Raw genomic sequence first — 112,944 nt, forward strand, 5'->3', positions numbered from 1 at the left:
GTGACAGATCAGCAACAGTCACTCGCCGAAGCCTGGCAGGCGATCAAGGCGGAGCTCCTCGACCAGTCGGAGCGCTCGGACTCGAGCATCCCCACCTTCACGCACCAGCAGCGGGCCTTCCTCGGCCTGGTCCAGCCGATCGTCCTCGTCGACGGATACGCCGTGCTGGCCACCCCGCACGCCATGGCCAAGCAGGTCATCGAGGACGACTTCGGGCCGCACATCGTCAAGGTGCTCACCGAACGCACCGGGCGTCCCTGCAGCCTGGCGGTCTCCATCCAGCCGGAGGCCATGCCGCCGGCCCCGGCCCCGGAGCAGCCCGCGCCGGCACAGCCCCAGCAGCACCAGCCGGTCCCGCCCGCGCAGCGTCCGCAGGGACCGATCCAGACCACGGTCCCGGGCGTGCAGGAGCGCATCCCGGACCACCACCTCGGCTGGGACACCTCGCACACCTCCGCCCCCGTGACGCCGCCCGCCCCGGCGCAGCCGGTGCCGCCGCCCCCGCCGCCTCCGCCTGTGCAGCCCGTGCAGCCGCAGTTCACGCAGGTCACGGCGCCGCACCAGCACCAGCACACCGCGCCGGTGTACCACCAGGGGCAGCGTCTGCCGCGGGAGACGCCGGCGCACGACCCGAACCGCGACAAGTCGCTCAATCCGAAGTACACGTTCGAGAACTTCGTCATCGGTTCCTCGAACCGTTTCGCCAACGGCGCGGCCGTCGCGGTCGCCGAGAACCCGGCCCGCGCCTACAACCCCCTGTTCATCTGGGGCGGCTCCGGCCTGGGTAAGACGCACCTCCTGCACGCCGCGGGCAACTACGCACAGGTCCTGCAGCCGGGTCTGCGGGTGAAGTACGTCTCGAGTGAGGAGTTCACCAACGACTACATCAACTCGGTGCGCGACGACCGGCAGGAGTCCTTCAAGCGGCGCTACCGCAACCTCGACATCCTCATGGTCGACGACATCCAGTTCCTCGAGGGCAAGGAAGGTACGCAGGAGGAGTTCTTCCACACCTTCAACGCGCTGCACCAGGCGGACAAGCAGATCATCCTGTCCTCGGACCGTCCGCCGAAGCAGCTGACCACGCTGGAGGACCGCCTGCGCACGCGTTTCGAGGGTGGGCTGATCACGGACATCCAGCCGCCGGACCTGGAGACCCGCATCGCCATCCTGGAGAAGAAGGCCCAGGCGGACGGCACGCACGTCGACCGCAGTGTGCTGGAGCTCATCGCCTCGCGTTTCGAGTCCTCGATCCGCGAGCTCGAGGGCGCGCTCATCCGCGTGTCGGCCTACTCCTCGCTCATCAACGAGCCGATCAACCAGGAGATGGCCGAGATCGCGCTGCGTGACATCCTTCCCGACGCCGCCGACGTCGAGATCACGGCCTCCACGATCATGGAGGTCACCTCCGACTACTTCGGGATCACGATGGACACCCTCACCGGCGCCGGCAAGACCCGCGCCGTCGCGCACGCCCGCCAGCTGGCGATGTACCTGTGCCGCGAGCTCACCGACCTCTCCCTGCCGAAGATCGGCCAGGAGTTCGGCGGCAAGGACCACACCACCGTCATGTACGCCGACCGCAAGATCCGCAAGGAGATGACCGAGAAGCGTGACACCTACGACGAGATCCAGCAGCTGACGCAGCTCATCAAGAACCGCGGTCGAGGTTAGACACAACTTCTCGACGTTCCGACGCCCCGCCCATCACCCGATGCGCGGGGCGTCGCTGATTCCGGGTCCCGCCCCGCCCGCCTCGCGCTACAAGTTCGGAATGACATGTTCGGGAGCTCCCGGCCACAGCCCGACGCGTTCGAGAGGAGTAGTGGTCCCGAACATGTCATTCCGGCGGTGGCCCGACCCGAATGACAAAACCCGCCACGGCCCCGAAAATGTGTCATTCGCTCCCGAGGCCCGGCCCGCCAGGCCCCTGAACAGGCACGATGCGACGCGGAAAAGTTACTCACAGGGCTATCCACACCTGTGTAATTACACTCTTGTAATTCGGAGAGATTAGTCACAGTGTGACGGCCAGCACAATAGCCCGCACCCCTGTGGACAACCGCGTTTTCGCTGTTGAGAAGCGGTGAATGGATTCGACCCTCCTGTGGATAAGTCCGGAAGGGCGGAAGTTATCCACAATTGCCCAGAGTTATCCACAAGTTATCCACAGGCAGAATCACACGGCGGATTCGGTCGACTACCTTGTGATTCGACCCTCCATCCACAGGTTGCACAGGACCTACTGCTCTTACTCTCTTTCAAACTTGTAATTTCTCAAGAAGAAAGAGGATGTGGGGAGAACGGACCGGAGCCGAGCTCCGGGAGGTGCCCGGACCCGGCTGAGACGAATTACAAGAGTTCGATCGCCGGGAACGGTCAGGTACGTTGGAGTTTGTTATTCAGGGTCCGCAGCGCCGGATCACAAGTTTTTGAGGAGCCCGAAAGCATGGAGTCACAAGCAGTGTCGTTCCGGGTGGTCAGAGATGATCTGGCCAACGCGGTGGCGTGGGTCGCCAGGAATCTGCCCACCAAGGTCACGCAGCCGGTTCTGCGAGCCATGCTCATCACTGCGGATGACAACGGTCTGGAGTTCGCCGGCTTCGACTACGAGGTGTCGACGCGGGTGAAGATCGCCGCGGAGATCGGCGACCAGGGGCGGATCGCGGTGGCGGGCAAGCTCATCTCGGAGATTGTCAGCAACCTGCCGAACAAGCCGGTCGAGCTCCGCGTCGAGGGTTCCAAGGCACTCCTGTCCTGTGGTTCCTCCCGCTTCGAGCTGCCGCTCATCCCGCTGGATGACTACCCGCAGATCCCGACGCTGCCGGAGGTCACCGGCACGATCCACCCGGCCTTGTTCTCCGAGGCGGTCACCCAGGTGGCCACCGCCGCCGGCAAGGATGACACCCTGCCGATGCTCACCGGTGTGCACATGGAGATCACCGGCAACCAGGTGAAGCTGGCCGCCACGGACCGTTTCCGTCTGGCGCTGCGCACCTTCGAGTGGGATCCGGCGTCCCCGGACGTCGAGGCGAAGCTGCTGGTCCCGGCGAAGACGCTGCTGGACAACGCCCGCACCCTCGATCAGAGCGTGAACAACCCGGTGGAGATCGCCGTCGGCACGGGTGAGCAGATCGGCGCCGCCGGCCTGTTCGGCATCCACACCGATTCCCGGGAGACGACCACCCGCATGCTCGACGCGGACTTCCCGAACATCCAGCCGCTGCTGCCGAAGACGCACACGTCGATCGCCAGCGTGGAGATCGCCCCGCTGCAGGAGGCGATCCGCCGCGTCAGCCTGGTCACCGAGCGCAACGCGCAGATCCGCATGCAGTTCACCGACGGTGAGCTCATCCTCTCGGCCGGTGGTCTGGACTCCGGCCATGCCGAGGAGCGTCTGCCCTGTGCCTTCGCGGGCAAGGATGAGCTGGTCATCGCCTTCAACCCGGGTTACCTGCGGGACGGTCTGTCCGTGATCCACACCAACCGTGTGGTCTTCGGGTTCACCGAGCCTTCGCGCCCGGCGATCCTCGTCCCGGACCCGGAGGAGCTGCCGGAGCCGGACGCGGAGGGCATCTTCCCGACCCCGGAGACGGAGTTCACCTACCTGCTCATGCCGGTGCGCCTGCCCGGATAGGTGGGTGGCTCATCTACATCAGGACGCTTGACCTGCGGGACTTCCGCAGCTGGCCGGAGCTGACGCTCGAGCTCGGACCGGGGATCACCCTGTTCGTCGGGCGCAACGGCTTCGGCAAGACGAACATCGTCGAGGCGGTCGGCTACACCGCCCACCTGGCCTCCCACCGCGTCGCCCACGACGCGCCGCTGGTGCGGCAGGGGGCGGTCAACGCCCGCATCTCGACGACCGCCGTCAACCACGGCCGCGAACTGACCACCCACCTGCTGATCAAGCCGCACGCCGCGAACCAGGCGCAGATCAACCGGACGCGGCTGAACTCCCCGCGGGAACTCCTCGGGGTGGTCCGGACCGTGTTGTTCGCGCCGGAGGACCTGGCGCTGATCAAGGGGGAGCCGGCGGAACGGCGCCGCTACCTGGACGACATCATCGCCACCCGCAGCCCGCGGCTGGCCGGGGTGAAGGCCGACTACGACAAGGTCCTGCGCCAGAGGAACGCCCTGCTCAAGTCGGCGAACGCCGCGCTGCGCCGCGGTTACCGGGACGCCGACGGGGCCGGTGCGCTGGCGACGCTCGACGTGTGGGACGGCCAGCTCGCCGCGCACGGTGCGCAGGTCATCGCGGCCCGGCTCACCCTCGTGGAGGAACTGGGGCCGCTGGTCACGGAGGCCTATGCGGGGATCGCCCCGGAGTCCCGGCCGGCGCGGGTGGAGTACCGGGGGACGGTGGCGTCGGCAAGCAATGACGTGGAGGTCCTCGAGGCGGAGATGCTCGCGGAGCTCGGCCGGGGACGGCAGCGTGAGATCGAACGCGGCATGTCGCTGGTCGGGCCGCACCGCGATGACCTGCTGCTCCACCTCGGGGATACGCCGGCGAAGGGTTTCGCCTCGCACGGGGAGACGTGGAGTTACGCGGTCGCGCTGCGGCTGGCGGAGTTCACGCTGCTGCGTCGCGACGGCTCCGACCCGGTGCTCATCCTCGACGACGTGTTCTCGGAGCTCGACGCGAAACGACGCGAGAAGCTCGTCGACCTGGCCGCGGACGCGGAGCAGGTGCTCATCACCGCGGCGGTCGACGCCGATCTGCCGCCGAACATCACGGCGGCGGCGAGGAAGTACCTGGTCACGGTGCGGGACACGGAGGAGGGCAGGATCAGTGAGCTCGAATGAGCAGGACCCGGTCCAGGCCGCCTTCGAGGCCATGCAGAAGGCCGCGAAACAGCGCGGCGCCACGCCCCTGCCGCCGCGCCGGCCGCAGAGGAAGACGACCCCGCCGCGGTTGGGGATGCCGACGGGGAAGGATGGACGCCGACGTCGGCGTCCGCTGGAGGTGGACACGTTCGGGTCGCTGCTGGGCACGGAGATCCGGCGCCGCGGGTGGGAGAAGGACATCGCGGGTGGCTGGGTGTTCGGCAACTGGGAGGAGCTGGTCGGCCCGAAGATCGCGCAGCACACCACGGTGGAGATGGTGAAGGACAGGAAACTGTTCATCACGTGTGACTCGACGGCCTGGGCGACGAACCTGCGGATGATGCAGCGGCAGATCCTCCAGGTGATCGCGGAGAAGGTCGGCCCGAACATCATCGTGGAACTGAAGATCTTCGGACCGCGGGCCCCGAGTTGGCGCAAGGGGCCGCTCCACGTCAAGGGTCGCGGTCCGCGCGACACCTACGGATAGGCACTTTCCCCCGAAAACGCGCGAGAACCGCCCTCCGACGCGCGCGACCCCTTCCCTGGTAGTGACCCCCGCAGTGTAGACTGGTGAGGTCTGATTCAATCTAGCGAGGAGATCTCGTTTCACGTGGCTAACGCTGAACACCAGTACGACGCGTCATCGATCACGATCCTCGAGGGCCTCGAAGCCGTCCGCAAGCGCCCCGGCATGTACATCGGTTCGACCGGTCCGCGCGGCCTGCACCACCTCGTGTGGGAGGTCGTGGACAACTCCGTCGATGAGGCGATGGCCGGTCACGCGACCAAGGTCGAGGTGACCCTGCTGGCCGACGGTGGCGTCCAGGTCGTCGATGACGGCCGTGGCATCCCGGTCGAGATGCACCCCTCGGGTGCCCCGACCGTCCAGGTCGTCATGACCCAGCTGCACGCCGGCGGCAAGTTCGACTCCGACTCCTACGCGGTGTCCGGTGGTCTCCACGGCGTCGGCATCTCCGTGGTCAACGCCCTGTCGACCCACCTCGAGGCCGACATCAAGCGCGACGGCAAGCACTGGATCCAGAACTTCAACAACTCCGTGCCGGAGGATCTCGTCGAGGGCGGCAACGCCCGCGGCACCGGCACGACCATCCGTTTCTGGCCGGACCCGGAGATCTTCGAGACGACCGACTTCGACTACGACACGATCTCGCGTCGTCTGCAGGAGATGGCCTTCCTCAACAAGGGCCTGACCATCACCCTCAAGGACGAGCGCGTCACCGAGGAACAGCTCGAGCTCGAGGCCATCGCGGAGGAGGGCGACACCGCCCAGCTTCTCGACGCCCCCTCCTTCGACGACACCGAGGTGGAGGAGGCCTCCGCCGGCGAGGCCCCGAAGCCGCCGAAGAAGCGTGAGAAGAAGGTCACGTACCACTACCCGGAGGGCCTGGTCGACTACGTCAACCACCTCAACAAGAGCAAGAACGTCATCCACCCGTCGATCGTCGGTTTCGACGCGAAGGGTGAGGGCCACGAGGTCGAGATCGCGATGCAGTGGAACTCCGGTTACAAGGAGTCCGTGCACACCTTCGCGAACACGATCAACACCCACGAGGGTGGTACGCACGAGGAGGGTTTCCGCTCCGCGCTGACCTCCCTGATGAACAAGTACGCCCGCGAGCACAAGCTCATCAAGGACAAGGACCCGAACCTCACCGGCGAGGACTGCCGTGAGGGCCTCGCCGCGGTCGTGTCCGTGCGTGTGGCGGACCCGCAGTTCGAGGGCCAGACCAAGACCAAGCTGGGCAACACCGAGATCCGTTCCTTCGTGCAGCGCATGGCCAACGAGCACATCGCCATGTGGCTCGACGCCAACCCGGCGGAGGCCAAGGCCATCGTCAACAAGGCGGTCGCCTCCTCGCAGGCGCGTATCGCGGCGCGTAAGGCCCGTGAGCTGGTGCGCCGTAAGTCCGCCACCGACCTCGGCGGTTTGCCGGGCAAGCTGGCCGACTGCCGTTCGAAGGATCCGGGCGTCTCCGAGCTCTACATCGTGGAGGGTGACTCGGCCGGCGGTTCCGCCAAGGCCGGCCGTGACTCGCTCTACCAGGCGATCCTTCCGCTGCGCGGCAAGATCCTCAACGTGGAGAAGGCCCGCCTCGACCGTGTGCTGAAGAACGCCGAGGTCCAGGCCATCATCACGGCGCTGGGCACGGGTATCAACGAGGAGTTCGACATCTCGAAGCTCCGCTACCACAAGATCGTGCTCATGGCCGATGCCGACGTCGACGGCCAGCACATCGCGACGCTGCTGCTCACGCTGCTGTTCCGCTTCATGCCGGACCTCATCGCCGAGGGGCACGTCTACCTGGCGAACCCGCCGCTGTACAAGCTCAAGTGGCAGGGCAAGGGCGAGCCGGGCTTCGCGTACTCCGATGAGGAGCGCGACGAGCTCCTCGCGGAGGGTCTCGCCGCCGGCCGCAAGATCAACAAGGACGACGGCATCCAGCGCTACAAGGGTCTCGGTGAGATGAACCCGAACGAGCTGTGGGAGACCACCCTCGACCCGGCGCAGCGTATCCTGCGCCGCGTCGAGCTGGATGACGCACAGCGCGCCGATGAGCTGTTCTCCATCCTCATGGGCGATGATGTCGCGGCCCGCCGCTCCTTCATCACCCGCAAGGCGAAGGACGTCCGCTTCCTCGACGTCTAGGTAGCCCGGGCCCCTCAGGGGCTCAGGGCAGCGCGGCGACCTCGATCTCGAGCATCTGGCCCATCCCGATCCACCCGATCCACGGTTCCTCGTGGAGGACGACGGGGGAGTGCACGTGCCCCATGAGGCACGCCTCGTAGCCGCGGGAGAGGAGGTGCTCGGTGGTGGTCGGCAGGCAGGGGTTCTTGGTGTAGCGTCCCTCCACCTCGGAGTGGAGGATGCCGACGTGCCCGGGTTCCTCCACGCGCGGCAGATGCTTCACGACGTCCCGCGGGTCCGGGTCCTGCGTCACGTTCACCGCGTGGAACACCAGCGGCAGGTCGGGGACGCGGATCTCGGCGACGGCGTCGTCGGTGGGGCGGTGGACGCCGCTGATCTCCGGGAAGAGCGGGATCATGCCGGAGCCGACGTCGTGGTTGCCCCACACGTGAACCAGGGGGCGTTCCAGTTCTTCGGTGACCAGGCGGAACAGGTCGACTGCGTCGGCGAGGTCCTTCCCGGTGGCCTTTTTCTTGTCCAGCAGGTCGCCTGTGAAGACGATGGCGTCGGCGCCGTTGCGGGTGGCGTCGATAAGCGCCTCCCGCGCCCACCGGGCACCCGGCGCCTTGCTGCGACCCAGATGCAGATCGCCGAAGGCGGCGAGCCGTACCGTGCTCATGGACCTAGGACATGTGCTTCTGCAGGATCCTGCCGAGCTCCGGGATCTCCGGCTCGATGACCTTCGCGGCCTTGCCGCGCAGGCCGTTGTAGGCCTTCGCCAGGGGCGCCACGGTGATGGACTCCGCGTTGCGGTCCGCGATGGACATGAGCGAGTCCACGACCTGGGCGCTGCGGCCGGCGAGGAAGGCACCGAAGTCGGTGGACTCCTCGGCACGGAAGGCCTGCCAGTGGGGCTGGAGGTCGCCGAGAACGTCCGGGAGCATGCGGTTGACGCCCTTGGACACGATGTTCGCGTCGACCTTCTTCGCCGCGGCCACGGCAGCCTTGATGGCGGTGCCGGTGAGTCCGGACTGCTTCGCGACGGTCGCGTCAGCGAAAGCAGTCAGGTCCGCGACCACGGTGTCGCGCTTGTCGGCGGTCAGGAGCTGGGAGAGATCAGTCATGCGGACCAGCCTATCGCGGGAGATGGGTGGGTGTGGGACGAAAGGAAACGGCGATCACCATGGTGACGCGCATCCGGTGGGCCGGGTGACGCGCAACGACGATGATCGCCTGCAGTTGCAGCTCTTCCGCCACAGCCAGAACGCCTCATTGGTTACTTCTGTTGACTGCAGCCACAACGGTTACCGATATTACACGTCCTGGAAGAATCATGCGGACAAATCCCCCGGAACGACGACACCGCCCTGACCGGGAGGGTCAGGGCGGTTGGCTGAGGATCAGGGGATGCTCGCGAGAGCCTCCATCTACTGCTGTGCGGCTGCCTTCGGGTCCTGGCCGCCAACCGGGCCGGTGGCCGGCTTCTGGGCGTCAGCCTTGGCATCCTGGCCAGCGACCGGGCCGGTGGTAGGACCCTCGGAGTCATCACCGGTAACCGGTGCGGACTCGTCAGAGGAGGCGGAGGAGTTGGCGCCGGAGCTCAGGAGACCAGCGGCACCGAGAGCGGACAGGCCGAGCAGCGCTGCGCCACCGACGGAGGAGCCGTCCTTGTCATCGCCGTTGTCGCCACCGTTGCCGTTGTCGCCACCGTTGCCGTTGCCCGGATCGATGTAGGAGCCCGCCGAGCACTCAGCTCCGACAGTCTTGTAAGAAACACCGTCGACCACCGAATCGACGGTGCCGTGGGTGATCTGAGCAAAGTTGTAGTTCGTGTAGACGTTGCCGTTCTTGGTGAAGCAGTTCGGGTACTCCTTGGGCTTCTGGGTACCACCCGGAACGGCGATCAGCTCAACACCGTTCGGCAGGAAAACGGTCTGAGAGCCCTGGTTCGTGTCAACCGTCACGAGCGTGCCGTAAACACCGGCGTCGTTCTGGACGAGAGTCTGGGCAGAGGCCTGCGGGGCAATGATTGCCGAGGCAGCGAGAGCGGTGCCAGCGATGGCCGCGGCAATGCGCTTGTTGAACATTAGAAATCCGTTGACAGATGGGAATGTGTCGAACTGATCGCCGGGGAATTGGTCCATTGGCAGCGACCACGCTCGGAGTCCAGTGGGGACCACTGGCAGCCGATTGCTACGGAAATGTTAGTCACTGGGGAGAATGGTCTCTCAACCTAAATGCGTGAACTGGGAATCAAACAAATGGATGCGACCTTAGGTGGCCCCTTTTGGGGGGTCGTGGCATCACGATTTGGCGATTATGCTGCGAATTCTCTGTGAACGATCAACAAAATGTTACTGGAGAGACAGAATTGCAGCCTTGAGATTTGACGTCGGCGGCGGTGTTTCACTGGGGGAGTCGTTGATACACCGCCCGGCAGACCTCTCCGAACTCCCGGTTGAAATCGCTGAGCGGTTCCAGGCGGGCGATCGTGTCCGCGAGGGCGTCACCGGCGGCGGCCGGGTGGGCGTGGACGGGGATGCCGTCGATACGCGCTCCCGCAACGGCGGCGGAGGCGACGAGTGCCCCGAAGTCGCGCACCGTGACGCGGTGGGCCTCGCAGAACTGGTCCGCGATGAGCAGGAGCTGCTCGGGCGTGAGCGAGGGGATCATCGGCGGGTCCGTCGGATCCGTGACTCCAGGGCGGCGTGACCGGGGAGGACGTCGCGGGCGAGTTGGGCGACGGTGGCGTCGTTAAGCAGGCGATTCGCGGCGGAGACGATGGCACGGACGGCCGCTTCGTGCTTGCTGGAACCCTGTGCCTCGGCGAGGAGGGTGAGGGCGCGGTCCTGTTCCGGGGTGAGACGCAGAGTCATGGCCATGCCTCCTTGATACCAGGGTGGTGGCAACCCGATGCACGTGCGGGTGATGGCCGGAAACAACGACGCCGCCCCTGCGGAGAGGGGCGGCGTCACAGTCAGGGAAGGCTAGCGCAGCGAGGAACCTGCGAAGATTCGCGGCAGGTCGGAGGAGCCGCGCAGGTCAGCGATGCTGCTCGACTTGTCCTTCTCGTCCTTCTTGTCCTTCTCGTCCTTCTTGTCCTTCTCGTCCTTCTTGTCCTCGGTGTCCACCGGATCGGTGTCCTCGACATCCTCGGTGTCCTCGTCCTCGACGACCGGGGTATCGACCGGCGGGGTGGAGTTGTCGACGACGGTGACCGGGACGCCGCCGTAGCGCAGGGACTCCTCGTCGGCGTCGATGTTGCCGCAGGCGACGTTGACGAGGTACTCGTCCTGCTGCGGGTCAACGACCTTCACCGTCACGGCACCGGTGGCCTCGTCCACGGTGACATCCAGTCCGTCGTTGGTGCCCCACTCCAGGAAGACCGCGCAGTGGGCCGGGGTGGTGAGGGGAGAGACGGTCACGCTCTCGCCGACGGCCAGCTCCTGTGCCTCGTAGGTGAGCACGGTGGCGGCGAGGGCCGGCTGGGCCAGAACTGCGGAACCGAGAAGCGCTGCGGCGCCGAGCAGTGCGGAGGAACGCTGGAATGCCAAGATTTTTCTCCTGTTCGGGGATGCCCGCTGATGGGACATTGTCATCGTATGACCAATAAATACACTATTGTATGAATTTTCTTTTCAAGAATAACAGCGCTGGTCACCCTCGTCATGGGTACCCCGAACAGAGTGGGTCCCGCTCCTGGCAGGTGAGAAACCGCGGAGGCTTTGTTGACAATCTGCGGTACCGGACCGGTGCAGGGATCCTCATGCCGGGTCTGACGGTTCTACTGATTGCAGGGGCCTGAAAAAGGGGCAGGGCCACCCCGCGCAGTGCGGGGTGGCCCTGGTGTTTCTGTGCTGTCAGTCAGCAGGTCCTACTTGGAGGACAGGCCCTTGAAGGAGTCCCGGAAGTTGGAGGAAGCCTTGGAGGAGGCGTTCTCCTTCGGCTCGTCCTTGTCCTCGTCCTCGTCCGTCTCCGCCTTGACGGTGACCTTGAAGGAGCCCTTCTTGGCCTCGTCGTCGCCGTCAACCTTGTAGGTGAAGTCGACAGTGTACTCGCCCGGCTTCACGTCACCAGCGATGACGGTCAGCTTGTCGCCCTCGCGCTTGACCTCGAGGCCGTGGGTCTCGGTGAACTGCAGCTCGGTGACGCCATCAGCGAGGGTCAGGTCGACGGTCTTGGAATCGCCCTCGATGACGGTGACATCGTCGATGGTCTGGGTGACCTCGTTCTCGTCGTCCTCGTCAGCCTTCTTCTCGACGGTGACCTTGAAGGTGCCGTTCTTGTCCTCGCCGTCAGCCTTGTAGGTGAACTTGACCTCGTAATCGTTGGCGGCAACCGTGCCAGCGTTGACGGTCAGCTTGTCATTCTCGTGGGTGATCTCGAGGCCGTGGGTCTCGGTGAACTTCAGCTCGGAGACGCCAGGAGTGAGGGTCAGGTCACGGGAGACATCGCCACCCTCGGTCACGGTGACGTCGTTGATGGTCTGGACGACCTGGGCCACGACAGTGACCTGGAAGGAGCCCTCCTGCTCCTCGTTGGTGCCCTCAGCCTTGTAGGTGAAGGGGACCGTGTAGGTCTTGACCTCTGCGTCGGTGGCGTCGATGTCGATGGTCTCGCCGTTGTCGCGGACGGTGACTCCCAGGCCCTCCGGTGCGTTGAGAGTCAGCTCGGTGGCACCATCCTCAACGTCGGCCTCGACCGTCGCGGTCTTGCCCGTGGTGACGGTGACGTCACCGACGGTGATGGTGGCGCAGTCGAACTTCTCTTCCTTGTCAACGGTCTTGTCCTCGAGGGTGACCGTCAGGGTCCGCGTCGCGGTGGTACCGAAGAGCGACGTCAAGGTGACGGTGTAGTCACCGGCTGCGATGTCCTCCGGGACGGTGAACTGGAGAACCCGGGCGTTTCCGTTGACCAGCTCAGCGTCAGGAATGCCTGCCACATCCGCGGACCGCACCTGGATATAGGAACCAAACAAGCCGCGGAAAGGGTTCTCGACCGTTCCGGCCTTGGCGACCTGGATGGTCTCCTGCACGGTCCTGACGCACTGGGTGGGCTCGGCGGCCTCCTGGGCCATTGCCGGCTGGACGAAGGTGAGGGAGCCGATGAGTGCGGAACCTGCGAGCAGTGCTGCGTATCGCTTGAAAGCCATGTGGTGTCCTTCCGGCCGCAGACCGCGACCTGACAGTGGGGGAGGCAAAAAGAAACTCGTTTCGGGATTTATATGTCTCGAAACGCTTGCGCCCCAAGGTAACAAGCTGGCTTGCATGCGGCAACAATTATTACGGAAAGTGAACCTTTTTGGGGGAGGGTGGAGGGCTGGGAGGGGCGTCGATAAGCGATGTAGTGATACCACTCTGATACCGAATGTGGGGTATCGGCGCCGCACGCGGCCCCACAGCCCGTAACAGGTAGGATTGAGGGGTCTACACCCCCTACAGATAGGTGATCATGAGCGACGACACCACCACCGGTGGAGGAGACCTCTTCGACCGCATCCACCCCATTGACATCAATGAGGAGATGCAGACCAGCTACATCGACTACGCGATGTCCGTCATCGTCGGTCGTGCGCTGCCCGAGGTCCGCGACGGCATGAAGCCGGTCCACCGCCGCATCATGTACGCGATGTTCGACTCCGGCTACCGCCCGGAGCGCGGCTACGTGAAGTCCGCCCGCCCCGTCTCCGACACGATGGGCCAGTTCCACCCGCACGGCGACGTGGCCATCTACGACACCCTCGTGCGCCTCGCGCAGCCGTGGAGCATGCGGTACCCGCTGGTCGACGGCCAGGGCAACTTCGGCTCCCGCGGCAACGACGGCCCGGCCGCCATGCGTTACACCGAGTGCAAGATGACCCCGCTGGCCATGGAGATGGTCCGCGACATCCGCGAGAACACCGTCGACTTCTCCCCGAACTACGACGGCAAGACCCGCGAGCCGGACGTCCTGCCGGCGCGCGTGCCCAACCTCCTGATGAACGGTTCCGGCGGCATCGCCGTCGGCATGGCGACGAACATCCCGCCGCACAACCTCAACGAGCTCGCCGACGCCATCTACTGGCTCCTCGAGAACCCCGAGGCGGAGGAGAAGGAGGCCCTCGAGGCCTGCATGAAGTTCGTCAAGGGCCCCGACTTCCCGACGTCCGGCCTCATCGTCGGCGACCAGGGCATCAAGGACGCCTACACCACCGGCCGCGGCTCCATCCGCATGCGCGGCGTGACGTCGATCGAGGAGGTCGGCAACCGCCAGACCATCGTCATCACGGAACTGCCGTACCAGGTCAACCCGGACAACCTCGTCGCCAACATCGCCGAGCAGGTGTCCAGCGGCAAGCTCGCCGGCATCTCCAAGATCGACGACGAGTCCTCCGACCGCGTCGGCCTGCGCATCGTCATCACGCTCAAGCGTGACGCCGTCCCGCGCGTCGTGCTCAACAACCTGTACAAGCACTCCCAGCTGCAGTCGAACTTCGGCGCCAACATGCTGTCCATCGTCGACGGCGTCCCGCGCACCCTGCGTCTCGACCAGATGCTGCGCTACTACGTCGCCCACCAGATCGACGTCATCATCCGCCGCACCCAGTTCCGTCTCGACGAGGCCGAGGAGCGCGCCCACATCCTCCGCGGCCTGGTCAAGGCCCTCGACATGCTCGATGAGGTCATCGCCCTCATCCGCCGTTCCCCCACCGTCGACGAGGCACGTTCCGGCCTCATGGCGCTTCTCGACGTCGACGAGACCCAGGCAGACGCCATCCTCGCGATGCAGCTGCGCCGCCTCGCCGCCCTCGAACGCCAGAAGATCGTCGACGAGCTCGCCGAGATCGAGATCGAGATCGCCGACTACAAGGACATCCTGGCCAAGCCCGAGCGCCAGCGCGCCATCGTGCGTGAGGAGCTCGAGGAGATCGTCAAGAAGTACGGTGACGAGCGCCGCACCCGGATCATCGCCGCCACCGGCGACGTCTCCGAGGAGGACCTCATCGCCCGCGAGAACGTCGTGGTCACCATCACCTCCACCGGCTACGCCAAGCGCACCAAGGTCGACGCCTACAAGTCGCAGAAGCGCGGCGGCAAGGGTGTCCGGGGCGCGGAGCTGAAGCAGGACGACGTCGTCAAGCACTTCTTCGTGTCCTCCACCCACGACTGGATCCTCTTCTTCACCAACTTCGGCCGCGTCTACCGCCTCAAGGCCTACGAACTGCCCGAGGCCTCCCGCACCGCCCGCGGCCAGCACGTGGCCAACCTCCTGGAGTTCCAGCCGGAGGAGCGCATCGCCCAGGTCATCCAGATCCAGACCTACGAGGACGCCCCCTACCTCGTCCTCGCCACCGCCCAGGGCCGCGTGAAGAAGTCCCGCCTCACCGACTACGAGTCCGCCCGCTCCGCCGGCCTCATCGCCATCAACCTCAACGAAGGCGACCGCCTCATCGGCGCGGCACTCTGCTCCGAGGACGACGACCTCCTCCTCGTCTCCCAGTACGGACAGTCCATCCGCTTCACCGCCGACGACGACCAGCTCCGCCCCATGGGCCGCGCCACCGCCGGCGTCAAGGGCATGCGCTTCCGTGACGACGACCAGCTCCTCGCCATGTCCGTCGTCCACGACGGCGACTACCTGCTCGTCGCCACCAGCGGCGGCTACGGCAAGCGCACCCCCATGTCCGACTACAACTCCCAGGGCCGCGGCGGCCTCGGCGTGGTCACCTTCAAGTACACCCCGAAGCGCGGCCACCTCATCGGCGCCCTCGCCGTCGACGAGGACGACGAGATCTTCGCCATCACCTCCGCCGGCGGCGTCATCCGCACCGAGGTCAACCAGATCCGACCCTCCTCCCGCGCCACCATGGGTGTCCGCCTGGTCAACCTGCCCGACGGCGTCGAACTGCTCGCCATCGACAAGAACGTCGAGGAAGAGGGCGAGGAGGAGGCCGAGGCAGTCGCCAAGGGCAACGTCACCGGCCCCACCGAACGTGCCCAGCAGAAGGCCGCGGAAGCCGGGTCGGCTGATGATGCCGACGGTGCCGACGGTGCCGGGGACGACGAGGACAACGAGGAGTAGGCCATGGCCAGCCGCACCATCGCCGTCACGCGCATCTCGCCCCTGTCCGCCTTCCGGGTGGGACTGGCCATGTCACTGGTCGGACTCATCGCCTGGCTCATCGCCGTCGCCCTGCTCTACGTGGGCATGGGCTCCGCCGGCATCTGGAACCAGGTCAACTCCCTCCTCGGCGACATCGGCGAGGACCGCGCCGTCACCTTCGGACTCGTCATGTCCGCGGCCGCGCTCCTCGGCGCCATCAGCGTCATCCTCACCACGGTGCTCGCGCCGCTGGCCGCCGTCGTCTACAACGCCATCGTCGACCTCTTCGGTGGCCTGCAGATCGGCGTCCAGGAGGAAGCCACCCAGTAACGCACTCAACAGTGCCTGAAACAGTCGCCTGGACAGTCGGATTTATGCCGTCTGACCAGGCGATTTGGCATAGTGGCATAACACTGGCTAATGTTATCAACGTTCCAAGGGCCTATAGCTCAGTCGGTTAGAGCGCATCGCTGATAACGATGAGGTCGCAAGTTCGATTCTTGCTAGGCCCACCAGGAACAATGGGGCATTAGCTCAATTGGTAGAGCATCTGCTTTGCAAGCAGAAGGTCAGGAGTTCGATTCTCCTATGCTCCACAAGGTGGAAAACCGCAGGTCGCACATGACCTGCGGTTTTTCTTGTTTGGGCTGGTAGCAGTCCGGGTTAAGCACCAAAAAGTGTGTCTGGCCCGGGCGTGTCGTCTGGGCCAGACGAGGCGGGTCAGCGGCCTATCCATCCTTGCTGGATGCCCATGGAGTGCTGGTAGCTGGAATCAATCGCAGTGTCGTAGCCTGCAGGGGCACCGATTCCGTTTATGTCGGGGCGGGTGTTTTCGTGGTTGACCAAGTCCTGCGCCGTGGAAAGTGCGACTTGGCCCCAGGACTGACTCCTGGCGATCGCTACTGGATCGTCAGGAGTTTGTGTCTTCAGGTACAGCCACCAGTCAATGACGGTGCGTTGATGGGGACGCGACAGTCCGCGGTGGCGACGGGCGAGCTCTTTGACCGGTGCGTTGAACCCGCCCTCCAGGACGTTGGTGGTCGGGGCGAACCTGTCCGGGTCCACGGCCCCGGCAGGTGGTTGGAGGTAGTTGAACAGCAGTTTCCGCCGGTACAACGACAGCAGCGAATGATAGGCGGCACGGACCCGTGGATGGGTGAACACCTGCTTGTACTGACGGGTCACCGGGTCCTGGACGGTGGTCTTCTGGTTGAGCCAGTCCTGGTAGACGGCACCGAACTGCTGGAGGTGCGCGGTCCATTCGGCGGCCTGGTCCAGGGTGGTGATCCGGGTCAGCTGCAGGGCCAGACGGTAGATGGTTTTCCCTGCGTCGGTGCGTGGCCGGCTGGTGGTGTGGCGGCGGACAACTCGTTGGGCGTGGACCAGACACCGTTGGATGATTGTGGTCGGCCATGTGGAGGTGATCGCGGAGGCGGCGCCTTGGCCACCATCGATGACAGCCATCAATGGTGCGGGGATCGGGCTGATCAGTTCCCGGTAGGCGGCGGTGGTTTCTGTGCGTGCCCAGGTCCAGTTGATGATGTGGGTGCGGCTGGCGGCGATGAGCAGGCAGCCGCTGGCCAGGAAGGTGGCATCGAGGAAGATCTGGTCGTGGATGCGGTGCGGGTCGACTGCTGAGGGTGGGATGATCCACCAGCACCAGGACATCCGACGGCTGAGGGTGTTGCGGTGGCGGCCGTGGTGTTCGGCCAGGGCCGTCAGGGATTGTGTGCCGGTGACCCAGGTGATGAAGGTCCGCATGGTGGCGGCGTGGGGGTGGTCGTGCTGGGTGGTGCGGACAAAGGAGTGTCCGCAGTCGGTGCAGCGCCAGCGGGTGGTGCCTTTGCTGGTGGTGCCGTTTTTCTTGGTGGTGTGGCTGCATACGGGGCAGCGGGGTCGGTTTGTGGTCACCGCTTACAGCCAATCGAGCGGGCCTAGCAGAAGGCGGCACCGGGGTGGGTTAACGTGCGGGAAATAGCTGTTCGGGAGCTATTAAACCCCGGTTTAGTGGCACTGTGCTGGGGCTACGCAGAGTCACGGACACACTTTTTAGTGCTTAACCCAGCAGTCCTGTCCTGCTCTTATCCGTGAGGTGCCGAGAGGGCATCAGGTGGGTCCTGTGCGGGAAAGTTACGGGACAACTCCTGCCGTACACGCGGCGGGTTGTCCGGGGGCGGGCTGGGCAGGTTCGAGAGGACATGGTCGAGAGGGGAGTGGTCTCGACCTTGGTGGGCCCGGGGCGGGGTCGTCTCGACGATGTGGTCTCGACGTTGTGTCAGGGGACGAGGCGGCGGCGTCGAGAAGCAATCTGTAACTGGAATCACAAACTGCCAATCCTGCGATGGCCGTCACTGCTAAGGTGAATAAAAAACGAGTCGACTCATCTCTTCGGTCACTCATCAACCACCTGAGATCAGCACTGACGGAGGACATCATGGCCATCCACCACCGGATCGTCATCATCGGCGGCGGCAACGCCGGCATCAGCGTCGCAGCACGGCTGCGCATCAAGGGGCAGGACGACATCGCCGTCATCGAGCCCAGCGACAAGCACTACTACCAGCCGCTCTGGACCATGATCGGCGGCGGTCAGGGCAACATCAAGAGCACCGAGCGCCCGCAGGCAAGTGTCATGCCGCAGGGCGTGGCGTGGATCAAGGGCGCCGCGGAGGGCGTGGACCCGGAGAAGAACGAGGTGCGCCTCAGCGACGGCACCGTGGTGTCCTACGACTACCTCGTGGTGTGCCCGGGCATCCAGCTGGACTGGGACAAGACGCCGGGACTGCCGGAAGCGCTGAAAACGCCGAATGTGTCCAGCAACTACCGTTTCGATCTCGCCCCGAAGACCTGGCAGATGATCAAGCACATGAAGCAGGGCACGGCCGTGTTCACCATGCCGACCGACCCGATCAAGTGCGGCGGCGCCCCGCAGAAGATCGCCTACCTGGCGGCGGACCACTGGCGGAAGGAGGGCGTGCTCGATGACATCCACGTGATCCTCGTGCTGCCGTCACCGGGCATGTTCGGTGTGAAAGTGTTCTCGGATGAGCTGGAGAAGGTGGCCGCGAAGTACGGCATCGACGTGCGTTTCAACTCCGAGCTCACGGAGGTGGACGGCGCGACGCAGACGGCGACCATCCGCGACAACTCCAGCGGCGAGTCGGAGGACATCCACTACGACATCATGCACGTGGTGCCGAAGCAGTCCGCGCCGGACTGGGTGAAGAACAGCCCGCTGGCCGACCCGGACAACCCGCTGGGGTACGTCAAGGTGGACAAGCACACGCTGCAGCACACGGAGTACCCGAACGTGTTCTCGCTGGGTGACGCCTCGAGTGCGCCGAACTCGAAGACGGGTGCGGCGATCCGTAAGCAGGCGCCGGTGCTGGTGAAGAACCTGCTGGCGGCGATGGAGGGCCGCGCGCTGTCCCCGACGTACGAGGGCTACGCCTCGTGTCCGCTGGTCACGTCGCAGCGTTCGGTGCTGCTGGCGGAGTTCAACTACAAGATGGAGCCGACGCCGTCGATCCCGGTGATCGACACGACGAAGCCGCGTTTCGACATGTGGGTGCTCAAGCGTTACGGACTGCCGTTCATGTACTGGAACCTCATTCTCAAGGGTCGCGCCTGACGGCGACGTTTTCAATAAGGTTTCAATAAGTTAGTCTGTGGTCATGGCACACGATCATGACCACGGACACGCGCCCCTGCGCGCACTCGGCGTCGCGGCCGCCATCACCGGCACCATCTTCACCGCCGAACTCGTCGGCGGCCTCGTCTCCGGCTCCCTCGCGCTGCTCTCGGACGCCATGCACATGCTTTCCGACGCCGCCGGCCTCCTCATCGCCCTCCTCGCGGCGCTGGTGGGGAAGAGGGCGGCGTCGGCAAGCGCGACGTTCGGGTACCGCCGCGTCGAGGTCCTCGCGGCGCTGTTCAACGCCGTCGCTGTGACGGGCGTGGTGGTGTGGATCCTCGTGCAGGCGATCGGGCGCCTCGGCGGGCACCACGACATCGACACCACGATGATGCTCGGCGTCGCCGTCGTGGGTCTGGTGGCCAACGCGGCCTCGGCGTGGGTGCTCTCGCGCCACGGAGGGGACGACCTCAACGTCCGCGGTGCCCTGCTCCACGTCCTGGCGGACCTGCTCGGTTCGGTGGCGGTCATCATCGCCGGCCTGGTCATCCGGTGGACCGGCTGGGCACCGGCGGACACGATCGCCTCCCTGGCCATCGTCGCCTTCGTCCTGCCGCGCTCACTCGGCCTGCTGTGGCAGACACTGGGGGTGCTCATGGAGAGGGCGCCGCGGGGCGTCGATACGCGGGAGGTGGAACGGGTGCTCGCCGGGCTGCCGGGGGTCACCGACGTCCACGACCTGCACGTGTGGTCCATGGACGGCGTCACGCCGCTGGCCACGGCCCATCTCGTCGTCGACGAAGCGTGCGTGCCGGCAGGGGAGTGCGGGGTGCTCGGGGCGGCCCAGGCGGCGCTGCGGGAACTGCACATCGAGCACTCGACGATCCAGCTCGAGCACCCGGGGCACGTCGAGCACGAGGCGGTGTGCCGGGGTCAGTAGTGGGAGAAGGCCACTTCGGCGATCCCGTACTCAACGACCGCGTAATCCCCGGTCTCAGTGGCGGTGAACTGCAGGCCCCGACCATGCTCGCGATCCACCGCCAACAACCCCGGGACCTTGTCGAGAGCGTCAGCGATGCGCGCCGTCATCTCCGGTGACAGACGAGGAGGATCTCCCCTCACCCGGAATCTCGACGACCGTCTCGAAGTCCTGGAACTCGAAGCTCACATCTCCTCGATGTCGTACCGCGAGATCTCCGCGGCGGGGACGGTGTGCGCGTCACCCTGCAGGTCCACGCACTCGAAGGCGGCCTCCGGGTCCTCGGACTCGAGGACCGCGCGGAGACGCTCGACGTTGTCGACCTCCGGCAGGTCGTTCTCGTCCTTCTCCTCCGAGTGGGCGGGGAACCTGAGGGTCAGGTCGTTGATGGTCGTCACGGTGAGCACGTTCATTCGCATGTGCCTGAGGCTACCTGTGTCCTACCTCACACGCAGAACGCCCCCGCCCCCGGGGCAGGGGGCGAGGGTGTTGAGGCGAGAGGAGTGGACTACTTTTTCTTGGGGCCGGCCTCGGCGTCCGGGTCGGTGACGTCGTCGACGGACTCCACCTCGGCGGCGTCGGCGTCGGCGGTATCGGCCGTGTCGGTAGTGGAGAGATCCTCCACGATCTCGAACTCACCGGCCTCGTCCTCGGCGGCGGTGCGGTGCTTCTCCAGCTGCTCGTCGAGGGCGGAGAGCAGCTCCTCGTCGCGCTCCTCCGGGACGCCCTCCTCGGGGGTCTCGGTGGAGTAGACCAGCTTCGACTCGGCCGGGGCCTCGCCGCCGGAGAAGTCCTCCACACGCGGCGGGGTGTCGCCCGGGGCGTCCTCGCGGCGGGTGAACCAGTAGACGGCGCCGCCGATCGCGGAGACGAGCAGCGCGGCGAGGCCGACCATCGTCCAGTTGCGGCGGCACTGCGCCTTGCGGGCGCGCTTCCTGGCCGGGGTGTTGTCGGCGACCTTGGCCAGGCGGGCCTTGGCGGCGTCGAGACGCAGGTGGGCCGCCTGGGTGACGTTGCCTGCCTCACGGCGGCCCTCGTCGATGAGCGACTCGCCGCGGGCCCGCAGCTCGTCGAGGTCGACGCGGTTGGCGGCGTCGGAAAGCAGGTCGTAGGCCTCGCGGACCTTCTGCTCGTTGTACTCCTTCACGCGGCCGCGGACGGCGGTGAATGCGTCCAGCATCATCTTGATCGTTGCGGGGTTCACGGTGTGCTCCTTGTTCAGTGGGTCATTCTCCCTCCCAGACTAGCGGCGAAGCCTCGATCAGGGCGGGTTTCCGGATGTGTGGAACCTGGGGAAATGAAACTGAACCGCTTGGTCCATTTTTGTCCGAAAATCGGCCCTCGGGGGTGAATTATATTCATGCTAGGGTGGGGTTATCGCCGCAGGTCACGCGGCAAACCGGAAATAGCACCTTTAGGAAAATTACCCGCCGCAAACCGTTGGCTTGCTACATTCACAGCCACTTGCCCAACGGGATGTCTGAAGGAGGAAAACACATGAACGCAAACGCGCCGCAGTACAGCGCCAAGCGTCGATTCTCCGCCTCCGCCCCGTTGGACACCTTCGATCCCGAGGAATGGCGCCAGGCCCCCGTGCCGGAGCGCACCTCCCTCTCCTTCGAGGTCATGCCCCCGCGCCACGACGCGGACGAGGCCAAGATCGACGAACTGCTGGACACGCTGCAGTCCTACAACCCGGACTACATCTCCGTCACCAGCTCCCGGAACTCCGGCTGGCTCGAGGGCACCGCGAAGTTCATCGCGAAGATCAGCGCCCAGACCCGCATCCCGACGGTCGCCCACCTGGCCTGCACCGCCGGCACCCGCGAGGAGCTCATCGGCTGGATCAACCGGCTCATGGACTCCGGCGTCCGCGGCCTGCTCGCCCTCCGCGGCGACCTCGCAGAAGGACAGACCGGTATGCCTGAGGGTTACCTCAAGCACGCGACCGACCTCATCAACCTCATCCAGGAGATCGAGGAGGAGCAGGTCGCCCGCTTCGGCGCCGGCCGCCTCGCCATCGGCGTCGCCGCCTACCCCAGCGGCCACGAGGAGTCGACCAGCCGCGACGAGGACATCGACGTCCTCCTGGCCAAGCAGCGCCTGGGCGCCGACTTCGCCATCACCCAGCTCTTCTTCGACGCCGAGGACTACCTCCGCTTCCTGGAGCGCGCCCGCCTGGCAGGCGTCCGCATCCCGCTCATCCCCGGCATCATGCCGATGACGAGCGTCGCGAGACTACGTCGAATGGGACAGCTCTCCGGCCTTACCGTCCCCGACCGGCTGATCAGCCGACTGGAGGCGGCAGGCCCGGAGAGCGAGTACCAGACGGGCCTCGACCTCACGGCCGAGCTCGCGCAGACCATCCTGGACGCCGGTGCCGGGGGGATGCACGTGTACACGTTCAACCGGCCGGACACCACCACCGAACTGCTGGACCGCATCGGCATCACCCCCGACCCTCGGGTTAGGGAGTGAGGCGGGAGACCGCCGCCGCTGCATCTCATGTTGATAGCGACCTGCTGCACGCACCGGGAGCCCCCGAAGCAGACCAGGTTGTACACCCAAGATTTTCCGAAAGGCCTCCCTTTTCATGTCTTCCACCGCTTTCCCCACCTTCACCATCGAGGGCTACCCGCGCGTCGGCGCCAACCGCGAGCTCAAGAAGGCCCTCGAGTCCTTCTGGGCCGGCCGCATCGACGAGGAGACCTTCATCTCCTCCGCGCACTCCATCCGCCTGGAGAACTACGCCCGTCTGCGTGACCTCGGCCTGGACCAGGACTACGCCATCCCGGCCGACGTCGCCCTCTACGACCAGGTGCTCGAGACCGGCGTCACCGTCGGCCTGATCGGTGGCGACGCCGCCGAGGTCGACCTCACCGAGTACTTCGCCCTGGCCCGCGGCACCGCCGAGCGTTCCCCGCTCGAGATGACCAAGTGGTTCGACACCAACTACCACTACCTCGTCCCGGAGGTCGCCGAGGACACCGTCATCACCCCGCGCCCGCAGCGCATCCTCGACATCGTCGCCGAGGCCAAGGAGGCCGGCCACACCGTCCGTCCGTTCCTGGTCGGCCCGGTCACCCTGCTGGCCAAGTCCAAGGCCGCCGAGAACGCCGGCGAGGGCTTCAACCCGCTGTCCCGCCTCGAGGACCTCACCGCCGCCTACGCCCAGGTCCTCGCCGCCCTCAAGGAGGCCGGCGTGGAGTGGGTCCAGCTCGCCGAGCCGGCCCTGGTCGCCGACCTGACCATCCGTTCCGACGCCGACCTGGCCGCCGACGCGAAGGCCACCTACGAGGCGCTCCTCGGCTCCGAGGACCGCCCGCAGGTCCTCATCACCACCCCCTACGGTGCCCTGCGCAACGGCCTCGACGCCCTCGTCGCCGCCAAGCCGGAGGCCCTGCAGGTCGACCTCGCACCGGTCACCCTCGCCAACGAGGAGGGCTACGTCGAGCGCGTCGCCAAGGCAGTCGCCGGCACCGGCATCACCCTGGCCGCCGGCGTCATCGACGGCCGCAACATCTGGGCCGCCGACCTGCGCGAGCGCCTCTCCGTCCTGGAGGAGCTGAAGAAGGGCGGCGTCGAGAAGATCGCCGTCACCTCCTCCGTCTCCCTGCAGCACGTCCCGCACACCGTCTCCGTGGAGAAGAACCTCCCGGTCGACGTCGCCGGCTGGCTCTCCTTCGCCGACGAGAAGATCGGCGAGGCACAGGCCCTGGCCACCGCACTCGAGGGCGGCTCCGTCGCCGCCGCAGACGCCTTCGCCCGCTCCGACCGCGCCGTGCGCACCCGTCGTGAGTCCGCCCGCACCCACAACCAGGCCGTCCAGGACCGCGTCGCCGCTCTGCCGGACGGCCAGGTCGCACGCGAGCCGGAGTTCGAGGGCCGCGTCGAGGCACAGAAGGTGCTCAACCTGCCGAAGCTGCCGACCACCACGATCGGCTCCTTCCCGCAGACCACCGAGATCCGCAAGGCACGCGCCGACCACCGCTCCGGCGCCCTCACCGACGAGCAGTACACCGACGCCCTCAAGGACGAGGTCAAGTCCGTCATCGAGCTGCAGGAGCGCCTCGGCATCGACGTCCTCGTCCACGGCGAGCCCGAGCGCAACGACATGGTCCAGTACTTCGCCGAGCTTCTCGACGGCTTCGTGACCACCGAGCACGGCTGGGTCCAGTCCTACGGCTCCCGCTGCACCCGCCCGTCCATCGTCGTCGGCGACGTCTCCCGCCCGAAGGCCATGACCGTCGAGTGGGCCAAGTACGCCCAGTCCCTCTCCGACAAGCACGTCAAGGGCATGCTGACCGGCCCGGTCACCATCCTCGCGTGGTCCTTCACCCGTGACGACGTTCCGAAGTCCGTCTCCGCCGACCAGATCGGCGTCGCCCTCGCCGACGAGGTCGCCGACCTCGAGGCCGCCGGCATCAACGTCATCCAGATCGACGAGCCGGCCCTGCGCGAGCTGCTGCCGCTGCGTGAGGAGGACCGCCCGGCATACCTGGACTGGGCCGTCCGCTCCTTCCGCCTCGTCTCCCTGGACGCGAAGCCGACCACCCAGATCCACACCCACCTCTGCTACTCGGAGTTCGGGCAGATCATCGACGCCGTCGCCGCCCTCGACGCCGACGTCACCTCCATCGAGGCCGCCCGCTCCCGCATGGAGCTGCTGGGTGACCTGGACGAGTCCTTCCACTCCGAGATCGGCCCGGGCATCTGGGACATCCACTCCCCGCGCGTCCCGGACGTCGCCGAGCTCACCGAGCTGATCAAGGCCGCCCTGGTCAACGTCCCGACCGAGCGCCTCTGGGTCAACCCGGACTGCGGTCTGAAGACCCGCGGCTACGCCGAGACCGAGGCGTCCCTGCGCAACATGGTCCTCGCCCGCGACCTCGTGGTCGAGTCCCTGTAACACCTGCGTAGCAACTACGTTGCGGGCCCGGTTCCACTTCGGTGGGGCCGGGCCCCTCGTGATTCCGGGGGCGGCTAGCGCTCGTCGATGACCTCCGCGAAGGCGGCCACCTTCCGGCGGAGATCCTCGATGAGGGCGTCCCCGTCCCTCCGGGACTTCTCCTCCGACGCCGGGTCATCCCAGCCTGTCTCCCAGTGGTGGTGGGACCGCCAGTGGTCGCACCATGCGTAGAGCCGCTGCGTCAGCGACTCGGACAGGCCGTAGTCCCGTGGCGCCATCAGATAGGTGTCCGTGCCGTTCTCCCAGAGCGGGGAGTCGGCGCCCCAGTCCGCGAAGAACCGGATTTTCCTCCGGTAGCGGTGGTCCGGTCGTGCGTTGTCATCATGGCGGGTCATGGCACCAGCCTAGTGGCGTCGGGGACACCGGCGGGAGGCTGTCGCTGACCTCCGGGGAACGGTTTTTCGCTAGACTGTCCCGCATGACCAACAAGACCGCTACCGCGACGCTGCACACCAACCGTGGTGACATCGTCATCGAGCTCTTCGGCAACCACGCACCGGCCACCGTGGCCAACTTCGTCGGCCTGGCCGACGGCTCCAAGGAGTACTCCACCGAGAACGCCTCCGGCGAGAAGTCCGGCCCGTTCTACGACGGCGCCGTGTTCCACCGCGTCATCGACGGCTTCATGATCCAGGGCGGCGACCCGACCGGCACCGGCCGTGGCGGCCCGGGCTACATGTTCGCCGACGAGTTCCACCCGGAGCTCCGCTTCGATCGTCCGTACCTGCTCGCCATGGCCAACGCCGGCCCGGGCACCAACGGCTCCCAGTTCTTCATCACCGTGGGCCCGACCCCGCACCTGAACAACCGCCACACCATCTTCGGTGAGGTCGTCGACGCGGAGTCCCAGAAGGTCGTCGACGCGATCGCCTCCACCCCCACCGACCGCATGGACCGCCCGGTGGACCCGGTCATGATCGAGTCCGTCACCATCGCCTAAGTCTCTGCTCCACCCCGGCCCGCGCCGTCGCTTGTCGACGCCCGCGGGCCTTCCTCATTCCAGGAGTCCTCACCATGCTCACCCTGCGCCGTTGGTGGGAGCAGGCCCCCGCCACCACGCTCTTCACCGCCCTGGCCGTCGTGGTGTACATCATCACCGCCGTGCAGTCGCGGTCACTGATGAACAACCTCTCCGCCTCCTCCCTGGGCGACGCCTGGCTCCTCTACGGCCCGGAGGTCTCCACCGGGGGCCTCGACCGTCTGCGGGCCCTCGGGGCGGCCTTCCTCCACATCGACCTGGGCCACGTGGCCATCAACGGGTTCCTCCTCATGCTCATCGGCCGGGAGATCGAGCGATTCGCCGGCACGGCCCTCTACACCGCGGCGTTCCTCACGGGGGCGGTGGGCGCGTCGGCGACCGTCCTGTGGATGGACTGGGCCCAACCCACCGCTGGCGCCTCCGGGGCGCTGTTCGCACTCATGATGCTGCTCGTCGGCGTGGCGCGCGTCAGTGGCGGGGATCTGCGCGCCCCGCTGGCGTTCGTCGGCGTCAACGTCATCTACACCTTCCTGGCGCCCTCGGTGTCGCTGTGGGGACACATGGGTGGCCTGCTGACGGGTGGGGCCATGCTGTTCTTCTTCGTGCACCCGGATGTGCGGGTCCGCTGGGCGGGGGTCCTGGCGGTGCTGACGGCGTCGGTGGTCGCCGTGGGGCTTGTGTAACTTGTGATTCGAAAGTTATCCACAGGCTGGGGATAGATCTGTGGAGAATGTGAAGAATCTCTCGTTACACAAGTTCTCCCCAGCCTGTGGATAACTATGTGGACAGTTTTCCCCACCTGCGCAAATGTTCGAATCTTCAGGTGAATCGCGTGCTCCCGGGCCTGTGGATCGATGTGTATGGTGTGATTTTCGAGTAATCACACCCGTGTAACTATCCACAGTGTGGATAACTGCTGTGGATGAATTTACCTCCCGTTCACCGGTGGATAACCCGGTGGAATCCCGGCGGTCCCTGTGGACAACTGGGGATAACCGGCCGTTCTGTGCACAACAACCACAACCGTCACGCCCGTCCCCGGGGTGGTCGTTTCGCAGGTTTCACAGCGTCGAGCTCACATCGTCGAGACGAGTCCGCCACGGGGCCGCACGGTCGAGAGGACATGTGCTCCCGACCATCTCGTCTCGAACTTGCTGAAAGGCGGCGGGCATGAAAAAGCCCCGACCGCCGCACAAGGGGCAGTCGGGGCCGCAGACCCGCCAGGCAGACGCAGGGGGCGTTAACGCCAGCCCATCGTCATGAGGAGACCGATGACGAACAGTCCGAAACCGATGCCGTAGTTCCAGGCGCCCAGCTCGACCATGAAGCCGATCTGGTGGCCGGCGAGGTAGTTGACGATCAGCCAGCCCAGGCCCGCCAGCATGAAGCCGAACATGATGGCCTTGTACCAGACCGGGGTACCGCCGGTGTTGATCTTGACCGGGGTGCGGTTGGCGCTGGAGGTGGTGGCGGGGATGGTGTTCTTGGTGATCTTTGCCTTGGGCATTGTCACGGGCCTTTCAGGTGTGGGTACCGGCGGTTCAGTGGGTCTAAGAGTAGCAGCGGGGGGTCAGCGGCGGCCGAGTAGTCCGTCGAGCGGACCGCCGGGTGTCTCGGCGGGGTCGGCCTGGGACTCGGGGAGGAAGACGCCGACGTCGAACCTCCAGAGGCGCAGGGTGACCACGCTGTCCTTGCGGATCTGCCCACCGCCCAGGGGTTCGGTGGCGGCGACGAGGCCGGCGTCGACAAGCGCGCCGGTGGCGACGGGTTCGCCGACGCGGACCGCGCCGGTGTGGCCGGCCTCGCGGAGGACCTCGCGGGCGCGGGTCTCGTTGAGGCGGGTGACGTCGGGCAGGGTCATGAGCATGCCGTTGGACACCTCCAGCAGGACGGTGTCGCCGCGGCGGGCCTGGGCGCCCTCGTTGTCCACGCGGAGGACGCGGCCCTCGGGTTCGGCGGAGTCGACGACGGTGACCTGCGGGACGAAACCGAGGCTGCTCAGCGTCGCCTCGGCCTGTTCGACCTGCATGCCGGACAGGACGGGGATGCGGACGAGGGCGGGGCCGGTGGAGACGGTGATGGTCACGCGGGAGCCCTTGGAGATCTGCGCGCCGGCCGGCGGGTTCTGCTCCATGATGCGGCCGGCGGTGACGGTCTCGGAGGTGTCCTCGTTGACCTGCTGCTCGAGGAGGAGCTCCACCTCGGCGAGGGCGTCGGCGGCCTCCTGCGGGGTCATGCCGGTGACGTCAGGGACGTCGGTGATCTCGCGGCCGCTGGAGACGGTCATCGTCACCGAGGTGCCCTTCTGCAGCTGTGAGCCGGCGGTCGGGTTGGTGCGGATGACGGTGCCGCGGGGGACGTCGGGGGAGGGTTCCTCGTTGACGTCGACACGCAGTTCGAGGGCCTCGAGGCGGGCCGTCGCGTCCTGGCGGGGCAGGCCGGTGACGTCCGGGACGGACACCATCTGCCGGGCGGCGTTGTCCTCGGGGCCGCGCAGCGTGTCCCACACGAAGACGCCGCCGAGGCCGAGCGACAGGGCGGCCAGCAGGGCGGTGAGCCACACCATCCAACGGTTGCTTCTCGACGCCCCCTCCTCCGGCACCCGCGCCGTCACGGTGGTGGGGGAGTCGTCCGCCGGGGGCTGGTCCTCGGCGATGTAGTGGCGGGCGGCGTCGGTGACGGCGTTGCGGGCCAGTTTGCGCAGGTCATCGCGCATGGCGGCGGCCGTCTGGTAGCGGTCCGCCGGGTGCTTGGCCATGGCGGTGAGCACCACGGCATCGACGTTGACGGCGGCGGTGGGGGAGAGGGCGTCGATAAGCGAGGACGGTGCCTCCGGGTCCTCCTGCACATGCTGGTACGCGACGGCGAAGGGCGTCTCGCCCTCGAAGGGCGGACGGCCGGTGACCGTCTCGTAGAGGACGCAGCCGAGGGCGTAGACGTCGGAGCGGGCGTCGGCGGCCTTGCCGCGGGCCTGCTCCGGGGAGAGGTACTGCGCGGTGCCGATGACGGCGGAGGTCTGCGTCATCGCGGACGTCGAGTCGTCGAGTGCGCGGGCGATGCCGAAGTCCATCACCTTCACCTCGCCGGTGTTGGTGATCATGATGTTCGCCGGCTTGACGTCGCGGTGGATGATGCCCGCGTCGTGGCTGGCCTGCAGGGCCTCCGCCACGGGGACGAGCAGCTCCGCGGCGCGGGACGGGCTGAGCGGCCCCTCCTCGCGGACGATGTCCCGCAGCGTCCGGCCGTGGACCCGCTCCATGACGATGTACGGCACGGTCACGCCGTCGATGGTGGTCTCACCCGTGTCGAAGACCGCCACGATCGTCGGGTGGTTGAGCCGCCCGGAGTTCTGCGCCTCACGGCGGAAACGCTCCCGGAAGTTGACGTCACGGGCCAGCTCGAGACGCAGCCGCTTCACGGCGACGTCCCGGCCCAGCAGCGTGTCCTCGGCGGCGAACACCTCGGACATGCCTCCGGTGCCGATCACCTCGGCCAGCTGGTAGCGGTCACCGAGCAGCGTCATCAGTTACCTCCGTTGATCAGATTCCCCAGCGTATCCGGAAGTGGGTCGGGATCGCCGGGGGTTCCGTCACCGGGGTCGACCGGGGGCGCGGTGGTCACCGGCGGCGGGGTCGGCTGTCCGGTCGGCTGCGTCGTCGGTTCCGGGGTCGGCTGCGTCGTCGATTCCGGGGTCGGCTCCGGCTCGGGGCTGGGGGACTCCTCGGTGGGGGTGACGAACTCGGTGGTGGTCTCCGGGGCGCGGGTCGTCGGCGGGGGTGTCGTCACCTGCTCCGGTTCCGGCGAGGGCGTGACCCACTCGGTGACGATCTCCTGCGTGGTCGTCGGGGTCGTGCTCGGCTCGTCGCCGCCGGCGCCCTCGAAGAGCCCCGCCTGCCAGGCGAGGTACATGCCGCCGCCGAGCAGCGCCGCGATGAGCACCGCGAGGAGCAGGCCGGTGCCGAAACCGCCGCCGCGGGGCTGCGGCGCCGGCTGTGCCGGGGGCAGCGGTCGGGCGGGCGGCACCGGGGTCACCGGCTGCGCGGGGCGGATCGTCGTCGGGTGCGTCACCGCGCCGAGCATCCGGGTGGCCTCCGTCGGGGAGGGCTCGGGGGCGACCTCCGTCAGCGCCGCCGACTGCGGCTGCGGGGGACGGTTGCCCAGGCGCACGGCGGAGACGGCGAGGGCCATCTCGTTGCCGTCGGCGAAGCGCTGCCCCGGGTCCTTGCGCAGGGCGATGCCGATGAGTTCGCGGGTCTCGGCGGTGACGCTCGTCGACAGGGCCGGCGGGGCCTGGCTGATGTGCGCCAGCGCCACCGACACCGAGGAGTCGCCGGTGAAGGGGCGGCGGCCGGCGAGCATCTCGTAGCCCACCACGCCGAGGGAGTACACGTCGGAGGCGGCGGTGACCTCGCGTCCCTGCGCCTGCTCCGGGGAGACGTACTGGGCGGTGCCCACCACCATGCCGGTGCGGGTGAGCGGGACGGCGGCGGCCGCCTTGGCGATGCCGAAGTCCGTGATCTTCACCTGCCCGTTCTGCGTGATGAGCAGGTTGCCCGGCTTGATGTCGCGGTGCACGAGGTCCATGCGGTGGATGACCGACAGGCCGTGGGCGGCCTGCTCGAGGACGTCGAGGACCAGCTCCTCGTCGAGGCTCCGCTCCCGCGCCAGCAGGTCCGCCAGGGACTCGCCACGGATGTACTCCATCGCGATGAAGCAGAAGGTGTGACCCGCGGGGTCGGGGATCTCGCGGTAGTCGTAGGTGCGCACGACGTTGTCGGAGTCGATGAGCTCCGCGGTCTCCGCCTCGTTGCGGAAACGGACGAGGAACTCCTGGTTGTCCGAGAACTCCGGGCGCAGGATCTTCAGCGCGACCTCCCGGTCGTGCACGGTGTCGTCGGCGAGCCACACCGTCGACATGCCGCCGTGCCCGATGATCCACTGCAGGCGGTAGTCCTCGCCGATCAGTTTCTGGAGCCGTTCGCGGCCGTCGGTGTCGGACATCAGGCACCTCCCGCCGCGTCGAGGATCGCCCGGCCGACCGGCGAGGCCACCTGGCCGCCGGTCGCGCCGGTGCCGAGGCCACCGCCGTTCTTCACGACGACGCCCACCGCCACATCCCGGTCCGGCAGGTACGCGACGTACCACGTGTGCGGCGGCGTGCCCTCGTCGCCGTGCTCCGCGGTACCCGTCTTCGAGGCGATGCCCGCCCGCCCGCCGGCGGTGTTGCGCTCGGAGGCGAGCATGAGCTGCTCGAGCTGCCCGGCGATCTCCGGGGACACCGCCTGGGTGATCTCCCGGGGCTGCGTGACGTTCAGCTCCCGGAGGTCCGCGCCGGTGATCCGCTTCACGACGTGCGGTTCCATCCGCTTCCCGTCATTCGCGACGGTCGCCGCCATCACCGCCGCCTGCAGCGCCGACATGGTGACGTCGCGCTGACCGATGGCGGTCTGTCCGAGGGCGGCGTCGTCGGGAAGCTCGCCGAGGGCACCGCCGGACACGGGCAGGCCGAGGTCGTACTGCTCACCGACGCCGAAGGCCTCGGCCGTGGAGCGCACGGCGTCGGCGCCGACGTCGATGGCCAGCTGCACGAAGGCGGTGTTGCACGACAGGGAGAACGCGGTCTCCAGGGTGACGTCGCCACCGCCGGCGCACGCCTGGCCGCCGTAGTTGGTCAGCGTCGTCGTGGTGCCCGGCAGGGTGATCTCCGGGGCGCCCGTGAGCAGGCTGCCGGAGGAGTAGCCGTTGTTCAGCCCGGCGGAGGTGGTGATGATCTTGAAGATCGAGCCCGGCGGCAGCGTGTCCTGCGTCGCGTGGTTGATCAGCGGGTTGCCCTCCCGGGAGGTCACGTCCGCCCAGGCCGTGGAGGCGGTGGCGGGGTCGACGATGCCGTTCGGGTCGTAGCCCGGGGACGACGCCATCGCCAGCACCTCACCGGTCGAGGGACGCAGCGCCACGGCCGCGCCCTCGTAGTTGCTGCCGGTGAGCATGTCGTGCGCGACCTGCTGCATCGCCGGGTCGAGGGTGAGCTCCAGGTTCGCGCCCGCGGACTCCTTGCCCGTGAGCGTGTCCAGCCAGCGGGACGTGAACAGCGCCGGGTCCGTGCCGTTGAGCACGGCGTTGTAGGAGGACTCCAGGCCGGAGGCCCCGTACTGGTCCGAGAGGTAGCCCGTCACCGGGGCGTACGCCGCCGGCGAGTCCGAGGGGTAGGAACGCTGGTAGAAGCCGTTCGCGTCCTGCTCGGAGGAGGCCAGCACGACCCCGCCCGTGGAGATCTGCCCGCGGGGGATCGACTTCATCTCGTAGAAACCACGCCGGTTGAGCGGGTTGTTGGCGTACTCGTCCTCCTTGAAGGCCTGGATCCACGTGAGGTTGGCCAGCAGGATGAGGATGAGCACCAGGGCGAAGGCGGCGGCGAGACGGATGGAACGATTCATCGCTCACCACCCTGCACCACGTCCTGCGCAGCGAAGAGGTTGGTGCCGGTGGCGGGCGCGGCGGCGTCGGCAAGCGGGGCGGGGGCGCCGGCGGCGACCTCGACGGGACGTCGGGCGGAGTGGGAGATCCGCAGCAGCAGACCGATGAGGATGTAGTTCGCCATGAGCGAGGAACCGCCGGCCGACATGAACGGCGTGGTCAGGCCCGTCATGGGCAGCAGCGTCGAGATGCCGCCGGTGACCACGAACACCTGGATGACGATCGTCAGTGCCAGGCCACCCGCGACGAGCTTGCCGTACGTGTCACGCACCTGCAGGGCCGTGCGGAAACCACGCGTGATCAGCAGCGCGAAGAGCATGAGCACCGCGGCGATGCCGACGAGACCCAGCTCCTCGGCGACGGCGGCGAGGATGTAGTCCGAGTGCGCGACCGGCACGATCTCCGGATGCCCCTGGCCCAGGCCGGTGCCTGTGACGCCACCCCAGGACATGCCGAACAGGGCCTGGGAGGGCTGGTAGCCGGTGATGTCGTAGTTGGCGATCGGGTCGCGGAAGTTGGCCACACGGTTCTGGATCTTCTCCGACACCTGGTACACGGCCGTGCCGCCCGCGGCGACGAGCGCGAAGCCGATGAGCAGCCACGACGTGCGGCCGGTGGCGAGGAACATCATGCCCAGGACGGTGGAGAAGAGCAGGAGCGCCGGGCCGAAGTCGTTGGACACCGCCATGAGCAGCAGCGCCACGGCCCACACCAGCAGGATCGGGGCGAGGTCACGCAGACGCGGGAACTCCAGGCCCAGGAAACGCCGGCCGGCGATGTTGAACAGGGCCCGCTTCGAGGCCAGCAGCTGCGCGAAGAACAGCAGCAGCAGGATCTTCGAGAACTCACCCGGCTGCACCGAGAACGGGCCGATGGTGATCCAGATGCGGGCGTCCGCGAAGTCCGGATTCGGCTGCGGCCACACCAGCGGCAGGGCCAGCAGGATCAGGCCGAGGAGTCCGAGCAGGTAGGAGTACTTGGACAGCTGCTTGTGGTCACGGACGACCACCAGCACCCCGATGAGCAGCACGATGCCCACCAGCGTCCACATCACCTGCCGCCCGGCCATGGACGTGCCGGAGGCCAGGTCGAGGCGGTGGATGATCACCAGACCGATGCCGTTGAGCAGCGCCACCACCGGCAGAATCAGCTGGTCCGCCTTCGGCGCCGCGACGCACAGGGCGACGTGCGCGATGGAGAACACCACGATGAAACCGCCGATGAGCTGCAGCATGTCGGTGGTCAGGGCGTTGCCCTGCGAGAGCTCCAGGCTGGCCAGCATGACGGTGAGCACGACCGCCGCGAGGACGAGCATGAGCATCTCCGTGCGGCGGGACAGGAGGCGTGACATCTACTTCACCTCCCGGCAGTTGACCCCGGGGCGGGACAGGTCGCCCGCGGCCTCGGCGTCCCCCTCGGTGGGGGTGCTCTCCCGGTCGATGCACACCGGCAGCGCCTGCTCCGCGAGGCGCCGCAGCTGCTGCGTCACCTCGTCGTAGGAACCTGTCTCCAGACCGGCGACCTGCGTGCGTAACGACGCCGGCAGGTCCTGCAGACGGAACGGCGAACAGTCCTCGGTCGAGCCGACGTCCACGAGCCGGAGGTCACCCTCCCGGTTGAGGCACGCCTCCTGGTACGGGGTGTGCAGGTCCCGCCCGAAGACGGAGAAGTTCACGCCGTGCTGGATGACCAGGTGGTCATCGGCGCCGGTGGTGATGAAGTAGGAGTTGTCGATGGTGGTCTTCACCCACCAGCCACCCGCGGCCAGACCGAGGAGCACGAGCAGCGAGAGAATCAGCGCGGGGAGGCGAAACCTGCCCCGGCGGCCGGAATCACCTGCCGGAACGGCAGCCACCTCCTGCGCACCGGACGGGGCCGGGCGGGCACCCGTGAGCGGCTGGGGGGTGATCTCCCCGTCGGGGGAGATCGTCTGCGGGCGGCGCGAGAGCAGCGCGGCACGCCCCGCGGACGTGTCGGGGTGGGTCTCCTCCTGCGGCTCGCCCAGCAGGGCACCGGCGGTGACGGCGACGGTGGGGAGGGCGGCGCGGGCGGCGTCGTCAAGGTCATCCGTCTCGACGACGTCGGCGATGACCACCGTGATGTTGTCCGGCCCACCGGAACGCAGCGCCAGCTCGATGAGGCGGCGGGCCGCCTCCTCCGGCGCGCCCTCGGAGAGGGTCTGCTCGATGGTGCTGGCGGTCACCGGGTCGGAGAGACCGTCGGTGCACAGGAGGATACGGTCGCCCGGGCGGGCGTCGAGATCCCGGAGCGTCGGCTCCACCGGGCGGCCCGTGTACGCCTTGAGGATGAGCGACTTCTGCGGGTGCGAGGACACGTCACCCGGATCGAGCTTGCCCTCGTTGACCAGCGACTGGACGAAGGTGTCGTCGACGGTGATCTGCTCCAGACGGCCCTCACGCAGGCGGTAGCCGCGGGAGTCACCGACGTGGATGAGGCCGAAGCTGTGGCCGTTGAACATCAGCGCGGTGAGCGTGGTGCCCATGCCGTCGGTCTCCGGGTTCTCCCGGATCGCCTCGGCGATCTCCCGGTTCGCGTCGTCGGCGACGCCCCCGAGCAGGGCGAGCATGTCGTTGTCGCTCGGGTCGGCGTCGAGACGCTCCAGATGCGTGACCATGAGCTGGCTGGCGACCTCACCGGCCGCGTGCCCACCCATGCCGTCGGCGATGACCAGCAGATTCGGACCCGCGTAGGCGGAGTCCTCGTTGTTGCCGCGCACGAGACCGCGGTCGGAGACGACGGCGTAATTCAGTTGCAGACTCACGGGACCAACCTCACTGTCGTACGGCCCACCTTGATGTCGGTGCCGGTGCCCACGCGCTCGGGCTGGTCGATGCGGTACCCGGCGACGAACGTCCCGTTGCGCGAATCCAGGTCCTCCACGAACCAGTCCGAACCCCGCCGGAACAGGCGGGCGTGACGGGCCGAGGCGAAATCATCCCCCAGCTGGAACGTGCAGTCCGGGCTGCGGCCCATGACCACCTCCTCCAGCGTGGACACCGCCATGTGCGAGCCCTTGAGCGGCCCCTCGACGACGGTCAGCTGCTTCGCCGCTTCCCGACGCCCCGTCACCTTCGGCAGCTTCCCGCCGCGGGGCGCCGCGGGGAGCAGGCCGCCGGCAACGGTGCCGTCAGCGAAACGCACGTCCCTGAGCATCACGCGGACCGCCACGAAGATGAACGCCCACAACAGGACCAGCAGGACGACCTTGAAGATCAGCAGTACGAGGGAATCCACGTGTCACCTCCGGACAGACTGTGCGGAGGACCGGGACGGATCGACGATCCGCACCTCGATGTGGGAGTGGCCCATGGTGATGACGTCGCCGTCGGCGAGCAGCCAGTTCTCCACCGGGGTGTCATTGACTGTGGTGCCGTTCGTGGACTCCAGGTCCACCAGCACCGCGTCCTGACCGTCCCAGGTGATCTCCGCGTGCTGCCGCGACACACCCGTGTCCGGCAGACGGAAATCCGCGTCATTCGAACGGCCGATGATGTTCGACCCCTCGTTGATGAGGAACGTCCGGCTGGAACCGTCCTGCAGCAGCAGCGTCACCACCGGATTCTGCGGCATCTCCGTCAGTGCGGTGGGCACGTCCTGCTGGTTCATGGTCTCCTCCTGGGATTCAGTGCTGTCCGTGGTGATGGCCTCAAAACCACTGCTTTCCGACGGGTAGTCGTCCCGGTACGACGACACCCGCAGCTGTCCGGTGTGCAGACCCGACTCCTCGGCCAGGCGCACCACCATCGGGCCCTCGGTACTCCAGCCCCGGTTACGGCAGTAGCGCGTCATCTGATCGGCGAAGCCCGACGGCAGATCGGAGTTGGCCTGCGACAGGTTCTCCAGATCCTTCGACGACACTCCCACCACGAAGACGTTCGGTGACAGCACCACGCCGTCATCGACGACGAGGTTGTCCTCCGCCTCCTGCTTCAGCAGCTCCTCGATCTCCGCCGGGACAACCTTCCCGCCGAAGATGAGCGCCAGCCCATTGTCGAGACCACGCTGCAGAGCACTGTCCAACTTGGCTATCCGGGCCATGATCGACATGATGCGCGGCCTCCTTTCCGGGATCTTTCCGTGATTGATCGAGGTCAGAGGCGTGACACCCACTGACCGGGTAATCAGTAAATGGCGCGAGGGGGCACCCCCGCGCGCACGATAGGCACCAGTATAGGGTGCGGACCGGCCGGAGACGTACCCGAAGTGACCAGACGCAGGGTGCCATGCGTGCAGTGACGAGCCTCATTTACATGCCCTGACCAGGCGATTTGGCCATTCCTACATGTCACGTGTTATCTTGTACTAGTCCACACGGCGGGTAACCCGCTGGACCACCACCCAGCCCGGGTGGCGGAATTGGCAGACGCGCTGGCTTCAGGTGCCAGTGTTCGCAAGAACGTGGGGGTTCAAGTCCCCCCCCGGGCACAATTTCGATGTCGCGGGACATAATTCCGGTATGTCCCGCGACATTTTTCTCTTTCAGGGCCTCCCACCGATTGTCGGTGGGAGGCCCTGACCATTTGGTGTGACACCGAAGTTCGAGAGGACTCGTTCGGGGCCCCGGTGTCACACGGAACGGACAGGGGCCTCGGGCCACGCTTGACAGGGCTGGTAGCGTGCGGGGCATGTTGATTTTGGGAACCGCGTCCCTGCGGTTGCGCCGCAGCCGCTGACAGCGGCTGACCCTCCAGTAATGGTCGCCGCTCCGGTCCATGAGCCGGGCGGTAGTTTTGGCGTGCCCGGCTCCAGAATTCTCATTCTCGGAGCATCCCTTGTCTGCATATTCCCACGGCCGTCACGAGCACGGCCAGAATTTCCTCACCGATCCGCGCGTCATTGACTCGCTCGTCGAGCGGATCATGAGCACCACCGGCCCCATCATCGAGATCGGTCCCGGTGACGGCGCTCTCACCCGCCCTCTCTCCCGCAGTGGGCGACCACTCACCGCCGTGGAGATCGATTCCCGGTTGGCTGCGGCGTTGCGGCGTGACCTCGACCCCGAGGTCACGATCGTCAACGACGACTTCCTGCGCTTCCGTCTGCCGGCGCACCCTCACGTGGTCGTGGGCAACATCCCCTTCCACATCACCACGGCGATCCTGCGGCGGTTGCTGCATGCCCCTGCCTGGACCGATGCTGTCCTGCTGATGCAGTGGGAGGTGGCGCGTCGCCGCGCAGGGGTGGGGGCCTCGACCATGATGACCGCCCAGTGGGCGCCCTGGTTCGGGTTCGAGCTCGGCGAGCGTGTCCCGCGGGCGGCGTTCACTCCCCGCCCCGGCGTGGACGGCGGTGTCCTGCACATCCGGCGTCGGCGCCGTCCCCTGGTACCGGCGAAGAAGCGGAAGGCGTTCCAGGGCATGGTGCACGCCGTATACACGGGCCGTGGTCGCGGCATCGTGGAGATCATCACCCGGCAGGGTCTTCTGCCCTCCCGGCAGGAGGCCCGGCAGTGGGCCGAACGGGAGGGGGTGCGGCCCAGTGCCCTGCCCTCCGACCTCTCCGTGGGGCAGATGGTGAGCCTCTTCGAGGCCTCGGGGAGCGCCCCGCCGCGCCGGGCCCGGAAGCGGTGACAATCACTGTCCATATGAAGTGACACCGGAGCCCGGACCGAGTCGGTCCGGGCTCCGGTGTCACACGGAACGGTCAGGGCCCCTAGAAGTAGATGCCGTGGTTGCCGAACCAGGTGACCGGGTCGACCGGGCCCATGCCGGCGGGGTGGATCTCGAAGTGCAGGTGGGAGCCGGTGGAGAAGCCACGGTTGCCCATGCCGGCGATGTGCTGGCCGGCGGTGACGCGCTGGCCGACGCTCACGTTGAGGGTCTCCATGTGGCCGTAGACGGTGATGGAGCCGTCGTCGTGACGGATGCGGATCCACTGGCCGTAGCCGGAGGCCGGGCCGGAGTCGATGACGGTGCCGGCCATGACGGCGTAGATCGGGGTGCCGACGGCGTTGGCGATGTCGATGCCGTTGTGCATGGTGCCCCAGCGCGGGCCGTAGCCGGAGGTGAAGGTGCCGGTGGTCGGGCGGACGACGGACGGGGTCGGGGCGACGGCCTCGGCGATCTGCACGAGCGGGGCGGTCTGGGCGACCTCGGTGACGGCGGTGGTAGCCGCGGAGGAGAGGCCCGCGATCTCGGGGGCGGCCTCGGTGGCGGCGGCGGTGGAGACGGAGGACAGGCCCGCGGTGGTGACGGTGCCGGCTACCAGCGCCCCCAGGGCCAGACGACGCTGGATCTTGGAGGTGGTGCTGGGCTTGCGGTGGCGGCCGATGTAGCTCATGGTTTCGGGTTAATCCTCACGGTGATCGATTGGTGACGGCTTCGTAACCGTCCCGTTATCAAGTTGTGACCACCCTAGGCCGCGGGAACATTGTTGTCCAGTTATGCCTCTGACCTGCGCGCCTCCGGACGCGGCATCTCGAAACGGCTTTCCTCGGAAATCGTGAAGTAGGTCGCCGGACCGCCGCCGCGACTGACGGGGTCGGCGAGGGCGGTCTGGTAGATGCCGTCGACAAGCAGTTCCCTGTCGATGTGCACCCCCACCACCTCGCCGAACACCATCCGCGTCTCCGTCGGGACGCCGGCCGCGTCCTCCAGGCGGATGATCTGCGTGGCGCGGCACTCGAAGACGACGCGCGCCTCGGCGACGTGCGGGACATCGATGATCCGCGACGGCGCGGGGGTCAGCCCGGCGAGTGCGAACTCGTCCACCTGCTTGTCGACGATCCGTGCCGACTCATTCATCGCCTCCGCCAGGTCCCGCGTGGCGAGGTTCCAGCAGAACTCACCGGTCTCGCGGATGTTGGTGACGGAGTCCTTCTCGCCGATGCTCGCGAAGCCGATGAGCGGCGGCGTGTACGAGAACGCGTTGAAGAAGCTGTACGGCGCGAGGTTGAGCACGCCGTCGGCGGAGCGGGACGAGATCCACCCGATCGGCCGCGGCGCGATGATCGAGTTGAAGGGGGAGTGCGGCAGGCCGTGGCCGGCGGCGGGTTCGTAGAAGTGGGCGTTGTTCGGCATGCGCTCAATCTACGCGCCTAGCGGACCTCCGACGGGGCAGGGGACTGGGTCATCTCGGCGCGCTCGTCGTGGGAGCCGGTGTGTGCCTCGCGACGCATGCGCTCGACCATGTACGGGTAGTGCAGTTCGAAGGCGGGTCGTTCGGAACGGATGCGCGGCAGGGAGGTGAAGTTGTGGCGCGGCGGCGGGCAGGAGGTCGCCCACTCGAGGGAGTTGCCGTAGCCCCACGGGTCGTCGACGGTGACGATCTCACCGTAACGCCACGATTTCAGTGCGTTCCAGATGAACGGCAGCAGCGAGGAGCCGAGGACGAAGGAGAAGACGGTGGAGATCTGGTTGAACAGGGTGAAGCCGTCGGAGTCCAGGTAGTCGGCGTAACGACGCGGCATGCCCATGTTGCCCAGCCAGTGCTGGAGGAAGAACGTGCCGTGGAAGCCGAGGAACGTCAGCCAGAAGTGGATCTTGCCCAGTCGTTCGTCCAGCATGCGGCCGGTCATCTTGGGGAACCAGAAGTAGATGCCGGCGAACGTCGCGAAGACCACGGTGCCGAAGACGGTGTAGTGGAAGTGGGCGATGAGGAAGTAGCTGTCGGCCAGCTGGAAATCGAGCGGGGGAGCCGCCAGCATGATGCCGGTCATGCCGCCGAAGAGGAACGTCGCCATGAAGCCGACGGCGAAGATCATCGGCGTCTCCCAGGTGATGTGGCCCTTCCACATGGTGCCGACCCAGTTGAAGAACTTCACGCCGGTGGGCACGGCGATGAGGAAGGTCATGAAGGAGAAGAAGGGCAGCAGCACCGCGCCGGTGACGAACATGTGGTGGGCCCACACGGTCATGGAGAGGAGGGCGATGGCGAGCGTCGCGAAGACCAGTCCGATGTAGCCGAAGATCGGCTTACGCGCGAACACCGGGATGACCTCGGAGACGATGCCGAAGAAAGGCAGTGCGATGACGTAGACCTCCGGGTGGCCGAAGAACCAGAACAGGTGCTGCCAGAGGATGGCGCCGCCGTTGGCGGTGTCGAAGATGTGGGCGCCGAGGAGGCGGTCGTAGAGCACGCCCAGGGCGGCGGCGGTGAGCACCGGGAACACCATCAGGGAGATCACGGCCGTGACCAGGATGTTCCAGGTGAACACGGGCATGCGGAACATCGTCATGCCGGGCGCGCGCATGGTGAGGATCGTGGTGAGCATGTTGATCGCCGAGACGACCGTGCCGATGCCCAGCATGCCGACGCCCATGATCCACAGGTTGGCGCCGACACCCGGGGTGTGGGTGGCGTCGGAGAGGGGGGAGTACATGGTCCAGCCGAAGTCGGCGGCGCCGCCCGGGGTGAGGAATCCGAGGAGGATGACGAGGCCACCCGTTCCCGTGATCCACAGCCCGAAGGCGTTGAGACGGGGGAAGGCGACGTCCGGCGCGCCGATCTGCAGCGGCAGGACGTAGTTGGAGAAGCCCCACACGATCGGGGTCGCGAACGCGAGCAGCATCAGCGTGCCGTGGATGGTGAACAGCTGGTTGAACTGCTCGTTGGAGAGGAACTGCAGACCCGGCGTGAACAGCTCCGCGCGGATGAGCAGGGCCATCAGCCCGGCGAGCATGAAGAACGCCAGGGACATGATGATGTACATGATGCCGATCTTCTTGTGATCGGTCGTGGAGAGGATCTCCCAGGCGTGGGAGCCGGTGGGTCGGTCGCCGGAGGGTTCCGGACGGGTGGGCGGGGAGTGGCGGGGCGAGAGGGGGGCGATCGCAGTCATGGGGTCCTCCTGACTACTGGGCGGGCCCGATTTGCTACGGATAATGGCGGGTTAATTATGAGTCTAGGGGGTGGATGTGTTGCGCGCCACACCCCCATGTGCTTGTCGACGCCCCTCCGGACGCGGAAAAGCCCTCCACCTGCGGCTATGCCGGGCGGAGGGTTCATCACAATGTGGTCTCGCGGGCTCAGCGTTCCTGTTCGCCCTCCTCCGGCGGGTAGGTGATCACCCCGTCCGTGACCACCGCGAAACCGGTGAGCTTCTCCGGCTTGGCCTGGGTCGGGCTCATGATGTCGAGCACCTCGTGGCCCCTGACCAGCAGCGCGTCCCCGATGAGCGAACGGTGGCAGCGCCACGGCACCGCCTCCGCGCACATGATCGCCGTCGGCGCCTCCGCGGCGAACTCGAGCAGCGCCGCCAGGCCCTCGGCGAACTCTGCGGTGAGCATGTGGTCGGCGTAACCGCGGAAGGACGCGTTGCGCCACGCGGCGTTGGGGGAGTCGGCGCTGGTCTTCCGTAGGCCGCCCAGCTGCGGGAACCAGCGGTAGCCCTTGCCCGCCCCCGCGAGGCTGGCCTCCAGGGCGTCGGACCAGAACTGCGGGTTGCGGCGGGACTTGGGCACGGTCCGCACGTCCGCCACCTGCTGCACGCCGTGGGCCTCCAGCAGGGCGAGGAACTCCTCCGCGGTGCGGGTCGAGTGGCCGACCGTGTAGATCGTGAGCTGTCTCATACCTCCCGAGCGTAGGAACGTTACCCTGGCCGGCATGGAGATCCGCGGTGTCGACGTCGATGAGCAGGGACGATGCGCCCACTACCGCAGTGGGCGGGACGTCGTGGCCAACCGCTGCGCCACCTGCGGGGAGTACTGGGCCTGTCACGCCTGCCATGCGGAACTCGCCGACCACCCCTTCGGGCGGATGGCGGTGACGGCGGAGGCGGCCGTCCTGTGCGGCGCGTGCGGGCACCGCATAGGGTACCCCACCTACTCGACGGCGCCGGCCTGCCCCGGGTGCAGGCACCCCTTCAACCCGGGCTGCGCACTGCACGCGCCGCTGTACTTCGAGGTCTGAACCGGTCTCACAGCACGGCCAGGACGGCCTCCGCCATCGCCCGCTGCCCGGCCGGGGTGGGGTGCATCGGGTAGGCGTCGGTGAGCTCCCCGGTGACGTCCGTCCAGCGCTGTGCCGGTTCCGCGCACACCGAATGCGACTCCGCGTCGGCGGGGAGCACGAACCCGGCGCCGTGGCGCTCCGCGGTCTCCCGCACCACGGCGTTGATCTCGGCGGTGACGTCGAGCGCCCAGGCGCGGTGTTCCTCCGGGACGGCCGCCAGCTCGGGGCACTCGCCGTCGGCAAGTAAGGGGAGGTAGCCGGTGGCGATGATCCGCGCGCCGGGGCTGAGCGCCCCGATCGTGTCGTACACGCCGTCGAGCTCGGCGGGGAGGGTGCTGAGGAGGTGGTGGACGGGGGCGTCGAGAAGCGCCGGGCAGTCGACTGGCTCGGTGAGCGCCCGGTGGAAGCAGCCGGCGATGTCGCCGAAGCGGATGTCGTTGCCGCCGATCGAGAGCGTGACCAGGTCGGTGTCCGGGGTGAGGGCCGCGACCTGCGTGGGGATGTCGGCGGTGACGGCGCCGGAGCAGGAGGCGTCCTCGCCGGCGAGGATGAGGGGGTCGGCGAGCACCAGCGCCGGGTAGTTGTCGGCGGAACGGAAGCAGTCCGCGGGGCCGGAGGTCGGGGCGCTGAGGCTGCCCATCGCGGCGTAGGAGTCGCCGAGCGCGACGTAGTGGGCGACCGGCTCCGGCGTGACGGGTTCCGGGGCGGGCGGTTCAGTGCCGCAGGCGGTGAGCAGGGCGACGGCGAGGACCGGGAGGAGGCGACGGGTCATGTCCCCAATGTAGGAACGGATCGGCCACCCTGCAGGTAGTGTCGGAGGTCACACAACCGGAAGGTGTCCCCATGCGTCGCATCCTCACTGTCCTGTCCACCCTCGCCCTCGGTGCCGCACTGCTCAGCCCGGCCGCCGGGGCGCAGGATCTCTTCGACGGCGGCCGCCTCAGCGGCGGCTCCACCCAGCTCATCCCCGGCAACCTCCCCGTGCCCGGCGGCGAGCTCCGCGAGATCGACGGCACCGTCGACCTCGAACGTTTCGCCGGCACCTGGTACCAGGTCGCCGCCCTCCCGCAGACCTACTCACTGCAGTGCGCGCACAACACCACCGCGGAGTACGGCGTCATCGACGAGTCAACCATCTCCGTCCGCAACTCCTGCGGCACGCTGCTCGGCGGCCGCTCCGGCGTCGAGGGCACCGCGACCGTGCGCTCGGGTGCCTCCCTGCGCGTCAACTTCCCCGGCGTCCCCTTCCAGGACCCGGAGGGCCCCGTCAACTACCGGGTGACCCACCTCGAGGAGGACTACTCCCTCGCCGTCGTCGGTGACCCGTACCGCCTCTCCGGCTTCGTGCTCTCCCGCACCCCGGACCTCAGCCCCGAGACGTGGTCGCGGGTGCGCGGCATCGTCGAGTCCCGCGGCTGGAACTCCTGCCTCTTCCTCACCGTCCCGATGGAGGGCGGCCGCGGGGACACGGTGCCGCTGTGCACACAGTGACTTAGGGTGGGCGGCATGCTGCAAGCCGCTTCTCGACGCCGCGTCCTCACCGCCCTCATGATCGCCCAGGTCATGGCCGGGCTGGGGCACGGCGTGACCTTCTCCATGGGTGCCATCCTCTCCGCCGACATGGCGGGCGAGGCGTGGGGCGGAGCCGCCTCCACGGTGACCACCATCGGTGCGGCCCTGTGGGCGATGCCGCTGGCGAGGATCGTCAACCGGCGGGGCCGCCGGGCATCCCTGAGCACCGGCCTGGCCCTCGGCTCCGTCGGTGCGGTGTCGGCGCTGTTCGCCGCCCAGACCGGGCTGTACCCCTTCCTGCTGGTCGGGTTCTTCCTCCTCGGCGCCGCCGTGGCGATGAACCTGCAGGCCCGCTTCGCGGCGGCCGACGCCTCCGACGACCGCCACAAGGGCCGCGACATCTCGCTCGTCGTCTGGTCCACCACCGTCGGCGCCATCCTCGGCCCCAACCTCTTCGAACCCACCGAGAGGCTCGGCGCGGCCCTCGGCCTGGCCAGCTTCTCCGGCGCCTACCTCGTGTGCATCGCCGCGCAGTGGGTGGCCATCCTCGTCCTGCAGGTCATGCTCCGCCCGGAACCTGCCCCCGTGGTGACGACCGGACCCGCGCCGAAGGTCAACCTGCGGGAGCACCCGGTGGTCGCCGCGGCGATCATCACCAACGCGTACAGCCACTTCGCGATGATCGCCATCATGTCCATGACCGCCGTCCACATGCACGGTCACGGCGCGTCGATGACGCTCATCGGGATCACCATCTCCGCGCACGTCGGCGGCATGTACGGCCTGGCGCCGGTGTTCGGCTGGCTCGCCGACAAGTGGGGGTCGCTGCCCACGATGCTGCTCGGCCTGGCCGGCACCTTCGTCGCCGCGGCGCTGCTCATCCCATGGTCCGGGAACGAGACCGTCGTCGTCGCCTCCCTCCTGCTCCTCGGCCTCGGCTGGTCCTCCACGCTGGTCGGCTCCTCCGCGGTCGTCGCCGCCTCCGCCCCGCCGGCGGCCCGGGCCGGTCTGCAGGGCCGCTCCGACCTGACGATGAACCTCACCGGCGCGCTCGGCGGCGTCATCGCCGGCCCCGTCGTCTCCCTGTTCGGCATGCCCGCGATGGCGGTGCTCGTGATCACGCTCATGGCCGTGGTGCTCGCGGGCACCAGCGCCCTGCGCCGCCGCGACGCCGTGCCGGTCTCCTAGGTCAGGTACCCCAGGGGCCGGTGGATGCGGATCGTCACCGGATCGCCCACCTCCGGCCGTGCCCCGCGCACCGTCGCCCGGAACACGGTGCCCAGGGCGTCGAGGGTGAGCGACCAGTCACCGGCGTCGTAGAGCACCGACCGCACCTGCGCCGGGATGCCGTCGGCACCGGCGGGCAGCACCTCCACCATGTGCGGGAGGACCGCCAGGGTCAGCGTCGACCCGGAGCCCATGACCTCGGAGGGGGCGACGGGGAGGGCGGTGGCGTCGAGAAGCGTGGCGTCGGCGATGAACGCCGCGACCTCCGCCGTCGCCGGACGTGAGACCAGCTCCTGCGGGGTCGCGACCTGCTGGATGCGCCCCTCACCGAGCACGACGACACGGTCGGCGATGGCCAGCGCCTCGGTGCGGTCGTGCGTGACATGGACGGTGGTCAGGCCCTCGCGGCGCGTGAGGGTCACCAGTTCCCGGCGCAGGCTGTCGCGGAGGGGTTCGTCGAGGGCGGAGAGGGCCTCGTCGAGAAGCAGGACCGTCGGGTCGGCGACGATGGCACGCGCCAGGGCGACGCGCTGCCGCTGCCCACCGGACAGGGAGTCCGGCCGCCGCCGCGCGAAACCACCCAGGCCGACCAGCTCCAGGGCGCGGTCCACCCGCTCCCCACGCTCCCGCTTGCCGACGCCCGCCCGCCGCAGCGGGTACTCCACATTCCGGGCGACGGACATGTGCGGCCACACGGCGTGCTGCTGGAACACCATGCCCATGCGACGCTTCTCCGGCGGGACGGCGGTGACGTCACGGCCCCCGATCGCGACGTGCCCGGCGCTCGGGGTGAGGAAACCGGCGAGGGTGCGCAGCAACGTCGTCTTCCCGGAGCCGGAGGCCCCGATGAGCACGATGAACTCCTCCGGCCGGACCTGGAGTTCGATGCCGGAAAGCCCGACGGTGCCGTCGGGGAAGGTGACGGTGAGGTCGTGGATGTCGATGGCGGACACGTCAGCTCCTGACTCGTGGGGAACGCACCGTCAGCGCCAGCGCCACGATGCCGACCACGGCGAACATGAGCGACAGCGCCGAGGCCTGGTTGTAGTTGCCGGCCTGCTGCAGATTGAACACCTGCACGCCGAGGGTCGTCGTGCCCGGGGCGATGAGCAGGATGGACACCGTCAGCTCACGTACCGCCGTCACCGCCACGAGCACCGCCCCCGAGAACGCCGCCGGAATCGCCATGGCACCGGTGGTGCTCAGCAGGGCATAGAGGCGACCGGCGCCGGAGATCCGCGCCGCCTCCTCGACGGCCAGCGGCGTGCCCTGCAGCGGGGCCCGGACCGCCTGCAGCACCAGGGCGGTGAAGGCACAGACGTAGGCGCCGAGAATGACCCACATCGTGTTGTAGATGCCCGTGTAGCGGCCCAGGATGAGCCAGCCGACACCGATGATCAGGCCCGGCAGGGCCGTGGGCAGCAGCACGGTGAGGGTGAGCGCCGTGTTGCCGGGGAAACGGGTCCGCGTGACCAGCAGACCGATGAGCCAGCCGAGGACACCGCAGATCAGCGCCGCCGACAACGCCAGGGTGACCGAGTTGGAGAACCCCTCGATGACCCGCGGATTGGTCAGCGAGCGTCGGAAATTGTCCAGCGTGGCGGTGTCCAGGGTCAGCGGGATGCCCGGGGCGGGCAGCAGCGCGCGGTGGGCCAGGCCGAGGAGCGGACCGAGGGTGACGGCCAGGCCGAGAACCCAGGCGACGAGGGCGACGGGCCAGCGGGCGGCGCCGAGATCGAAACGCAGGGCCTGTCCCGTGTCCTGCAGCTTCGACCCCGCCCACTGCGAGACGAGGTAGTCCGCGGTGACCGACGCGATACCCAGGAAGAGCAGCACCACCCCGATCGTGGATACCGTCTGCAGCGGGTTGGCCACGGTTCCGGACTCCATGAAGCGGTAGATCATGGTGGCGAGGGTCTCGAAGCGCGCCGGGGAGCCCAGCAGCGCCGGGATGCCGAAGTCGGCCAGGTTCGCCACCGCGGTGAGCGTGAAGGCCGAGAGCAGTGCCGGCCGCAGCAGCGGCAGGGTGACGGTGCGCAGGACGGTGGCGGTGCCGGCGCCGGCGACGCGGGCCGCCTGCTCCAGGTCCGAGGGGATGGAGCGTAGGCCGGCCGCGACGATGATGTAGACGACGGGGTACGAGTGCAGGATGAGCAGGAACGTCACGCCGTCCGCGCCGTAGATGTTCCACAGCTGCGTGCCGAAGACACGGTTGAGCCCCTGGTTGGGGCCGAAGAGCTGCAGCCACGCAATCGCACCGATAAAGGGTGGGATGAGCAGTGGCGAGAGCAGGAAAAGGCGCAGAATGGTTGCTCCGCGGGCGTTCGTCCGGTCGAGCAGCAGCGCGACGGCGGTGCCGAGGACCGTGGCCCCCAGCGCCGAGAGCACCGTGGTGTACGTGGAGTTCCACACCGCGGTGCCCAGCCCCTGGTCCAGCAGGGTCGGGATCTGATTCCCGCCCGCGGCCAGGGCGACGACGAGCGCCAGGGGTGTGACGAACAGTCCGAGGACGATCAGCCACACCCCGGCGCGCATCAGGGGGAGAGCCGGCATGGTGTGGAAACTACTGCATGGCGGCCTGGAACAGGGCGACCGCCGCCTCCTTGTCGTCGGTGACGACCTGCAGGTCCGGGGTCATCAGCGCGATCTCCGCCAGCGGCGGGGTGCCCTCCGGCGTGCCGACGTCCTCCCGCACCGGCAGGTAGGCCTGCCCGACGGCGATCTTCTGGCCCTCCGCGGAGAGCAGGAAGCTGATGTAGCGCTCCGCCGCGTCCTTCTTGTCCGAGGCGGCGAAGACGCCGGCCGGCTCGGTGATGTACGGCGCGCCCTCGGTCGGGTAGACCGCGGTGATGGGGGAGCCCGCGTCAGCGAGGTCACGGACCAGGTAGTCGACGACGACGCCGACCGGGTGGCCACCGGCGGCGATCTCCTGGGAGGTCGGTCCGTTGGACTGGGCGATCATCGGGGTGTTCTCACCGAGGGCGTTGATCCACTCCTCGCCGAGCTGCGGGTCGTTCTTCCATACGGAGGCGTTGAACGCGGCGGCACCGGAGACCGCCGGGTCCGGCATGACGAGCTGGTCGGCGTACCTCGGGTCGACCAGGTCGGCCCAGGACTGCGGGGCGTCGGCGGCGTCGATGACGTCGGTGTTGTAGGCGATGACCGTCGGGATGATGCGGGTGCCGACGTAGTGGTTGTCGGCGTCCAGCGCCTCCGCGATGATGTCCGCGGTGTCGACGTTCTGCAGCTCGGCGAGGTCACCGGCCGCCTTGTACGTCTCGAAGGTGGCGGCGTCCGCGGCCCACAGCACGTCGGCCTCGATGGAGCCGGACTCCTTCTCGGCGGCGATGCGCGCGTTGAGGTCGCCGGTGCCGGCGCGGTAGACCTCCACCTTGATGTCGGGGTTCGCGGCCTCGAAGGCGGCGTTGATCTCGTCGACCTTCTCCTCCGGCTCGGAGGTGTAGACGGTGATGGTGGTGACCTCACCGGTGGCGGTGGCGGTGGTGTCGGGGGCGTCGGTGGACTCGCTCGGCTCGGAGCACGCCACCAGCAGTGCGGCGGAGGCGCCGACGGCGGTGACGGCCAGGGCGGAACGGCGGGAGAACAGACGGGTGATCATGTGCACATAATTCCACGGCCATGCGATGTCTGCACGGTATACGCCGCGGGGGAGCTACACCCCGCAGAAGCGCCGCACCAGCGAGCGGTAGGCCCGGACGGTGAGGTCGACGTCCTCGAGCTCGATGTACTCGTCGTGGTGGTGGAGCAGGTGGAACACGTCGCCGAGGGTGCGCTCGCGGGCGTGGAGCGCGAAGCCGTAGCCGTTGCCGCCGAGGCGGCGGCCGAAGCGCAGGTCGGAGCCGCCGGCGGCGATCGTCGGGACGACGGGCACGCCGGGGAAGAACTCGTCGAAGGTGTCCACGATCGCCTGGTACAGGGGGCTCTCCGTGGAGGAGACGCTGGCGGGCTCGGAGATGAGGCGCTCGATGCGGACGTCGTGGAACATGTCGCCGAGGGCCTCGGCGAGGATCGCGTCGACGTCGTCCTGGGTGGTGCCCGGCAGGGGACGGATGTCCAGGTCGAGGGTCGCGGAGGAGGGCAGCACGTTGATGGCGGTGCCCGCGCGGAGGATGGTCTGCGAGAAGGTGAGCCGCGACAGCGCGTGGGCGTAGCGCTTGAGGTCGCCGAAGTACTCGAAGGCGGTGTCGTCGGTGCCCTCCAGGAGGGCCCTCTCGATCTCGGGGGAGAAGCGGAAGGCGCGGACGAAGCCCTGCCACAGGGGGTCCTGGGAGACGGGCACCTCGATGGCGGCGATGCGGCGGGCGACCTCGCCGATCTTCACCACGGCCGACTCCCGGCCGTAGGGGTTCGAGCCGTGGCCGGCGTCGCCGGTGACGTGGAGGCGGCGCTGGGCGGCGCCCTTCTCGCCGACGACGACCACGAGGGCGTCGGAACCGTCGGCGATGGGCAGGTGGGAGCCGCCGGTCTCGGAGACGGTGTTGCGCCAGGAGAAGGCCTCGGGATGCTCCTCGGAGAGCCACTTCGCGCCGAGGGTGCCGCGGGACTCCTCGTCGGCGACGCCGACGAAGGTGAGGGTGCCCGTGGGGCGGCCGGTGCGGGCGGCGTCGCGAAGCACGGTGGCCTGGGCGGCGGTGATGAAGAGCATGTCCATGGCGCCGCGGCCGTAGAGGCGGCCGTCGTGGATCTCGGCCCCGAAGGGGTCGTAGGTCCAGCGGTCGACGTCGACGGGGACGACGTCGGTGTGGCCGAGGAAGGTGAGCGGCTCGGCGGTGGGGTCGGTGCCCTCGAGGGTGACGACGATGCTCACGCGCCCGGGCGCCGACTCGTAGCGCCGGACCGTGATGTTCGGGGTGTCGGCGAAGAAGCGTTCCAGCGTGTCGGCGTTGCGTACCTCCTGGCCGGAGCCGGGGGTGAAGTCGTTGACGCAGGCGTTGCGGATCATCTTGCGGAGGAGGGCGAGGGTGTCGTCGTAGAGAGGGGAGAGGGAGGGCATGACTGAAGAGCCTAGTCAGAGGCCCGGACAGCCGGGCGCGGGTGCGGCGTGGGGCACGTTGGCGTCGGCAAGTGATCTGCTGCACAGTAAAAGCCGTCATGTGTCCGAGAAACTAAGTAGGCTGTAACTATGAATACCCGGAATATCATCACTGACTCAGATCCCATCCACGCTGATGATCTCCGCGAACTGGCCACCATGTCCGGGCCCACGGTCTCCATCGTGATCCCGACGCACCGTGGCGGCGCAGAGACCCTCAGTGACTCACAGCGACTCCGTCCGCTGCTCGACCAGGCCCGCAAGGAACTGGCCGAGCGCTACCCGGACGTCGACGCCGAATCCCTCCTGGCCCCCATCCAGTCCCTGGCGGACTCGCGCCGCTTCTGGCAGACCCAGGTCGACGGCCTGGCCATCTACGCCTCCCCGGGCGGCGGCCGCTACTTCCGCACCGACCGCGACTTCACCCCCGGCGTCACCGTCGGCGACCACCCGAACCTGCGGCCCATCCTGCCGCTGGCCGTCGACGACCTGGAGTTCCTGCTGCTGGCCGTGAGCCGTGGCGGCGTGCGCCTCTTCGAGGCCGACCGCGCGACGATCACCCAGCTGCCGCTGGGCAACATCCCCGGCTCCGACGAGGACGCCGAGGGCGTGTCCACCCGTGAGCCGCAGCTGCAGCACCAGCGGTCGCAGGACGCCGGCGCGCACGGCCACGGTCCGCGTGACTACAACGTGCTGGAGGGCTTCCTCCGGCAGGTGTCCAAGGCTGTCGAGGCCCGCTTCAGCGGTGACGGTCGTCCGCTCATCCTCGCCGCCGTCGAGGAGTACCGCGGGGCCGTCGGCGAGCACCTGGACAACGTGGTCATGCTCGACAGGATTGTCGCCGGCAACCCCGAGAAGCTCAGCCCGGTGGAGCTGCACGGCAAGGCCTGGCCGATCGCGAAGGCGGAGGCCGACCGACGCCACGACGTCACCCTCGAGCGCCTCGGCGAGGCGGTGGGCACCGGTCGTGCCACCCACGACACCGGCCTGATCGGCCGCGAGGCCGAGGTCGGCCGCGTGTCCACGCTGGCGCTGGCCCAGCGTGCGCTCACCGCCGACGAGCGGGCCGCCGAGCTCGACGCCGCGATCGCCCACACCCTGGCCAACCGGGGCACCGTCGACGTGGTCCCGGAGATGCCGGGCAACCACGCCACCGGCGCGGTGTTCAGGTACTAGTTCCCGGACGAGGGGCCGTCCGTCACGCTGCGGCGTGGCGGGCGGCCCTTTCCGCGGGTGGGGGAGGTGTTGCGCACGTTACCTGAACGCCGTTCAGTTCTTCGGCTATGCTCCAGTGAACACTGTTCAACCATCAAGGAGTTACCCGTGACCGACATCCTCGCCCGCGCCCGTGAAGTCGCCCTCGAGAAGGGCGAAGGCCTCACCGAGGCCGAGCTGCTCCAGATCCTCGAGCTTGACGACGAGCACCTGCCCGAGCTCCTCGACCTCGCACACCAGGTCCGACTCCGCTGGTGCGGCGAGGAGGTCGAGATCGAGGGCATCATCTCCCTGAAGACGGGCGGCTGCCCCGAGGACTGCCACTTCTGCTCCCAGTCCGGACTCTTCGAGTCCCCGGTCCGCGGCGTCCAGCTCGACGTCGCCGAGCTCGTCGAGGCCGCCAAGAAGACCCAGAAGACCGGCGCCACCGAGTTCTGCATCGTCGCCGCGGTGAAGGGTCCGGACGAGCGCCTCATGGCCCAGCTCGAGGAGGCCATCGCCGCCATCTACGCCGAGGTGGACATCCACGTGTCGGTGTCCGTGGGCATCCTCACCCAGGAGCAGGTCGACCGCCTCAAGGCCGCCGGCGTCAAGCGCTACAACCACAACCTCGAGTCCGCACGCTCCTTCTTCCCGCGCGTGGCCACCACCCACTCCTGGGACGACCGCCACCGCACCCTCGAGATGATCCGCGACGCCGGCATCGAGGTCTGCTCCGGCGGCATCCTCGGCATGGGCGAGTCCCTGGCCCAGCGCGCCGAGTTCGCCGTCCAGCTGGCCGCCTTCGCCCCGGAGGAGGTCCCGATCAACTTCCTCGACCCGCGCCCGGGCACCCCGATGGCCAACCGCCCGCTCATCGACCCCTCCGAGGCCCTCAAGGCCACCGCCATGCTGCGCCTGGCCATGCCGAAGGCCACCCTCCGCTTCGGCGGCGGACGTGAGCTCACCCTCGGTGACCTCGGCGTCGAGCAGGGCCTCAAGGGCGGCGCCAACGCCCTCATCGTGGGCAACTACCTGACCACCCTGGGCCGCCCGATGGAGAAGGACCTCGACATGCTCGACGGTCTGCGCATCCCGATCAAGGCCGTCGGCCAGGTCATCTAGCATGGTCGGACACCTGGGCGAACTCGCGGCCGCCTGCGTCGCCGGCGAGGCGCCGGTGTTCCACCCGAACACCGGCGCCGAGATCAGCACCGGCGAACAGCGTCCGCTGTCCGTCGGCGCCGCCGCCGGCCTCGAGCCGCCGCGCTACTGCCAGATCTGCGGCCGCCGCATGAAGGTGCAGGTCCGGCCCGACGGCTGGCTGGCCGAGTGCTCCCGGCACGGGGAGCTCGACTCGGTGCTGTTCGACCGGTGAGGGTGGCCTACGTTGTCATCGGGCTCGGTAGGTGTTCTCCGATGTAGCCGACGTAGATCTTGCCGTTCTTCTGTGTGGCGTCGTAGTAGTGGAGGCGAGGTGCCTTGCCTCCGTCCTGCGCCAGTCGGTAGTGCGCCCACATGTGGATACGCTCACTCTGGTCGATCTCTGAGGGAACCTTAAAGGAACGGGCCTGTTTGTACTGGTCTGTCGTCCGTACGATCTTAGATTCAGAACGTGCGAATTTAGAAGGGTGTGCCAGCGTTTCACTTTCGGTGATGTACTTCTCGACGCTGGTGTGGCCGTCCCGGCACTGCTTCGCGTAGTCATCGAGTGTGATGAGGAAATCCCAGCAGACCCGCGCGATGGCTTCTGCGTTCGGTCTGTTGTCGAGATCACGGGCTTTTTTCGCGTTTCCGGTGAAGACTACATGTTGCAGCTTCTTGCGGTTGAGCCGCTCGAGCACCTTGCTCATCGATTTCGGGAGATCGACAGTCGGAGGTTCGTACGCGGACTGCGGAGCCTGCAGAACCTGGAGCTGGAGGGAGTAGTGCTGAATCCGTCGCTGGGATTCCGCGATGGTCAGATCGAGGTTGCCGGTTTCGGCAACGGCCTCATCCCAAGCTTCCTGGAGGATTTGGTTATCCGCCTCCAATTGGACAATCTCGTCGTCTTTCTCCGCGATGATCCGCTCCGCGTTCTGGACTGCACGCTCAGATTTCCAGACCCGGTCGAACACCTCGAGAAGGAGGTCATCAGCGGGCTGGTCGTCTGAGGGGGTGAGGCCGATTGTCTCGCAGAATTCTCGGATGGTAGCAAGGATTCCTTCCTCTCTTGCTTCCACTTTCTCGGGTACGGCGTCAGACTTCTTCGTGATCTTCGGCTCGACGGCCGGGCGAGGTCGGACGGGGGGAGTAGGGCGCGGTCGAATCGGCAGGACCGGGGTATGCCGCTGAATGGGGGCGGTCGGCTCGGTAGTCTTCTTCTCAGACTCTGTCGCGGGTGCCGGTGTGTCCTTGGTGCTCGGAACTGCAGGAATGGTGGGCCAGGTTGTCCGCAGATCCCTGATGCGGTCGCGGAATGGGCTGTCTTCACTACCCCTGTGCACCTGCAGCTGGGTGGCTCTACTGTTGAGCAGTTTCTCGGCGCGCACCACAGCCTCAGGGGATTTCTGCTTGAGGGCGGTCCGGCGTGACAGGTGATAGAGGCGGCTTTGATTCCTCTTGGAGTCCCGGTTCTCGAATAGGTCATGGCTGCTGAACCAACGATGGCGGTAGGCGTCGTCGGGGTCATTGGTGTCGGCCAGAGGCTCAAAACTGTGGACGGCACGGGAATAGACTGCGTATCCGCTGTGCACTAGAGAATTGAATTCCACCGTGGCTTCGCCGTCGAGCAGCCACAGGGTCGCCACTCCCTTGGAGAAACTGAACCACTTCTCAAAGGTCTCTGACCACCGCAGATAGTTGTCGTCCGTGCGCATGCCTGCGACCAGAGCGGTTGTCTGTCGAGTTTTGTTGTTGATCACCTCGTCGAGGAGCCATCCCACCTCGTCAGCCCGTACACGTCGAGGAGCTGGGGTAAATCTCTCTGAGCCGTTGCCGCTCGTGAGGCTGAATCCCTCTTTCTCTGCCTTCTCTAGCAGAAGCGTGGGAATCTTCGGGGCATGAAAATTCGAGTTCTGATGGGGGGCGTGGACATCGAATTGAACCCACGCTCCTGAACCCTCCATGACCGCTGTCATGTGGGTTGAGTAGGCACCGTTTTCGCTGATGACCATCTGTGAGTAGCGAACAGCTGGAGAGTCACCGTTGCCGACTGAGTCGATTCGTGCTCGGTGGCCGGCACCGACCTCCACGTAGTCACCCTCGCGGCCGATGAGATCGATGTCGACGGGATCGTCATTTCTGCCTCTTGATTCCAGCCATTCGAGAAACACCTCGTTGGTGGCGTCGAGAAGTGCTGAGCCATTCGAGGAGTGATAGATCGAACGATGCATGAGCGGCATGATTTGAGTCCCTTCTTTTCATTGAGATTAGGGCCGCAATATGACATTACGCCTGTCAATGGGAACCCTTGTTTGGATGTGGGACGTCAACGCAGGAAACGCTTCCCCAGCCGCAGCGCCGTGGTGAGCGCCTTCGCGTACCCCTGGCGGGACAGGTCCGTCGGGCCGCTGATCTGCACGAGGCGCTGCACGGCGACGGTGCGGGACTCGGTGAACTTGAGCAGCCCCTCGTCCGCGTGCCGACGCCCCACGCCCGACTGCTTCCAGCCGCCCATCGGGGCGTCGACCGATCCCCACGCGGCGGCGAAGCCCTCGTTGACGTTCACGGTGCCCGCCTGCAGCTGCGAGGCGACCTCGCGGGCCGGGCGCACGGCACCCCACACGGAGGCGTTGAGGCCGTAGGTGGAGTCGTTTGCCCTGGTCACGGCTTCATCAACTGTTGAGAAGGTCTCTATGTACACCACCGGGCCGAACACCTCGGCGGCGTAGAGGTCGGCGTGGTGGGGGACGTCGACAAGCACCGTGGGGGAGTAGTACAACCCGTCGTGCGTGCCGCCGGTGAGCACCCGGGCGCCGCACGACACGGCGGAGCTGACGAAGGACGCGACGCGCTGGAGGTGCTCCTCGGAGATGAGGTGGCCGATGTCGTCGGTCCAGGACTGGCCGAGGCGCAGCTGTTTCGTCAACGCGACGAACCGTTCCGTGAACTCATCGGCGACCGACTCGTGGACGTAGATCCGCTCCACCGAGATGCACAGCTGCCCGGCGTTGGAGAAGCACGCCTTGACCGCGCCGCGCGCCGCCCGCTCGATGTCGGCGGACTCCAGCACGATGAGCGGATTCTTGCCGCCCAGCTCCGCCGAGAAGCCGATGAGGCGCTGCCCGGCCTGCGCCGCCAGCTTCCGGCCCACGGCCGTGGAACCGGTGAACATGAGGTAGTCGCACTCGGCGGCGACCTGCTGGCCCGCCTCGGCGCCGCCCTCGAGGATCTGCAGGACGTTCTCCGGGAGGCCCGCTTCCTGCAGCAGTTCCAGCGCCAGGCGGGCGGTGCCGGTGGTCTTCTCGTCCGGTTTGAGCACGACCGCGTTGCCGGCGAGCAGCGCGGGGACCGCGTCGGAGACCGCCAGCGTGAGCGGGTAGTTCCACGGCGCGATGATGCCCACCACGCCCTTCGGTGCGCGTTCCACCCGCGTCGACGTGACGAGCGGGAGGGCACCCTTCGCGCGGGTCGGCCGCAGCAGACGCGCGGCGCGGTAGGCGTAGTGACGGGCGGTGACCGCCACGTCGAGCACCTCGTCGAAGGCGTCGGACCGGGACTTGCCGGACTCCAGCTGGATCGCGTCCAGCAGTTCGGCCTGCCGGTCGAGGACGAGGTCGTGGAAGCGGAGCATGATCGCCCTGCGTTCCGGCACCGACGTGCCGGACCAGAGCGATTGTGCGTGCCGGGCAGCGAGGAACGTCATACGCTTCAACCTATGCGAAACATCTTCATCACGGGGGCAGCCGCCGGAATCGGTCGCGCCGTCGCCGAGAGATTCCTCGCCGAGGGCTGGACTGTCGGTGCCTACGACATCGTCCCCGTGTCGTGGTCAGGCGGGGAACGCCTGCTCACAGGGCTTCTCGACGTCCGCTCGGCCGCCTCCTGGGACGCCGCACTCGCGGAGTTCTCCGCCGTGGTCGGGCGTATCGACGTCGTGGACAACAACGCCGGCGTCATCGTCGACGGTCCGCTGGCGTCCTCCGATCCGGCGGCGGTGGAGCGGCTCCTCGACGTCAACTGCCTCGGCGTCACCCTCGGGGCCCGCGCCGCCCACCCCTACCTGCAGGGCGGCGGCACCCTGGTGAACATGTCCTCCGCGTCGGCGATCCACGGGCAGCCGCAGATCGCGGCGTACTCGGCGTCGAAGGCCTACGTCTCCAACCTCACCGAGGCGCTCGGCCTGGAGTGGCGGAAGGACCGGATCCGGGTCGTCGCCGTGTGGCCGCTGTGGACGCGGACGGCGCTCGCGGACGTGGAGGTGGCGTCGGTACGCAGGCTCGGGGTGCGGATCACCCCGGAGCAGGTCGCCGACGTCGTGTGGCGGGCGGCGACCGCCGAGGGGCGCTGGGCGCGTGGGAAGGTCCACTACGGCGTCTCCGCCCTGGACAAGGCGCTCTACCTGGGACGTTCCCTGGCACCGGACCGGGTGGCCCGGCTGCTCACGCGGGTGCTGGCGGGTTAGCGGTCTCCGTCACGCGCGGTGGAGCACCGTCTCCAGCGCCTCCCGCAGGGCGGCCTCCGCGTCGTCCACCGCCGTGTGCGCGCGGAAGGCGATGTGGTGGTCGGGGCGGACGAGGAGGCAGCCGTCGTCCGCGATCTCCCGCAGGCGACCCCAGTCGCCGTAGATGTCGGCGTAGTCCTGCGCGGGGCCGATCCGGAAGGCCGGCAGCTCGATGCCGAGCTCGGCGGCCACCTTCTCCGCGGCCTCCACCCACGCCTCACCGTTGGTGCCGGTGAGCACCGTGAAGCGGCCCTGGCCGCAGATGTCGAGCGTGGAGATCCGCGGGGCCGAGGGGTTCGCGCCGCTCAGCCAGGCGTGCGGCAGACGCGCGCCGGGATGCGTGGTCGGCTGGTAATGGAGCTGTGGATCGCTCTCCTGGACGGGCCAGTCGGTGCCGTCGGGGACCACGGCCGCGGACTCGTAGCGCTGCCCGAACTCCACGCCGAGGGCGTTGAACTCGTAGTTCTTCAGCTCGAGGGCGTCGCGAAGTGCCTGCCGACGCCGCTCACCCTCCGCGCTGGCCTCCTTGCGCCTGTCCATGGCGGCGCGCATCGTCGCGTCGTCGTCGGCCGGGTCGATGCCCAGCGCATCCAGGACATGGTCGAAGTCGGCGATCGACTGGTTCGCGCGGCGGACGATCTGCCGGCCGACGGGCACACGCTCGTCGTTGTAGGTGGCGGCCAGCCCCTCGCCGGCCTGCCCCCTGAGGATCATCGCCAGCTTCCACGCCAGGTTGTAGGAGTCCTGGATGGAGGTGTTGGAGCCGAGGCCGTTGCCCGGCGGGTGACGGTGGACGGCGTCGCCGACGCAGAGGACACGGCCGACCATGTTCTCCCGGGCGTACAGGTCGTTGACCGTCCACAGTGACCAGTCGGTCACCTTGATGTCGAGGTCCGGGACTCCGATGAGGTTGCGGACGATGTCCTCGGCCTTCTGGTCGTCCATCTCCGGGGGCGGCTGGTTGATGTCGTAACCCCAGGTCACGAGCCATTCGTTCCAGGGGCGGACCATGCGCACCAGACCGAGGCCGATGCCGCCGGTGTTCGCGCCGGGCTGCAGCACCCAGTAGAGGGAGGACGGGCGGTTCTCGCACCACTCGCGCAGGTCCATCTCGCAGACGATGTTCATGGAACCGCCCACGCCCATCTGCCCCTCCATCGGGAGCCCGAGGTCGGCGGCGATCTGGGAGCGACCCCCGTCCGCGCCGATGAGGTACCGCGAACGCACGGTGTACTCGTGGCCGGTCATGCGGTCACGGACGACCGTCGAGACGCCCTCCGCGTCCTGGGTGTGGGAGACGTACTCCGTCTTCCAGCGGAACACGGCACCCCGGGCCATGGCGTTGCGGACGAGCACCGGCTCGAAGAGCGTCTGCGGGATGTCGCAGTTGAGGGTGGGGGAGGCGGCGATGTACTCGCCCTCGCGGTCGGGGCCGTTGCCCCAGGAGCGGACGCGGCTGAACTCCTCCCCGGCCACGGAGGTGCAGAAGACGGTCTCGCCGATCATGTGGTGCGGCACGGCCTCGGCCATGACCTGGTCCTCGATGCCCATGTCACGCATCGTCTCGATGGTGCGCTGGTTGGTGATGTGCGCGCGCGGTGTGTTGGCGGTGTTGCCGTACTTCGACGCGACGACGACCTCCACGCCGTAGGTGGCGAGGAAGAGCGCGGCGGAGGCACCCGCCGGGCCGGAACCGACGATGAAGACGTCGGTGCTCAGGTCAGCGTTCGGGGTGGTCATGGTCTACATCTCCTCGGGGGTGTCGGTGGTGTCGGGGTTGGTGGCGGGTGCCAGGACGATGTCGAAGCGGCAGGAGGTCCAGGTCCGGTCGCCCACGTCCCGGCCGTTCGGCGTCGGGGTGCCGGCGGGGTGCTCCTCGAACCTCTTGATGAGCGACTCCTTCACGCCGAAGACGGAGTCGCCGATCTCGATCTGCGGGTCACCCTCGACGAAGATGTGGGTGACCAGCGTGCGCATGCCCTCCGCGGTGACCATGAAGTGCAGGTGCGCGGCACGCAGCGGGGAACGTCCGACGGCCTGGAGCATCTGGCCGACGGGCCCGTCGTGGGGGATCGGGTAGGGCACCGGGGTCAGGCCCCAGAACCGGTAGCGGCCCTGGTCGTCGGTGAACAGGTGGGCGCGGCCGTGGGTGCGGCCGTCGTCGTACTGGACGTCGTAGAAGCCGTCCTCGTCGGACTCCCACACCTCGATCCGGGCGCCGGGGACGGGGTTGCCCTCGGTGTCGGTGACCACGCCCTCCACCCAGGCCGGCTGCCCGGTGGCGGCGCCGGCGATGTCCCCGCCGAGGTCGATGCGCGGGGCGTCGTCGACGAAGAAGGGACCGAAGACGGTGGCCTCGGTGGCGTCCTTGTACGCCTGGTTGTTCACGGCGATGGTCTGCATCGACGCGCCCAGGGTGTCGGAGAGGAGGACGAACTCCTGACGACGGTCGTCGGTGATGTGTCCGACCCGGGTGAGGAAGTCGATGGCGTGGTTCCACTCCTCCTCGGTGAGGCGGACGTCGCGGATGAAGGAGTGCAGGTGGGTGACCAGGGACTGCATGAGCTGCCGGAGTCGCGGGTCGGGGGTGTTGTCGAAGGAGGCGACGACCTCGTCGAGGAGTGCCTGCTCGATCTGCTGCTGGGTGCTGGAGGGAGTGTCCATGGATGTCTCCTGGGGGTGTCAGACGGTGGCGGGGTCGGTGCCGTGGAAGGCGGCGGTGAGGAGGGCGGTCATGTTCTCTGCGGTGACCTCGACCGGGTTGCCCGCCGGGACGGCGGCGAGGACCCGCTCCACGGCCTCGGGGATGCCGTCCTCCGGCATCCCGAGTTCCGCGAGGGAGCGCGGGGCCCCGACCTCTCGGTACAGGTCGTTGAGTGCGGCGACGGCATGGCCGCCGTCGTCCCCGAGGGCGTGGGCCAGCTGGTCGGCGATCCCGGGGACCGCCGGGAGGTTGAGCGCGGCGACGTGGCGCAGGACCACCGAGTGGGTCTCCGCGTGCGGGAGGTTGAAGGTGCCGCCGAGGACGTGGCAGATCTTGTGGTGCAGTCCGGACCCGGCGGAGGCGAAGGCCACGCCGGAGAGGTAGCAGCCGTACAGGGCCTGCTCGCGGGCCTCCCGGCCGCCCTCCCCGGACAGGCCGCGCAGCGCGGTGGCCAGGGCGCGGGCGGACTCGATGCAGTAGGCGCGGTTGATCGGGTCGGACTTCGGCGCCCACAGGGAGTCCACGGAGTGCGCCAGGGCGTTGAGTCCGGAGGCGACGGCCATGTCGTGCGGCAGGGTGGCCACGAGGTCGGAGTCGTAGACCACGACCTTCGGCAGGACGACGGGGTCGACGCCCGTGGTCTTGGTCCTCTCCTCGGTGATGCCCCACACGGGTGTGGCCTCGGAGGCGGCGTAGGTGGTCGGGACGGCGATGATCGGCAGCCCGGTCTCCAGGGCGACGGCCTTCGCCAGGCCGGTGGCGGAGCCGCCGCCGATGCTGATGAGCCCGTCGGCGCCGGACTCGCGGGCGGTGGCGGTCGCGGCGTCGGCAATGTCCCGGGGGACGTGCTGGACGGCGTCGCGCCAGTGGGCGGCGGGGGTGAGCCGTCCGGCGATGGCCTCGGCGACCGCGTGGGTGCCGTCGGTGGAGATGAGCAGGGGGCGGGTGATCCCCAGCGGCCCGGCCTGCTCGACGGCGGCGTCGACGGCGCGGCCGGTGTCGAAGACGACGCGTTGGGCGAGGGTGTCGTGCACGAAGGACATGGAGGACGGGGCAGGCGGGGTGGACATGAACTCTCCTTGGTGGTCCAGATCACATCAGTGGGTGATGGAGATCACCGTAAGGGCACCTGTCACATAGATCAAATACCAATTGTCAGCCCCCGGTATAAAATCTGGTTATGGACAGTCGTCAACTGCACTATTTCCGCACCGTCGTGGACCAGCGTTCCTTCACCCGCGCCGCCGACGTCCTCCACATGACCCAGCCCTCCCTGAGTCTCAGCGTCCGCCGGCTGGAGAAGGACCTCGACGTCCAGCTGCTCACCCGCACGAGCAGCGGCGTCGAACCGACGGAGGCCGGCCGCTACCTCTACTCCGTGGCCAGCCAGATCGGGCAGGAGATGGAGCAGGCCCGGGCCCACCTGCACGACATCGCCTCCGGGGCGGTGGGCCGGGTGCGGCTGTCCGTCGCGCCGGAGTTCAACTGGGGCTTCCTCCCGGACATCCTCCTCCGACTCCGCCGGGAGGCCCCCGACGTCGAGCTCACGGTCATCGACCCGGCCCCCGCGGAGACCCTCGCCAACGTGCAGGAGGGCCGCAGCGACCTCGGACTCATGATCACCTCCGATGTCTCTGACCTGCAGCGACGCTACGGTGACACACTGGTGGTGGAGACCGTCGCCACCCTGCCGCTCCAGCTGGCGCTCCCCGAGCGGCTCAGCCACCTGCCCTCCCCGGTCAACATCGCCGACCTGCGCGAGGAGACCCTCATCATCCCCTTCGCCCACCCCAGCTTCATCGGGCTGCCCGAGATCCTCGAGGTCTACTGGGCGGCGCACCCCGAGTTCCGCCCCTACCGCATCCAGAAGGTCTCCACCCTGCAGACCGCGGTGCCGCTCGTCTCCGGTGGGGTGGGCGTGGCGTACGTGACCGGGGTCGCGCAGAGCTTCACCACCACCCGCGTGCACTACCGCGACATCCCCGATCCGCCGCCGCCGCTCCACACCGCGCTGCTGCACCGCCGCGACGCCTTCCTCAGCCCCGCCGCGGAGCGTCTGCGGCTGCTGCTGCTGGACTGTGTGCCCGGGCAGGGTCGATAGGGTGGGCCCCGTGGACACCCCGCTTTCCGACGCCCCCTTCGACGACCCCGGCATCAGCCGTTCGCACCGCTCCGCGCTGCGTTCCATCGCGCGGGTCGTCGCGGAGACGGCTGAGCCGACCCCGCCGGAGCAGGCGTTGTCGCAGGTGGTGGCGCAGCTGGCGGAGGGTCCGGCGCTGGTGCTCACCGGGGCGGGCGTGTCGACGGACTCGGGCATCCCGGACTACCGCGGCCCGCGGGGCTCACTGAGCCGTCACCGGCCGATGACCTACCAGGAGTTCAGCCACGACCCGGCGGCGTCGCACCGCTACTGGGCGCGTTCCTTCATCGGCTGGCGACAGATGGACGACGCCCGCCCGAACCGCACCCACTTCGCGCTCGTCGAGCTGGAGCACGCCGGGTACGTCGGCGGACTGGTGACCCAGAACGTCGACGGCCTGCACCGGGACGCCGGCACGGAGAACCTGCTCCACCTGCACGGCAACCTGGACACCGTCATGTGCCTCGAGTGCGGGGCGCGGGAGGACCGGCGGTTGTTCGGCGAGCGGCTGGAGGCGGCGAACCCCGGCTTCCGGGAGTCGGTCGCGGTGGACCCCTCGATGGTCAACCCCGACGGTGACGTGACCCTGCCGCAGTCGGTGGTGGACCGTTTCACCATGGTCGGGTGCCTGCGTTGCCGGTCACGGCGGCTCAAGCCGGACGTGGTGTACTTCGGCGAGCCGGTGCCGGCCGTACGGAAGGAGCGGGCCGCGGAGATGCTGGAGGGCGCCGCCTCACTGCTGGTCGTGGGCTCCTCCCTGGCGGTGATGAGCGGCTACCGATTCGTGCTCGAGGCGCAGCGCCAGGGAAAGCGGGTCGCGGTGGTCAACGGGGGACCGGGACGCGCCGACGGGCGCGTCGACGTGCTGTGGCGCACCCCGGTCGCGCCGGCCTTCGACGACCTGCTGGATGAGCTGGGCCTGTAGCGCCTGTTCTGAGGTACCCTTCTGTCCTCTCTGGAGAGGATTGACCTGGGGAAACCCGGAGCTCCGAGGGGTATCGGGGTACTTCCGCACAGCCCGGCTGCTCTCAGGGCGCGATCGCGTCCAGCGCCTCGCGCACGATCCGGCGGACGCGGGCGTCGCCGGGCAGGTCGACGTGCAGCACCCGGGACTTCGGCTCGACGTCCTGGACGATGATGTTGGTGATGTCCGCCTCCGGGTCGTCCGACTCGAGGAAGCACGTCTCCAACGGCTGGATGATGGTGTCGAACCGGGTGGCGATGTTCGTGTACCCCACCCCCTCCTCGACGGGGCCGTCGGCGTTGATCTCGTCGAGGAGCGGGTGCCCGGTGATGAGCTGGAAGCCGGAGGGGCCGAACCACGAGGAGATCGCCGAGGTGAGCATCGACTCGCCGATCCGCGTGCTCGTCATGCCGGAGAGCATGCCGCCCATCGTCGTCCCGTGGTTCGGCACGCCGAGGGTGACCAGGTGGCGGACCTTCGGGGCGCCGTCGAGGACGCGCATCCAGTAGCGGGCGAGGATCCCGCCCTGCGAATGCCCGACGAGGACGACCTGGCGTGCGCCGGTGACCTGCAGGACGGCGTCGATGTACGCGCCGACCTGCTCCGCGGACTCCTCGACGCGGTCGGTGCAGCGGTGGCCGAACTCGGGGGCGAAGACGGCCCAGCCGTCCGCGCGCAGGTCGACTGCGAGGTTCTGCCAGATGCCGTTGGTGTCGCCGGTGCCGTGGATGAGGATCACCGGCCAGGGCCGTTCGGGAGTGGGGCGGGCGCGCCAGTCGTCCTCGAAGTGGCCGCGCGCCGGGATGCGGGCGGCCAGGGGGAGGTCGGGTTTGGTGGCCACCCGCGGCGGCCGGACCTCCCCGTCCTCAGTGGTCCTGTCGCGGGTGGTGCGGAGGCGGTGGAGCCGGTCAGCGAGGTCCCTCTGCAGTTCTGCCAGGTAGTCGGTCGCCATGGGGCCAGCCTAGCGGCGCATCATCAGTGACACCCGCCACAAACGTGCCTAGCATGGAGCCATGAAGATCAACGACAAGCTACTCGACACCCTCAACAAGCAGGTCACGGCGGAGCACCAGGCCGCCCTCATCTACCAGCAGCTGGCATACGACCTCAACGCGCTCAGCTTCTCCGGCATGAGCTCGTGGATGATGGCGCAGGCGGATGAGGAGCGCGCCCACGCCGAGAAGATCGCCGACCACATCCTGGCCCGCGGCGCGAACGTGAAGCTCGGGGACATCGAGATCCCGGAGCTGGAGGTCTCCTCGCCGCTCGACGCGTTCACCATCTCCCTCGAGCATGAGCGGCAGGTCTCGGAGATGATCCGCAACCTGGCGCGCGTGGCCGATGAGGTGCAGGACCTCGACTCCCGCACCCTGGTGAACTGGTTCCTCAACGAGCAGATCGAGGAGGAGGACACCGTCGGCGGCATCATCGACCAGCTGAAGCTCGTCGGCGAGGACGGCGCGGGACTGCTGCGTATCGACGCCCGCCTGGGCGCCGAGCGGGATCCCCTCACGGGTCCGGCGCAGTAATTTCCGCGAAACCCTAGACAATGAAGGGTAGCCTAACCTATTCTGATGGGGCTCCAACCTCTTCTGGACTGAGGCGGGAATCGGTGGACGTGGTGGTTCACCCCGATTCCCGCCTCAGTGCATTCCGGGGAATCTCGCTAGGCTGGCGGCCATGCACCAGGTTTTCGACGTCGACGAGGCCGTGGACGGACTCGTCGAGATCTACGACCATTCCACCGCCCTCGCCCGCACCATCCTGGATGAGGGCACCTACGACGAGTACCGCGACGTCGTCTACCCGAAGATCATCGTCGACGTGAAGGAATGGCGGCCCATCGACCGCAACGAACCCTTCGGCTACGTCGACGAGGCCGGCCGCTACTCCGCGACCCTCTCGAAGCCCCACATCATCAGGGACTACCTGCGTGACCAGCTCACCCGGCTGACCGGCAACTACCCGTGCGACATGTACATCGGGCCGTCGTCGGAACGCATCCCGCCGGAGTACATCCGCGGCATCGAGGGCATCTCCGAGGCCCGGCGGGCCGGGGAGGGCGCCGCCGAGATCCCCCGCCCGACGCTGGACAATGTCCACGACGCCATCGTCGACGGCGAGTGGGAGGCGTTCCACGGCGTCGAGAAGCCGCTGTTCCACTTCGGCCCGCAGCGTTTCGACATCGCCTGCGCCCGCATCGAGCACTACACGGGCATCGAGGTGGAGACCCTCCAGCGCTTCATCCTCTTCACCAACTACGACATGCACACCACCGAGTTCGTGAACTTCGGCGTCGCCGAACTCGCCCGCGGGGACTCCCGCTACACCGACCTGCTGCTGCCCTCCGGGCGGCAGATCTCCCGCGACCGGGCCTCCCTCGTGGACGCCCCCTCACTCAACCTCGCCTCCCGCTACCAGATGCCCCGCTACGACCTGTGCACCCGCGACGGCGACGGCATCACCATGATCAACATCGGCGTCGGACCGTCGAACGCCAAGACCATCACCGACTGCCTCGCGGTCCTGCGCCCCGAGGCGTGGATCATGATCGGCCACTGCGCCGGCATGGACGGCCGCATGCGCATCGGCGACCTCATCCTCGGCAACGCCTACCAGCGCCAGGACAGCATCCTCGACAGCCACATCTCCCACGACATCCCGATCCCCGCGATCCCGGAGATCCAGATCGCCCTGGAGAACGCCGTCGAGGAGATCTACGGCGACGACAACTCCCTCATGCGTACCGGCACCGTGCTGTCCACCGCCGACCGCAACTGGGAGTGGCACACCCCGCGTGACCTGTGGGAGAACCTCCGCGGCTCGACCGCCGCGGCCGTCGACATGGAGTCCTGCGCCCTCGCCACCAACGGCTACCGCTACCGCGTGCCCTACGGCGCGCTGCTGTCGGTGTCGGACCTGCCGCTGCACGCCGTGCCGAAGCTGCCCGCCCAGGCGCAGGCCTTCTACTCCAACTCGAAGGAGGCGCACGTCATGTGCGCGGTCCGCGCCGTCGAGTCACTCGCGCAGGACCCCGAGCGACTGCGCACCCGCAAGCTGCGGCGCGCGATCGGGGAAGTGCCGTTCAGGTAGGTCGCCTGTTCGAGGTCCCGCCCGCTCATGTCGGCCCCTCGGGGGACAGTGGAGGTGAAAAGCCCCCCTGACCCCGAGGAGTTGATCCCCATGTCCACGCACATCCCTGTCGCTGTCATCCAGCACCAGCGTTTCATCCACCGCGTCACCGGAGCGGAGTCTCTGCTCCTGTCCAGCGCGGTGGAGGGGGAGGAGGCCGTCACCGGGTGGCACCCGGTAACGGACGGCTGCGGCGGCCGCGAGTGGGTCGTCGAGAGGTTCCTCGCGCTGTGGGCCGCCCACGGGGCCCGGGGACTCGTCCTCTACGTCCCCGACCGCCTCATCCGGGACCTGCTCGCCGAGCAGCTCGACGCGTTCCCGGGGCTCGTCCTGCGGGACGTGGTCAGCGGTGCGCGGCTCGTCGCCGCCTGGGAGACGTGCCGCGCGGCCTTCGAGGAGCAGCGCGAGGAGCGTTTCCCGGAGCCGCCGCCGCGCCCCGCGCCGGAGGAGGCGCCGCCGCTGGTCATCGCGACGGACGCCTCCCGCGGCAGCCGCGGGAAGGTCACCGGCCTGGGCATCGCGACGTCCGCCGGGCAGGTGCAGATGCTCAGCACCCGGACCGACACGATCCTGGCCGGGGAGTTCGCGGCGGTCAACGCGGCGCTGGAGAGGTACTTCTCGACGTCGTGGACCCTCGACATCCTCACCGACTCACAGAAGGTGTGGGCCCGACTCAACGAGGAGCACCTCCTCGAGGGCCCCATGCGCAGCCCCGAGGAGACCCGCTGCGTGCAGCGCGTGTGGGACATGCGCCGTCTGGGCGCCACCGTGCGGGTGCACTGGGTGCGCGGCCACAACGGGCACGTGCTCAACGACGTCGCGGACCGGGCCGCGGTGGCGGCGCGTCGGAAGGCACAGTGGAAGCTGGACGACAGCAGCGCGATCCTGGAACGCCTGCGCACGGACCTCCGAGAGGAGCTGCGCACCTGCGGCGACCTCGTCCCGCGGGCGGAGTCCCGGGACTACCGGGCTGCGGCGTAGAACACCTCACCAGGCACAATAGAGGTGTGAAACTTCGCACCGACATGCAGACCCGCGCCGCCTACAGCTCCGACGCGTCGATCTTCCGGCGTATCCCGGCGGCGGTCGCGGAGCCGGCGGACGTCGAGGAGGTCCGCGACGCGATCCGGCAGGCCCAGCTCATGGGCTGGCCGGTGGTGGGCCGCGGCGGGGGCACGTCCGTGGCGGGCAACGCGATCGGCGACGGCCTCATCATCGACACCTCGCGTCACTTCAACCGCATCCTCGCGATCGACCCCGACGCGCGTACCGCCACGGTGGAACCGGGCGTGATCTGCGATGACCTGCGGGCGGCCGTCGCAAAGCACGGGCTGACCTTCGGCCCGGACCCGTCGACGCACTCGCGCGCGACGATCGGCGGCATGATCGCGAACAACGCCTGTGGCTCGCACTCCGTCGCGTACGGCACCACCGCGGACAACCTCGTGTCCGTCACGATGATGCTTGCCGACGGCCGCCTCGTCACCGTCGACGGGCACGGCTGCGACGACCCCGAGATCGACGCGGCCCTGCGGCAGCTCGTGGACGAGCACCACACCCTCATCGACAACGAACTCGGGCACTTCGCCCGGCAGTCCTCGGGCTACGGCCTGCACCACCTGGCGACGAGCCCGGTCAAGGCGATCGCCGGGTCGGAGGGCACCCTGGGCATCATCACCGAGGCGACCGTCCGGCTCGTGGAGCTGCCGCCGGCGAAGGCGCTGGCGGTGCTGGCCTTCGACACGGTCTTCGACGCCGCGCGGGCGGGTGCGCAGCTGCGCACACACCCCGGCATCGCCGCGATCGAGGGCATGGGCGGCGACCTCGTCGACGCGCTGCGCACCAACCCCGACCTGCCGGGCACCGACCCTGACCTGCCGGGGGAGGACGCCGGCGGCTGGCTCTTCTGCGAGGTGACGGGCGCGACCCCCGCGGAGGCGGAGGCGGGGGCCGCGGCGATCCGGAAGGGCGTGGCGAAGCGGATCGTCACGGACCCGGAGGAGATGCGCGCGCTGTGGCGGATCCGGGAGGCGGCGGCGGGCATCGTCACGCGGCTTCCCGACGGCGGCGAGGCGTGGCCCAACTGGGAGGACTCCGCCGTCCCGCCGGAGAATCTGGCCGACTACCTGCAGGGGCTCTACGACCTCATGTCCCACCACGGCCTGCGCGGCATCCCCTTCGGGCACTTCGGCGAAGGCTGCGTGCACGTGCGCATCAGCTTCGACCTCGAGTCGGAGGAGGGTCGCCGCACCTTCCGCCGGTTCATGCGCGACGCCGCCCTCCTGGTCACCAGCCACGGCGGCAGCCTGTCCGGCGAGCACGGTGACGGCCGTGCGCGTTCCTCCCTGCTGCGTGCCATGTACTCCCCGGCGCTGCGCGACGTGTTCGAGCAGTTCAAGCTCATCTTCGACCCCGACCGCATCTTCAACCCCGGCGTGCTCGTGTGGGCGGAGAACTTCGCGGAGGGCCTGCGGATCGGGCGGGGGCAGCGGCGCCACGAGATCAGGCCGGTGCACCGCCTGGAGTCCGACCGGGGTTCCCTGGTCAACGCGGTGAACCGGTGCGTCGGCGTCGGGTCGTGCCGTTCGATGAGCGGTGCGATGTGCCCGTCCTTCCAGATCACCCACGATGAGGTCCACTCCACGCGCGGCCGGGCGCGGCTGCTCTCCGAGGCGATGCGCGGCGAGACCCTCGACGGCTTCCACTCGGAGGAGGTCCGCGACGCCCTCGACCTGTGCCTGTCCTGCCGCGCCTGCGCGAGCGAGTGCCCCGTCGGCGTCGACATGACCACGTACAAGGCCGAGTTCCTCCAGGAGCACCACCGCGGACGCCGACGTCCCCGCGCGCACTACGTGCTGGGCTGGCTGCCGCTGCTCATGCACACGCTGCGCCGCACGGGGCTGCGTCGCGTCGCCGCCCGCAGTCTCCGCGCTCCGGGCATGGCGCGGGTCCTCGGCCTGGACCCGGGGCGTCCGCTCATCAGTCTGCGGGAGGGGAGGATCCGGACGGGACGGACAGCCGGGGAACGCGGCACGGTGGTCCTGTGGCCGGACACCTTCTCCGGGATGGACTCGGCGGCGGCGCAGGCGGCCGTCGAGGTGCTGGAGATGCTCGGCTACCGCGTGGAGATCCCCCGCGGCTTCGTCTGCTGCGGCCTGACCTGGCACTCCACGGGGCAACTGGGGATGGTCAAGCGCGTGCTGCGGCGCACGGCGCGGGTCATGCGGCCCTGGCTGGACCGGGAGCTGCCGGTCATCGGCGTGGAACCCTCGTGCACGGTCATGCTCGCCGACGCCCCCTCCCTCACCGACGACCCCGACGTCGCCCGCCTCGCCGCCGCGACCGTGTCGTGGGCCGAGTTCGTGGCCCCCGCCCTGGCGGAGCTGGACGTGGACGTCGAGGACCTGCAGGCCCTGACGCAGGTGCACTGCCACGAGCGTTCCGTGGGTGACCCCACGCACTCGGCGGCGATCCTGCGGGCGCTGGGAGTGGCGGAGGAGCAGATCGCCACCGGCTGCTGCGGCCTGGCCGGCAACTGGGGTTTCGAGCCCGGGCACGCCGGGATGTCGCTTGAGCTGGGTGAACGTGAGCTCTTCCCCCGCGTGCGGGCCCTGGACCCGGACGCGGAGGTCATCGCCGACGGCTTCTCCTGCCGCACCCAGATCGAGCAGGGCACCGGGCGGCGGGCGCGGCACCTCGCCGAGGTGGTGCGCGACGTGCTGCGCGCGCAGGACTGATCAGGCCGGGATCAGCCGCCCAGCTGCGAGAACCACGTGATGTGCTCGCGCAGCAGCTCGGCGGCCTGCGCGCCCTGCCGCTTCTCGACGGCCGCCAGGATCGCCCGGTGCTGCTCCTGCAGGCGGCGGGCGATGGCGGGCCAGTCGGGGTTGTTCGCGACGGTCTCGCTGATGTAGCTGATGGTGGCCTGCCGCAGCGAGGCCATCATCGTCTCCACGACGACGTTGCCGGCCAGTGAGGTGAGCAGGATGTGGAACTGCGCGTCGAGGGCGTGGAAGTCCGCGGCCGGGAGGCCGGGGTGGTCCATCTGGTCGAGGACCTCGCCGGCGCTGCGGAGGATGGCGGCGCGTTCCTCGGAGTCGGGCGCGATGCGGGGGTCGGCGGAGTCGTGGGCGGCCTGGGTCTCCAGGAGGAGACGGGTCTGCACGAGGTCGCGGACGGGCAGGGCGCGGGTGGCCACGTGCATCCGCAGTGCCCAGGCCAGGGCGGCGGAGGGCTCGGAGATGACGATGGCGCCGGCGTTGGGGCCGGATCCGACGCCGGAGCGGACGAGCCCCATGGCGTCGAGAATGCGGGTGGCCTCGCGGACGGAGGCGCGGGAGATGCTGAACTGCTCCGCGAGGGCCCGTTCGCCGGGCAGTTTGTCGCCGACGACGATCTCGCCTGAGCGCAGCTGTTCCTCCAGCCAGTCGAGGACGACGGAATAGGCACGCGGAGCTGTGGTCATGCCCTCATACTAGACGGGGAGCATGCCCGCCAGAACGTTCGACTGCAGGTAGACGAGGGTGCACAGCACGAGCAGCAGGCCGACGGACCACCAGACGACGGAGCGGAAGATGGCGGACTCGCGGCCCTCGAGGTTGACGGCGGTGGCGGCGATGGCCAGGGACTGCGGGGAGATCATCTTGCCGACCACGCCGCCGGAGGTGTTCGCAGCGGTCATGAGGTGGGGGTCGAGGCCGGTCTCCAGGGCGGCGGTCTTCTGCAGGTTGGCGAACAGGGCGTTGGCCGAGGTGTCCGAGCCGGTGACGGCGGTGCCCAGCCAGCCGAGGACGGGGGAGAGGAACGCGAAGACGGCGCCGAGTCCGGCGACCCACGTGCCGATGGCGATGGTCTGCCCGGAGAAGTTCATCACGTACGCCAGGGAGAGCACGCTGATGATGGTGAGCGCGGACCAGCGCATCTTGTGGAAGCAGCGGCCGATCTCCAGGGCGGCGTCGGCAAGCGAGAGCCGGAAGCGGCCGCCGTGGTCGAACGCGGCGTAGATGACGGCGACGAGCGCGCCGGCGATGAGCAGCAGGGTGCCGGGGGAGGACAGCCACTGCAGCTTGTACACGGTGCCGCCCAGCGGCGTGCCGTCGGCGGCGAGGAGGCGGTCGTCGAGGCCGGGCCACGGGATGCGCACGTCGGTGGCGGCGAGCAGGGCGGGGACGTTGACGCCCCAGGTCCACAGCTTGGCGACGCCGAACACGGCGACGACGAGCACGTAGGGCAGGACGGCCATCCACACGCGGCCGGGGGTGAGGGCCTCGGGGGCCGCGGGCTTCTCGACGCCGAGGCGCTCCCGCACGTTCTCCGCGCCCTGCGGACGCCAGAACCGCAGGAGGAGGACGGCAGCGGCGAGGCCCGCGAGTGCGGCGACGATGTCGGTGAGCTCGTAGGAGAAGAAGGTGGCGCACCACCACTGGGCGACGGCGAAGGAGAGGCCGATGGCGAGGGCGGCGGGCCAGGCCTCGCGGAGGCCGCGGACGCCGTCGATGATGAGCAGGAGGATGAAGGGGACGAGCACGGCGAAGAAGGGGGCCTGGTGGCCGACGACCGCGCCGATGACGGCCGGGTCGAGGTCGGTGAGCGTGCCGGCGGTGGTGATGGGGATGGCCACCGCGCCGAAGGCGACGGGGGCGGTGTTGGCCAGCAGCACGACGGTGGCGGTCTTCAGCGGGGTGAGGCCGAGGGCGAGGATCATCGTCGCGGTGATGGCGACGGGGGCGCCGAAGCCGGCGAGCGCCTCGAGGAGGCCGCCGAAGCAGAAGGCGATGAGGATGGCCTGGATGCGCAGGTCACCGCCGCCGATGGTGTCGAAGATGGTGCGCATGTCCTCGAAGCGGCCGGAGAGCACCGTGACCTGGTAGAACCACAGGGCGAGGACGACGATCCAGACGATGGGGAAGAGCCCGAAGACGGCACCCTGGCTGGCGGAGAGCAGGGCCAGGTCCCAGGGCATGCCGAAGCCGAGGACGGCGACGAGGAGCGCCACCGCGAGGGCGGTGAGTCCGGAGACGTGTGCGCGGGCCCTGACGGCCAGCAGCATGACGAAGAACATGATGAGGGGGAGGGTGCCGACGAGTGCCGACAGGGCGAGGTTGCCGCCGACGGCGTCGGTAAGCGCGGTATAGGTGGTCACGCGGATCTCCTAGAGTGGGGGATGTGGTCGGACCACTGTGGTCAGTCCACGGCAGGTTATATGTCGTGGATCACACACGTCAAGGGTCGGGTGTGGAAAAGTGTGCCTTGCGTCACCCCGGTGGGCTGGCCTACTATGGTCTGACCACAGTTGGTCAGTCGCCACCTTGTCCACCTCCACCTGGAGAAACCATGAAAATAGCCCTCTTCGCCACGTGCATGGTCGATGCCATGTTCCCGCGCGTAGCGGTCGCCACCACCCGCATCCTCGAACGTCTCGGCCATGAGGTCATCTTCCCCGAGAACCAGGGCTGCTGCGGCCAGATGCACGTCAACAGCGGCTACCTCGCCGACGCGCTGCCCGTCGTCCGCAACCACGTCCGCGCCTTCGCCGACGCCGACATCATCGTCGCGCCCTCCGGCTCCTGCGTCGCCTCCGTCCGCCACCAGCAGCCCATGGTCGCCCGCGCCGGCGGCGACACCGGCCTCGAAACCGAGGCCGTGTCGGTCGGGGAGCGCACCTGGGAACTGTCCCAGCTGCTCATCGACGTCCTCGGCGTCACCTCCGCCGCCGAACTCGGCTCCTGGTTCCCCCACACCGTCACCTACCACCCCTCCTGCCACGGCTCACGCCTCCTGCGGCTCGGGGACCGGCAGCTCGACCTCATCCGCACCGTCGACGGCATCGACGTCCGCCCGCTTCCCGACGCCGCCGAGTGCTGCGGCTTCGGCGGCACCTTCTCCTTCAAGAACCCCGACGTCTCCGGGGCGATGGCCGAAGCCAAGATCCGCAACATCGCGGGCTCCGGCGCCGACATCTGCACCGGCGGCGACACCGCCTGCCTCCTGCACCTGGGAGGGGCGATGGAGAAGAGGGGCGTCGGGAAGCAGACCCTGCACTTCGCTGAAATCCTCGCCTCGACGAAGGAGGAGCCGTGGGCCGCACCGTCCAACTAGGAATCCCCACCTACGGGCAGGGCAACCTGCACGCCGCGCAGCCGTTCCCGGCGGCCGCGCGGGAACAGATGCGCAACGAGCAGATGCGCGCCAACATCCGCCACGCCACCCACACCATCCGCGACAAGCGCGCCTCCGTGGTGGAGGAGCTGCCCGACTGGGAGGACCTGCGCGCCGCCGGGTCCGCACTCAAGGAGACCGTCATGGCGCGGCTGCCGGAACTGCTCGAGCAGTTCGAGGCCGAGTTCACCGCCCGCGGCGGTGTCGTGCACTGGGCGCGGGACGCGGCGGAGGCGAACGCGATCGTGGAACGCCTGGTCCGTGAGACCGGGGAGACCGAGATCCTCAAGGTGAAGTCCATGGCCACCCAGGAGATCGGACTCAACGAGCACCTGGCCACGGCCGGGATCAACGCGATCGAGACCGACCTGGCGGAGCTCATCGTGCAGCTCGGCGAGGACAAGCCCTCCCACATCCTCGTGCCCGCCATCCACCGCAACCGCCGCGAGATCCGCGACATCTTCGCCGGCCACATGCCCGGACCACTCACCGATGAGCCCCGCGTGCTGGCCGAGGCCGCACGTAGGCACCTCCGTGAGAAATTCCTCCGCGCGAAGGTGGCCGTCTCCGGCGCGAACTTCGGCGTCGCGTCGACGGGCACGCTGGCAGTCGTCGAGTCCGAGGGCAACGGCCGCATGTGCCTCACGCTGCCGGAGACGCTGATCACGGTGATGGGTATCGAGAAGATCGTGCCCTCCTTCGAGGATCTCGAGGTCTTCCTCCAGCTCCTGCCCCGGTCCTCCACCGGCGAGCGCATGAACCCCTACACCTCCCTGTGGACCGGCGTCCACGAGGGCGACGGACCGCAGAACGTCCACCTCGTGCTCCTGGACAACGGCCGCTCCGCGGTGCTGTCCGACCCGGCGGGACGTTCGGCACTGCACTGCATCCGCTGCTCCGCGTGCCTCAACGTCTGCCCCGTCTACGAGCACGCCGGCGGCCACGCCTACGGCTCCACCTACCCCGGACCCATCGGCGCGATCCTGTCGCCGCAGCTCACGGGCCTGTCCTCGGAGGAGAACGCGTCGCTGCCCTTCGCCTCCACCCTGTGCGGCGCGTGCTACGACGTCTGCCCCGTCAAGATCAACATCCCCGACATCCTCGTCCACCTGCGCGCCCGCGCCGTCGAGGAGGTGGAGAAGCCCGGCCAGATGTCCCTGCTCATGAGAGGCATGTCCTGGGCGATGCGCTCCGGGCGCGTCATGTCCGTGCTCGAGCGCGCGCTGCCGCTGGTGCGCTTCCGCATCCGCTGGCTGCCCGGCCTCGTCGGTGGCTGGACACGCGAACGCGTCATCCCGGCCCCGCCGCAGCAGTCCTTCCGCCACTGGTTCCAGGAGAATCGATGAACGCCCGAACCGAGATCATGCAGCGCCTGCGGGCGTCCCTGTCCGACGCCCCCGCTGCGCCCGAGGTGCCCCGTGCTTATCGACGCACCTCCGTCCGTGACGCGTCCGAGGTCCGCGAGATGCTCGTCGACCGCCTGGAGGACTACCGGGCGACGGTGCACTCCGCCACGGTGGAGTCGTTGCCGACGCTCCTCGACGGACTGGTCACCGGACCCGTCATCCTCCCCGACGGCCTCGACCCGATCTGGCTCCCCCTCGCCGAGGAGGTGACCGACCCGTTGGACGCGGCCTGCGTCATCACCTCGTCGACCGTCTCCTGCGCCGAGACCGGCACCATCTTCCTCACCGGCCGGGCGGACGAGGGACGCCGCGAGCTCTCCCTCATCCCCGACCACCACATCTGCATCGTGCCTGCCGGGACGATTGTGGAACTCTTCCCCGAGGCGTGGGAGCGGGTGGCTTCGGTCGGGTTGGAGGGGCCGATCACCATGATCTCCGGGCCGTCCGCCACCTCCGACATCGAACTCGAACGCGTCGAGGGGGTGCACGGGCCGCGGCGGCTGGACGTGGTGATCCTGGGGTAGGGGCGGTCTTCCGTGGCGGGAGAGCTTCTCGATGACTCCCGTGAACAGCAGCATCCGTGTGGCACCTCCGGATCGAACTCGGACGTGTTGAGGATGCGCACGGGCCCGCGGCAAGGCGGGACGTGGTGGTGCCGGTTAGTGGAGCCATGGGACGGATCCAGCGTCACGAGGAGACAGGTTGGGGGTGTCCCGGTGAGACGGGACCCCTCCCTGGTCCATGTGGTCAGCCGGTGATTTCCTGTCGGCGGATACGGAACGCCTCCTCCAGTCGATGCTGGGTGCGTGCTGAATAGCGGCTGAATCCCAACATGGAGGCCGTGGCACGGCCGAGGAGCTCGAAGGAGCCGTCGTCGATGACTGGTATGACGAGGACTTCATGGAACGCGAACCTCAGCGCATTGGCCAGTTCCCGCAGGGGCATGTCCTGGATGGGGACCTGGCCATCCACTTCCCTGAATTGGTTCCACCTCACGGGGTCAAGTCGGGTGGGCCAGACGAACTCGATTTCGGTCGAAGACTCAACCTGGATTTGTTCCGTGGGTATGAGCACGTCGATATTCCGGTTGAGCTTCGCAGATGTCCGTTCACGGCCGAAGCACTTGGCCAGAATGACCCGGAGGGGTTCGGAGGGTATCTAGAACACTGATGCGAAGTGTTGGCCGCTGATGTCTTGGGGTCCGGTGTCATTCCGTGAAGGGCGGGCTCGAGAGTCGAGAATGGGCGCAACCATGGCCTCGGGCCCGGCGCTTGCTGGCAACTAAATCTGCGGGCGTAACCCTTCGGTGCCGAGTGCGAACGCGTTGATAGGGTGCGCCTTCAGTATGAGCTTGCTGTTGCATCTGTGGGGAGGGTTTTGGCTTCACTGGCAGTGTTTCACGGGAAACGCTGCGCCGCGGGGGTGTATGCACTTTTCAGCTCCGGGCTTCGGCTTCTCGATGAGAGTTGGGGCGGCGGGGGTCGAACACCTCTTCATATTCAGGCAGCGCATGTCAGGGTCGTGCGGTACTAAAGAGTCATGAGTCTGGTTTCCCATGCGCTCGGCTTCGCGCGCTTCCGCAGGACGTCCCCTGTGATGTCGCTGCTGCGCAGCGATCATCTGCCGGTGGTGCTGGCCGTGGTGGCACGCTACTTCCCGCAGGGGGCGGTGGCCCGGCCGGTGCAGGAGATCTACGCGCTTCTCGACGAAGACCTGCGCAATCTCAATGCCGAGGGCTTCTCTCTGCCGCGTGGCCCGCAGGATTACGTGGGCGACTGGGTGCGTAGTGAGTGGTTCATCCGCCGGCCGGGAACCAGCCGCACCGGTGAGACGATTGAGCCCAGCGAGGAGTCGCTGGCGGTGCTCGATGCACTGCAGCGCTGGGATCGACCGCACCGTACCGTGTCGGCCTCCCGGATGGAGGCGCTCTCGCAGGCCCTGCAGACCCTCGCCCGGGAATCGGATCCGGACGCAGGCCAGCGTCTCGCCGAGCTGGAGCGCGAACGTGAGGAGATTGACAGACTCATCGACTCCACCCACCGGGGTGAGTTCGAGGTGCTCACGTCAGCGCAGATTCAGGAGCGAGTGGGGGACATTCTGGATCTGGCTGCATCGATACCGGCGGATTTCGCGCGCGTGCGCCAGGAGATCGGTGATCTCAACCGGCAGCTGCGTCGTCAGCTTCTTGACCCGGAGGATCCGCGCGGTGACGTCCTGGAGGAGATCTTCCGGGGGGTGGATCTCATCGGCGAATCGGATGCCGGTCGCAGCTTCAACAGTTTCTTTGATGTCCTGCTGGATCGGGAACGTTCCACGCTGATCGACCGGTGGATCAGCGAGGTTCTCGGGAGGGACGCCACCGGGGAGATCCCGGAGGAACTGCAGGTCCGTCTGCACCGGGTTTTCCGGGACATGGAGGAGTCCAGTTACGAGGTCAGTGATGAGATGACTTCGCTGGCGCGCAGCCTGCGGCACTACGTCACCACCGATGAGTTCGCCGAGAATCGGCGCATGGTCCAGTTGCTGCGGGAAACCCGGCACGCCGCCGCGCAGGCGGCCCAGGCGGGGGCGGTGCATCCGGTCAACCAGATGGAGACCCCGTTGGTGCGGATCGGCATGCAGGTGCGTTCGGTGGCAGCACTGCGGCTGCGGAACCCGGGCGAGGAGCAGGTCGGGCAGCAGCCGGAGAAGGTCGCTGAGGTCGAGCTGAACACAGACACCCTGCTCGCAGAGATCCGGGCCAGTGAGATTGACTTCGAGGAGCTGGAGGAAGCGGTGGCCAGAGCTCTCGCACTTCACGTGACCGCCACCATCGCTGAGGTCATGCATCAACATCCTCCGACGCAGGGCTTGGCGAGCGTGGTTGGTCTCCTGCACCTGGCCATGCAACGAGGATCTCCCACTGGTGCCCCGCAGGTTGTGGAGTGGGAGGATGAAGGAACGAGACGAAGGGCGAGGATCAGCGGTTGGCAGTTCACACGTCCGGACACCACAGAGGAGCAGCGATGACGGAACCGATGTGGCCAGGCGATTCCGGGACCTTGTCCTATCACTCGCGCCGGGCTCTGGTGCAGCTGCTCAAGGGGCCGATGATCCGGGCGGAGATGCATCCGCAGGTGTGGAAGGCGATCGTCACCGATCGGGGGGCACTGCAGACTGCTCTGCACAATGTCTTCCTTGACCTCGTCCTCGACGAGGAAGCCGGGATCGCCTTCTCCCGGGCCGCAGCCGGCGGGCAGGACGTGGAGGTCGAGGGACGCCAGGAACCGGTGCCGAAAGTGCTGCGCACCGAGTCACTGAGCCACATGGACACCCTCATCATCCTGCACCTGCGGCAGGAACTGGCGTTGGCGGCGCCTGGAGAGCGTGTCATCATCGACCGTGGTGAACTCCGGGACCAGATCCTCCTCTACCGGGTCGATGCAGAATCCGATGAGGCGAAGCTCGCCCGACGTTATGAGGCGGCGTTCAAGCGGATGATCGACTATTCGTTGATGTACAAGACCGAGACCGAGGGGCGGTATGAGGTGTCTCCTGCCCTGAGACAGATCTTCGATGCAGCCACCGTCGAGGGGGTCCGTGTCGAGTACGAGCGATTCCGCACCGACACCACCATTCCGGAGGACCAGGCATGAGCATCCATCCCGGCCAGTACCGCCTTTCGCGGATCCAGCTGATCAACTGGGGCACCTTCGAGGGAAGCCTGGACATCCCGGTATCGCGGGAGGGTTTCCTCATCACCGGTGGATCTGGGTCCGGAAAGTCCACGCTTATCGACGCCATCACTGCGGTCCTCCTCCCCGGTGACCGCGTGCGCTTCAACGCCGCCGCGCAGGCGAACACCCCGCGAGGCAAGGGACGTAACCTCGTCTCCTATGTCCGGGGTGCATGGCGTTCCCGCGAGGACCACGCCTCCGGCCAGGTGGTGGCCACGTATCTGCGACCTCGGGCAACCTACTCTGTCGTCGGTCTCACCTACGACAACGCCGAGGGGGAGGTGTACACCCTCGTGGCGATGTTCTATCTGAAATCTGGTCATAATTCACCGACTGATGTGGAACGTTTCTACGGCCTGTTCTCTGGTGAGTTCACTGTCTATGGACTGGTGGACTATCTGGGTAGTGGCATCGACAAGAGGCGCATCAAGGCGGTCCACAAGAAGGCGATCTTCTCCGACAGGCACTCCGTGTTCGCGGCGAAATTCCGTTCCCGCCTGGGGATCGCCAGCGAGGAGGCCCAGTTCCTTCTGCACCGCGCTCAGTCGGCGAAGGACCTCCAGAGTCTCGACGACCTCTTCCGGGACTACATGCTCGTCGAACCGGACACCTTCGCCAAGGCCGACCGTGCCCTTGAACAGTTCGGGGACCTCGAGGGAGCCTATGAACGGGTCGAGGACATCCGCGCTCAGGTGGAGGCGCTGGAACCCCTGGTGGGGCTGCAGAAGAGAAAGGAGGAGGCGTCGACAAGCAAGGAGCATGCACACCACCTCAAGCAGGCCCTGCCGACGGTGACCAACCGGATCAAGCGTGAGGAGCAGGAAGCGCTGGTGCGGCGTTTCATCATCGAACATGACGAGGCCCTGTCCCGGTTGCAGAGTGCACGCCAGGCCTTGACGCACGCCGCGGAGATGCAGCGGATCGCGCAGGACGCGGTGGACCGGACACTCGGTGCACGACATGGTGAGCTCAGTGCGCGTCGGTCCGCGGCGGTGGAGCAGGCGCAGCGGACACGTGCGGAGCGAACGCGGGTGGTGGAGGCGGTGGCCGGTATCGGCGGCGTGGAACCGGAGGATGCCGAAGGCTATCAGCAGCTGAGCAATGACGCACGGGTGATAGTTGACGAGTTCACGGAGCGTCGGGAAAAGCTCGATGCCAGCAGTGAGGAGGCCGTCAGCGCCCGGACCCGCGCCGAGGATGAGCTCAAGGCGGCGGAGAAGGAGCTGAATGCACTCAGTCGTGGTACCAGCAACATCGAGGCCCGGCTTCTCGACGTCCGCGACAAGCTGTGCCGAGATCTCGGTCTCAACAACCGTGATCTCCCCTTCGCGGGTGAACTCATCGATCCGGTCGACGCGGACTGGGAACCGGTGATCCAACGGCGGCTGAGCACTCTGGCGGCCACTCTTCTGGTGTCGGAGACGGTGTTTCCCCGGGTGCGGGAGTGGGTCGATGCGCACCACCTCGGTGCCCGACTGGTGATCAACGCCGTGCACACGAAGGAGACCTACTCGTCCCCGCGTCTGGCCCACAATGCTCTGCCCCGCAAGGTGACCGTCATCGAATCCCCGTTCCGTGACTGGCTGCACGCAGAACTGGGTAAGAGGCACAACTTCCTGTGTGTGGCAGATGCCGGGGCACTCGGGGAGCTCCGCCCCAGCGACAACGGAGTCACTCTGCAGGGTCTGGTCAGATTCGCGCTGCGGTCCGGTGACCCCACCGAGAGGCTGGAGAAGGATGACCGGCGTCGCCTCGGTGACCGAAGCACCTATCGTCTCGGGTCCACGAACCACGCGAAGATTGAGCTGCTCCGGCAACAGGTTGCCACGTTGCGTCGGACAGTGGAGGCTGCGAGAAATCGTCTCCGCGAGGCACGCGTGCGTATCGAGGGACTCCAGCGGGAGTACCAGGCAGCGCAGCTCATTCTGCGGACCACGTGGGCGGATGTGGATGTCGCCGCAGCAGACACCGTCGTGGCGGATCTGGATCGTGCCCTTGAGGAGCTGACCAGAACTCCTGTGGCCGCTGAACTACAGCTCCGTCTGGAGGCAGCGACCCTCGATCTCCGGCGGGCGGATCAGGCCGCCGAGGAGGCCGTGCGCCATCAGGCTGTCCTTGCGGACAAGAAGGGCACCGCAGAGAAGGAGCTGGCCCGTCTAAAGTCACAGCCGGTCGCCGACGTGGACGAGGACATCGCGCGCGAGCTAGAGGAGCGGCTCACTGGTGCCACTCGCCGCCTGCACGCAGGCAACGTCGATGAACGCACGCAGGCACTGCGCGAGGAACTCGACCACCGGCTCGAGGCGTTGGAGGTAACGTTGCGCAACACCGACACACAGATCGGAAATCACCTCACCCGCTACATCCAGACCTGGCCGGCCGAGCAGGCGGACATCCTGCCCCAACCGGAGTACATCGGGGAGGCCCTCAACCGGCTGACCCTCCTGCGCGATGACCGACTCGCGGAGTTCACCCAGCGGTTCCTCTCTCTCATGAACGACATGTCCACCCGCAACCTGGGTGCCATTGCGCGTACCCTGCGCAACGCGCGCCGGGAGATCGAGGAACGCATCGAACCGATCAACCGTTCCCTGGCCCGCTCGGAGTTCAACACCGATCGCTACCTGCACATCGAGGTCCGGGACAGACGTGGGGAGGTCGTCGTACAGTTCCAGCGTGACCTCGATGAGGCCACCAGCGGAGGACTGGGCAGCAGCGACGAGAAGCAGGCGTTCGCTCGCTACCAGTCGATAGCGAAGATCATGCGGAAGCTCGGTTCCCAGGATTCCGCCGATCGACGCTGGCGGAGCCTGGTGCTGGACACTCGCCGACACGTCAGCTTCATCGGGCTGGAGCGCGACAGCGCCGGCGAGACGATCAACACCTACGTCGACTCCACCTCCTTGTCCGGTGGGCAGGCGCAGAAGCTGGTGTTCTTCTGCCTGGCTGCGGCGCTGCGCTACCAGCTGGCCGAACCGGGGGCGCAGTACCCGGCGTATGCCTCCGTCATCCTCGACGAGGCCTTCGACCGCGCCGACCCCGCCTTCACCAGGCAGACCATGGACGTGTTCGCCAGCTTCGGTTTCCACATGATCCTGGCCACGCCACTCAAGCTCATCCAGACCCTGAGTCCCTACGTCGGTGGCACCGTGGTGGTCAGCTACTCCGAGGCGCCCGATTCCCGCGGGGAGGTCCGGGGTGTGTCCGGACTGTCCCGGATCGAGGTGGGCTGACATGGTGGTCATGCGTGCCGACGCCCGGGTGAAACTGCAGAGCTACATCCGCCGTCACCGACGGAAACTGCTTCTCGACGCCTTCCCCGGCCACGGCTTCCCCCTCCACCCTCCGACTGCCCGCGCCGCGGCTGCGGACGAGAAGGGGGCCCGCCGATTCGTCCGGGACTGGGAGGGCGTACCGGGCGTCGTGTGGGAGAAGCGCGACTGGACGGCGGCGGGTGCCGGCCGGCACCCGGTGCCTGTCCGCTTCGAGGTGGACAGCCTTGATGCGCTGGTGCAGGAGGCGGAGCTGGGGGCGGAATGGGCCGCGTGGGTGCAGCGCCGAGACCTGCTGGTGGACGCAGGGTGCGACAGGGAGGCCGTCGTCACGGCCATCGCCCTGTGGGCGGATCAGGGGATGCCGACCCTGGAGACAGCACTGCGTGTGGTGACCTGGTTTCGGGAACGCCCGGGTGTGACGGTGCTGCCCCGTGCCGTGGCCGTGGAAGGGGTGGATACCAAGTGGCTGGAACGTCACCGCCCGCTGGTGGAGACCCTGTTGGCCGCTACTCGGGGAGTGTCCGGCCGCGAGGACCTCGGGCTGCTGGCCCCACCCGACCGCGTGCGGATGCGATCTCACCCCGGTGAGGGCCCCGGTGGGTTGAGTGATGTGGAGGTTCCCGTGGAGGAGCTGGCTGCCGTCTCACCGGCACGCGGCATCCTCATGGTGGAGAATCTCAGCAGCTTTCTCGCCCTGCCGACATGGCCGGGGGTTGTTCACGTGTGGGGTGTGGGTTACCGGGCGGCGTCATTGGCTGCGGAACCCTGGTTCCGGGCTGCACCCCTCCTGTACTGGGGCGATCTGGATGCCGACGGCTTCTCCATTCTCTCGAATGTACGCGGCATCCACGGGGATGTGACATCGGTGCTCATGGATGTGGACACCGTGCGCAGGTGGTCCCGTCTCGGAGTTCCGGACCGGGAATTCCAGGTGCGCTCCTATCCGGGACTGACCGAGGCGGAGGGAGCGGCCGTCGAGGCGCTCATTATGGCCGGGCATCTGCGCATCGAGCAGGAGCGCATCCGTTTCGACGTTGCGGTGGCGGCGATCGAGGAGGCTGTGTTGATACGCCTGGGCCGGAGTGGTGCCTGAGTTTTCCCTGGTCACGATCATCCCGAAAGATCATATGTCGATTTTTGGGAGAAAGATCGACATATCCCCGGGATATGCTTACGCTGTGTACATGAACGGCATGCCGTCGACTTTTGACCCTGACCTTCCCTACAACGACCTACCTCCGTTGCCGCCCCCAATTGAGGTGGAGACCAGAGGGGTCCTCAAGGCGGTTGTAGCTGCGCGAGAACAGCTGGCGGCGCTGGATACGGCGTGCCGTCTGATCCCCAACCCGCACATCATCACGTCAACGATTCCCCTGCGTGAGGCACAGGCATCGACTGAGATCGAGAACATCGTCACCACCAATGACGAACTCTTTCGCGCGGCGTGGGCTGTCGATGCGGATCCGTCCCCGGCCACCAAGGAAGCTCTTCGTTACCGCGAGGCGCTGCACCGGGGAGTTGCGCAGCTCGGCGAGCGGCCGGTGTCCGTGAAGACCGCCGAAATGCTGGGATCCATTCTGCAGGGAGGGCCGGCTCTCATCCGCTCAACTCCCGGGACCTTCATCGGAGATCCGGCGAAGAAGACGCGGGTGTACACGCCGCCCGAGGGTAGGGAGGTCATTGAGCGACACCTGGGGGCATGGGAACGATTCATTTATTCAGACCATGACCTCGATCCGTTGGTTCTCATGGCGGTGACCCACTATCAGTTCGAGGCAATCCATCCTTTTTATGATGGAAATGGTCGAACGGGACGGCTGCTGAACGTTCTACTTCTCATTCAGGCGAACCTGCTGCAGCTTCCTGTTCTCTATCTCTCCGGGTACATCGTCTCCAACAAGTCCGAGTACTACCGTCTGCTGCGGGCAGTCACGGAGGAGTCTGCCTGGGAGGACTGGGTGCTGTTCATGGTGCGCGGTGTTGAGCAAGCCGCCCGTGACGCTTATGAACTGATCAACCGGCTTCGTGACCTGCAGGAACAGACCGCAGCGGAGATCCGTGGAATCGGAGGAATTCAGCCTGCTGCGGAGCTCGCGGAAGTTCTGTTGATGAATCCCTACGTGCGCATCCAGGACGTCATTGACGCTGAGCTTGCGCAACGGCAGACGGCGTCCAACTGGTTGGCCAAGCTGGTCCGTGCCGGACTCCTGGTGGAGGTGAAGGTGGGCAGGCAGAAGATCTTTGTCAATGGCCGGGCACTGGAGATCCTCACCTAAATCCCACATGTCGATTTTCCGCCCGAGAATCGACATATCCGAGGGACATGTCGACCCGGTGTACATGTCAAACTCTGTTCCGTTCGCCGGGCACTCGTGCGGATGTACCCCGATGTGCCCAACCCGGGGGTAAAGGCCCAGTTCAGAATCCTCTGCCAAGCACAAAAGGGTACGTCACAACAGCCCCTACCCCAGGAACGGGTCCTTCCGGTACTCCTCCAGCAGCTCGTGCCCGTCCTCTCCGACGATGGTGCGCACGCCGAAGAGCTCCTCGCGGCGGGCCTGTGCGAGCGGGGCGGCGGTGCCGTGGGCGAGGACGTGCTCCTGCGGGCTGAGCTGCCGGATGGCCACGCCGGCCACCCGGTCCGGGTGCTCGAAGACGAGTTCGGAATAGGTGAGGGGGTCGTGCTGTCCGTCGTCGCCGATGAGGATCCAGTGGATGTCGGGGTACTCGATGATGAGGTTGCGCAGCTGGATCTTCTTGTGCTCGGCGCCGTCGCGGAAGAGGCCGGTGGGGGTGGGTCCCCAGTCGGTGAGCAGGAGGGGTCCGGTGGGGAAGTTGTGGCGTGCGAGGAAGTCCACGAGGGTTCCGAAGGTGTTCCAGGCACCGGTGGACAGGTAGAAGACGGGCATGTTGGGGTGGTTGCGGCGTAGTTCGGCGTAGAACTCGGCCATGCCGGGTACGGGGCGTCGTTGGTCGGTGCGCTTCACCCAGGCGTTCCAGGCGGCGATGAGTGCCCGTGGCAGCCAGGTGACCAGGACGGTGTCGTCGATGTCGGAGATGATGCCGTACCGCACGTCCGAGTCCACGATGAGGATGCGGGCGCTGGTGGCGGGTCCGTCTGCGGGTTCGAGGCTGACCTCGTGCCATCCGGGTGTCAGGCCATGGTCGTGAACGAGGACGTCGATGTAGCCCTGAGCGTTGGTCCGGGATTCCACCACGAGGTCGCCGATGCGGACGGACACCGGGATGTCGCTGACCTGGGTGGTGAAAAACTGCCGCCAGCCGCGCTGGACCTGGTTTGACGCCGGGTCGGGGCTCTCCATGAGGACGCGTCCGAGGACGTGGAGGCGGGTGGGGCTGCCGTAGCCGTGGAAGCCGGTGACGGCCGGTCGCCATCCCTGGGCTGCTTTACGACGCACCCCCGTCGCGTTGATCCGCCGTTCCACGGTGCGTGCGATGTCCGAGATTCCCATGGGGGTCAGCGTACGTGGATGTCCACCTCGGCACGGGGGATCTCGAGCGTGGGGGCCTTCGCGCGGGCGTAGCGGGCGGTGACATCGGCGCAGTCTGCACACACGTCCTCGGGGATGAGTCCGAGGCGGATGAGCTGGCCGAAGATCCGGCATCCGAGGCAGAATCCGAACGCGGCCTCGAGGGTGGCGGCGGCAGCGAGCATCACGAGGGTCACGGTGGCGGCGTGGTGCCAGCCGGGGAGGCTGAGGCTGAGGGCGGTGGCGCTGAAGGCGAGTCCGAGGGCCTGGGCGAAGCGTTTCGGGGCGCCGGCGGTGAGGCGGGGTGAGCGGCGCAGCAGCGGGACGAGCACGTGGACGGAGAATCGGGCGAGAGGGGAGTAGCGGGGGCCGCCGGCGACGCGCAGGGCGAAGCCGAGCGTCAGGAGGGTGAGCAGGAGCAGGCGGGTCGGGCCGGTGGTGAGGATGGTGGCCAGAGTCAGGAGGACGACCAGTCCCGCGGTGACGCGGGCGGCGTGCTCGTTGACGGTGGCGGGGAAGGCGAGGAGCGGATGGGCCATGCCAAGGAGCCTAGACCGGTAGGTCTGGGAATGAAAGACATGTCAGTCTGTGGGGTGTGTTGCCCTAGAATCGCGGCCATGAGCACACCCCTGGAGGAGATCCCCGGTGTGGGGCGTCCCGCCCGCGACGCCCTCACCGCCGCCGGTCACCCGTACCTCGAGTCGCTCGCCGGCGTGGACTGGGCGGAGTTGCTGGGGTTGCACGGCGTCGGCAAGCGGGGGCTGGAACGCCTGCAGGCGGCACTCCGGGAACGGGGGTTGAGCATGGCGAACGCCCCCGAGCCGGAGGAACGGGCGGCGGAGTGGACGCGCGGGCACACCGGCGTCAACGCCCCCGACCTGCGGACCGCGGAGACGACGCAGTCCCCGGCCGGGTACGTCGACGGCCTGGAGGGGCGGCGCCGGGAGCACGGGCGTCTGCTGCTGGAGATCTTCGCCCGCGCCACCGGTGAGGAACCGGTCATGTGGGGGCCGAGCATGATCGGCTACGGGCGGGTGCACTACCGCTACGCCACGGGCCGGGAGGGCGACACCTTCCACGTCGGGTTCAGCCCGCGGAAGGCGCGGATCTCCCTCTACGGGCTGCAGGGGACGCCGCGTTCGGAGGAGCTGCTGGGGAGGCTGGGGAAACATGAGACGGCGGTGTCCTGCGTGTACGTGAACAAACCGGAGGACATCGACCTGGACGTGCTCGAGGAGCTCATCCGGCTGGCGTGGGAGACCGATCCGGGGGCGTGCAGCTAGCCTGGCACCATGACCGACACCTTCCTCAGTGACACCAGCCTGGATCTGCTCCGCGGGCTCGTCGGTGCGCAGCTGCGCACCTTCGGCACGGACCTGGAACTCGATGACGGGGTCGGGGCCTTCGGGGCGTGGCTCGACACGGACCGGGGGGTCGTGGAGCTGGAGTTCGTCGAGCAGGTCGTCGACTTGCAGGAGGGCGGCGAGCGCGTCGAGTCGGTGCTCGAGGCCCGCCCCGGGGAGGCCGACGGTGACGCCCACGACCTGCCCGGCACGATCACGGGGATCCGGCGGATCCAGGACCGGGTGGCGCTGATCGACAAGCTCAGCGGCGAGCAGCAGTGGGAGTGGTGGCGTGACTCGGGAATCCGCGTCAGCCTCGACACCGGCGGGGAACTGGTCCTGCACTGCGCGTCCCCGGTGACCATCGAGGTCGCGATGCTCACCGGCTCCCCGGTGGAGCTGCCGGCCCCGCCGCAGGTCTACCAGGAGGGCGAGCGGCGGAGGTACGAGTACGGGCGTCGCGAGGTGGAGCTCTAGCTACACGACGAACGCGTCGTGGTACCACACCGTGCCCGTCGGCAGGGTGGTGTCCGCGAGGGGCAGGGCCCGGAAGTACTGCGGGTCCATCCCCGGCAGGCGCAGGTCAGGGGCGTCGACAAAGTCGAAACGGCCGAGGAAGGTCGGGTCGCCGACGGACACGGCGCCGGCGGCGCCCATCTCCCGCAGCTCCTGCAGGGCACGCTGCATCAGCAGGGAACCGATGCCCTCGCCCTGGCGTTCCGGGGCGACACTGATCGGGCCGACGCCGAACCAGTTCCCGGTCCCGTCGGAGATCTTCACCGCGGACGCCGCGATGTGCCCCACCAGGGACGCGCCCTTGACGGCCATGAAGGAGAAGGTGAGGGCGTCGGCGTCGCGCAGCCGCTCCACGATCGCGGCCTCACGCTGACGCGAGTAGGGCTTGTCGACGAACGCGCGCGACGTGAGATCCCGGATGGCGGGGATGTCGGCCTCGGCCTCGCGGCGAATGGTGAAGCTGTTCATGCTCCCAGCATACGGTCTTCACCAGTCGGTACCGGGTTCGGGAAGCCTCAGGAGACGTCTGCCCTGAGGGGAGAGGATGAAACGGAGAGGACGCAGCGACGTCGTGGACACCAGCCCATCCTGCTCCATGTTCCTGAGATAGTGGCGTGTCTGCTGCTCGGACAATTCCAGGTAGGCGGCAATTTCAGAGAGCCTGGTTCCGGAGGAGGTCCCGAAAAGGTCGATCTGGCCCAGGAGGAAGAGAATTCTCCTCACATGCTCCGGCTCGATCTCGCCGGACTGTCGAAGGTTCTCCATCTCCTCGTCGAGCTGCCCGAGAAGGTAATGGTGTGCGACCAGGTCCGTGAGGAGTTGTTGCTGTGATTCGGAGATCGCCTCCATCATCATGAGGGCAAAGGGGGTTCCGTCACCACGGTTCAGCGGATCCTCAACATCAGAGAAGGCCCTGTAGTACTTCCGGCGGTCCTCGTGCAGGATTCTAGAGAGACTCAGGGCTGTCACCGTCGACAGCAGTTCACTCAGGCGAAGTCCCAGCAGGTAGCGACCTGTCCGGCCATTGCCGTCATAGAACGGGTGGATGCACTCAAACATGAAGTGTGACATCACAGCGGACACGAGTGGTGCGTGCTGCGTTTCAGACATCGCCATCAACGTTATGTGCAGGCCCTCAATGATCTTGGACTCCGGCTGAAAGCCACGATGCACGGACCTGCCTCCGGGGTCGGTGACATCGACCGGCTCGGCGCGGAACAGTTCACCGTCGAGGCGCTCCCCCTCCTCCAGTTCTCCGTCCATGATCTTGTCGTACAGCTCCCGGATCTCCTGCACTGATGTGGGAACGACACCGTTGCCGTGGCCGAGTGCCAGGTAAAGGTGAGAGAGTTCCCGGAATCGGCGGTGCTGTCGCGATGCCCCACGGACGTCCTCCAGAGCGTCCTGAATCTGGCGGCGTGTGGACTGCACCCCTTCGATGGCGTTGGTGAACACGACCTCATCGAGAAGGAGTGAACGGATGTAATGTCCTCGGACCCCCGGGGGAAGGCGCTCCCATGATCTTGTGATTTCCACTTCTTGCCGGTGAATGACCTCGACCAGGGAGACGAGTTCTGGGATGAGGATGCAGAAGAGAGTGTGCTCACCCACGGGTAGATCCCACCGCAGTGCGGCTTCACTGTTGCGTCGAGCCAGGTGAAGCTCACCAGCAGCGGACGCTCCGACCGCGTGGAAGACCTTCTTCAGATGGCGGTAGGTCATGTGCGTGCTCAATCCAGGTCTGGTGGTGAAAACAGGAGAATCGCCCCCGATCCTACTCCTTATTGATGAAAACAGCCCTTTTCCATCAATAAGGAGTCCCGTAAAGGGGCCTTATTCATGGCCGTCCCCGCCGCCTGGAGACCGTGCGGTCCCCGGGGATCCAGAAACGCAGCGGCGCGTCCACGTTCCGCGAGATCCCGATCCGCGGTCCGGCCACCCACTCCACCGGTTCCGCAGGCGGTTCCAGCGTGACCTCGATGCCGTTGTCCTCCAGGGAGAGACCCAGCGTCCTGCCCAGGTTGCCGGGGCCGGAGGCCAGGCGCTCGAAGGGGACGTCCCCGCGGCGTCGATAAGCGGTGTCGAGCCCGCCCACCACCTCGCCGGCCCGCATGAGGCACCCCTGCCCGACGCCCTCCGGGGCGCAGACGATGTTGCCCGCCAGGTGGATGCCGTAGGAGAGGTAGACGTAGAGTCGTCCGGGCGGGCCGAACATGGTCGCGTTGCGCGGGGTGAGACCGCGGTAGGTGTGGGCGGCCTCGTCCTCGGCGCCCAGGTAGGCCTCGACCTCGGTGAGCCGCACCGACACCCCGTGGAGGGTGACGACACAGCCCAGCAGATCAGGTGCGACAAGGTCGGCGGTTCGGGTGACATCGATCATGCCGTCCCAGTGTATTTACGTAGAGTGGTGTCATGACTGCTGTGCTGTTCGACCTCTTCGGGGTCCTGCTCAGGGAGCGGACCGATGCCGGGCGACGCCGCGTGGAACGTGCCGTGGGGGGCGACGCGGGCATGTGGGCGATCTACGACGATCTGCGCCCGGCCTATGATTCCGGCGACGTGAGCGACGAGCGTTTCTGGCGTCAGCTCCAGGTGCGCACCGGACTCGACCCCTTCGACATCTCCGAGGCCGTCGCCGCCGACTGGGAGTCCTCCATGGAGGAGGACCCCGACATGGTGGCGCTCGCGCTCTCACTCATCGACGACCACGTGTGCACCGGCATCCTCTCGAACCTGCCGGCCGGCCTCGCGAAGCGGGCCCGCGCCGAGCACGAGTGGCTGGGGCGTTTCGACGCGGTGACGATGTCCTGCGACATCGGCGTGATCAAGCCCGACCCGCGTGCCTACGCGGTGGCCCTCGACGCGATGGGCGTGCCCGCCAAGGGGACGTTCTACTTCGACGCCGACCCGGTCAACGTCGCCGCCGCGGCGGAACTGGGCATGAACGCCGTGCTGTTCACCGGCGTGGATTCCGTGCGGGAGGCGCTGGCATGATCATCGAGTTCGAGGGTAAGAAACCGCGCATCCACCCGACGGCGTGGATCGCGCCGAACGCGGTGATCATCGGCGACGTCGAGATCGGCCCCGACAGTTCCGTGTTCTACGGCTGCGTCCTGCGCGGCGACGTCAACGCCATCCGCATCGGCGCCCGCACCAACATCCAGGACAACTCGGTCCTGCACGTCGACGGCGACGCTCCCTGCATCCTCGGCGACGATGTCACCGTCGGCCACATGGCGCTGGTACACGGTACGACGGTCGGTGACGGCACGCTCGTGGGCATGAAGTCGGCGCTGCTCTCGCGCTCGGTGATCGGTTCCGGGGCGCTCATCGCCGCCGGGGCCGTGGTGCTCGAGGGATTCGAGGTGCCGGACCGCACCCTGGCCGCCGGCGTCCCCGCGAAGATCCGCCGCGAGCTGGCCCCGGAGCAGTACGAGGGTTTCATCCCGCACGCCGGACGCTACGTCGACCTGTCGAAGAGGCACGCGGCGCTGGGGGAGTAGCCTGACCTCAGCCGAGCTTTTCCTCCAGCAGCGCCTTGGCCTCTGCGGTGCTGAGGGCGCGGGCGGAGGAGACGACCTCCTCGTCGATGACCAGGGCCGGGGTGCTCATGACCCCGTAGGCGGCGATCTGCGCGAAGTCGGTGACGTGGCTCGGGGTCTCGGTGCTGCCCATCTCCGCCAGGGCCTGGGTCACGGCGGACTCCAGGGCCCGGCACTTACGGCAGCCGGGCCCGAGAATCTTCACCCGTGCGGTGTCGGGTTCGGGGGCGGACATGCCGAGGTCGATGGTCTCCTTCTTCTTTCCGAACAGTCCCATGACGGGTTCCTTTCTGGTCGGGTGCTACATGAGCAGGTGCTGGGTGAGGTTGAAGAAGTGGCCGACGATGATGATCCCGACCATGCACACTCCGAGGAACACGGCGAGCAGACGTCCGGAGATGACCCGCTTGAGCATGATCGCCGAGGGCAGGCTGAGGGTGGTGGTCGCCATCATGAAGGCCAGCACCGTGCCCAGCTGTGCGCCCTTGGCCAGCAGCGCCTCGGCCACCGGGATGGTGCCGAAGATGTCGGCGTACATGGGCACGCCCACCAGGGTGGCGACGATGACGCCGAACGGATTGTCGCTGCCCAGGGCCGTTTCCACCCAGCTCTGGGGGATCCAGTTGTGAATGAGGGCACCGATGCCGACGCCGACGAGGACGTAGGGGAAGACCCGGCGGAAGGTGTCGGCCGTCTGCTCCCCGGCGAAGTCGAGGCGCTGCCGACGCGTGAGCTCCGGGTCGGCGACGTCCACGGCTGGGCCGCCCGCCTGGCTGACCTCGACCGGAACGCGCGACCGGGCGGCGGTGGCGAAGGCGGTGACGTGGGACTCCATCCGCAGCTTCTCGATCACGGAGCCGCCCACCACCGCGATGACCAGTCCGAGCACCACATAGGCGGCGGCGATCCTGAAGCCGAAGATGCTGGAGAGGAGCACCACGCTGGCGAGGTCGACCATCGGGGAGGAGATGAGGAAGGAGAAGGTCACTCCCAGGGGTAGCCCTGCGGCGGTGAATCCCATGAACAGGGGGATGGAGGAGCAGGAGCAGAAGGGGGTGATGGTGCCGAGCAGGGCGCCGAGCGTGTTGGCAGGCAGACCGCGGACGCGCCCGAGGATGCGGCGGCTGCGCTCAGGTGGGAAGTAGCTCTGGACGTAGGAGACCCCGAAGATGAGCAGGCCGAGGAGCACGGAGATCTTGATGACGTCGTAGAGGAAGAACTGCACGCTGCCGCCGACCCGGGTGCCCACATCCAGCCCCAGCGCCGTGAGGAGGCGGCCGATCAGGTCATTGAGCCAGGCCATGCCGAGGACCTGGTGCTGAATGAGGTCGGAGAGGGTGCTCAGCCAGTTCATCGTGACCTCCTTCCGTGCTCACCACCGAGCCTATCCCACATATTGATTCTGGTCGATGTGTGGTCGCCTACTGTGCGACGAGTGCCTGCACGCGGGCGTCGATGTCGTCGCGCACGAGGCGCATGCGCTCCATGCCGGTGATGCCGCGCAGGGAGGGCTCGTCGGTGACCCAGCGCTCGAGGGTGCCGGTGGCGTCGGCGGGCATGTCCAGTTGCGCGTCCTCGCCGAGGACGATGACGTGGTCGATGCGGCGCAGCAGGTCCGGGTCGATGCCCTTGGGGGTGCCGCCGGACATGTCGGCGCCGACCTCGGCGATCGCCTCGACGGACTCGGCGTTGAGTTGTGTGCCGGGGCGGGTGCCGGCGGAGTGGATCTCCCACCCGGGGGCGTGCTTCGCGGCCAGGGCGGCGGCCATCTGGGATTTGCCGCCGTTGCCGACGCAGACGAAGAGGACGGAGGTGCTCATGAGTGGATGAGTTCCTTTCGGTTGGCGGTGGGCAGGGTGGCGTCACCGGGGTAGAGGCGGGGTGCCAGCCACAGCATGACGTACACGAGGCCGACGAGCACGGGGACCTCGATGAGGGGGCCGATGGTACCGGCCAGGGCCTGCGGGGAGGTCGCGCCGAAGGTGCCGACGCTCACCGCGATGGCCAGCTCGAAGTTGTTGCCGGCGGCGGTGAAGGCGACGGCCGCGGACTTCTCGTAGTTCAGCCCGACCAGCTTCGTGGCGATCACGGAGATGAGGAACATGCCCACGAAGTAGCCGAGCAGGGGGACGGCCAGGCGGGCCACGGTCCACGGCTGGCCGGTGATCTTCTCGCCCTGCAGGCTGAAGAGCAGCACGATCGTGTACAGCAGGCCGATGAGGGCGAGCGGGGAGATCCGCGGGATGAACACGGTGTTGTACCACTCGCGTCCCCGCAGGCGCTCGCCGAGGATGCGTGAGGCGGCGCCGGCGGCCAGCGGGATACCGAGGAAGACCAGGACCGAGACCACGATCGACCAGAAGGAGAACTCGGCGGCGGTGGTCGGCAGCCCCAGCCAGGAGGGCAGGACCTGCAGGTAGAACCAGCCGAGGACGCCGAACATGAGGATCTGGAACACGGAGTTCACGGCGACGAGGACGGCGGTGGCCTCGCGGTCGCCGCAGGCCAGGTCGTTCCAGATGAGGACCATGGCGATGCAGCGCGCGAGGCCGACGATGATGAGGCCGGTGCGCAGTTCCGGCTGGTCGGGGAGGAAGATCCAGGCCAGGGCGAACATGAAGGCGGGGCCGATGACCCAGTTGAGCAGCAGGGAGGCGGTCATGAGCCGTCGGTCGGCGGTGATCTCGGCGGTCTTGTCGTAGCGCACCTTCGCCAGCGGCGGGTACATCATGACGAGCAGGCCGAGGGCGATCGGCAGGGAGATCTGGCCGATCTCCATCGTGCCGAGGAGGTCGGGGAGGCCGGGGACGGTGCGGCCGAGGAGCAGTCCGGCGGCCATGGCGAGCAGGATCCACGCGGGGAGCCAGCGATCGAGGAAGGACATGGAGAAACCTCACGTATTGAAGGTGGTCAATGTGAGCGTACTTCCGTCATAGATGCCCGTCAATATATGGTGGGGGTATGAAGGACTGCTGCGCTTTGAACAAGGGCCCACTCACCGACGAGGAGGTCGCACGCTACTCACGGCTGTTCTCCTGCGTGGCCGACCCGACGCGGTTGCGCATCCTCTCCGAGATCGCCGGCTGCGGCTGCGACCCGGTGACCGTCAACGAGCTGGCGGAACGCATCGGCCTGAGCCAGCCGACCATCTCGCACCACCTGAAGAAGCTCACCGGGTGCGGCCTCATCGCCCGTGAGCAGCAGGGCCGCACCGTCACGCACACCGTGCTCCCGGAGGCCTTCGCGGAGCTGCGCGCCGTCCTCCAGATGGACTGACATGATCCACGACGTCATCATCGTCGGCGCCGGTCAGTCCGGCCTCGCCACCGCCTACTACCTGCGCCGTCACGGCATCGACCCCCTGCTTCTCGACGCCCAACCCACCCCCGGTGCCGCCTGGCTCCACGTGTGGCCGTCGATGACGTTGTTCTCCACCGCGGAGTTCTCGAACCTGCCCGGCATGCCCATGCCGGCCTTCGACGGTTTCCCGCCGGCGCAGCATGTGGTCGACTACCTCACCGCATACGAGAAGCGCTATGACCTGCAGGTGGAGCGTCCCGTCACGGTGGAGCAGGTGACGCACGACGGGGAGGTGTTCACGCTGCACGCAGGTGAGAGGACCTGGCGGGCCCGCCAGGTGGTGGCGGCGACGGGGACGTGGTCGGCCCCCTTCGTGCCCCACTATCCGGGCACCTTCCGCGGACGGCAGTGGCACTCGGCGAACTACCCGGGCCCGGGGCCTTTCGTGGGCACGCGGGTCGCGGTGGTCGGCGCCGCGAACTCGGCGGCCCAGATCGCCGCCGAACTCACCGGGGTCGCGGACGTCACCTGGTACACCCGGCAGGAACCCCGCTGGATGCCCGACGACGTCGACGGCCGCGTGCTCTTCCGCCGCAACAGCCTGCGGGCCCTGGCGATCCTGCGCGGGGAGGAGGACCCGGGGGCGGACTCCGAGCTCGGGGACATCGTGGTCCTGCCCGCGGTGAAGGCCGCGCGGGACTCCGGCCGCCTGCGGGCGACGCCGCTGTTCCGCAGCCTCGACGAGGTGGACGCGGAGCACCTCATCTGGTGCACCGGCTTCCGCCCGGCGCTGCGTCCCTTCCGGCGGGTCCTCGACCGGGGGCTGCCGCTGCACCTGGTGGGCTACGGGGACTGGCTCGGCCCCGGTTCGGCGACGATCGTCGGCGTCGGCCCCTACGCTAAGCGCGCGGCGGAAGCAGTCGCACGTTGTCGATGAGCCGCGTGCCACCCACGTGGATCGCGGCGACGGCCAGCGCGCCGGCGCCGACCTCGGAGACCGGCAGCAGCGTCGCGGCGTCGACGACCTCGAGGTGGTCGAGTTCCACGCCCTCGGCGGAGCGCAGCGCCTCGCGGGCACCCTCGACGTCGAGGGGGTCACCGGCGGCGGCGCGGTCACGCAGCGCGGCCAGGGTGCGCGGCAGGACGAGCGCCTGCTCCCGCGCCTCGGGGGTGAGGTGCTGGTTGCGGGAGGACTCGGCCAGGCCGTCGGCACCGCGGATGATCGGCACCGGGCGGATCTGCAGCGGGAAGTCCAGGTCCATGACCATGCGCTGGATGATCGCCAGCTGCTGCGCGTCCTTCTCACCGAAGTAGGCGCGGTCCGGCTGGATGAGCTGGAACAGCTTGGCCACCACGGTGGTCACGCCGTCGAAGTGGCCGGGACGGGAGGCGCCCTCGAGGCGCTCACCCATCTCGCCGGCCCGCACCCACACCTGGGGCAGGCCGTCCGGGTACATCGCCTCGTCGGTCGGCGCGAACACGACGTCGACGCCGAGCTTCTCCAGGAAGGCGACGTCCTTGTCCAGGTCACGCGGGTAGTGGCGGAAGTCGTCGCAGTCGCCGAGGTCGGTGAACTGCAACGGGTTGACGAAGATGCTCACCACCACCGAGGAGTTCTCCTCGGCGGCCAGGGACACCAGACGGCCGTGACCCTCGTGGAGCGCACCCATGGTCGGCACGAGGCCGACGGAACCCTGCAGATCGGCGACGGCGGAACGCAGCTGCGCGACAGTGCGCGCGACGACGGTCACTGCTCGTCCCGGAAGGACTCGGACTCGTCCGGGAAGGAGCCGGACTCGACGTCGGTGCGGTAGGCACGGGCGGCGTCGAGGAGCATGTCCCCGATCTCCGCGTAACGACGCGCGAAACGCGGCGTACGGCCGCGCGTGAGACCGAAGGCGTCGGTCCACACGAGGACCTGGCCGTCGGTGTCGGCGCCGGCGCCGATGCCGATCGTCGGGATGGTGAGCTCGCGGGTGATCTCCCCGGCGATGCCGGCGGGGACCATCTCGAGGACGACGGCGAAGGCGCCGGCCTCCTGGACGGCGAGGGCGTCGGCGCGCAGCTTCTCCGCGGCCTCCCCGCGACCCTGGACGACGTAGCCGCCGAGGGCGTGCTCGGACTGCGGGGTGTAGCCGATGTGGGCCATGACGGGGATGCCGGCGTCGACGAGCGTGCGGATCGTCGGGGCGATCTCGACGCCGCCCTCGATCTTCACCGCGGCGACACCGGTCTGCTTCATGAACCGGGCGGCCGTCTCCAGCGCCTGGGCGGGGGAGACCTCGTAGGAGCCGAAGGGCAGGTCGGTGACCACGAAGGCGCGTTCGGTGCCGCGGGCGACGGCGGTCGCCATGGTCATCATCTCCTCGACCGTGATCGACAGGGTCGAGTCCTGGCCCAGGACGACGTTGGCGGCGGAATCGCCGACGAGGAGCAGGTCGATGCCCGCCTCATCGAAGATCGCGGCGGTGGGCGCGTCGTAGGCGGTCAGGCAGGAGATCTTGCGGCCCTCGGCCTTGGCCTGGGCGAAATGGCGGGTACGCATCCGGGAAACCATGGGCAAGAGTATATGCCCCCCTGTTCCCACGGAAGGCATGTGTGCGGAAGTACCCTCTTGTTCACCCCAGGAAAACCTGACCTGGGAAAACTCCCGGAGCTCGCGAACAAGCGGGTGCCTCACAACGCCACCGACGTGTGGAGGTGCGTGCCGCAGGCGCTGATGGGAGACTGCGGACATGAACCAGGTCGGGGGGCCGGTGATCAGCACCACGCGTGCCACCGGGGCAGAGCGTCAGAGAATCATCCGGGGTTGGCGGAATGACGAGTACGTCCGCCTTGCGCCCGGACACTACATCGAGAGCGGACAGGCCGAGGACCTGACGCGGGAGGAGAGGATCAAGGCCCGCATCGTCGCATACGCCTGTACCGCCCCGAGGTCTGCGGTGGTGGGGATCTCAGCGGCCCACCTGTGGGGGTTCCCCGTCGCGGACTCCCACCGGGCACTGGAGCAGCAGGGGGTCGAGCTGGCGTCGTTCGTCGCCCGGACCCGGCGCTCCGGGGTGGTGCGGCACCGGAGGCTGGGGAGGAGGTCGCACGCGGGTTCCCTGCACTCGCATGAGACGGATTTCGGCACGGTGCTGGTCACGGATGCACTGACCACGGCACTCGATCTGTCGCGGTGGTCCACGCTCGATGATTCGGTGCGGGCGCTCGACTACGGCCTGGCGCACGAGCTGTTCACACGCGAGGAGGTGGAGCAGCGGGTGGGGACACTGGGCGCGGTGAAGGGGATCGCGCACGTGCAGCTGGCTTTCCTGCTGGCCTCCTCAGGATCGGAGAGTCCACGGGAGACCGACGTCAAACTCCTGTTGTGGAGGATGGGGACGCCGGTGCCGTGGCAGCAGGCCGAGATCAGGTCGCGACGCGGGGTGTGGCTGGGGCGTGTCGACTTCTTCTATCCGGATCTGGGCCTGATCATCGAGTATGACGGCGCGGGCAAGTACCTCGTCGATCCCGGTGACCCGCACTCCACGAAGGCCCGGGAGTACGACCAGAACGAGCAGTACCGGATCAACGGTCTGGTCCCCGTCCACATCAATGACGCGACCCTGCGGAACGGGATCGCCGAGGAGCTCATCCGCGATTACGTCGCGAGCCTCTCGGTCCTGGCGACCCCCTATCCGGACCACTGCTGGTCTGCCGAGCACCTGGCGTGGACGGCACCGGAGGGGTGATGTGCGGAAGTACCCGTTTGTCCGCGTGAGGAGAATCTGACCTGGGGAAACTCTCCACGCACGGGGACGGAAGGGTACTTCCGTACGCGCTACACCCCGCGCGTCGCACCGTAGAGCGCCAGCGGCTCGCGCAGCGTCTGATCCAGGGCGACGGCGCGGGCGATGGCGCGGACGACCTCCCGGTGGGTCGGGATGAGGCGCAGCTGGAGCTCCGGGATCCGGGCCCGCACGGCCGCGGCGAAGAGTTTCGGGGCGGCGGGGTCGTCGAGGAAGGCGGAACCGGCGACGACGACGGTGGCGGGGGAGTGCTGCTGCGCCAGGTCGGCGGTGAGTTCCCCGAGGCGGCGGGCACGCTCGTCGAGGACGGGGCGGGCGGCGGGGTCGGCGGCCGCCGCGGAGACGGAGGGCCAGCGGCCGTCGAGGACGCCGGCAGTGGTCAGCCCGCGCGCGGAGTCGGGCAGGTCGATCTGGTGGACGCCCTGCTCATCGGCGACGGCCGCGCCGATCGAGTCGTCGGCGAACAGGGCCATCGTGTCGCTCGTGTCGGTGCCGGTGGGCAGTTCCGCGGACTGGATCTCGGAGCCGAGGATCGCGGGCACCGCCGCGGAGACGACGACGGGCACGGAGAACTGGTAGCGCAGGCGGCCGGCGAAGTCGACGCCGTGCCAGCCGAGGTTGGGGGCGTCGACGACGCCGTCGTCGGTGACCCGGCCGGAGGTGGTCACGCCCACCGACGCCAGCGGGCGGTCCAGGCCCGCGGTGAGGCGGTTGAGGCCGGCCATGACGTGCTCGATGAAGTCGGACTCGGTGAGTTCGGCGACGGGGGTGGGCACGTCGGCGTCGCGGATGGTGCGTCCGCGGGTGTCGAAGAGCCCGATGTAGGTCGTCGAGGTGCCGACCGCGATGCCCGCGTGCAGCGCCGGGTGGTTGGTCAGCTCGAGCGGGATCGTCGGGCGTCCGCGCCCCTGGGAGCGGGTGAGGTCGGTGCGCTCGTGGACGAGTCCCGCACCGATCAGTGCGCTGATGGCGCGGGTGATGGTGGGCTGGGACAGGCCGGTGGCCTCCACGAGCTCGCTGCGCGTGACGATCTGGTGCAGTCGCACCAGGTGGAGGCATTTCGCCGCCGGGGTGCGCGGACGTGAGAAGACGGTGGCCATGACGGCATACTACATAAATTCAGACAACTTTGTCTAATTTCACGGACTGATCGGTCTAGGGTTCCTGCTTCGCGATGTCCCGCGGCCCCGGCTTCAGGTAGTTCGTGAACCCCGGCACCAGCACCGCGCACGCCAGCGTGCCGACGATGACAAGGGCGCCGCCGAGCAGCGTCGTCAGGCCCACGCCGAGCGGCGCGGCCGCCCAGCCGTGCAGGACGTCCGCCATGCGCGGGCCACCGACGACCACGATGATGTAGACGCCCTGGATGCGGCCCTGCACGTGCTCCGCCGCCGACTGCTGGAGGATCGCGGTGCGCAGCGCCGCCGAGAACATGTCGGCCGCCCCGCCCAGGACGAGCATGAGGATGACCATCCACGCCCACAGCGTCACCGCGCCGGGGCTGAGCATCACCGCACCGCCGGCGACGACCACGGCGGCACCCCACGCGATGATGCACACGATGACCGCCAGGCCCTGACGCACCACCCGCGACACCCAGCCGGAGAGCAGCCCGCCGAGCACCGCGCCCGCCGCCATCGAGGAGTAGAGGAGCGCCAGCATGATGCCGCCGTCGCCGGGTTCGCCGAAGCTCACCGCCGCGATCTCCGGGTAGAGGGCGCGCGGCATGCCGAAGGTCATGGCGATGATGTCGAGCAGCATCGCCACCATGAGCACCGGCTGGGTGCGCAGGTAGGCCAGGCCGTCGACGATCGAGCGGAAGCCCGCCCGCTGCACGTCTCCCTTCGGCGGCAGGGCGGGCAGCGCCAGCACCGCGCCGAGCGTCGGGATGAGCAGTGCGGCGTCGAGGGCGTAGAGCCACGAGTAGCCGATGAAGGGGATGAGGGCACCGGCCACGAGCGGTCCGACGATCGCGCCGAACTGCATGAGCATCATGTTGAGGCTGGAGCCGGCCGCCAGGAGCTCCAGCGGCAGGATCGACCGGAACACGGCCGTGCGGGTCGGCTGGTTGACCGCGAAGAAGGCCTGCTGCAGGGAGAACACGGCCAGCAGCCACCACGCGTTGGTGTTGCCCGCCACGGTCAGGCCCCAGAAGGTCAACGCAGTGACGATCATGCCGACCGTCGAGCCGACGAGCACCTTCCGCTTGTCGAAGCTGTCCGCGATCGACCCGCCGTACAGGCCGAAGATGACCAGCGGCACGAGGCCGAAGAGTCCGGTGAGTCCGACGTAGGCGGAGGAGCCGGTGATCGAGTAGATCTGCGCCGGCACGGCCACGACGGTCAGCTGGGCGCCGATCATGGTGGCGATGTTGGCGATCCACAGGCGTCGGTAGGCGGGGACCTGGAGCGGGCGGGTGTCCGCCAGGATGGCGCGGAGACTCACGGGGCCACCGTTCCCGGCGCTGCCGAGGAGGGGGCGGGGGTGGTCGATAAGGGGGCGTTCATGGAGGTGATACTACGATTCGGTACCCGGGCGGGGGTGAAGGGGTGAGAAAGTCGGGAATACCCCTGGTGTGACCGGGGGTCGCTAGGTTAGCCTTACCTTCGTTGTTCTCCCGGGGCAACGCATGATCGACAACATCACGACGTATTGAGGGGTACACATGCGCTTCACCAAGCGTTTCGCCGCAGCGGTGGTCGCCGTCTGCGGCGCCGCCGCCGGACTCGTCGCCTGCGGCAACGGTGACAGCACCGACAGCGCCGGCACCACCGGTAACACCGCCGCAGGTGACGAGGGTTCGCTCGTCATCTACTCGGGCCGCTCCGAGGACCTGGTCGCACCGCTGATCGCCGACTTCACCGAGGAGACCGGCATCGACGTGGAGGTCCGCTACGGCTCCACCGCCGAGCAGGCCCAGCTGCTGCTCACCGAGGGCGACGCCTCCCCGGCGCACGTCTTCCTCTCCCAGGAGGCCGGCGCACTCGGCCTCCTCGAGGACCAGGGCATGCTCACCGAGCTGCCGGCCGAGACCATCGCCAGCGTGGCGGAGGGCTTCTCCTCCGAGGAGAACCAGTGGGTCGGCGTCACCGGTCGTGCCCGCGCCGTCGCCTACGACTCGGAGACCGTCACCGAGGAGGAGGCCCCCGCCACCATCGCCGACATGGTCGACCCGAAGTGGAAGGGCCAGATCGGCGTCGCCCCGGGCAACGCCTCCTTCCTGGCCTTCGTCACCGCCATGCGCGTGACCGAGGGCGAGGACGCCACCCGCGAGTGGCTCGAGGCGCTCGCCGCCAACGAGCCGAAGACCTACAAGAAGAACGGTGACATCCTGGAGGCCGTCGACAAGGGCGAGATCCGGGTCGGCCTCATCAACCACTACTACTGGTACGCCGCGGCCGCGGAGCAGGGCACCGACATGCGTGCCCAGCTGAAGTTCGGCGAGGCCGGCGACCTGGCCGGTCTGGTCAACGCCACCGGCGTGGGCATCCTCACCAAGGGGGCGGGCCGCGCCGATGCGCAGGCCTTCGTCGACTACCTCCTCTCTGAGGCGGGCCAGACCTACTTCGCGCAGAAGACTTTCGAGTACCCGCTGGTCACCGGCGTGGCAGGCCCCGAGGGCGTGCCGCCGCTGGAGTCCCTCTCCGCGCCGGACGTCGATCTGGCGAAGCTGGGCACCGTCGAGGAGAGCGCCGCACTCGTCGACGAGGCCGGTCTCACCGTCGATTAGATGTCGGCCCCCGCTGTTCCATCCGCACCCTCCGGTCGTCGCGCATCCGCGCGTCGGCCGTTCGGTCGTTCCCGGGGTTCCCGCGGGATGGGCGGCACGCGTCGTCCGCACCCGCTGCTCCTCGTCCTCGCCTTCTTCACCGTCGCGGTGGTGGCCACCCCTCTGGTCTTCCTGCTCGGTGAGGCGCTGGCCGCCCCCGTCGAACGCATCACCGGCGCGCTGCTGCGCCCGCGCACGTGGCAGCTGATGACGAACACGATGCTGCTCACCCTCGGCGCCACCGGCGGGGCACTGCTCATCGGCGTGCCGACGGCCTTCCTGCTCGTGCGCACCAACCTCGTGGCCCGCCGCTGGTGGTGGGTGGCGGCCGCCCTGCCGCTGGCGATCCCCTCCTACGTCGCCGGCCTCGCGTGGGTGAGCGCCACCCCGCTGCGCGGTTACGTCGGTTCCGTGCTGGTGCTGGTGCTCGTGTCCACCCCGTACGTCACCCTCCCGGTGGCCGCCGCGCTGCGCCGCGCGGACACCTCCATCGAGGACGTCGCCCGCACCCTCGGCCTGGGTCCGGTTCGGGCGTTCCTCACCATGACGCTGCCGCAGATCGCCCCGGCCGCCGGGGCGGGTGCGCTGCTGGTGGCGCTGTACACGATCTCCGAGTTCGGCGTCGTCGCGATCATGCGCTACCCGGCGCTCACCCCGGCGGTGCAGACCGCCTTCTCCGGCACCTTCAACCGCGAGCTGGCGATGGTGCTCTCCCTCATGCTCGTGTTCCTCGCGCTGCTGGTGGTCGTCGCGGAGCGTGCTTTACGACGCCCCGTCACCGCCCTCCGCGTCCGCGGCGACGCCCCGCCGTCGGTCAAGCTCTCCCGCACCGGGCACATCCTGGCCTCCACGGCGCTGGGCACCGTGTTCCTGGCGGCCGTCGGCATGCCGATCGCCGTGCTGGTGCAGCGGCTGATCATCAGCGTCGCCGGCCGGGAGGTCGAGGTCGCACGCCTGTTGGCCGCGGCCCGGACGACGGTGCTGCTCGGTTTCGCGGGGGCGGTCGTGGCGACGCTGCTGGCCCTGCCGGTGGGCATCCTCGCCGCCCGGCAGCGCACCCGCCTGGTCGGCGGCCTGGAGACCGCCACCTTCCTCGGCCACGGACTGCCCGGCATCGTGCTCGGCCTGTCGATGGTCTACCTCGCCCTCAAGGTGGCGCCTGCGCTGTACCAGACGATGACGCTGCTGGTCATCGCCTACGGCATCCTCTACGTGCCCAAGGCCGTCGGCTCGGTCCGCACGTCGGTGGCGCAGGTGCCCGAACGTCTCGAGGACGCCGCCCGCACCCTGGGCCGCACCCCGGTGCAGACGTGGTCCGAGGTCACCGGCCGCGTTGCATGGCCGGGCATCGCCGCCGGTGCGATGCTGGTCGCGCTCACCGTGATGAAGGAACTCCCGGCCACATTGATGATGCGCCCGACGGGTGTCGATACCCTGGCCACGAGGCTGTGGCAGCTGACCGACATCGCCGCCTACGGTGGTGCCGCGCCCTACGGCCTCATGCTCATCGCCGTGGCCGCGATCCCGGCCCTGGTGCTGGCCCGTCAACCCGGAGGCTCCTCATGACGAACCACCCCCACCCGCCGGCCCTGTCCGTCCGTGGTCTGCAGGCCGCGTTCCCGGGTCCGGGGCGCACCGAGACGACGGTGCTCCACGGCCTCGATCTCGACGTGCCCGAGGGTGAGCTCCTCGCCGTCCTCGGTCCCAGCGGCTGCGGCAAGACGACGCTGCTGCGCGTGCTGGCGGGCCTGCTGCCGGCGACGGCCGGGCAGGTGGATCTGGCGGGTCGCCGCGTCGTCGACGGCCCGGTGAGCGTCGCCCCCGAGCGGCGCGGCGTGGGGCTGGTGCCGCAGGAGGCGTCCCTGTTCCCGCATCTCGACGTCGCCGCCAACGTCGCCTTCGGCCTCTCCCGCCCCCGCCTGTGGAAGCGCCGTGGGCCCGTGCCGCCGCGGGTGATGGAGCTGCTCGAGATGGTCGGCATCCCGGAGCTCGCGCACCGCATGCCCTCCGAGCTGTCCGGTGGCCAGGCGCAGCGCGTCGCACTGGCCCGGGCACTGGCCCCCGAGCCCGCCCTCGTGCTTCTCGACGAACCCTTCTCCGCCCTCGACGCCGCCCTCCGCGTGCGCCTGCGTACCGACGTCCGCGAGGTGCTGGCAGCCAGCGGCGCCACCGGTCTGCTGGTCACCCACGACCAGGACGAGGCCCTCTCCGTCGCCGACCGCGTCGCCCTGCTTTCCGCGGGGCAGTTGGTCCAGGTGGGCACCCCCTCCGAGGTCTACTCCCGCCCGGCGACGGCGTGGGTGGCGGAGTTCGTCGGCACGTGTTCAGTGCTGCGCGGCACCCTCGAGGGCGACACCGTGACCTGCGCCCTCGGCACGGTCGAGGCGACCTGCGCGGAGGGTGTCGGGTCGATCGGCAAGGTGGTCATCCGCCCCGAGCAGCTGCGTCTGTCCGCCAGGCCGGGCATCGGCGTGGGCGCCACGGTCGGCGCGGTCGAGTACGCCGGCCACTCCACCCTGTACCGGATCCGTCTGCACGGCGCGGGGGAGAAGCTGGCGGTCCGCGAGCAGGGGCCGGCGCGTTTCGCCGTCGGCGACGAGGTCACGGTGACCCCCACGGCGGCGCTCCACGTCGTGCCCACGCCCTGAGGCAACCAAAACATGCCGCGAAGCCCCCTTTCCCTGAGGCGGGGAGGGCTTTCGCGGCATGTTTTGGTTGCCTCAGGCAGGTCCTAGGCGTCCAGCGTCAGGCCCATCACCAGCTGCGTCAGGCCCTGCGCTGCGGTGGTGCGCCAGGAGACGTCCGCGATGCGGCTGAGTTCGGTCTCCTCCGGTGAGATCTCCAGGATCTTCGCCCCGAAATGCTTCGCGACGAGCGGCAGCCCCGCCGCCGGGTGCACCACCCCGGACGTGCCCACCACGACCACCAGGTCGGCCGCCGCCATGCGGGCCTCGGCACGACCCCACTCGTCCTGGGGCAGCTGTTCGCCGAACCACACCACGCCGGGGCGCACCAGGTTGCCGCACAGCGGGCACTCCGGCGGGGCCATCCGCGCGACCGGCTCGTCGGGGAACTCCACCTCGCCCTTCCAGGGGCGGGAGCAGATGGTGCAGCGGTAGTCGAAGAGCGAGCCGTGCAGGTGCACGACATCGTCCATGCCGCCGCGTTCGTGCAGGTTGTCGATGTTCTGGGTGGTGACGCCGACGTGGACGTCGGCAAGCAGGGACCAGTCGGCGATCGCCCGGTGACCCGGGTTGGGCTCCGCGCGGCGGCACACGGTGCCCCGCCACAGGTACCACGCCCACATCGGTTCGGGGTCGCGTGCCCACGAGTCGACGGAGGCGAAGGCGACCGGATCGACCTTGGTCCACAGGCCCGTCTGGGCGTCGCGGAACGTGTCGAGTCCGGATTCGGCGGACATGCCCGCACCGGTGAAGACCTCCACGCGGGAGGCCTCGCGGGCCAGGGCGAGAGCGGAAGCAAACTGGTCGGTAGCCATGCACCCCACGGTACCGGCGATAGAATCAACGGTCATGGGACTGATTTTCCGCCCGATGACCGTCGACGACCACCCTTCGCGCGCCGCAGCGCTGCGCGACCATCCGGCCCACCCGCTGGACTTCCGTCCCGGGCGCGGTGACGCCGGCTTCGTCGCCCTCGACGGCGGCCGTCCCGTCGGTGTCATCTGGGCCCAGTTCGTCGCCGGTCCGGGCCACGTCGCCGACGACATCCCCGAGATGATGCTCCACGTCGCCGAGGGGTACCGCAACATCGGACTCGGGGCCCGCCTCATCGGGCTGCTCGCCGACCACGGCCGGGAACAGGGCTGGCCCGGGATCAGCCTGTCCGTCGGGGAGGGCAGCATCGCCCGCCGTCTCTACGGGCGCACCGGCTTCGTCGACCGGGCGGCCGCCGGCACGATGCTGCTCAACCTCTCCGACCGCATCACCTCCGTCGCCGTGTACTGCGGTTCCTCCCACGGGGCGCGCCCGGCCTACACGCAGGCCGCCCGCGAACTCGGGCACGAACTGGCCGCCCGGAACCTCACCCTCGTGTACGGCGGCGGTGCCGTCGGGCTGATGGGGGAGGTGGCGGACGCGGTCGTCGAGAAGCGGGGGTCGGTGACGGGTGTCATCCCGCGCCAGCTCGTGGACCGCGAACTCGCACACCCCGGGCTGACCCGCCTGGAGGTCGTCGAGACGATGGCCCAGCGCAAGTCCCGCATGGAGGCCCTCGCCGACGCCTTCATCGCCCTGCCCGGCGGCGCCGGCACCCTCGAGGAGCTCTTCGAGGTGCTCACCATGCAGCAGCTCGGGCACATCCGCGGGCCCGTCGCCCTGTGCAACACCGAGGGGTTCTGGGACCCGCAGATCGCCATGCTGCAACGCGCCGTCGAGGAGGGCTTCCTCCGCGCCAAATACGTCGACTGCCTCGTCGTCGCCGACACCCCCGCCGCCGTGCTCGACGCCTTCACGAACTGGCAGGCGCCGGGCCGTAAATGGGACTGACCGCGCCACCCCCGGTACACTTGCCGGTCATGAGTGCCGACACCAAGCGTTCGCCTTCGCTTCTCGACGCATCGTGCGAGGGATTCGTCTACGACCTGGCGGCGCTGTCCCCGACCGACGCCACCGCATGGGGCATCCCCGGGTTCGACGGCGAGCTGCAGGACTTCTCCCCCGACTACTGGGAGGCCATCGCCGACCGCACCCGTGAGATGATCGCCGACGTCGACGCCTTCGACGACGGCACCGACGACTCCGACGACGAGGACGACTTCGACGAGGTCGACCACGTCACCGCCGCCGTCCTCCGCGACCGGCTCTGCCTCGACCTGGACCTGCACCACCACGGCGAGGACCTCGCGCAGCTCAACAACATCGCCTCCCCGGTGCAGACCATCCGCGACACCCTGCTCCTCATGCCCACGGACACCCCGGAGCAGGTCGACGCCCTGCGTTCCCGCCTGTCCAAGGTGCCCGCCGCCCTGGCCGGTTACCGCGAGTCGCTCGCCGAAGCCGCCTCCCACGGCCACGTCGCCCCCGTCCGCCAGATCGACGAGGTGTACTCCCAGTGCCAGGACCTCGTCGAGTCGCCCTCCCTCCTGGAGGAGATCGGCCTCGACCGTGACGCCCCCGAGGTGGACACCGCCAAGCAGGCCTTCGCCGACATGGCCGACTGGCTGAGCGAGCACCTGGCCACCCACGCCCCGCACGAGGACGCCGTCGGCCGCGAACGCTACCAGCGCTTCTCCCACCTCTTCGTCGGCGACACCGTCGACCTCGACGAGGCCTACTCCTGGGGGCTCGAGCGACTCCGCGAGATCGACGCCGAGCAGCAGGCCATCGCCCGGCAGCTCTACGGCATCACCGACGTGCGCCTGGCCTACCGCAAACTCAACGAGGAGCCCCGCTACACCCTCCACGGCACCGACGAACTCCTGGAGTGGATGCAGGAGACCGCCGACCGCGCCGTCGCCGACCTCCACGGCACCGCCTTCGACATCCCCGAGCCGGTGCGCACCATCGAGGCGAAGATCGACCCCGCCGGCACCGGCGGCATCTTCTACACCCCGCCGTCGGACGACTTCTCCCGCCCCGGCCGCATGTGGTGGTCCGTCCCTGCAGGTCAGGAGCGTTTCCACACCTGGCAGGAGCTGACCACCGTCTTCCACGAGGGCGTGCCCGGCCACCACCTGCAGATCGGCCAGGCGCTCGTCTCGCCGCTCAACCTGTGGCGCCGCGTCGCGTGCTGGAACTCCGGCCACGGCGAGGGCTGGGCGCTCTACGCCGAGCAGCTCATGGAGGAGCTCGGCTACCACGAGGACCCCGGCACGCGCATGGGGCTTCTCGACGCCCAGCGTCTCCGCGCCGCCCGCGTCGTCCTCGACATCGGCGTCCACCTGGGCAAGAAGATCCCGGAGGGCACCGCCGTGTGGGACGCCAGCTACGCCAAGGCCTTCCTCCGGGAGAACACCGCCATGGATGAGGCCGTGCTGCGTTTCGAGCTCAACCGCTACCTCGGCTGGCCCGGCCAGGCGCCGTCCTACGCCCTCGGCCAGCGCCTCTGGGAGCAGACGCGTGACGACGCCGTCGCCCAGGGCATGACCGTCGCGGAGTTCCACTCCCAGGCCCTGGCGCTGGGGTCGATCCCGATGTCGATCCTGCGGGAGCAGCTGCTGGACTAGGGCTGGGGCTGGGGCGGTTTGGTGTGACACCAGGCCCCGCCCGGTACCGGACGGCCCCTGGTGTCACACGGAACGGACACCGGTCAGGCGAGGTTCGGGTCCTCCGGGCTGCCCGGTTCCACACCCATGGCGCGCAGCTCCTCGTTGCTGAAGAACGGGGGTTCGGTGACCGCGTGCCCGGCGGCGCGGAGGGTGTGGTGCCACGTCCAGGGTGGCGCCACCTCGCAGGGGAGGAGCGCGGGCGGTGTGGAGCGTGTCCGCCTGTTCCCGGTCCGCCACGTAACCGTGTCTGCCACCTGCTCGACGACCCTGTCCAGGTGCCGGTACACGCACTCGCCGGTGTAGTGGAGGACCAGCCAGCCGCGGCGGGCGCCGTCGTTGGCCTTCCACCGGTCGATGACGGAGGTGCGCTCGTTCTCGCCGTCGGCCAGTGCGGCGTGGTAGCGGAAGCTGTCGAGGTCGATGAGGATTTTCGCGTGTGGGATGGCGAAGTCCCAGTGGTAGTGGCCGAGGGGGAAGTTCTGGGTGAGGGTGATGCCCCGCGCTTTCAGGGCCCGTGCCAGCGTCTGCTCGGACTTGCTGTCGGAGGCGATGGAGGCCGACGCCAGGAGGGTGCGCAGCGCGGGCGGCAGGGGTCCCATTGCCGCGAGATCCGCGGCCAGCGTCGCGTTGCCCTCCCGTCCGGCGTAGTGCCTCTCCAAGAAGGCGCGGGCCGTGGCGGAGTCCTCCGCCAGCAGGTCACCCACCGCCCCGACGGGTGGCACGACCCGGTGCCCGTTGACGGTGCGGGTGGCGAGGGTGCGTACCTGGCGGACGGTGACGAGGGGCCCGCTCCGGTAGTTGTGGGGCCGCTGCACCACTGCCTCCAGCGGCGTGGTCGTGGGGACGCCGTCGTGGATCTGCCGCGCGGTGACGCCGCTGAAGGCCAGGTGGGGCCGGGTGTGGGCCACCGCCCGGAGCAGCAGGCCCCCCTCCGGTGGGGCGGTGCAGTAGACGCCGTGCTCGACGCGGTGCAGTTGTCCCTGTGTCACCAGGGCTTGTCGACGCCGCCGCCCGATCCCCAGTTCCTCGAGCTGCGCGGTGCGGTAGACGGTTCCCATCGTGTTCTCCCCCTGGCGCGTAAGCCTAGGGCGGCCGCGGTGGCGCCGCACGGGCAGCCTATTGAGGTCCGGCAGCCCGCGGGCTAGGCTTGGTGATATGTCAACGTTCACTGTCATCCGTTCCGCCGACCGGGACCACTGGCGCGACTCCGCCATCCTCTCCCGGCAGTCCTTCCCCGCCACTGGCAACTTCGACCTGGAGGCCAACGCCTTCGGGCTGCTCATGATGCACAACGACGACATCGTGTCCCCGGGCGAGGGCTTCGACATGCACTTCCACAAGGACGTCGAGATCCTCAGCTGGATCGTCGACGGCGCCGTCCACCACCGCGACTCCGGCTCCGACGAGATCACCGAGGTCCGCGCCGGCATGGCCCAGCACATCTCCGCGGGCTCCGGCGTCCGCCACTCGGAGGTCAACGCCGGCGGCTACACCAGCGGCCGCACCGTGCGCGTCGTCCAGTCCTGGCTGCCGGCCGACGAGAAGGGCACCCCGCCCTCGCACAAGAGCCACGACTTCGCCGCCGACCTCGCCGCCGGCGGGGTGTTCCAGGTCGCGGGCCCGGGCTCGCCGCTGCCGCTGGGCACCACCGGCGCCGCCCTGTACATCGCGCGTGTCGACGCCGCCCCCGTCACCCTCCCCGGTTCCGCCTACGTCCACCTCTACGTCATCGACGGCGAGGTGGAGGTCGCGGGTGAGACCCTGCGGGAGGGGGATGTGCTGCGGGGGAGGGACGTCGAGAAGCTGGAGGTCACGGGGCAGGGACAGGTCCTGCACTGGGTGATGGACCGCGCGATCACGCCCGCCTGACCAGGCGGATGATCTGCGGGAGGTAGCCCGCCACGACGAGAAGGGTGAACAGGCGGAGGAGCTGGATCGCGACGACCGTCGGCCCCGCCCCACCCTCCGCGGACAGCGCGAGGACGGTCTCCAGCGCTCCCGGGCTGGTGGCCAGGTACGCCTCGAAGTAGGTGATGTCCAGCCACCACGCCAGCGGGACCGCGGTGCCCGCGCAGGCGAGGATGACCACGACGATGAACGTGACCGTCGCCGGCAGCTGACGCGCGAAGACCCGCAGCGCCGGCACCGAGAGGGCGCCGCCGCACATCCAGCCGATCGCCAGGAAGGCGGCGATGCGGAACGTCTCCGGTGGCAGGAGCGACCACTGCGGCACCGCCAGCCCGAGGACGACCGTGATGAGCAGCGGGCCGAGCACGCTCGGCACCGGGATACGCAGCGGGCGGGCCAGGCTCCCGCCGAAGTAGGCGACCGCCGCGATGAGGAGCAGCAGGAACCAGGGGCGGGAGTCCGTGAGCTCCGGCGATGCGCCGCCGGGGTGGGGGAGGAACGCCGTGACCAGCGGCAACGTCATCGAGACGACGAGCAGCCGCAGGTACTGGGTGAGGGCGACGAAGCGGTAGTCGGCGCCCAGCTCCTGCGCCAGCACCGGCAGGATCGACGCCCCGCCGGCGAGCATCGACAGGATGCCCGTCTCCGGCGACACCGAGGCCTCGCGCCGGGCCAGCAGCAGCCCGCCCAGGACGCCGATGCCGATGGTGACCACCGCGACGAGGAGGCCGGGGACGAGGAGGGAGGCGAGCGTCGGCACGCCGACACCGACGAGCGGCAGACCCGCGAGCATGCCGATGACGCCCCGCCCGAAACGGTAGAAGGAGTCGTTGACCTCCAGCTCACGGCCCGTGCCCAGCGCCACCGCGCCGGACGCGGCGATGCCCGCCACGATCCACGCGGCGGGCACGTTCCACCAGGAGAAGAGCAGCCCCAGGACTATCGACGCCGGCGCAACGACCGCCCATCTCATCCGCGGCCCCGCAGCAGGAACCGCAGGATGTGCGGCAGCCAGCCCGCGATGAGGAGCACACCCAGCAGGCGGATCAGCTGGATCGCGACGACCGCGGGACCCGCCCCACCCTCGGAGGACAGTGCCAGCGCCGTCTCGATCGCACCGGGGCTCGTCGCCAGGTAGGCCTCGAAGTAGGTGATGTCCACCCAGTACATGATCGGGACCGCCAGCACCGCGCAGGCCGCGCTGAGGGCCACGATGAAGGTGATCGTGGCGGGCAGCTGCCGGCCGAAGAACTTCAACGCCGGGATCGACAGCGCACCACCGCACATCCAGCCGATGGCCAGGAAGGCGTAGATGCGGAAGAACTCCGGCGGCTGCATGCTCCAGTCCGCGGGCAGGAGAATGCCCGCGAGCACCGTGAGCAGCAGGGGACCGAACACCGCGGGGGAGGGCAGGCGCAGCAGCGAGCCGACCCTGTCACCGAAGAAGGCCACCAGCGCGATGACCGGGAACATCCACGGGTTGACCGGCGGGCCGGTCGGGCCTGCGCCGGTGTCGGCGGGCATCATGAAGAAGGCGCTGACCAGGGGCAACGTCATCGACACGGCCAGCAGGCGCAGGTACTGACTGAGGGCGACGTAACGGAAGTCGGCGCCCAGGTCGCGGGCCAGGGCCGGCATCACCGAGGAACCACCCGCCAGCATGGACAGCACGCCCGTCTCCCGGCTAATCGCCGGTTCCGCCCGGGAGAGCAGCAGTCCACCGAGAATGCCGAACCCGACCACCACCAGGGCGACGACGACGCCGGGCAACGCGTACCCCGCCAGCTCACCGAGGGGCACCCCGGCCAGGGGGATGCCCGCGAGGATGCCGATGGTGCCGCGGCCACCCTTCTCGAAGGTGGCGTTCAGCGGCAGCTCCTCATGGGTGGACAGGGCCACCGCGCCGGCACCGATGATGCCGGCCAGGATCCACGCGGCGGGGACGTTGAAGTGGCTGAACAGCAGGCCCAGGACGAGGGACGCGGCGGCGACGATGAGCCAGCGTGTGGCTGTTTTCCCAGAACCCATGCCCTTGACCTTACGGGGAAGGTCAAATCAGGGCGTTCACCATTCACCCACGTAGCCGGGGGAGATGTGCACCCCCTGACCGGGCTCGAGCCCGATCCTCGCGACATTCGGCTCCTGCAGATCCACGACGGCCGTGCCCACCCGGTAGATGTCACCGCGGGGGAGCGTCGGCAGTCCGCGGGCGTCGGGGGCGATGTTGATGTCCTTCTCGATCCGCGCCGGGGAGATCACGTACCGCACATGGTTGGAGCCGTCCCCGTCCCAGTGGGCCTGGAAGTTGGCCCAGCAGTCCGCGATCACCCCGTCGTCGCGGCCCAGCTCGCACTGGAGGGTCTGCTCGCTGTTGAGCGGGAGCAGGTAACGGCCCGTGGGCAGTTCGGCGGCGTAGGGACTGCCGTGGGCGTTGCCCTCCGGCGGCAGACCGGCCTGCGAGTCGAGCGGCGGGTTGCGGAAGTCGATGACCGGCACCGCCCCACGCAGCTCGTCCGGGGTGGAGTAGGCGACGAGGCGGAGATGGTCGTCGAGCAGCTCGTAGGACTCCTCCGAGGTGCGCGGGGCCTGGTTGTGGCGCCAGGTGATCAGGGCCGCGTTGTCGGCCAGACGGCGGACATTGTCGACGCCCGCGTACAGGGGCGGCTGGTAGTTCGACACGAAACGGTCGCCCGCGAACAGCACCACCGTGCCGGCCGGGCGGGAGTGGTCGCCGTTGATGTCGCCGATGGTGCCGTCGAGAAGCACCCAACTGAGGTCGCGGCAGGAGTCGTAGGTGTTCTCCCGGACGTCGAAGTGGAAGTACTCCGCGGAACTGGTCCGGATGCTTGCGGTGCGCAGGTGCGGGCCGAACTCGCTGGCGGCGAGGTCGCCGGAGGTGCAGTCCGGGGTGGAGGGCGGTGTGGTGGGATCGGGGCTGCGGCCGGAGGTGCTGGTGGCGGTGGTCGCGGATTCGCTGGTGACGGGGGCGGCGCCATTGGTGCCGTTGTCGGCGGGGGAGCACGCGACCAGTGCCGTGGCCGCCAGGAGAGCGGCCACGACGGTGGGCATCGGGTGGTGATTCAAGTCGATCAACCTCCTCGGTCTCTTGCTTATTCAGTCGTATTTCCCACCTCAGCGTTACCGGGAGGAGTGGGTGGAGCTCCGTGTAATTCGCCGTTGCCTCCCGGTCTGTTGTCGAGTTCATGGCCGGGTTTCGGCGCTACCACAGCTCCGTGAATCGTGCTGACTGAGAAGCGCGCGGAGGATCGGTTTCGGGGGCAAGGATCTGTTTGTTTTCCGAGGTCAATCGGGGCAAGGGGGTATTTTCCCACTAACGAGCTTCTTTGTTTTCTCAGGTGTTGATAAGTTAACTGAAGGTAAAAGGGCTCTTCGCTTTTTAGAGTGCGTTGATCTTCCCCTGCAGCTG

General features: G+C 68.3%; 104 protein-coding genes and 3 tRNA genes (1 of these 107 only partly in view). 51 read left to right on the forward strand and 56 right to left on the reverse strand.

Annotated features, from left to right (window positions below; genetic code table 11):
- The 5 genes from dnaA (at position 1) to gyrB (ending at position 7,495) form a co-directional block, all read left to right on the forward strand.
- Positions 1-1,674, forward strand: a complete 1,674-nt coding sequence (dnaA, locus tag B842_RS00005; protein WP_040084466.1) for a chromosomal replication initiator protein DnaA — start codon at positions 1-3, stop codon at positions 1,672-1,674.
- A gap of 775 nt (positions 1,675-2,449) precedes the next feature.
- A complete protein-coding gene (gene dnaN, locus B842_RS00010; RefSeq protein ID WP_040084468.1) occupies positions 2,450-3,637 on the forward strand; it encodes a DNA polymerase III subunit beta in 1,188 nt (395 codons plus the stop codon).
- 11 nt (positions 3,638-3,648) lie between these two features.
- Positions 3,649-4,806 carry a DNA replication/repair protein RecF gene (recF, locus tag B842_RS00015; RefSeq protein ID WP_040084469.1) on the forward strand — a complete coding sequence of 386 codons (1,158 nt, stop codon included), beginning with the start codon at positions 3,649-3,651 and terminating at the stop codon, positions 4,804-4,806.
- A 31-nt stretch (positions 4,807-4,837) separates the two neighbouring features.
- Positions 4,838-5,314: a DciA family protein gene (locus tag B842_RS00020; RefSeq protein ID WP_052437957.1), complete on the forward strand. Its 477-nt coding sequence runs from the start codon at positions 4,838-4,840 to the stop codon at positions 5,312-5,314.
- 123 nt (positions 5,315-5,437) lie between these two features.
- A complete protein-coding gene (gene gyrB / locus B842_RS00025) occupies positions 5,438-7,495 on the forward strand; it encodes a DNA topoisomerase (ATP-hydrolyzing) subunit B (RefSeq protein ID WP_040084471.1) in 2,058 nt (685 codons plus the stop codon).
- A gap of 22 nt (positions 7,496-7,517) precedes the next feature.
- On the opposite strand, the gene B842_RS00030 is transcribed toward gyrB, so the two are convergent.
- From B842_RS00030 to B842_RS00060, 7 genes are all read right to left on the reverse strand, one after another.
- Positions 7,518-8,153 carry a metallophosphoesterase family protein gene (locus tag B842_RS00030; RefSeq protein ID WP_040084473.1) on the reverse strand — a complete coding sequence of 212 codons (636 nt, stop codon included), beginning with the start codon at positions 8,151-8,153 and terminating at the stop codon, positions 7,518-7,520.
- Between the two features lie 4 nt (positions 8,154-8,157).
- Positions 8,158-8,598: a DUF6918 family protein gene (locus B842_RS00035; protein ID WP_040084474.1), complete on the reverse strand. Its 441-nt coding sequence runs from the start codon at positions 8,596-8,598 to the stop codon at positions 8,158-8,160.
- A gap of 303 nt (positions 8,599-8,901) precedes the next feature.
- Positions 8,902-9,561 carry a hypothetical protein gene (locus tag B842_RS00040; protein WP_040084475.1) on the reverse strand — a complete coding sequence of 220 codons (660 nt, stop codon included), beginning with the start codon at positions 9,559-9,561 and terminating at the stop codon, positions 8,902-8,904.
- Between the two features lie 319 nt (positions 9,562-9,880).
- On the reverse strand, positions 9,881-10,147 hold the full coding sequence (locus B842_RS00045) for a hypothetical protein (protein WP_040084477.1): 267 nt from the start codon (positions 10,145-10,147) through the stop codon (positions 9,881-9,883).
- A complete protein-coding gene (locus tag B842_RS00050) occupies positions 10,144-10,356 on the reverse strand; it encodes a CopG family transcriptional regulator (protein ID WP_040084478.1) in 213 nt (70 codons plus the stop codon). Before B842_RS00050 ends, B842_RS00045 begins: the two co-directional genes overlap by 4 nt.
- A 105-nt stretch (positions 10,357-10,461) precedes the next feature.
- Entirely contained in the window at positions 10,462-11,028 is a 567-nt protein-coding gene (locus tag B842_RS00055; RefSeq protein WP_040084480.1) for a hypothetical protein, read from the reverse strand.
- Positions 11,029-11,348: 320 nt separating this feature from the next.
- Positions 11,349-12,626 (reverse strand): hypothetical protein, encoded by a 1,278-nt coding sequence (locus B842_RS00060; RefSeq protein ID WP_040084481.1) that lies wholly within the window; start codon positions 12,624-12,626, stop codon positions 11,349-11,351.
- Positions 12,627-12,925: 299 nt separating this feature from the next.
- Here B842_RS00060 and gyrA point away from each other — a divergent pair, with 299 nt between their 5' ends.
- The 4 genes from gyrA (at position 12,926) to B842_RS00080 (ending at position 16,152) form a co-directional block, all read left to right on the forward strand.
- Complete coding sequence (gyrA, locus tag B842_RS00065) at positions 12,926-15,535, forward strand: DNA gyrase subunit A (protein WP_040087135.1); 2,610 nt, start codon at positions 12,926-12,928, stop codon at positions 15,533-15,535.
- A 3-nt stretch (positions 15,536-15,538) separates the two neighbouring features.
- Entirely contained in the window at positions 15,539-15,886 is a 348-nt protein-coding gene (locus tag B842_RS00070) for a DUF3566 domain-containing protein (RefSeq protein ID WP_040084483.1), read from the forward strand.
- A 108-nt stretch (positions 15,887-15,994) separates the two neighbouring features.
- Positions 15,995-16,071 (forward strand) — tRNA-Ile (locus B842_RS00075).
- Between the two features lie 8 nt (positions 16,072-16,079).
- A tRNA-Ala gene (locus tag B842_RS00080) sits at positions 16,080-16,152 on the forward strand.
- A 124-nt stretch (positions 16,153-16,276) separates the two neighbouring features.
- On the opposite strand, the gene B842_RS00085 is transcribed toward B842_RS00080, so the two are convergent.
- The gene (locus tag B842_RS00085) at positions 16,277-17,467 is read right to left on the reverse strand and encodes an IS1249 family transposase (RefSeq protein ID WP_040084484.1); all 1,191 of its coding nucleotides are present in this window, start codon (positions 17,465-17,467) and stop codon (positions 16,277-16,279) included.
- Positions 17,468-17,990: 523 nt separating this feature from the next.
- On the opposite strand from B842_RS00085, the gene B842_RS00090 reads away from it, so the two are divergent.
- Both B842_RS00090 and B842_RS00095 read left to right on the forward strand, forming a co-directional pair.
- Positions 17,991-19,187 (forward strand): NAD(P)/FAD-dependent oxidoreductase, encoded by a 1,197-nt coding sequence (locus tag B842_RS00090; RefSeq protein WP_040084485.1) that lies wholly within the window; start codon positions 17,991-17,993, stop codon positions 19,185-19,187.
- 43 nt (positions 19,188-19,230) lie between these two features.
- Positions 19,231-20,130: a cation diffusion facilitator family transporter gene (locus tag B842_RS00095; protein WP_040087136.1), complete on the forward strand. Its 900-nt coding sequence runs from the start codon at positions 19,231-19,233 to the stop codon at positions 20,128-20,130.
- Between the two features lie 224 nt (positions 20,131-20,354).
- Here B842_RS00095 and B842_RS00100 read toward each other — a convergent pair whose 3' ends face one another.
- Both B842_RS00100 and B842_RS00105 read right to left on the reverse strand, forming a co-directional pair.
- The gene (locus tag B842_RS00100) at positions 20,355-20,588 is read right to left on the reverse strand and encodes a hypothetical protein (RefSeq protein ID WP_156119383.1); all 234 of its coding nucleotides are present in this window, start codon (positions 20,586-20,588) and stop codon (positions 20,355-20,357) included.
- A gap of 89 nt (positions 20,589-20,677) precedes the next feature.
- The gene (locus tag B842_RS00105; RefSeq protein ID WP_052437634.1) at positions 20,678-21,373 is read right to left on the reverse strand and encodes a hypothetical protein; all 696 of its coding nucleotides are present in this window, start codon (positions 21,371-21,373) and stop codon (positions 20,678-20,680) included.
- Between the two features lie 293 nt (positions 21,374-21,666).
- Between B842_RS00105 and B842_RS00110 the strand changes: the two genes are divergently transcribed.
- Together B842_RS00110 and metE are read left to right on the forward strand one after the other, a co-directional pair.
- Positions 21,667-22,647, forward strand: coding sequence for a methylenetetrahydrofolate reductase (locus B842_RS00110; RefSeq protein WP_052437635.1), 981 nt, complete (start codon positions 21,667-21,669; stop codon positions 22,645-22,647).
- Between the two features lie 115 nt (positions 22,648-22,762).
- The gene (gene metE, locus B842_RS00115; protein WP_040084487.1) at positions 22,763-25,078 is read left to right on the forward strand and encodes a 5-methyltetrahydropteroyltriglutamate--homocysteine S-methyltransferase; all 2,316 of its coding nucleotides are present in this window, start codon (positions 22,763-22,765) and stop codon (positions 25,076-25,078) included.
- A gap of 74 nt (positions 25,079-25,152) precedes the next feature.
- On the opposite strand, the gene B842_RS00120 is transcribed toward metE, so the two are convergent.
- Positions 25,153-25,473: a hypothetical protein gene (locus B842_RS00120; protein ID WP_040084488.1), complete on the reverse strand. Its 321-nt coding sequence runs from the start codon at positions 25,471-25,473 to the stop codon at positions 25,153-25,155.
- 83 nt (positions 25,474-25,556) lie between these two features.
- On the opposite strand from B842_RS00120, the gene B842_RS00125 reads away from it, so the two are divergent.
- Positions 25,557-26,078 (forward strand): peptidylprolyl isomerase, encoded by a 522-nt coding sequence (locus B842_RS00125; RefSeq protein WP_040084489.1) that lies wholly within the window; start codon positions 25,557-25,559, stop codon positions 26,076-26,078.
- Positions 26,079-26,152: 74 nt separating this feature from the next.
- Positions 26,153-26,800, forward strand: a complete 648-nt coding sequence (locus B842_RS00130; RefSeq protein ID WP_040084490.1) for a rhomboid family intramembrane serine protease — start codon at positions 26,153-26,155, stop codon at positions 26,798-26,800.
- Positions 26,801-27,357: 557 nt separating this feature from the next.
- Here the strand turns inward: B842_RS00130 and crgA are convergent.
- The 8 genes from crgA to B842_RS00170 form a co-directional block, all read right to left on the reverse strand.
- Complete coding sequence (gene crgA, locus B842_RS00135; RefSeq protein WP_040084491.1) at positions 27,358-27,624, reverse strand: cell division protein CrgA; 267 nt, start codon at positions 27,622-27,624, stop codon at positions 27,358-27,360.
- A 63-nt stretch (positions 27,625-27,687) separates the two neighbouring features.
- Positions 27,688-29,640, reverse strand: a complete 1,953-nt coding sequence (pknB, locus tag B842_RS00140) for a Stk1 family PASTA domain-containing Ser/Thr kinase (protein WP_082028320.1) — start codon at positions 29,638-29,640, stop codon at positions 27,688-27,690.
- Positions 29,640-31,118 (reverse strand): serine/threonine-protein kinase, encoded by a 1,479-nt coding sequence (locus B842_RS00145; protein ID WP_040084492.1) that lies wholly within the window; start codon positions 31,116-31,118, stop codon positions 29,640-29,642. Before B842_RS00145 ends, pknB begins: the two co-directional genes overlap by 1 nt.
- Positions 31,118-32,551 carry a penicillin-binding transpeptidase domain-containing protein gene (locus B842_RS00150; RefSeq protein ID WP_040084493.1) on the reverse strand — a complete coding sequence of 478 codons (1,434 nt, stop codon included), beginning with the start codon at positions 32,549-32,551 and terminating at the stop codon, positions 31,118-31,120. The genes B842_RS00145 and B842_RS00150 overlap by 1 nt, the downstream gene beginning before the upstream one ends.
- The gene (locus tag B842_RS00155; RefSeq protein ID WP_040084495.1) at positions 32,548-33,942 is read right to left on the reverse strand and encodes an FtsW/RodA/SpoVE family cell cycle protein; all 1,395 of its coding nucleotides are present in this window, start codon (positions 33,940-33,942) and stop codon (positions 32,548-32,550) included. The genes B842_RS00150 and B842_RS00155 overlap by 4 nt, the downstream gene beginning before the upstream one ends.
- On the reverse strand, positions 33,943-35,373 hold the full coding sequence (locus tag B842_RS00160) for a PP2C family protein-serine/threonine phosphatase (protein WP_040084497.1): 1,431 nt from the start codon (positions 35,371-35,373) through the stop codon (positions 33,943-33,945).
- Positions 35,370-35,846 carry an FHA domain-containing protein FhaB/FipA gene (locus tag B842_RS00165; protein ID WP_040084499.1) on the reverse strand — a complete coding sequence of 159 codons (477 nt, stop codon included), beginning with the start codon at positions 35,844-35,846 and terminating at the stop codon, positions 35,370-35,372. The genes B842_RS00160 and B842_RS00165 overlap by 4 nt, the downstream gene beginning before the upstream one ends.
- Before the next feature lie 3 nt (positions 35,847-35,849).
- Positions 35,850-36,659: an FHA domain-containing protein gene (locus B842_RS00170; protein WP_040084500.1), complete on the reverse strand. Its 810-nt coding sequence runs from the start codon at positions 36,657-36,659 to the stop codon at positions 35,850-35,852.
- 294 nt (positions 36,660-36,953) lie between these two features.
- Between B842_RS00170 and B842_RS00175 the strand changes: the two genes are divergently transcribed.
- Together B842_RS00175 and erm are read left to right on the forward strand one after the other, a co-directional pair.
- A tRNA-Leu gene (locus tag B842_RS00175) sits at positions 36,954-37,037 on the forward strand.
- Between the two features lie 347 nt (positions 37,038-37,384).
- On the forward strand, positions 37,385-38,182 hold the full coding sequence (erm, locus tag B842_RS00180) for a 23S ribosomal RNA methyltransferase Erm (RefSeq protein WP_040084501.1): 798 nt from the start codon (positions 37,385-37,387) through the stop codon (positions 38,180-38,182).
- Positions 38,183-38,264: 82 nt separating this feature from the next.
- On the opposite strand, the gene B842_RS00185 is transcribed toward erm, so the two are convergent.
- From B842_RS00185 to B842_RS00200, 4 genes are all read right to left on the reverse strand, one after another.
- Positions 38,265-38,891 (reverse strand): M23 family metallopeptidase, encoded by a 627-nt coding sequence (locus B842_RS00185; protein WP_040084502.1) that lies wholly within the window; start codon positions 38,889-38,891, stop codon positions 38,265-38,267.
- A gap of 101 nt (positions 38,892-38,992) precedes the next feature.
- A complete protein-coding gene (locus B842_RS00190; protein WP_040084503.1) occupies positions 38,993-39,631 on the reverse strand; it encodes a flavin reductase family protein in 639 nt (212 codons plus the stop codon).
- Between the two features lie 17 nt (positions 39,632-39,648).
- On the reverse strand, positions 39,649-41,391 hold the full coding sequence (gene ctaD / locus B842_RS00195; RefSeq protein WP_040084504.1) for an aa3-type cytochrome oxidase subunit I: 1,743 nt from the start codon (positions 41,389-41,391) through the stop codon (positions 39,649-39,651).
- A gap of 187 nt (positions 41,392-41,578) precedes the next feature.
- Positions 41,579-42,121 carry a DUF488 domain-containing protein gene (locus B842_RS00200; protein ID WP_040084506.1) on the reverse strand — a complete coding sequence of 181 codons (543 nt, stop codon included), beginning with the start codon at positions 42,119-42,121 and terminating at the stop codon, positions 41,579-41,581.
- 34 nt (positions 42,122-42,155) lie between these two features.
- Between B842_RS00200 and B842_RS00205 the strand changes: the two genes are divergently transcribed.
- A complete protein-coding gene (locus B842_RS00205; protein ID WP_040084507.1) occupies positions 42,156-42,461 on the forward strand; it encodes a CHY zinc finger protein in 306 nt (101 codons plus the stop codon).
- A 7-nt stretch (positions 42,462-42,468) separates the two neighbouring features.
- Here the strand turns inward: B842_RS00205 and B842_RS00210 are convergent, their stop codons facing one another.
- A complete protein-coding gene (locus B842_RS00210; RefSeq protein ID WP_040084508.1) occupies positions 42,469-43,275 on the reverse strand; it encodes an SGNH/GDSL hydrolase family protein in 807 nt (268 codons plus the stop codon).
- Positions 43,276-43,346: 71 nt separating this feature from the next.
- Here B842_RS00210 and B842_RS00215 point away from each other — a divergent pair, with 71 nt between their 5' ends.
- Entirely contained in the window at positions 43,347-43,994 is a 648-nt protein-coding gene (locus tag B842_RS00215; protein ID WP_040084509.1) for a lipocalin family protein, read from the forward strand.
- Between the two features lie 15 nt (positions 43,995-44,009).
- Positions 44,010-45,203 carry an MFS transporter gene (locus B842_RS00220; protein ID WP_040084511.1) on the forward strand — a complete coding sequence of 398 codons (1,194 nt, stop codon included), beginning with the start codon at positions 44,010-44,012 and terminating at the stop codon, positions 45,201-45,203.
- Here B842_RS00220 and B842_RS00225 read toward each other — a convergent pair.
- Genes B842_RS00225 through B842_RS00240 form a run of 4 tightly spaced genes read right to left on the reverse strand, consistent with a single transcriptional unit; the run spans position 45,200 to position 50,256 of the window.
- Positions 45,200-46,195, reverse strand: a complete 996-nt coding sequence (locus tag B842_RS00225; RefSeq protein ID WP_040084512.1) for an ABC transporter ATP-binding protein — start codon at positions 46,193-46,195, stop codon at positions 45,200-45,202. The two genes, B842_RS00220 and B842_RS00225, sit on opposite strands and share 4 nt — an antisense overlap.
- A 1-nt stretch (position 46,196) precedes the next feature.
- Positions 46,197-47,795: an ABC transporter permease gene (locus tag B842_RS00230; protein WP_040084513.1), complete on the reverse strand. Its 1,599-nt coding sequence runs from the start codon at positions 47,793-47,795 to the stop codon at positions 46,197-46,199.
- A gap of 10 nt (positions 47,796-47,805) precedes the next feature.
- Positions 47,806-48,861 carry an ABC transporter substrate-binding protein gene (locus B842_RS00235; protein ID WP_040084515.1) on the reverse strand — a complete coding sequence of 352 codons (1,056 nt, stop codon included), beginning with the start codon at positions 48,859-48,861 and terminating at the stop codon, positions 47,806-47,808.
- 54 nt (positions 48,862-48,915) lie between these two features.
- Positions 48,916-50,256 carry a M20/M25/M40 family metallo-hydrolase gene (locus tag B842_RS00240; RefSeq protein WP_040084516.1) on the reverse strand — a complete coding sequence of 447 codons (1,341 nt, stop codon included), beginning with the start codon at positions 50,254-50,256 and terminating at the stop codon, positions 48,916-48,918.
- A 129-nt stretch (positions 50,257-50,385) separates the two neighbouring features.
- Here B842_RS00240 and B842_RS00245 point away from each other — a divergent pair, with 129 nt between their 5' ends.
- From B842_RS00245 to bsaP, 3 genes are all read left to right on the forward strand, one after another.
- On the forward strand, positions 50,386-51,471 hold the full coding sequence (locus B842_RS00245; protein ID WP_040084517.1) for a baeRF3 domain-containing protein: 1,086 nt from the start codon (positions 50,386-50,388) through the stop codon (positions 51,469-51,471).
- A 147-nt stretch (positions 51,472-51,618) separates the two neighbouring features.
- The gene (gene bioB / locus B842_RS00250; RefSeq protein WP_040084518.1) at positions 51,619-52,614 is read left to right on the forward strand and encodes a biotin synthase BioB; all 996 of its coding nucleotides are present in this window, start codon (positions 51,619-51,621) and stop codon (positions 52,612-52,614) included.
- Between the two features lies 1 nt (position 52,615).
- Positions 52,616-52,867, forward strand: a complete 252-nt coding sequence (bsaP, locus tag B842_RS00255; RefSeq protein ID WP_040084519.1) for a biotin synthase auxiliary protein BsaP — start codon at positions 52,616-52,618, stop codon at positions 52,865-52,867.
- Positions 52,868-52,874: 7 nt separating this feature from the next.
- On the opposite strand, the gene B842_RS00260 is transcribed toward bsaP, so the two are convergent.
- Both B842_RS00260 and B842_RS00265 read right to left on the reverse strand, forming a co-directional pair.
- Positions 52,875-54,872, reverse strand: coding sequence for a hypothetical protein (locus tag B842_RS00260; protein WP_156119384.1), 1,998 nt, complete (start codon positions 54,870-54,872; stop codon positions 52,875-52,877).
- 86 nt (positions 54,873-54,958) lie between these two features.
- Positions 54,959-56,335, reverse strand: coding sequence for a succinic semialdehyde dehydrogenase (locus B842_RS00265; protein ID WP_040084521.1), 1,377 nt, complete (start codon positions 56,333-56,335; stop codon positions 54,959-54,961).
- Between the two features lie 12 nt (positions 56,336-56,347).
- Here B842_RS00265 and B842_RS00270 point away from each other — a divergent pair, with 12 nt between their 5' ends.
- Positions 56,348-57,094 carry an SDR family oxidoreductase gene (locus tag B842_RS00270; RefSeq protein WP_040084522.1) on the forward strand — a complete coding sequence of 249 codons (747 nt, stop codon included), beginning with the start codon at positions 56,348-56,350 and terminating at the stop codon, positions 57,092-57,094.
- Positions 57,095-57,103: 9 nt separating this feature from the next.
- Here the strand turns inward: B842_RS00270 and B842_RS00275 are convergent, their stop codons facing one another.
- From B842_RS00275 to B842_RS00285, 3 genes are read right to left on the reverse strand one after another with little or no spacing between them, the layout of a single operon-like run.
- Positions 57,104-58,873, reverse strand: coding sequence for an FAD-dependent oxidoreductase (locus B842_RS00275; RefSeq protein ID WP_040084523.1), 1,770 nt, complete (start codon positions 58,871-58,873; stop codon positions 57,104-57,106).
- Between the two features lie 3 nt (positions 58,874-58,876).
- Positions 58,877-59,797, reverse strand: coding sequence for a dioxygenase family protein (locus B842_RS00280; protein WP_040084524.1), 921 nt, complete (start codon positions 59,795-59,797; stop codon positions 58,877-58,879).
- Positions 59,798-59,815: 18 nt separating this feature from the next.
- Complete coding sequence (locus tag B842_RS00285) at positions 59,816-60,907, reverse strand: maleylacetate reductase (RefSeq protein ID WP_245631383.1); 1,092 nt, start codon at positions 60,905-60,907, stop codon at positions 59,816-59,818.
- 110 nt (positions 60,908-61,017) lie between these two features.
- Here B842_RS00285 and B842_RS00290 point away from each other — a divergent pair, with 110 nt between their 5' ends.
- Together B842_RS00290 and B842_RS00295 are read left to right on the forward strand one after the other, a co-directional pair.
- Positions 61,018-61,938: a LysR family transcriptional regulator gene (locus B842_RS00290; protein WP_040084525.1), complete on the forward strand. Its 921-nt coding sequence runs from the start codon at positions 61,018-61,020 to the stop codon at positions 61,936-61,938.
- A gap of 10 nt (positions 61,939-61,948) precedes the next feature.
- Positions 61,949-62,902, forward strand: a complete 954-nt coding sequence (locus tag B842_RS00295; RefSeq protein WP_040087144.1) for a Sir2 family NAD-dependent protein deacetylase — start codon at positions 61,949-61,951, stop codon at positions 62,900-62,902.
- 103 nt (positions 62,903-63,005) lie between these two features.
- Here B842_RS00295 and B842_RS00300 read toward each other — a convergent pair whose 3' ends face one another.
- Positions 63,006-63,893, reverse strand: a complete 888-nt coding sequence (locus B842_RS00300) for an esterase/lipase family protein (protein ID WP_052437636.1) — start codon at positions 63,891-63,893, stop codon at positions 63,006-63,008.
- Positions 63,894-63,954: 61 nt separating this feature from the next.
- On the opposite strand from B842_RS00300, the gene B842_RS00305 reads away from it, so the two are divergent.
- The 4 genes from B842_RS00305 (at position 63,955) to B842_RS00320 (ending at position 69,810) form a co-directional block, all read left to right on the forward strand.
- Complete coding sequence (locus B842_RS00305; protein WP_040084526.1) at positions 63,955-64,470, forward strand: ferritin; 516 nt, start codon at positions 63,955-63,957, stop codon at positions 64,468-64,470.
- A gap of 151 nt (positions 64,471-64,621) precedes the next feature.
- Positions 64,622-66,034, forward strand: a complete 1,413-nt coding sequence (gene amn, locus B842_RS00310; protein WP_040084528.1) for an AMP nucleosidase — start codon at positions 64,622-64,624, stop codon at positions 66,032-66,034.
- A gap of 90 nt (positions 66,035-66,124) precedes the next feature.
- Positions 66,125-67,054 carry an RNase H family protein gene (locus tag B842_RS13025; RefSeq protein WP_052437637.1) on the forward strand — a complete coding sequence of 310 codons (930 nt, stop codon included), beginning with the start codon at positions 66,125-66,127 and terminating at the stop codon, positions 67,052-67,054.
- 44 nt (positions 67,055-67,098) lie between these two features.
- On the forward strand, positions 67,099-69,810 hold the full coding sequence (locus B842_RS00320) for an FAD-binding and (Fe-S)-binding domain-containing protein (RefSeq protein ID WP_040084529.1): 2,712 nt from the start codon (positions 67,099-67,101) through the stop codon (positions 69,808-69,810).
- An 11-nt stretch (positions 69,811-69,821) separates the two neighbouring features.
- Here the strand turns inward: B842_RS00320 and B842_RS00325 are convergent, their stop codons facing one another.
- Positions 69,822-70,538, reverse strand: coding sequence for a FadR/GntR family transcriptional regulator (locus B842_RS00325; protein WP_040084531.1), 717 nt, complete (start codon positions 70,536-70,538; stop codon positions 69,822-69,824).
- Positions 70,539-70,547: 9 nt separating this feature from the next.
- Positions 70,548-72,215: an L-lactate permease gene (locus tag B842_RS00330; protein WP_040084532.1), complete on the reverse strand. Its 1,668-nt coding sequence runs from the start codon at positions 72,213-72,215 to the stop codon at positions 70,548-70,550.
- Between the two features lie 191 nt (positions 72,216-72,406).
- Here B842_RS00330 and B842_RS00335 point away from each other — a divergent pair, with 191 nt between their 5' ends.
- From B842_RS00335 to B842_RS00345, 3 genes are read left to right on the forward strand one after another with little or no spacing between them, the layout of a single operon-like run.
- Positions 72,407-73,171, forward strand: a complete 765-nt coding sequence (locus B842_RS00335) for a (Fe-S)-binding protein (RefSeq protein ID WP_040084534.1) — start codon at positions 72,407-72,409, stop codon at positions 73,169-73,171.
- Positions 73,150-74,577 (forward strand): LutB/LldF family L-lactate oxidation iron-sulfur protein, encoded by a 1,428-nt coding sequence (locus tag B842_RS00340; protein ID WP_040084535.1) that lies wholly within the window; start codon positions 73,150-73,152, stop codon positions 74,575-74,577. Before B842_RS00335 ends, B842_RS00340 begins: the two co-directional genes overlap by 22 nt.
- On the forward strand, positions 74,574-75,161 hold the full coding sequence (locus B842_RS00345; RefSeq protein ID WP_040084537.1) for a LutC/YkgG family protein: 588 nt from the start codon (positions 74,574-74,576) through the stop codon (positions 75,159-75,161). The genes B842_RS00340 and B842_RS00345 overlap by 4 nt, the downstream gene beginning before the upstream one ends.
- Positions 75,162-75,384: 223 nt before the next feature.
- Here the strand turns inward: B842_RS00345 and B842_RS00350 are convergent, their stop codons facing one another.
- Positions 75,385-75,711 (reverse strand): hypothetical protein, encoded by a 327-nt coding sequence (locus tag B842_RS00350; protein ID WP_040084538.1) that lies wholly within the window; start codon positions 75,709-75,711, stop codon positions 75,385-75,387.
- Positions 75,712-76,176: 465 nt separating this feature from the next.
- On the opposite strand from B842_RS00350, the gene B842_RS00355 reads away from it, so the two are divergent.
- From B842_RS00355 to B842_RS00375, 5 genes are all read left to right on the forward strand, one after another.
- Positions 76,177-77,646: a DUF3375 domain-containing protein gene (locus B842_RS00355; RefSeq protein WP_040084540.1), complete on the forward strand. Its 1,470-nt coding sequence runs from the start codon at positions 76,177-76,179 to the stop codon at positions 77,644-77,646.
- Between the two features lie 32 nt (positions 77,647-77,678).
- Positions 77,679-78,272 carry a DUF4194 domain-containing protein gene (locus B842_RS00360; protein ID WP_306306306.1) on the forward strand — a complete coding sequence of 198 codons (594 nt, stop codon included), beginning with the start codon at positions 77,679-77,681 and terminating at the stop codon, positions 78,270-78,272.
- Entirely contained in the window at positions 78,269-81,586 is a 3,318-nt protein-coding gene (locus B842_RS00365) for an ATP-binding protein (RefSeq protein WP_040084541.1), read from the forward strand. The genes B842_RS00360 and B842_RS00365 overlap by 4 nt, the downstream gene beginning before the upstream one ends.
- Before the next feature lies 1 nt (position 81,587).
- Positions 81,588-82,721 (forward strand): Wadjet anti-phage system protein JetD domain-containing protein, encoded by a 1,134-nt coding sequence (locus B842_RS00370; RefSeq protein WP_040084542.1) that lies wholly within the window; start codon positions 81,588-81,590, stop codon positions 82,719-82,721.
- Positions 82,722-82,812: 91 nt separating this feature from the next.
- A complete protein-coding gene (locus B842_RS00375) occupies positions 82,813-83,904 on the forward strand; it encodes a Fic family protein (RefSeq protein ID WP_428839099.1) in 1,092 nt (363 codons plus the stop codon).
- Between the two features lie 186 nt (positions 83,905-84,090).
- Here B842_RS00375 and B842_RS00380 read toward each other — a convergent pair whose 3' ends face one another.
- Both B842_RS00380 and B842_RS00385 read right to left on the reverse strand, forming a co-directional pair.
- Positions 84,091-85,101 (reverse strand): App1 family protein phosphatidate phosphatase, encoded by a 1,011-nt coding sequence (locus B842_RS00380; RefSeq protein WP_040084543.1) that lies wholly within the window; start codon positions 85,099-85,101, stop codon positions 84,091-84,093.
- A 5-nt stretch (positions 85,102-85,106) separates the two neighbouring features.
- Positions 85,107-85,658: a DUF4395 domain-containing protein gene (locus tag B842_RS00385; protein WP_040084544.1), complete on the reverse strand. Its 552-nt coding sequence runs from the start codon at positions 85,656-85,658 to the stop codon at positions 85,107-85,109.
- Positions 85,659-85,736: 78 nt separating this feature from the next.
- Here B842_RS00385 and B842_RS00390 point away from each other — a divergent pair, with 78 nt between their 5' ends.
- Both B842_RS00390 and B842_RS00395 read left to right on the forward strand, forming a co-directional pair.
- Positions 85,737-86,402 (forward strand): DUF1801 domain-containing protein, encoded by a 666-nt coding sequence (locus tag B842_RS00390; RefSeq protein ID WP_040087153.1) that lies wholly within the window; start codon positions 85,737-85,739, stop codon positions 86,400-86,402.
- 9 nt (positions 86,403-86,411) lie between these two features.
- Positions 86,412-86,939, forward strand: coding sequence for a hypothetical protein (locus B842_RS00395; protein WP_040084545.1), 528 nt, complete (start codon positions 86,412-86,414; stop codon positions 86,937-86,939).
- Here B842_RS00395 and B842_RS00400 read toward each other — a convergent pair whose 3' ends face one another.
- The 3 genes from B842_RS00400 to B842_RS00410 form a co-directional block, all read right to left on the reverse strand.
- Positions 86,940-87,446: a GNAT family N-acetyltransferase gene (locus tag B842_RS00400; protein WP_040084546.1), complete on the reverse strand. Its 507-nt coding sequence runs from the start codon at positions 87,444-87,446 to the stop codon at positions 86,940-86,942.
- Between the two features lie 18 nt (positions 87,447-87,464).
- Entirely contained in the window at positions 87,465-88,700 is a 1,236-nt protein-coding gene (locus tag B842_RS00405) for a Fic family protein (protein ID WP_040084548.1), read from the reverse strand.
- 115 nt (positions 88,701-88,815) lie between these two features.
- On the reverse strand, positions 88,816-89,358 hold the full coding sequence (locus B842_RS00410) for a DNA-3-methyladenine glycosylase (RefSeq protein WP_040084550.1): 543 nt from the start codon (positions 89,356-89,358) through the stop codon (positions 88,816-88,818).
- A 32-nt stretch (positions 89,359-89,390) separates the two neighbouring features.
- Between B842_RS00410 and B842_RS00415 the strand changes: the two genes are divergently transcribed.
- Positions 89,391-89,972 carry an HAD family hydrolase gene (locus B842_RS00415; protein ID WP_040084552.1) on the forward strand — a complete coding sequence of 194 codons (582 nt, stop codon included), beginning with the start codon at positions 89,391-89,393 and terminating at the stop codon, positions 89,970-89,972.
- Positions 89,969-90,481 carry a gamma carbonic anhydrase family protein gene (locus B842_RS00420; RefSeq protein WP_040084554.1) on the forward strand — a complete coding sequence of 171 codons (513 nt, stop codon included), beginning with the start codon at positions 89,969-89,971 and terminating at the stop codon, positions 90,479-90,481. The genes B842_RS00415 and B842_RS00420 overlap by 4 nt, the downstream gene beginning before the upstream one ends.
- 7 nt (positions 90,482-90,488) lie before the next feature.
- Here B842_RS00420 and B842_RS00425 read toward each other — a convergent pair whose 3' ends face one another.
- The 4 genes from B842_RS00425 to arsB all read right to left on the reverse strand — a co-directional run bounded on the left by B842_RS00425 (position 90,489) and on the right by arsB (position 93,404).
- Positions 90,489-90,797 (reverse strand): thioredoxin family protein, encoded by a 309-nt coding sequence (locus B842_RS00425; protein ID WP_040084556.1) that lies wholly within the window; start codon positions 90,795-90,797, stop codon positions 90,489-90,491.
- Between the two features lie 24 nt (positions 90,798-90,821).
- A complete protein-coding gene (locus B842_RS00430; RefSeq protein ID WP_040084557.1) occupies positions 90,822-91,874 on the reverse strand; it encodes a permease in 1,053 nt (350 codons plus the stop codon).
- 67 nt (positions 91,875-91,941) lie between these two features.
- Entirely contained in the window at positions 91,942-92,340 is a 399-nt protein-coding gene (locus B842_RS00435; protein WP_040084559.1) for an arsenate-mycothiol transferase ArsC, read from the reverse strand.
- Complete coding sequence (gene arsB / locus B842_RS00440; protein WP_040084561.1) at positions 92,337-93,404, reverse strand: ACR3 family arsenite efflux transporter; 1,068 nt, start codon at positions 93,402-93,404, stop codon at positions 92,337-92,339. The genes B842_RS00435 and arsB overlap by 4 nt, the downstream gene beginning before the upstream one ends.
- 77 nt (positions 93,405-93,481) lie before the next feature.
- Between arsB and B842_RS00445 the strand changes: the two genes are divergently transcribed.
- Together B842_RS00445 and B842_RS00450 are read left to right on the forward strand one after the other, a co-directional pair.
- Positions 93,482-93,796, forward strand: coding sequence for an ArsR/SmtB family transcription factor (locus tag B842_RS00445; protein ID WP_040084563.1), 315 nt, complete (start codon positions 93,482-93,484; stop codon positions 93,794-93,796).
- Position 93,797: 1 nt separating this feature from the next.
- Complete coding sequence (locus B842_RS00450; RefSeq protein ID WP_040084564.1) at positions 93,798-94,757, forward strand: FAD-dependent oxidoreductase; 960 nt, start codon at positions 93,798-93,800, stop codon at positions 94,755-94,757.
- On the opposite strand, the gene panC is transcribed toward B842_RS00450, so the two are convergent.
- Both panC and panB read right to left on the reverse strand, forming a co-directional pair.
- Positions 94,720-95,571 (reverse strand): pantoate--beta-alanine ligase, encoded by an 852-nt coding sequence (panC, locus tag B842_RS00455; protein ID WP_052437640.1) that lies wholly within the window; start codon positions 95,569-95,571, stop codon positions 94,720-94,722. The two genes, B842_RS00450 and panC, sit on opposite strands and share 38 nt — an antisense overlap.
- Positions 95,568-96,377 (reverse strand): 3-methyl-2-oxobutanoate hydroxymethyltransferase, encoded by an 810-nt coding sequence (panB, locus tag B842_RS00460; RefSeq protein ID WP_040084566.1) that lies wholly within the window; start codon positions 96,375-96,377, stop codon positions 95,568-95,570. The genes panC and panB overlap by 4 nt, the downstream gene beginning before the upstream one ends.
- Before the next feature lie 178 nt (positions 96,378-96,555).
- On the opposite strand from panB, the gene B842_RS00465 reads away from it, so the two are divergent.
- Positions 96,556-97,554, forward strand: a complete 999-nt coding sequence (locus B842_RS00465; RefSeq protein ID WP_040084568.1) for a hypothetical protein — start codon at positions 96,556-96,558, stop codon at positions 97,552-97,554.
- Positions 97,555-97,643: 89 nt separating this feature from the next.
- Here the strand turns inward: B842_RS00465 and B842_RS00470 are convergent, their stop codons facing one another.
- Positions 97,644-98,711, reverse strand: a complete 1,068-nt coding sequence (locus B842_RS00470) for an ROK family protein (RefSeq protein ID WP_040084571.1) — start codon at positions 98,709-98,711, stop codon at positions 97,644-97,646.
- A gap of 55 nt (positions 98,712-98,766) precedes the next feature.
- Positions 98,767-100,056: an MFS transporter gene (locus B842_RS00475; protein WP_040084573.1), complete on the reverse strand. Its 1,290-nt coding sequence runs from the start codon at positions 100,054-100,056 to the stop codon at positions 98,767-98,769.
- Between the two features lie 220 nt (positions 100,057-100,276).
- On the opposite strand from B842_RS00475, the gene B842_RS00480 reads away from it, so the two are divergent.
- The 3 genes from B842_RS00480 to B842_RS00490 are packed head-to-tail and all read left to right on the forward strand — an operon-like array spanning position 100,277 to position 104,028.
- A complete protein-coding gene (locus B842_RS00480; RefSeq protein WP_040084575.1) occupies positions 100,277-101,341 on the forward strand; it encodes an iron ABC transporter substrate-binding protein in 1,065 nt (354 codons plus the stop codon).
- A complete protein-coding gene (locus B842_RS00485; protein WP_211257056.1) occupies positions 101,342-102,946 on the forward strand; it encodes an ABC transporter permease in 1,605 nt (534 codons plus the stop codon).
- The gene (locus tag B842_RS00490; RefSeq protein ID WP_040084579.1) at positions 102,943-104,028 is read left to right on the forward strand and encodes an ABC transporter ATP-binding protein; all 1,086 of its coding nucleotides are present in this window, start codon (positions 102,943-102,945) and stop codon (positions 104,026-104,028) included. The genes B842_RS00485 and B842_RS00490 overlap by 4 nt, the downstream gene beginning before the upstream one ends.
- Positions 104,029-104,111: 83 nt before the next feature.
- Here the strand turns inward: B842_RS00490 and B842_RS00495 are convergent, their stop codons facing one another.
- Positions 104,112-104,879 carry an NAD-dependent deacylase gene (locus tag B842_RS00495; RefSeq protein ID WP_040084581.1) on the reverse strand — a complete coding sequence of 256 codons (768 nt, stop codon included), beginning with the start codon at positions 104,877-104,879 and terminating at the stop codon, positions 104,112-104,114.
- Between the two features lie 34 nt (positions 104,880-104,913).
- Between B842_RS00495 and B842_RS00500 the strand changes: the two genes are divergently transcribed.
- Together B842_RS00500 and B842_RS00505 are read left to right on the forward strand one after the other, a co-directional pair.
- Positions 104,914-105,888: a TIGR00730 family Rossman fold protein gene (locus tag B842_RS00500; RefSeq protein WP_052437641.1), complete on the forward strand. Its 975-nt coding sequence runs from the start codon at positions 104,914-104,916 to the stop codon at positions 105,886-105,888.
- Positions 105,889-105,917: 29 nt separating this feature from the next.
- Positions 105,918-107,567 carry a DUF885 domain-containing protein gene (locus tag B842_RS00505; RefSeq protein ID WP_040084585.1) on the forward strand — a complete coding sequence of 550 codons (1,650 nt, stop codon included), beginning with the start codon at positions 105,918-105,920 and terminating at the stop codon, positions 107,565-107,567.
- Positions 107,568-107,650: 83 nt separating this feature from the next.
- Here the strand turns inward: B842_RS00505 and B842_RS00510 are convergent, their stop codons facing one another.
- On the reverse strand, positions 107,651-108,667 hold the full coding sequence (locus tag B842_RS00510; RefSeq protein ID WP_169744840.1) for a DUF559 domain-containing protein: 1,017 nt from the start codon (positions 108,665-108,667) through the stop codon (positions 107,651-107,653).
- 97 nt (positions 108,668-108,764) lie between these two features.
- Here B842_RS00510 and B842_RS00515 point away from each other — a divergent pair, with 97 nt between their 5' ends.
- The gene (locus B842_RS00515; RefSeq protein ID WP_040084589.1) at positions 108,765-109,478 is read left to right on the forward strand and encodes a pirin family protein; all 714 of its coding nucleotides are present in this window, start codon (positions 108,765-108,767) and stop codon (positions 109,476-109,478) included.
- Here the strand turns inward: B842_RS00515 and B842_RS00520 are convergent.
- From B842_RS00520 to B842_RS13915, 4 genes are all read right to left on the reverse strand, one after another.
- Positions 109,465-110,490 (reverse strand): AbrB family transcriptional regulator, encoded by a 1,026-nt coding sequence (locus tag B842_RS00520; protein ID WP_040084591.1) that lies wholly within the window; start codon positions 110,488-110,490, stop codon positions 109,465-109,467. The two genes, B842_RS00515 and B842_RS00520, sit on opposite strands and share 14 nt — an antisense overlap.
- Positions 110,487-111,545, reverse strand: coding sequence for an AbrB family transcriptional regulator (locus B842_RS00525; RefSeq protein ID WP_040084592.1), 1,059 nt, complete (start codon positions 111,543-111,545; stop codon positions 110,487-110,489). The genes B842_RS00520 and B842_RS00525 overlap by 4 nt, the downstream gene beginning before the upstream one ends.
- Before the next feature lie 36 nt (positions 111,546-111,581).
- Positions 111,582-112,601 (reverse strand): LppP/LprE family lipoprotein, encoded by a 1,020-nt coding sequence (locus tag B842_RS00530; protein WP_156119386.1) that lies wholly within the window; start codon positions 112,599-112,601, stop codon positions 111,582-111,584.
- A gap of 313 nt (positions 112,602-112,914) precedes the next feature.
- Positions 112,915-112,944 carry the 3' end of a transposase gene (locus B842_RS13915; RefSeq protein ID WP_248700183.1) on the reverse strand. It continues 342 nt past the right edge of the window, so the window shows 30 of its 372 coding nt (coding positions 343-372); its start codon lies off the right edge, out of view; it ends in the stop codon at positions 112,915-112,917.

This window comes from Corynebacterium humireducens NBRC 106098 = DSM 45392, assembly GCF_000819445.1.
Lineage (GTDB): Bacteria > Actinomycetota > Actinomycetes > Mycobacteriales > Mycobacteriaceae > Corynebacterium > Corynebacterium humireducens.

Excerpts from the sequence above, each read along its gene's own strand:
- dnaN (WP_040084468.1), top strand. The coding sequence starts at position 2,450 with ATGGAGTCACAAGCAGTGTCGTTCCGGGTGGTCAGAGATGATCTGGCC.
- B842_RS00020 (WP_052437957.1), top strand. The coding sequence starts at position 4,838 with ATGCAGAAGGCCGCGAAACAGCGCGGCGCCACGCCCCTGCCGCCGCGC.
- B842_RS00030 (WP_040084473.1), bottom strand. The coding sequence starts at position 8,153 with ATGAGCACGGTACGGCTCGCCGCCTTCGGCGATCTGCATCTGGGTCGC.
- B842_RS00035 (WP_040084474.1), bottom strand. The coding sequence starts at position 8,598 with ATGACTGATCTCTCCCAGCTCCTGACCGCCGACAAGCGCGACACCGTG.
- B842_RS00040 (WP_040084475.1), bottom strand. The coding sequence starts at position 9,561 with ATGTTCAACAAGCGCATTGCCGCGGCCATCGCTGGCACCGCTCTCGCT.
- B842_RS00045 (WP_040084477.1), bottom strand. The coding sequence starts at position 10,147 with ATGATCCCCTCGCTCACGCCCGAGCAGCTCCTGCTCATCGCGGACCAG.
- B842_RS00050 (WP_040084478.1), bottom strand. The coding sequence starts at position 10,356 with ATGGCCATGACTCTGCGTCTCACCCCGGAACAGGACCGCGCCCTCACC.
- B842_RS00060 (WP_040084481.1), bottom strand. The coding sequence starts at position 12,626 with ATGGCTTTCAAGCGATACGCAGCACTGCTCGCAGGTTCCGCACTCATC.
- gyrA (WP_040087135.1), top strand. The coding sequence starts at position 12,926 with ATGAGCGACGACACCACCACCGGTGGAGGAGACCTCTTCGACCGCATC.
- B842_RS00070 (WP_040084483.1), top strand. The coding sequence starts at position 15,539 with ATGGCCAGCCGCACCATCGCCGTCACGCGCATCTCGCCCCTGTCCGCC.
- B842_RS00090 (WP_040084485.1), top strand. The coding sequence starts at position 17,991 with ATGGCCATCCACCACCGGATCGTCATCATCGGCGGCGGCAACGCCGGC.
- B842_RS00095 (WP_040087136.1), top strand. The coding sequence starts at position 19,231 with ATGGCACACGATCATGACCACGGACACGCGCCCCTGCGCGCACTCGGC.
- B842_RS00100 (WP_156119383.1), bottom strand. The coding sequence starts at position 20,588 with ATGCGAATGAACGTGCTCACCGTGACGACCATCAACGACCTGACCCTC.
- B842_RS00110 (WP_052437635.1), top strand. The coding sequence starts at position 21,667 with ATGAACGCAAACGCGCCGCAGTACAGCGCCAAGCGTCGATTCTCCGCC.
- metE (WP_040084487.1), top strand. The coding sequence starts at position 22,763 with ATGTCTTCCACCGCTTTCCCCACCTTCACCATCGAGGGCTACCCGCGC.
- B842_RS00120 (WP_040084488.1), bottom strand. The coding sequence starts at position 25,473 with ATGACCCGCCATGATGACAACGCACGACCGGACCACCGCTACCGGAGG.
- B842_RS00125 (WP_040084489.1), top strand. The coding sequence starts at position 25,557 with ATGACCAACAAGACCGCTACCGCGACGCTGCACACCAACCGTGGTGAC.
- B842_RS00130 (WP_040084490.1), top strand. The coding sequence starts at position 26,153 with ATGCTCACCCTGCGCCGTTGGTGGGAGCAGGCCCCCGCCACCACGCTC.
- crgA (WP_040084491.1), bottom strand. The coding sequence starts at position 27,624 with ATGCCCAAGGCAAAGATCACCAAGAACACCATCCCCGCCACCACCTCC.
- pknB (WP_082028320.1), bottom strand. The coding sequence starts at position 29,640 with ATGACGCTGCTCGGTGACCGCTACCAGCTGGCCGAGGTGATCGGCACC.
- B842_RS00145 (WP_040084492.1), bottom strand. The coding sequence starts at position 31,118 with ATGTCCGACACCGACGGCCGCGAACGGCTCCAGAAACTGATCGGCGAG.
- B842_RS00150 (WP_040084493.1), bottom strand. The coding sequence starts at position 32,551 with ATGAATCGTTCCATCCGTCTCGCCGCCGCCTTCGCCCTGGTGCTCATC.
- B842_RS00155 (WP_040084495.1), bottom strand. The coding sequence starts at position 33,942 with ATGTCACGCCTCCTGTCCCGCCGCACGGAGATGCTCATGCTCGTCCTC.
- B842_RS00170 (WP_040084500.1), bottom strand. The coding sequence starts at position 36,659 with ATGTCGATCATGGCCCGGATAGCCAAGTTGGACAGTGCTCTGCAGCGT.
- B842_RS00185 (WP_040084502.1), bottom strand. The coding sequence starts at position 38,891 with ATGAGCTACATCGGCCGCCACCGCAAGCCCAGCACCACCTCCAAGATC.
- B842_RS00190 (WP_040084503.1), bottom strand. The coding sequence starts at position 39,631 with ATGCCGAACAACGCCCACTTCTACGAACCCGCCGCCGGCCACGGCCTG.
- ctaD (WP_040084504.1), bottom strand. The coding sequence starts at position 41,391 with ATGACTGCGATCGCCCCCCTCTCGCCCCGCCACTCCCCGCCCACCCGT.
- B842_RS00200 (WP_040084506.1), bottom strand. The coding sequence starts at position 42,121 with ATGAGACAGCTCACGATCTACACGGTCGGCCACTCGACCCGCACCGCG.
- B842_RS00205 (WP_040084507.1), top strand. The coding sequence starts at position 42,156 with ATGGAGATCCGCGGTGTCGACGTCGATGAGCAGGGACGATGCGCCCAC.
- B842_RS00210 (WP_040084508.1), bottom strand. The coding sequence starts at position 43,275 with ATGACCCGTCGCCTCCTCCCGGTCCTCGCCGTCGCCCTGCTCACCGCC.
- B842_RS00215 (WP_040084509.1), top strand. The coding sequence starts at position 43,347 with ATGCGTCGCATCCTCACTGTCCTGTCCACCCTCGCCCTCGGTGCCGCA.
- B842_RS00220 (WP_040084511.1), top strand. The coding sequence starts at position 44,010 with ATGCTGCAAGCCGCTTCTCGACGCCGCGTCCTCACCGCCCTCATGATC.
- B842_RS00230 (WP_040084513.1), bottom strand. The coding sequence starts at position 47,795 with ATGCCGGCTCTCCCCCTGATGCGCGCCGGGGTGTGGCTGATCGTCCTC.
- B842_RS00235 (WP_040084515.1), bottom strand. The coding sequence starts at position 48,861 with ATGATCACCCGTCTGTTCTCCCGCCGTTCCGCCCTGGCCGTCACCGCC.
- B842_RS00240 (WP_040084516.1), bottom strand. The coding sequence starts at position 50,256 with ATGCCCTCCCTCTCCCCTCTCTACGACGACACCCTCGCCCTCCTCCGC.
- B842_RS00245 (WP_040084517.1), top strand. The coding sequence starts at position 50,386 with ATGAATACCCGGAATATCATCACTGACTCAGATCCCATCCACGCTGAT.
- bsaP (WP_040084519.1), top strand. The coding sequence starts at position 52,616 with ATGGTCGGACACCTGGGCGAACTCGCGGCCGCCTGCGTCGCCGGCGAG.
- B842_RS00260 (WP_156119384.1), bottom strand. The coding sequence starts at position 54,872 with ATGCCGCTCATGCATCGTTCGATCTATCACTCCTCGAATGGCTCAGCA.
- B842_RS00265 (WP_040084521.1), bottom strand. The coding sequence starts at position 56,335 with ATGACGTTCCTCGCTGCCCGGCACGCACAATCGCTCTGGTCCGGCACG.
- B842_RS00270 (WP_040084522.1), top strand. The coding sequence starts at position 56,348 with ATGCGAAACATCTTCATCACGGGGGCAGCCGCCGGAATCGGTCGCGCC.
- B842_RS00275 (WP_040084523.1), bottom strand. The coding sequence starts at position 58,873 with ATGACCACCCCGAACGCTGACCTGAGCACCGACGTCTTCATCGTCGGT.
- B842_RS00280 (WP_040084524.1), bottom strand. The coding sequence starts at position 59,797 with ATGGACACTCCCTCCAGCACCCAGCAGCAGATCGAGCAGGCACTCCTC.
- B842_RS00285 (WP_245631383.1), bottom strand. The coding sequence starts at position 60,907 with ATGTCCACCCCGCCTGCCCCGTCCTCCATGTCCTTCGTGCACGACACC.
- B842_RS00290 (WP_040084525.1), top strand. The coding sequence starts at position 61,018 with ATGGACAGTCGTCAACTGCACTATTTCCGCACCGTCGTGGACCAGCGT.
- B842_RS00300 (WP_052437636.1), bottom strand. The coding sequence starts at position 63,893 with ATGGCGACCGACTACCTGGCAGAACTGCAGAGGGACCTCGCTGACCGG.
- B842_RS00305 (WP_040084526.1), top strand. The coding sequence starts at position 63,955 with ATGAAGATCAACGACAAGCTACTCGACACCCTCAACAAGCAGGTCACG.
- amn (WP_040084528.1), top strand. The coding sequence starts at position 64,622 with ATGCACCAGGTTTTCGACGTCGACGAGGCCGTGGACGGACTCGTCGAG.
- B842_RS13025 (WP_052437637.1), top strand. The coding sequence starts at position 66,125 with ATGTCCACGCACATCCCTGTCGCTGTCATCCAGCACCAGCGTTTCATC.
- B842_RS00320 (WP_040084529.1), top strand. The coding sequence starts at position 67,099 with ATGCAGACCCGCGCCGCCTACAGCTCCGACGCGTCGATCTTCCGGCGT.
- B842_RS00325 (WP_040084531.1), bottom strand. The coding sequence starts at position 70,538 with ATGACCACAGCTCCGCGTGCCTATTCCGTCGTCCTCGACTGGCTGGAG.
- B842_RS00335 (WP_040084534.1), top strand. The coding sequence starts at position 72,407 with ATGAAAATAGCCCTCTTCGCCACGTGCATGGTCGATGCCATGTTCCCG.
- B842_RS00345 (WP_040084537.1), top strand. The coding sequence starts at position 74,574 with ATGAACGCCCGAACCGAGATCATGCAGCGCCTGCGGGCGTCCCTGTCC.
- B842_RS00355 (WP_040084540.1), top strand. The coding sequence starts at position 76,177 with ATGAGTCTGGTTTCCCATGCGCTCGGCTTCGCGCGCTTCCGCAGGACG.
- B842_RS00365 (WP_040084541.1), top strand. The coding sequence starts at position 78,269 with ATGAGCATCCATCCCGGCCAGTACCGCCTTTCGCGGATCCAGCTGATC.
- B842_RS00370 (WP_040084542.1), top strand. The coding sequence starts at position 81,588 with ATGGTGGTCATGCGTGCCGACGCCCGGGTGAAACTGCAGAGCTACATC.
- B842_RS00375 (WP_428839099.1), top strand. The coding sequence starts at position 82,813 with ATGAACGGCATGCCGTCGACTTTTGACCCTGACCTTCCCTACAACGAC.
- B842_RS00380 (WP_040084543.1), bottom strand. The coding sequence starts at position 85,101 with ATGGGAATCTCGGACATCGCACGCACCGTGGAACGGCGGATCAACGCG.
- B842_RS00385 (WP_040084544.1), bottom strand. The coding sequence starts at position 85,658 with ATGGCCCATCCGCTCCTCGCCTTCCCCGCCACCGTCAACGAGCACGCC.
- B842_RS00390 (WP_040087153.1), top strand. The coding sequence starts at position 85,737 with ATGAGCACACCCCTGGAGGAGATCCCCGGTGTGGGGCGTCCCGCCCGC.
- B842_RS00395 (WP_040084545.1), top strand. The coding sequence starts at position 86,412 with ATGACCGACACCTTCCTCAGTGACACCAGCCTGGATCTGCTCCGCGGG.
- B842_RS00400 (WP_040084546.1), bottom strand. The coding sequence starts at position 87,446 with ATGAACAGCTTCACCATTCGCCGCGAGGCCGAGGCCGACATCCCCGCC.
- B842_RS00405 (WP_040084548.1), bottom strand. The coding sequence starts at position 88,700 with ATGACCTACCGCCATCTGAAGAAGGTCTTCCACGCGGTCGGAGCGTCC.
- B842_RS00410 (WP_040084550.1), bottom strand. The coding sequence starts at position 89,358 with ATGATCGATGTCACCCGAACCGCCGACCTTGTCGCACCTGATCTGCTG.
- B842_RS00415 (WP_040084552.1), top strand. The coding sequence starts at position 89,391 with ATGACTGCTGTGCTGTTCGACCTCTTCGGGGTCCTGCTCAGGGAGCGG.
- B842_RS00420 (WP_040084554.1), top strand. The coding sequence starts at position 89,969 with ATGATCATCGAGTTCGAGGGTAAGAAACCGCGCATCCACCCGACGGCG.
- B842_RS00425 (WP_040084556.1), bottom strand. The coding sequence starts at position 90,797 with ATGGGACTGTTCGGAAAGAAGAAGGAGACCATCGACCTCGGCATGTCC.
- B842_RS00430 (WP_040084557.1), bottom strand. The coding sequence starts at position 91,874 with ATGAACTGGCTGAGCACCCTCTCCGACCTCATTCAGCACCAGGTCCTC.
- B842_RS00435 (WP_040084559.1), bottom strand. The coding sequence starts at position 92,340 with ATGAGCACCTCCGTCCTCTTCGTCTGCGTCGGCAACGGCGGCAAATCC.
- arsB (WP_040084561.1), bottom strand. The coding sequence starts at position 93,404 with ATGTCCTTCCTCGATCGCTGGCTCCCCGCGTGGATCCTGCTCGCCATG.
- B842_RS00445 (WP_040084563.1), top strand. The coding sequence starts at position 93,482 with ATGAAGGACTGCTGCGCTTTGAACAAGGGCCCACTCACCGACGAGGAG.
- B842_RS00450 (WP_040084564.1), top strand. The coding sequence starts at position 93,798 with ATGATCCACGACGTCATCATCGTCGGCGCCGGTCAGTCCGGCCTCGCC.
- panB (WP_040084566.1), bottom strand. The coding sequence starts at position 96,377 with ATGGTTTCCCGGATGCGTACCCGCCATTTCGCCCAGGCCAAGGCCGAG.
- B842_RS00465 (WP_040084568.1), top strand. The coding sequence starts at position 96,556 with ATGAACCAGGTCGGGGGGCCGGTGATCAGCACCACGCGTGCCACCGGG.
- B842_RS00470 (WP_040084571.1), bottom strand. The coding sequence starts at position 98,711 with ATGGCCACCGTCTTCTCACGTCCGCGCACCCCGGCGGCGAAATGCCTC.
- B842_RS00480 (WP_040084575.1), top strand. The coding sequence starts at position 100,277 with ATGCGCTTCACCAAGCGTTTCGCCGCAGCGGTGGTCGCCGTCTGCGGC.
- B842_RS00485 (WP_211257056.1), top strand. The coding sequence starts at position 101,342 with ATGTCGGCCCCCGCTGTTCCATCCGCACCCTCCGGTCGTCGCGCATCC.
- B842_RS00490 (WP_040084579.1), top strand. The coding sequence starts at position 102,943 with ATGACGAACCACCCCCACCCGCCGGCCCTGTCCGTCCGTGGTCTGCAG.
- B842_RS00495 (WP_040084581.1), bottom strand. The coding sequence starts at position 104,879 with ATGGCTACCGACCAGTTTGCTTCCGCTCTCGCCCTGGCCCGCGAGGCC.
- B842_RS00500 (WP_052437641.1), top strand. The coding sequence starts at position 104,914 with ATGGGACTGATTTTCCGCCCGATGACCGTCGACGACCACCCTTCGCGC.
- B842_RS00505 (WP_040084585.1), top strand. The coding sequence starts at position 105,918 with ATGAGTGCCGACACCAAGCGTTCGCCTTCGCTTCTCGACGCATCGTGC.
- B842_RS00510 (WP_169744840.1), bottom strand. The coding sequence starts at position 108,667 with ATGGGAACCGTCTACCGCACCGCGCAGCTCGAGGAACTGGGGATCGGG.
- B842_RS00515 (WP_040084589.1), top strand. The coding sequence starts at position 108,765 with ATGTCAACGTTCACTGTCATCCGTTCCGCCGACCGGGACCACTGGCGC.
- B842_RS00520 (WP_040084591.1), bottom strand. The coding sequence starts at position 110,490 with ATGAGATGGGCGGTCGTTGCGCCGGCGTCGATAGTCCTGGGGCTGCTC.
- B842_RS00525 (WP_040084592.1), bottom strand. The coding sequence starts at position 111,545 with ATGGGTTCTGGGAAAACAGCCACACGCTGGCTCATCGTCGCCGCCGCG.